Below are 90,540 nucleotides of genomic sequence, written 5' to 3'. Positions count from 1 at the left end.
CTGTGCGGAAGGAGGCACCATTAGCCCCCTGTCAGGAATAGTAGGAAGCATACAGGCCAATGAGGCCCTCAAGCTTATCATAGGCATAGGCGAGCATTTAAGCGGAAGGCTGCTTACAGTTGATACTCTGGGGCTTAAGTCAAATGTGCTTAAGATAAAGAAGAACTGCAACTGTCCCCTCTGCGGCAGGGCCCCTGTAATAACAGATGTAAATGATTTTGATTATGAAGAGTTCTGCGGACTTAAGCAGGAAGAGACAGAAGCGCCTGTTGAAGGCTTTACCCCTGAAGAGCTGGCCAGAAAGATCGAAAACGGTGAACCCGTTACCATAGTTGATGTAAGGGAGCCACACGAAAGGGCAATTGTAAAATTCCCGGATGCCCTGGTGATCCCTATCGGACAGTTGGCAAGGAGACAGAAGGAACTTGATCCTGAAATAGATACAGTCTTTATCTGTAAGGAAGGAAAGAGAAGCATTCTGGCTATCAATACCCTCCGTGAAGCAGGATATAAGGGCGCACTTTATAACCTTAAGGGCGGAATGGATGCCATGAAAGACATCATATTCTCACACGAGGGAGGCTTCCTGTAAAAATATGTCAGGGAAGCAGGTATTACGTATATTTGAACGAAAAGGGAATTGTGCGATTTCTAATTCGTTTGATATAGATCATCATAGTTGTCAAAACTAACAAGGAGGACTGACAAATGGCAAAAGAAACAGAAACAAACGCACAGGGCATCAACGCACTTGGAGCAGCAGCAGCCTATAACCTGGCCAATGTTACCAAGACAAAACCCCAGTATGGAGCACTTACCCCCAAGTGGCTTACAAAGTTCCTTGAGTTCAAGGGACTTGAGACAGGCATCTTCCGTGTAAACAAGGTTGTGGAAGGCGAGACCCCCCTCGATGTTCTCTGCAGCCAGACAAAGAAGAGCGACATCATCCCTCAGGGCTACATTGAGTATGAGACTGAACCCCGTGAGTACAGGCTCAATTCAATCTCAACCATCATCAATGTAAATACCGCTATCGAGGACGTTTACAGCGCACCTTACGATCAGGTTCAGGAGCAGCTCGGTCTTGCTATCGAGTCCCTTCGTGAGCGTCAGGAGAGCCAGCTCATCAACAACGATGATTACGGTCTTTTAAAGAACGTTCCCGATTCACAGAGAATCCAAACCAGAAACGGCGCACCTACTCCTGATGATCTCGACGAGCTCATCACAAAGGTATGGAAAGAGCCTTCATTCTTCCTTGCTCATCCAAGAGCTATCGCAGCATTCGAGAGAGAATGTACAAAAAGAGGCGTACCGCCCGTTACAACAAACATCGCAGGCGGCACATTCATCGTATGGAGAGGAATCCCGATCATTCCTACAGACAAGCTCCTCGTTGACGGTCTCAAGAATCCAAAGAGCAAGAGCGGCAAGACAAATATCCTTCTCGTTCGTACAGGTGAGGCTAAGAGAGGCGTTATCGGTCTTTTCCAGCGCAATCTCAAGAATGAACAGTCAAGAGGACTTTCAGTTCGTTTCAGAGGTATTGACGATAAGGGCGTTGCTTCTTATCTGCTTTCACTCTACTGCTCGGCAGCTATTCTCTCAGACGACGCTATCGCTGTTCTCGAGGATGTCGAGGTAGGTGAATACTATGACTACGACTAATTACGGTATACCATCTGAGTCAGAGCTTGAGAGCCTTGCAAATTCACTGTTTCCAGACTTTGATGCAGCACGCTGTGCAGGCGGCATAGAGGCACTTGTCACAAGCGGCGATACTTCCGTTATAAACGATGCATTCAACAAAGCAGCATCATACGGCGGCGGTACGAACTACGCTTCACCGGCAGAGCAGGCTTTCAGCGGCTACGGCAGCGTTTCCGAGTTCGAACAGATAGCCAATGAGTATAACGGCGGTTACGGCAGTGTATCTGAGTACGAGCAGGCAGCAGACAGCTACGGTGCTTCACCTGTAATCGGAGCTGCACAGCAGTACAGCACTTTCGATACATATACAGCTCTGCAGGAGCAGCCTACATCGGGCGGATATGCACCTGTAGTTCTTTCACAGGGACAGGCTGACAGCTATGTTCCAAAGAATACACAGCAGGCAGCTGCACCCACTGTTCCGACAGTAAAGTCTGACAGCCAGATAATCGTCGGCACAAAGACTCTCGCTCAGATAAGAAACGATTTCCCAATACTCAGCGAAAAGATAAACGGTCACGACCTTGTATGGCTTGACAACGGTGCTACAACACAGCGTCCGCAGCAGGTCATAGACAGGATCAGCTACTACTATACACACGAAAACTCAAACGTTCACAGAGGTGCTCATGAGCTTGCTGCACGTTCTACCGACGCATACGAAAATGCAAGGCAGATAACAGCTGACTTCCTCGGTGCTCCCTCAAAGGACAACATCGTTTTCGTAAGAGGTACGACTGAGGCCATAAACCTCGTTGCAAATGCTTACGTTAAGCCTCTCTTGCAGCCAGGCGATGAGATAATCCTCACTATGCTCGAGCATCATGCAAACATAGTTCCGTGGCAGCTCATCTGCGAGGAAACAGGAGCAGTCATCAAAGTAGTTCCTGTTGACAAGAGCGGTCAGCTTATCATATCAGAGTACGAAAAGCTCTTCACAAGAAGGACTAAATTCGTATCTGCAACTCACGTTTCCAATGCTCTCGGCACTGTAACTCCTATTGAGGAGCTTGTGGCTATAGCACACGCTCACGGAGTACGTATACTCATTGACGGTGCGCAGTCAATAGCTCATATCCCCGTTAACGTTACAGCTCTTGATACTGATTTCTTCGTGTTCTCTGGGCACAAGATATTCGGACCTACAGGCATCGGTGCAGTATACGGCAAATCCGATGTTCTCGAAGCTGCAAGACCTTATCACGGCGGCGGAAATATGATAAAGGACGTTACTTTCGAGCGTACTATCTACAATCCCGCTCCCAACAAGTTTGAGGCAGGTACAGGCAGTATCGCAGACGCAGTGGGTCTCGGTGCAGCACTTGAATACCTCAATTCTATCGGTATGACAGAGGTAAACCGCCATGAGCATGAGCTTCTGGTATACGCTATGAAGGAAATGCAGAAGATAAACGGTCTTCACCTCATCGGTACAGCTACAAATAAAGCAAGTGTACTTTCATTCGTTCTTGACGGCGTGGACAACGAAGCAGTCGGTCAGCGTCTCAACGAACTTGGCATAGCAGTCCGCACAGGTCATCACTGTGCTCAGCCTATACTCCGTCATTTCGGACTTGAAGGCACTGTTCGTCCCACACTTGCGCTCTACAATTCATTCAACGATATTGACAGACTTGTACAGGGCATAAGAACACTTGTGTAAACCTGATATATATTTACAGGACGGTATTTTTATATCGTCCTGTAAGCTATTTTTTCACGAATAGTGGTGATACAATGAAATTCAATACATCGCTGCTTCACAATGCAAAATTCAACGGTGAAGACCGAGGAGCAACTTTGCCTCCGCTTTATCAGGTCAGTGCATTTGCCTGTGAATCGGCAGAACAGCTTGAAAAAGTATTCAACAACAAAGCGGCAGGTTTTTCCTATACAAGAGTAGGAAATCCTACAGTCAGCGCATTTGAGAACCGTATAGCCGCACTTGAAGGCGGTATCGGCGCAGTTGCCTGTTCATCAGGAATGGCAGCAATAACCGCAGTTCTGCTGAATATACTTCGCTCAGGCGATGAGGTCATAGTCAGCACAGGGCTTTTCGGCGGAACTATCGACCTTTTCAATGACCTTAAAGCCTTCGGCATAACAGCGCACTTCCTTGAAGCAATAACCTATGACAGTGTTGCTACTGCGGCAAATGAGAATACAAAAGCTGTATTTACAGAACTTATCGGCAACCCCAAACTCGATGTAGTCGATCTGGACAGCGTTTCAAAAGCGTGTAAGGAGAAGGGCATACCTCTCATAGTTGACAGCACGACTGCAACCCCATACATAATCAATCCGCTGAAGCATGGTGCGGATATAGTGGTACATTCATCATCAAAGTACATCAACGGCGGCGGAAACTCCATAAGCGGCATAATCGTTGACAGCGGAAAATTCAAGTGGGACATCAAAAGATACCCGAGCTTTGAGCCTTATGCGAAATTCGGACCGTTCGCCTTTATGTCAAAGCTAAGGAACGGCTTATGGCGCAATACAGGCGGCTGTCTTTCACCGTTCAACGCTTATATGAATATAGTCGGACTTGAAACTCTCGGTCTGCGTATGGAACGCTGCTGCAACAACGCGCTGAAGCTTGCGGAGTTTTTTGAGTCACTTGACAATATAGAGGTAAATTATCCTGCACTTCCCTCCTCTCCTTATTATGAGCTGACGCAAAGTGAGCTTTCGGGCAAGGGCGGTGCTATAGTAACAATAAGAGCAGGTAGCAAGGAAAAGGCATTCAAGCTCATGGACAGTATTGAATTTGCATCTGTAGCCACAAATATCGGTGATGTCCGTACCCTTGTCATTCACCCTGCAAGCACAATATATACTCATAATACCGAACAGCAGCGTATAAGTGCGGGAGTATATGACGATACTATACGCATAAGCGTCGGAATAGAAGATATAGACGATCTTATCGAAGATTTCAGACAGGCTGTAGAGAGCCTGTAAAGGAGGATATACATGGCAGAGTTCAATATTACAGATTCAATCGACATCACTGATGTAAATTGCCCTATAACTTTTGTTAAGGCAAAGATAGCTCTTGAAGAGCTTGACGACGGAGATATACTCTCCATAAAACTTAACGACGGCGAACCCGTACAGAACGTCCCTAAGAGCATCAAGGAAGAGGGACACAAGGTGCTCAGCCTTACAGACAACGGCGACGGCACATTTGAGCTTATCGTACAGAAAGTCGGTGACTGATATGCCTGCAAGGATAAGCAAAGACGAATTCGACAGCGAAGTACTCAGCTCAGAGCTGCCCGTACTTGCTGATTTCTATTCTGACAGCTGCATACCATGCAAGCGTATGTCTCCCATACTGAGCCAGCTTGAAACAGAGTATGCGGACAAGATAAAAATAGTGAAGATAAACACAAACTTCGAGAAGGAGCTTGTGGAAAAATACAGTATACAAGCCGCTCCCACACTTATCCTCTTCAACAAAGGCGCGGAAGTATCACGTATCAGAGGTGCGGTAAAAAAAGACGAGATAATAACTCTTATAGATAATACTATTTAAGGAGCAGATATAAATGAAGATCACAGTTGCAGGAGTAAAAAAGGAAGTTGCCGACGGACTTACCGTTGCACAGCTTGTTATTGACGAAAAAGTTGAAACACCCGAATACGTAACTGTCACTATCAACGATGATTTCGTTGACCACGGTCAGTTTGAGGAAACCGTACTGAAAGACGGTGACACAGTAGAATTCTTATACTTTATGGGAGGCGGTCAGTAATGGCATTCACCAATGAACAGATAGAACGTTATTCGCGCCATATCATACTCAAAGAGGTAGGTGCAAAGGGACAGAAGAAGCTCCTTAACGCAAAGGTACTCGTTATCGGTGCAGGCGGTCTTGGCGCACCTGTTGCAATGTATCTTGCAGCAGCAGGTATCGGTACTATCGGTATCGCTGACGCTGACGAGGTAGACCTTTCCAACCTCCAGAGACAGATAATCCACCAGACAAAGGACGTAGGCAAGCCGAAGGTACAGTCCGCAAAGGAAACTATGGAGGCTATGAACCCTGATGTAAAGGTCATAACCTACCATGAGTTCATCACAAGTGAAAATATCCTCGACATCATCAAGGATTACGATTTCATCATCGACGGTACTGATAATTTCCCTGCAAAGTTCCTTATAAACGATGCCTGCGTTATGGCTAAGAAGCCTTTCTCACACGCAGGAATTATCCGTTTCCAGGGACAGCTCATGACCTATGTTCCCGGTCAGGGACCTTGCTATCGCTGCGTCTTCAAGGAACCGCCCCCGAAGGACGCTGTACCTACCTGCAAGCAGGCAGGCGTTATAGGCGCAATGGGCGGTGTTATCGGAAGCTTGCAGGCTATGGAAGCAGTAAAGTACATTCTGGGTGTGGGAGAACTCCTCACAGGCTATCTCCTCACATATGATGCACTGAAAATGCAGTTCAGAAAGGTAAAGCTCCCGAGCGATACCCACAACTGCGCAGTATGCGGTGATAATCCTACAATAACCGAGCTTATCGACTACGAACAGGCAGAATGTGACGGTGTTGGTCTATGATAAAACTCAGCAAAAGCGATTATGAGAAGATAGTTGCACACGCAAAAAGCGAAGCTCCTGTTGAAGCCTGCGGACTTATCGCAGGTGAGCTGAGCGGCAGCGACAAGATAGTGAAAAAGGTCTATATCCTTACAAATGTAGATCATGCTGAGGAGCATTTCACCCTTGATCCTAAGGAGCAGCTCTTTGCAGTAAAGGACATGAGAGCCAACGGTCTTACTCCCCTTGGCAACTGGCACTCTCACCCTGTTTCTCCTTCACGCCCTTCCGATGAGGACAAGAGACTTGCCTACGACAGCAGTGCAAGCTACATGATAATCTCACTTATGGACGACGAGCCTGTTCTCAATTCATTCCACATCGAGGGTGACAAGGCTGAAAAGGAAGAACTCGTCATAGTACAGGACTAAAGCTATGTACGATATTATAATTCTGGGCAGCGGTCCTGCGGGACTGTCTGCCGCTGTATATGCCAGCCGTGCAGGTCTCAGCTTTGTAGTTATAGAAAAGGAGTACATGGGCACGGGACAGATAGCCTATACCGAACAGGTGGACAACTACCTCGGATACTACAGTATCGACGGCTTTTCTCTCGGTGAGAAATTCCGCGAACACGCTGAGGCTTTAGGTACTGAGTTTATCGAGGGCGAAGTCACGGAGCTTTCCCGTACAGACAGCATCTGGAAGGTCGTACTTTCTGACGGCAACAGCGTTGAGTCAAAGACAGTGATATACGCTCTCGGTGCTTCACCGAGAAAGCTTGGAATTGCAGGCGAGGAAGAGTTCGCAGGCAGGGGAGTTTCCTACTGTGCTCTCTGTGACGGAGCATTCTTCGAGGGCAGAACAGTGGCTGTCATCGGTGGCGGAGATACCGCGCTTTCAGACGCTCTGTACCTTTCAAAAACGGCTGAAAAGGTGTATATCGTACACCGTCGGAATGAGTTCAGAGCAAATGCTTCGCTGGTAAAAAAGGCGGAAGAAGCTGCAAATATCGAGTTCGTTCTTGAAGCCGTACCTGCTGAAATAATCGGCTCGGATTCGGTCACAGGCATAAAGCTCGTTCAAAAAGGTGCCGAGAAAACTCTCAGTATTGACGGCGTTTTCGTTGCAGTGGGCTCACTGCCGAATACTTCCCTGCTCAAAGGTACAGCCGATCTTGACGAAAGAGGATATGTCATTGCAGATGAAAGCGGCATCACCTCAGCGGAGGGATTGTTTGCAGCAGGAGATGTGCGTACAAAGGCAGTCCGTCAGGTAATAACCGCAGCAGCAGACGGTGCAAATGCAGCTGTATCTGCACTGAACTACATCAATGATAAATACTGAGCAAAGCACGGACTTTAGTTCGTGCTTTTATTTCACGGGCAGAACAGTTATAGCCAAAACCTATAACTCAGAATAAACAAAAAGAATATTCAAGGGGCTTGATTTCAGACTGAAACAGGTGTATAATATACTTAACAGATAGGAATTATTAGTTTACTATCAGAAGGAGGAAATAAATATGTCAAAGATTTATAAGGGTGCAACAGGTCTTATCGGTAATACACCGCTTGTTGAGTTCACAAACATTGAAAAGTCACAGGGTATAAACGCAACTGTACTTGCTAAGCTTGAATACTTCAATCCCGCAGGAAGCGTAAAGGACAGAATCGCTCTTGCTATGATCGAGGACGCAGAAAAAAGAGGAGTTCTCAAAAAGGGCGCAACTATCATCGAGCCAACATCAGGCAATACAGGTATCGGTCTTGCTTCTATCGCAGCAGCAAAGGGCTATAAGATAATCCTTACAATGCCTGAGACCATGAGCGTTGAGAGAAGAAATATCCTCAAGGCTTATGGTGCAGAGATAGTTCTCACAGAAGGCTCAAAGGGCATGAAGGGTGCTATCGCAAAGGCCGAGGAGCTTGCAAAGGAAACTCCCAACAGCTTCGTTCCAGAGCAGTTTGAGAACCCTGCCAACCCTGAAATACACAGACTTACAACAGGTCCTGAGGTATGGAACGATACTGACGGAAAGGTAGATATATTTGTTGCAGGTGTAGGTACAGGCGGTACAGTAACAGGTACAGGCGAATACCTTAAATCTCAAAATCCAAACGTAAAGGTAGTCGCAGTTGAGCCTGAGGATTCTCCTGTTCTTTCAAAGGGCACAGCAGGTCCGCACAAGATACAGGGTATCGGTGCAGGATTTGTTCCAAAGACTCTCAATACCGATGTATATGACGAAGTCATCGCAGTTTCAAACGAAGCTTCATTTGAAACATCAAAGCTCATTGCAAAGCAGGAGGGCATACTCGTTGGTATTTCAGCAGGTGCTGCTTACTACGCAGCTTTAGAGCTTGCAAAAAGACCTGAGAACAAGGGCAAAACAATAGTTGCTCTGCTTCCCGACAGCGGTGACAGATACTATTCTACACCTCTTTTCAACGACTGATAAACATACAGCTCAGATCTTTCGGTTTGAGCTGTTTTTATGCCATAATATAACAAAAAAATATCCCAAAGCAGTTTTGAACTGCTTCGGGATATGTTGTATTCATATGTAATACATAGGTTCAAGTGCGTCCGTTTGCTTCTCGATATATTTATCTGCAAGATCTTTCAGTGTCAGTTTTTGTGAGAACTTCTGAAGGTAGTCATTTACAGGCGTCCATAAGCACTCGGATATTGTTTCTGTAGCCGTGGCTTCAAGCTGACCGTTGAATACGGAAGGCGTAAATATTGTATCATCGAGGGCGTTTACTATCTCATTTATTGTTATTTGAGCAGGATCACGTGCAAGGACATATCCGCCGCCCGAGCCTTTAACACTTCTCAGAAAATCAGCGTGTTTCAGAAGCGGTACGATCTGTTCAAGATATTTTGCTGAGATATTATTCCTCTTTGATACTGCGTTAAGTTTGACTATATTGTTATTTCTTGAATTGACGGCTATATCTACAAGCGCAATAATACCGCATTCGACCTTTGATGATACTCTCATTTTGTTCCTCTCCTTTATATTATTATAATTCCTATCGGTATAATAAGTATAACATATATGGGGATATATTTCAAGTGTTTTCGCTATAATATTTGTTTATAAACAGCTATAAGAAAAGCTCCGCCCGAACCTAATGGAAGTTCAGACGGAGCTTTTAATGGCACATATTTTTCAAAGATCATTCAGAAAGCAGTTTCTTCAACATCGTTCTGCTTTACACATCCGCTCTGTACAAATGAGCACTGAGCGGAAAATGTGCTGTATGGAGTCCTTACTTGTTACCATTTGTACAGCCCCTTTCCTCTTTGGTATGATTATATTATAACATCGAAAATGCGGTTTGTCCAATCTCAAAAAGCCATTGCAAACGATAGGAAAGGATTATACCCCTGCTGAAAAAGTCCCGAAGCCAACTGTTTTTACACTGTCAGCTTCGGGGGTATGCTGTATTTATTTCAAGGAGTGGTCATAGTGAAGAATTCTTTCGGATTATTCAGTTTTATTGGAGCTTGTGACTGAACTCAAATCTGCGACCTGCTCATTACGAATGGCTGGAAATTTATTTAACAATTTCATATGTATTCTGAATTTTAACCGCATATCGGCAAATTCGAGAAACCTTCTTTTGAGTTCATTTTTGATCCATTACCTTCCTTCATAGTTGTCATGACACAAGTATGACACTTTTTTATTGCCAGCAGACAGCTTTTTTGATTGGTATCAGGGCATTTCTGAACTAACATTAATCTCTCCTGACCTAATCACGCGTGCAAACTTTTTTAGCCACATTATCGAGAATGCTATCATATCTTTTAGTTCATCAGACTTACAATTTTTCTGCTGTTACAGTCTTTGGCAAATCCTACAAATATCCACAAATTATATTGACTTACAGTAAATAATTTGTTATAATTTTTGCATCGCAGTATTTATTATAATACTTATAGCACTGCGAAACGTACAAAAAGGAGGTTTTTATGATGAAAAATGGACACAAAAAGCTTGAAAAACGTGTATTGTCAGCCGTTGCCGCTACTGCTATAGCAGGAAGTCAGATAATGACGGCTATACCGTTTAACGCAACGGCTTACAATGCATCACAGCAGATAAGCTCATCACAGAACAATATAAAAGTGGTGGAGTCAGAACCTGCTGAGATCACTTATGGTGACGTTAACCACGATGGAATAATTGATTCGAGGGATACAGCACTGACCATGCAATATCTTTGCAAAAAAAACACTGAAATTGATACTGTAGCAGCCGATGTTGATGCTGATGGCAAGATAACTATCCATGATGCTCAGCTTATTTTGCAGTATTATGCTGCAATGGCTACAGGATCTAAAGTTGATGCTTTCCCTTGGAAGGATGTAGAAGTTTTTGTTACTATTTCTGATGACAAAAAGCAGTTCGGCATTGTTCAGGAACCTATTATCGTAAATGATATCGATAAAAACGGAAAGCTTGATATTAACGACGCTCTAATAATAGCGCATCAAAAATACGGCGGCAGCGAACACACCTATCAGACAGCTGAAGGTCAGTTCGGATCGTATATAACAAAGCTCTGGGGAGTTGAAGATGACAGAGATTTCGGCTATTATTTAAACGATACGATTGCGCCGTCTCTTGAGGCTGAAATAAAAGACGGGGACCAGATAAATGCATTTGTTTACACCGATGCAAACACCTTCAATGATACATACAGCTTCTTTGGCATAAAAAGAAGTCAGAGTTTTACACAAGGTTCTGAGATAAAACTCAAGCTTTCATGTGTTACGTTCAATAAGTACATTTCTGAGGATACAAATCCTCTTGAAGGTGCTAAGATCACGGTAAACGGAAAAGAAACAGAATATGTTACAGATGCAAACGGTAATGTATCTGTAAAGCTTACTGAGAAAGGCAAGAATATTATCAGTGCGGTTTCCGACGAAATGAATATCGTTCCTCCTTCTTGCATTGTGAACGTTATCGACAAGGACGAAGTTATTGATGGGCGTTCTGCTTTGGGTGATCTGACTGAATTATATAATTATGATCCTTATTCTTCAACTGTAAAGCCTATACTATCACTCAGCAAACTTGAGATTCCTAAAAGTGAAGCCATAAGCAAACGTGTTCAGACGGTAACATTAAATGTTTCAGGCGCTGATCGTAAGTACTCAGAAGTTGGACTGCATATTGAGTGGGATCCACGTCTTACGCTTGTTGAAGATAAAAATTACGGTTTTCTGACACAAGGAGATGCTCTTAACCGTTTATCGGTAGTTTCCAATAAGATCAAAGAAAATAGCTTCTATGTAGCTGCAGTAGGTACTGGAAACTATGGCGGTGACGGAACGATGCTGTCATTTGATCTTGAAATTCCTTCTGATGCACAAGCAGGTGATGTATTTCCTATAAAGATAGTTTACCAGAATACCGATACTGATGCAGGAACCTTCAGAAATGCTGAAAACAACTATGAAGGAAAAAATATGGAATCATGGATATTTGCCAAGGGTACCGAACAAGGCTATATCAAGTTGCTTGCTGATGATTCAGTGACAACTACTACAAGTACAACAACAATTGCTACAGACATAATTACTTCGACAACATCAACCACAACTATTCCATATACCGAAAAGTATCAGGTGTTCAACGCAGGTATGACATGGGAAGATGCAAAGGCTTACTGCGAGAAGATAGGCGGTCATCTTGCTGTTATCACATCACCTGAGGAACAGGAACAAATAAACAAAGCTATCCAGGCAAAAGCTCCTTCAAAGAGTTATCTGTGGATCGGTGGACACTGCGATGAAGACCGCGTATTCAAATGGATCACAGGCGAACCGATGGATTATAAAAACTGGTCAGGCGGACAGCCCGATAATGACGGCGGCGAGGACTGCATGATGGCATTTACCTCAAATGGACGCTGGAACGATAATCCGAACAGAGGCTGGATGTCAAATATCAATAACATGGGCTTCATTTGTGAGTGGGAAGAACCGCATACAGAAACAGCTCCGGAGCCGACAAGTACCACAACTACAACAACGACCACTACTACAACTTCAACAACATCGACTACATCTACGACAACAGAGCCTGTACGTCTTAAGATTGACGGCGAGCTCAAAGTAACTCCGATGACTAAGGACGAAGTCAAGGCAGCAGGTATAGATCTTGAAGATGAAGATAACTTCAACAGCTTCCAGTATTCCATACAGGCTGATTTTGATGCAGCAGGCGTTGTCATCAATAAGTATGTAGTAGTTGATAAAGCTACAGGTACTCCTGTAAGCGCAAAGCGTACTATTAAAGTTGAAGATACAGTAATTCCTGTAAGCAATGACAAGCCTACGTTTATCCCTGATCTGAATGCATTCTTCGTACCTCTTGTCCATGTTGAAGAAGTAACAGTTGACGAAGAGATGTACATGATAATCTACGGCAAGAGCAAGTGGCTCAAGGAATTCTACGACGTTCAGCTAATTGTTGTAAACAACGATCAGAAGGCACTCACTGATTGCAGTGCAAAGCTCAACATCCCTGATGGACTTACACTGGTCAAGGGCGATGAGCTTCAGGATATGGGCAATCTTGAACCTTGCGAAATAAAAACAGCAGACTGGAAGATCCGCGGTGACAAGGAAGGCGATTATGATCTTACTGCACTGTTCAGCGGCAAAAACGAAGATAAGCAGTTTGATTACACATTCAAGTCACAGGATACGCTTCATGTTTATTCCAGCTCAGCACTTAAAATGTATATTGAGCTTCCGAAGTATTCTTATTTCAATAAAGATTATGTTATAAAGATAGGTCTGAAAAATGTTTCCGACAAGCCTATCTACGATCTTGAAAATCAGATCACAGGATTTGAACAGGGTTCAAATGCAACTCTTTATCGCACCAAAAAGGGCGAAACAGAAGCAATTGCTACAAAGCATCAGAATCTTGTGAACCGCAGCAATATTACAAGCATAGCTGTAGATGAATTACAGCCAGGCGAAACAGCGGTTATCGAGCTCCATGTTACAGATCTCTGGAAATCAATATATGAGCAGTATATTGATGCAGAAAGATTTGATGCAAATCAGAAGCGTCTGCTTGCTTATCTGTCACTTAATCCGAGAATGATGAATATTGCAAGATTCTACAGTCTCTACGAAGCTTGCTTCAGCGAACTACCAACAGAACATATCCTTAAAAATGTATCTGTAAGCTTTACAGGCTCAGGCAGCATACCATACGAAGTTTTATACACAGATAACGGTACAGCTCCGAATGGCGTTGTAAGGAGAATATGGACAAATGCAGCTTCAAACAGACTTGTTGATATATTCAATGGTCCTTCAAATAATACAGGAAGTGCATTTGAGACATTCAGACAGAATTATATATTCAATTATGACACAAGTGCTGCAAGAGAAGATGTTACTGACTTTGAAGCGTATATAAACGAAAGACTATCACAAGGTAGACTCTCAGGCGTAATAGATGTTGTAACAGATATGTTTATGGCAGTAGAGCCAAAAGAAAATGTCAGTGTAAAAGTCAAAGTATATGCAGCAGATCAGTTCCCAGCACCTCCGAAGTTCGGTACTGTTTCATCACTTAAAAAGGCATCTGATAATGCTTTTGAGCTTACAGATATGAATGGTACAACTCCTGATACTGACGGCTATATCAATATAACCGAGGGAACAGTTATAAGACTAACTGCAAAGGAAGCAGGCAAAACAGGCGTTATCAGTCTCCTTTATTCAGACGGAACAAAGGAAGAATACAAAGTTCGCAGCGTTGAGGCACATGAATGCAGTTCTACAGGCGGATATATACTGGTAAATGCTCCGAGCAACGGCAATAAGGGCCTTGCGGTAAAGGTATGCGATACCTGCGGCGAAATCATAGACAGTGTGACTATTGATGCAGCTGCAGTTGCTATGCTCAGCAACAAGAAGGCATATGCTGATATCAGAGTAGCTGTTGAAGACGCAGTAAAGGCAAGCGAAAAAACAGAGCTTTCACTCTTTGGCAATGTCAAAGTAACAGCAGACGTTACTATCCCTGAAAATATCGATATTCTTATTGCTCCTAATACAGTGATCAAGGTAAACGACGGCTGCAAGCTTATTGCAAAGGGCAATGTCAAGGACTTTAGCGGCTATGGCTATGATCTCAGCGGCAACGGTCCTATCGTAACTACAACAACTACATCCACTTCGTCAACAACAACCACTACAACGACTACCACCACAACAACTACTACATCAACAACAACGACCACAACTACAAATACCACTACTTCAACTTCTGATACAACTACATCTTCCACAGTACCAACAAATCCTGACGATAACGGAACATTACCTCAGACAGGTTATCCTGTTGCATATAAGGTAATTACAGGACTTGCTGCTCTTGCAACAGCAGCAGGTGCGATAATTGTTGTAAAAAATAAAAAGAAAGATGAAGAATGATAACTGAATGATCTCTTCGTAAAAAAGGGAGCACTACTTCACATGGTAGTGCTCTCATTTTTTATTCGGGAAATCCGTTTTTCATATTACGCGATTTGCAATATGATGCCCACATACTATGTGCTCCGCCGGCAGATTATCCATGCCATTTGAAAAACACAGTATGTGGGCAATATGTTTATTCTTATTAGTCTCTTCTGAACAGATCTCTTGTATAAACCTTTTCTTCAACATCATCGAGAACACTGTCATATCTGTTTGCAATGATGCAGCCACATTTCTTCTTGAATTTCTTCAGATCATTAACTACTGTTGAACCAAAGAATGTGCTGCCATTTTCAAGCGTTGGCTCATAGATGATAACATTTGCACCCTTAGCTTTGATACGCTTCATAACGCCCTGAATAGAACTCTGTCGGAAGTTGTCGGAATTTGATTTCATTGTCAAACGATATACGCCAACTATAACATTCTTTTCCTTGCTACTGTCATATTCATTATCGCTTCCGTAACTGTAATATTCTGCCATCTGTAATACACGATCTGCAATGAAGTCCTTTCTGGTTCTGTTGGACTCAACGATTGCAGACATCATGTTCTGCGGTACATTCTGATAGTTTGCAAGAAGCTGCTTTGTGTCCTTTGGCAGGCAGTAACCACCGTAACCAAACGATGGGTTGTTATAGTAGTCACCTACACGAGGATCAAGACAGATGCCTTTGATGATATTTTGTGTTTTAAGTCCCTTAACTTCTGCATATGTATCAAGCTCATTAAAATAGCTTACACGCAGTGCGAGATATGTATTAGCGAAAAGCTTTACTGCTTCAGCTTCAGTTGTAGCCATGAAGAGAACAGATATGTTTGTCTTGATAGCACCCTGCTGAAGAAGATTTGCGAACACTTCTGCTTCTGCCATATTCTTATCATCCGCACCAACTATGATACGAGAAGGATAGAGATTATCATAAAGAGCCTTTGATTCACGTAGGAACTCAGGACTGAAAATGATATTATCCATGCCAACCTTCTCACGAACCTGTGCTGTATAGCCTACAGGAATAGTTGACTTGATAACTACGGTCGGCTTTTTCTTCTTTTTGCCTGTAACCTTCTTGATCAGCTCCAGAACAGCCTCAACAGCAGAACAATCAAAATAGTTTGTCTTAGGATCATAGTTTGTAGGAGCAGCAACGATAATAAAGTCTGCGTCCTTATATGCACTTTCGCCGTCTGTTGTAGCCTTAAGAGAAAGCTTACGCTCTTCATGTTCAGCAAGGTACTGCTCAATGAAGTCGTCCTGTATAGGAGATATCCAGTTATTCAACTTCTCAACCTTCTCAGGAATGATATCAACAGCAGTAACATCATTATGCTGTGAAAGAAGAACTGCAAGAGAAAGTCCTACATATCCTGTTCCTGCAACTGCGAGCTTCTTGCGCTCCACAGGCTTTACCTCAACAGTATCATCTTCAAAGAGGTCTCTGTAATCGAAATCAAGTACCTCTGAAAGACACAGCAGCTGATCAACTGATGGACTGAAATTCTCCTGCTCCAGTCTGGTAAACATTGTACGGCTAATACCTGTTTTTTCAGAAAGTGCAGTCTGTGAAAGACCTAATGCCTTTCTTTTACTGTTAACTGTCTCCGCCAAGAGTTTAAGAGATAAATGCTTCATATTAAACCTCCCGATATTCAATGTCACTAATTGTGACATTGGCATTTTGAAATATAATAAGTATATTATATATTAGGAAATTCTAAATGTCAAGAGATTTGTTGTAAATAACTGCAGTTTGTTGAATATGGCAATACTTCGGCGCTCTTTAATGTCATTTAAAATGACATTTTGTTATCTCACTCTATCAGCTTTAGACAATGGTCCTATCATTATATAATCGTCACTAAATGAATAGAATGGAGTTAAACTTCGTATATTCTATTGCTTGTAAAACTCTCCCTCTTGTGCTATAATAAGAATATAAAAACGCATTATCCGAAGATGAATAAACCTGACTTTTTTACACACATTTATTTTTTAGGGGAACAGAAATATGATTCTTTTTATAAACGCCTGTGTACGAGCCAGTCATTCCAGGACACTAAGACTGGCCAATGTATTACTCCAAAACATAAACAAACCGTTCACTGAACTTGTTCTGTCAGATATTTCTTTTCAGCCTGTAGATTATTCATATATACAGACACGTGATATGCTCCTGTCAGAAGGCGACTATACTAACCCGATGTTTGATTTTGCCAGACAGTTCGCAGCAGCAGATATTATTGTGATAGCTGCACCGTACTGGGATCTGTCTTTCCCTGCAATGTTGAAGCAGTATTTTGAACAGATAAACGTATCAGGTATCACTTTCAAATATACAGAAAAAGGCTATCCTGTTGGACTATGCAAAGCAAAAAAGCTTTATTATGTAACCACAGCCGGAGGTATGTTCTTCCCTGAAGAATATGGATTTGGATACATTCGTGCGCTGGCAGAAAACTTCTACGGTATCAAAGATTGTATTATGTTCAAGGTTTTAGGATTGGATATTGACGGCGCTGACGAAGAACAGATACTGCAGGAATGTGAGAAGGATATCCGTGAAAGTGTTTGAATTAGTTTTTAACTTGAACCGTTTGTTCTCGCAAGCTGAACTGTTACAGTTTTAATCACTAAAGCATATCCCAAACACAAAATTCCCAGAATGAATTCACATTTCATCCTGGGAATTTTTCATTTTGTACCCTGTTGGTAAGCGTTCTCAAAAGAATTGTCATCTAAACACCTTAACCTGATGTACTGACTTATCGTCCTACATCCGGCTTCAGCTGCCTTCTCTTTGAACTTCTTTTCTTCTTCCTCATTCACTCGAAGACGAATTACAGAGGTTCGTACTTCGCTCGGGTTTTCTTTTTTGGTTCTTGCCATCTTCATCGTCCTCCATTCTATATATTTACGGTTTTTCCCTAATTCAGTTACTCGTTTGTCATCTTATAAAAAGGAACAAGCACCTAAATCAAAGAAAAACATTCATGGATATATGTTTTTTGTCGACAGTGCAGAGAATCCTGAGTATGATATTCTCAAAACTCTCTGCGGCACTGCCATTTAAACACATATTTCGTGTTTTAAATCTTTAATTACTATAGAATATTTCATTATATAACCAAATCAGAATATAAGTCTTCCCTATACACTCCAGCATTGCATAATTGCCTTAAACTTTCCATCACACTCGGTTTATCCTCTTTATATGTAACGCCAAACCACTGTGATGTAGTTGGAAGCACACTGTACTCCACACCTTCTCTCAGCATTTTATCAGCTATAATTGGAAGAAGGTATTCGTCCTTCATAGGATCTTTAAGGTCCTCAAGAAAATGCGGGAACCCCTCTTTAAGTACATCTGTAAACAACTGTGGATAACACCAGAAGTTCATGGAAACAAGCGAATTCAAATCTAATTTCTTTCCGTCAGCTTCTGCTCCATTTACAGTTTTTACAATATTCTTTGTTTCGTTAATAGCTACAAGCTTACCATCAGAAACAGTACATACGCCTCTTGTAACTCCACCATTATCAGAAAGTGTGTTTTTCAATACATATCCTACTAAAGCGTATTGATTATTTTCAAGATACTCTGATGCTTTTTTAAAACCTTCTATTCCATAATAGTCATCTGCATTAATAACAGCAAATGGTGCATCTATAGCTTCAGCAGCACACAGTACAGCATGACCTGTTCCCCAAGGTTTAGAACGCGATGAAATAGTATCAGCTAATTCTTCAGAAATATCCGGTAAATTTGATGTTTCTTGAAAAGCATATGCTATTTCCACTCCAAGAGGTTTGACAATCTTTTCAATTCTCTCACCAATTCTCTCACGGAATTCTGTCTCAATATCATGTCTTATTATAAAAACAATCTTATTGAAGCCCGCTGAAATTGCATCATGAATTGAATAATCAATTATAAGATGCTCGTTGTTATCAACTGCTTCAAGCTGTTTTACTCCTCCGCCATATCGAGAGCCTATTCCCGCTGCGAGGATTACTAAAATTTTTTTCATAATATAATCTCCTTACATGTGCTTATAATCTCATTTCTTTATAAAGTTTCAATATTTGTTTAGTTAGTATTTTACATTAGTACTGACATTAAAACGTACATCTACGCTAAAACATTAATATTATATAATACTGTGCAGATAAAAAAACGTTCATTTTCCCAATATACGATGTTTTAAATATGTGAGTTTTGTTCTATTCCCTGATATAGAGCTCAATGGGGTGAATTCTCCGCTTTGCTTATCACACCACGCTTCATATTTCCAATTCATATTTAACCACTTCGGTGCTTTTAAGAATTGATTCAAACATTCACTTAGTCCTTCAAAGGTTGATTTGAATTCAAAATCACCGATCACGCTTTCAATTTTAGAATTGTCAAATGCTCGGTCAAATAAGCGATCATATTTTATCTGCCATGGATTCCAAACCTTTTGAAGGCCTTCCGAATTCTCTGGGTATATCACTTTTATCTTTTTTCCTGTGATCTTTTCAATTTCAGAAATATAGAACTCGCATATTTCTCGCCATGTATGCGTCTCACCCGTTGTAATGTGAAATGTTTTTCCATATGCCTTTTGATTTCCTATCAACAATGATATTACTTTAGCAACATCCGGTCCATAAGTCAACGATGTCAAACTGTCTGCGATATCTGAAGGGAATACAACAGTCTGTCCTTCAAGTGCTCTTTTCAGCCAGTTTTCTTTTTCGTATACGCCAAGCTGTATACGATAAGAATTGTAAGTAATATACGGTCTAATAATAGTCCAATTTTTAGAATTACCAGAACGAAGAATATTTTCTTCTTTCCCCTTTGCCAAACCATATTCATCTGTTGCCAAGTACTCTTCATCTTTGCAGACATCAACAAGTCTCGGTGAATCCTCAGTAATCAGCCCCTTGTTATCAGCGTAACATCTTGCAGAACTAAAGAAGAAATACTGATCAGTGTGTTCAAGAACGAGGGAAAGTCTCTTCTTGAACTCATCAGTAGCATAAACAAGGAAATCAATAATAGCATCATAGTGCTTGTTAAGCAGAGATTCAAAAAAACTGTAATCCTTTGCATTTCCTTTTATGTAATTGACATTGCCTTTGCTTTCTTTCTCAGATCTTGATGTAACATATACGGTCACATCCTTGCGTTCGGATAAAATATTTACAAGTGGAACGCCCATTGCACCGGTTCCACCCAATAACAATAATTCCATTATTTCTCCCTTATATATAGAACAACTGATTTTTTCGTGCTATTGACAGCTTCTTTCAATACTTCATTGTTTTCGTTTCCACGTTTAACGATCTGTGTTTCAAAACCAAGAGAACAAGCATAGTCCTCAATTACCTTATTGAATCTGTCCATCACAACAATAAAAAGCAGTCTGTCATTAGTATTTATGTTACCAAGAGTATTAATATCATGAATGAATTCTTTTTCTGATACAAGACCGATATATCGTTTCCTAATCTTTGCAAGTGATGCTCCGAGTACGTTGGCAAGAGCGCCCTCTCTGCAATTTGTCATTCCGCTGTTGATCGTCTTACATTTATACTCTGCTTCGATTCTCTCAATATCTGATCCTGTCAGCAGATATGCCTCTTCATCAAGGATCTTACTAAGAGTTTGCTGTAAATCAGCACACTCTGTTTTACATAATTCAAAGCTGTTTTTCTGTAATTCAATATGAATCGGGAATTCATTATTCAGAATTTCAGTGAGATCATCTGTTTCTGATACAACATAATGACTGCAGGTAACATCGCCTAATTCTGTTGAATAATCAAGTTCGGTACCGATTGTAATCAGAACAATCGGCAGTTTACGGTAATATGCTTCAGTCATTCCAGAGAAAACACTTCTTGAGGCATTTGAAGAATTAACTATACAAACGACTAATTTCCCGTTTTGTGCAGCAATACCTGTTGCCATGTAAATAGTAGATCGGGAGTCGATAGAAGAAAAGCATTCAAAAGCCTGAGCTTTAAGGCTTTGTATTAAACTCATATCTTCAATTTCTGTCGGATATACAACATACTTTGCCTGATACTGTTTCAAAGATTGAATTAAGTCCATAAGTTTCTCCTACTCATACTATCTTCTTAATGATTCTTTTAATCTTAAGTGCACCTCGTACTACAACACTTTTCTTCAGTTTCTTTTTCAAGGATGTATCGATCAGGATACTATTCATCAATTTAAGAGCATTGCTCTCATCAACATCATTAACGAATACCTCAAGAACAACTGATTTAGAGCTATTAAGCCAGTTATCACGCTTTTTCAGATATTCCTCCTTGCTTACTGCCGACAGATAAGAGATACCAATATTCTTGCAGATATTCTTCATCAGCTCTTTGTTACGGAATCCATTATGTCCTTTTGCAGCAATAAAAGCGTCTGCTTCATCACCAAACTGCGCAGCACGATGACTATAATTCTTAAATTCGGTGCCAACACCGTTATTAATAAGCATTATATGGATATTATCTGGCAGCTTTCCTAATAAAACATTAAGATCATAGAAAAATGACAAATCTCCGATAATGATAAAATGCTGTATATCAGTATGGGCAAGCGCAGAACCGATAAATGAAGACAGACAGCCATCTATACCATATCCACCAGGATTTGAATAGCATGATACACTTGCTGGCGTTTCAAAATAGTTCCAAACACGTAATGAATTAAGTATAGCAATGTGAAGAATAGAGTTTTCAGGGATCAATGATGCTGTTTCTTTTGCGATCCACATATTTGAAAACGGAAGCTTCGGAATATTATCCATTACAGATTTTTTAGTCTGATGACAGATATCAAGTATAGTATTCCTTTTATTTGTACCGGCATAATGTCTGAAAAAGTCTAACTCTTCCATTTCAAAAACACACGTCAGATTTCTGTTTGGATCGCGTATTACTCCATCAGGATTAACGCGCCAGGATTGTTTGCCTTTGTAAGTTATGTATGCGCCATGAACCGAACCGATATATATAATCAAGTCATAATTCTTCGTACCACAGTCTAATTCCTGACTATTGACCAGATTAGCAAGAAAACGATATTTACCTCTATAATTGCTAATCTGATCACAGATAACAATTGCATTATTATTAGCGCAGAATGTATCTATCGCAGCTGTTTCATCTTCTGTAAACACAGAATGAGCTCCAACAAATACACCTATTTTTCCAATCGGCAACGAGGGAAAACTGTTATTTATTACCCTGCGTATCACACGATACTCAGGTAAAACCTTAACACTGAAATCATTTGAATACGTTGTCTGTAAATTGATATGTATAGGTCCAGGTACACCATGTGTCAATTCAAGAAGTGCTTCATTGGTATTGGTGATACACCATTCCTTATCCTCAGCACAGTAAACTGTTGGCATAGCAAAGGATTTTTTTATCATATCAGGAAATTGTATGCTTCTGTCAATCATCTGAGCGACATAGTTACCGACACGTCCAAAATGCTGAGAAGCCGTCACGGCAAGAACAGGTAAATGTCTGTAATATGCCTCTGTTAAACCGGGAATGTAATTTCTTGATGCAGTTGCACCAGTGCAAGTAATAATTACCGGTTCGCCTGTCTCTTCAGCCAGTCCACACGCCATAAATGCTGCGGCACGTTCATCAACCGCCGAATATACCTCAAAATATGGATCGGATTGAATAGAGGCAACAAATGATATATTTGTTGTTCCAGGTGAGGCTATTATCCTTTTTATATTATGCGCTTTGAGAAGAGATACCAATACTAATGTATTAATTTCATTTGTATAATAATGTTCCATATAACCACTAACCAAACCTTAAAAAATACTGTAATTCATTTAAACTATGTCAATATTTGAATGTGTCCCTTATTTCATCCCTATATTTCTAAGTAATCCTGCATACTTTCCTTTTGTCATTCCATTTAAAAGTAGCAATGTATCCTTATATTCTTCTGTTTTATGATATATTACAAAAAACAAAACATTAGGAATAATCAAACAAATACTCAATCGTAAAAATAAAGTTGTCCATTTTCCTAGATTAATAAAGTTACACATTAAAACAGTAATTACGCAAGTAAGTGCAGAAATACCAGTATAAAAAATAATCTTCTTTAAGTATGCTAATAACTGTTTTTTTTCAAATATAGTTGTAAATAAATTATGGAAGAGCCATGGCATACCTACTAATATCATCGAAATAACGGTCGAAAGAAGCACGCCATATATTCCCCATATTTTTACCGTTATAAGATTAAATCCAAGATTTGCGCATGCCGTTACTAGCGGTCTAAATCTATCCTCATGCCAAATACCACCAGCATCCTTGTAAACATTAAGTAACTGATTAATCTCATAAATAAAATAATACACAACAAAACAAATCACAGCTACATAATCCAACATCAAATCCTTGCCTACCCAAATTTCCATGAATGGCTGAAAAAGACTTAGAAAACAGCACGAGCATATCCCCGCAATCCAAGATATAATAAATGTAAATTTATTAAAATCCTTGAAATTCTTTTCTTTTGTTTCAACAACTAAACTATTCCCTATTCCTGCTGTGCAGGAAGAAAAAATTATAGTTACAAAACCTATTACAGAAGTAAGAATATAATAATAGTTCTGATAAATCGCAAGTATCGTAAGGCCTAAAAATGCTGAAATTACAATAGTATCGGCAGAATTAACCACAACTGCACCTATTTTAGACGTAAACAAATCTCTAATTCGCTTGTTTATAGTCTTAACATCATTTTCCGAAACTTTTCCCTCAGCTTTAAACTGCGGATATATTTTATTGGCAACACATGCAGTTGCAATATTTGTAAGTGCCTGTGTAATCAAAGCCACTATAACATAAATATAATAATCATGTAAAACCCACAAAACTAGTATTTGTAAACCATATTGAAGCGTATTTGTTATTAGCGCAACTTTGCTCACAACATCATTTCTTTGATGTGCTTGAAGAATGCTATTCTTATACGCAAAAAGCCAATATGATAAAACAGTAGCACAAAGATTAAGAAGATATAATACATATATATTTATACCTAATGGAACCTCTCCTTTTATTAAATGCGGAACAAAAGGAGTTAATACAATCCCTAATACTGCTATAACACCACCTATTATCCTATAATATGTTTTATATAATTGCATTAAAGCACAGATTGTTGTATTATCATCATCTGCTATAGGCTTATACATACTAAAAACCATCGCGCTACCAACACCTAATTCAGCAAGATTAAGAACAGACAATACTGAAGTAAACAAACTATTCAATCCTAAATATTGTATGCCCATAAAATAAATCATCGCTGTTCTCATAAGAAACGGAACAATTATTTGATATATTTTTAGAATAACACCAAACAATATGTTTCTTGCGGCATTTTTTGTACGTTCTATTTTCATTTAGTATAGTTCTCCTAAAATATAAGATATGCATCGGAAAGAATCATAAAACTTCTTTCAAAGCTTTATAAAATCGTTATGATAAAACGCTCAAACAGTATTTCTTGTTGCATTTTTGATAGTTTCATCTTCAATTATCTATTTCCTAAAAAACTACTTTATACGATTTTTACGGTCAAATCGTTGAAATATTTTATTAATTTCTCAAAACTGATTCTAAAAAACTAATTGCTTTTCTTCTTTCCATTTCAAGTTGTTTATAACCTTCGGAATAATCATGTTCCCACACATTATTTTGAATCCCACTATAATAATACTTTCTTTCAAGGTTAAATTTAGACAATAGTGTCTCCAAACGAGAATTCATGCTCTTTTCATTCCAGTTCCTATCAAAGACAAGAAAAGGTTTATTAAATAAAAAAGAAAACACACATGCATGAAATGAATCTGTTAAAACAATATCTGCATGATCAAATAGCCAGATGAAATTTTCGGGGGTAGCTGTTCCGACTATATCATCATTTAGATCTAGTAATTCATATACTTTTCTATTTTCCTTTACTCTTTCTAATACAGCACTCGCATCATCACATTTTGGCGACAAAAAATAAGTTAGAACATATCCTTCTTTTGCATTAACAGGTTTATTAGAAATTATTCTCCATTCCTCCTTAGTTAATAGCATTGTTGGATCGACCAAAACTTTTACTTCCCTTTTTATTAAACAATTAAGTATTCTTTTACCAGCTTCCTCGCGAACCGAAATATAATTAAACTTAGATAATTCCTTAGAAAATCTTTCCGTCCATTTTTTATTTAATACATCTGTGCCAAAAGAAGATGAAAAACTATTTTTTTTCTTATTATCTTGAATAAATTTAAGCAAGAACATTTCCTCTTTTTTATTATTAAACCAATTAGTATTCCAAACCTGGTCCGAACCAACAAAAAAAATGTCTTCCTTCATTTCCAAACCGTTTGTTTTTTTTATATACTTAATATTAAGTTTAGTCTTATTAAAAATATGAAATCTCATATTTTTTTTGTATCCATATTTCCAAAACGTTTTTTGTTTAGTAAATCTATATCTAGTAACAATATGAATTATATGCGCAATTCTAGTTTTAAAACTAATTATAGGCTTTTCCATTGTATATGATGTAACTTCGTTATTCATTCTTTTTAAAACTGCGTAAGTAGCATAATGTTGTAATTTATTTCCATAATTAGGAATTGGATCAACAATAGTAATTAACCCTACTTTCAATTAGTTAACCTCTTTTCATTCTATTTTTTAAATATATTTCTGGCAATAAAAAAATATATATATATATTTTTAAATTTGCTAAAATTGATCCTATTTTACACATTGATATACTCTTGATATTTTTTAACACTACTTTTCTTAATTCTATACTTTCTTTAAAATTACATTTATCTAAATAAATAGATAGAACTTTTTTAATTCTAATCATAATATAATTATTAATAACGCCTGAATCAATCTTATTTAAAACAGTTGTTATTTTTTTTATCTTTTTAAGCGACTTATATTCACTCTTCCACAGATCTAAAACATTCCTTTTACAATTTGTAAGTCCTGATTCTGAATACGAATAAAAATATAACTGGGTATTTATTATTTTTACATTATTACAATGTAAATAATAATCAATGTTAAAACATAAATCTTCACCCAAATTCAATGATTCATCAAATTTTAAATCATTTTCAATAATGATTCGAGACCTATATACTTTATTCCAAGGTGTATTCATCACGTAAGAATTATATTTGTTAAAAAACACATCAAAAAAATCATCAATTAAATAAGTTTTGCATAATGAAGAATCAATTACATTTCCGTCAAGGTATTCCGAATAGCACGAAAATACTAAACAATCGTTCTCGCATAAACATCTTAATGATTCAGATATAATATCAGAAGATACACTGTCATCGGCATCAACAAAAAAAATAAAATCACCATTTGCTTTTTTTATGCCATAATTTCTTGCTGAAGATACCCCTCCATTATCTTTTCTAAAATATTTAAACTTTTTGTTTTTTATGCATTGTTTTTGGCATAGTTCTGATGATTTATCTGTAGAACCATCATCGACAATAATAATCTCAAGTTTTTCATAAGAAATCCGAGCTAAACTATTCAAACATTTCACAATCGTTTCTTGTTTATTATATACCGGTACAATTATTGAAACTAATTTATCCATCACCAATCCTCCTCATAATAACTCGTAAAATCTTACTAATACTTACTAAATCTCAGCTTTTCATAATATAATATATAATTATGTCCAATGAAATCATCCATGATTTTAATTCGTAAATTTCCTTTTCTTGAATATCCATAATCTTGCATCAACACGTCCCATTACTAGGTTATGCAACATATAAATATTTACTACCAAAGGCTAGTACTCTGTAAACCATAAATATAGAATTTTGATAAACCATGTTGCTACGTGATAATTTGATTAATACCTACAGAACTGAATCCCTGTTTAGGTTTTACTAAGCACTATATTCATGTTAATATCTAGATATAATGAAATTAATTTCTCAAAGTTTTATTTCTAAATACAACAAATAATTTATATAAATATAACATAACACTGCTACGTATAAATATTCTTCTTTTTATTTTTTCAACCGCACTCAAATTCAAATATTTAAGAGACTTTTCATAAGTTTCTGTATATCTTTTAATAATCGGCCTCAAGTATCTCCTATCTTTATTATTATTTACATACACAACAATACTAAACAAAGTCCCAAAAGCTTGTTCTTCTGCTTTTGGAATCAAATATAACCTTCCAGTTTTTTTAGCAAAATCAATTCTATTTAAAGCTGCAATGGCTCCATCAGCATGTCTAACATTTACTCGATTTCCCATAATACTTTGTTCTCTTTGTGTATAAAAATAAAGCTTATCATCTATTATCGAGATTAGATTTGCTTTTTCATATAATAAAAATGACACAAAATTATCTTCATGTAATTTCCCAACTGGATATCTAATATCCGAAAAAATCTCTCTTTTATATAGCTTATTCCATGCAACTCCTAAAATCCAACTCACATCACTAACATCGTACATGTGGAATATTTCTTCATTTGAAAAAGTTCCTCTTTTTCCCAGCTTTTTTTGAACTTGTAGCATTTCCCCGTTCTCGTTCACATATAGATATGGACAAATACTAATATCAGCATTATTTTTAATAAGTGCAATATATAACTTTTGAATCATTGTTAAATCAACATAATCATCACTATCAACAAACAGCAAATATTCCCCATTTGATTTTTTTATTCCATAATTTCTCGCATCAGATAATCCGCCATTGTTTTTGTGATATACAAATACTCTATTATCTAAATTGACATATTCATCACATATTGAAGGGCAGCCATCATCACTACCATCGTCAACTAATATAATCTCAATATTTCTATAAGTTTGATTAATTATGCTATCTATGCATCTACGCAAATATTTCTCCACGCGAAAAATTGGAATAATAACCGAAATTAATGCCTCTTTCATAATATATTATACAATCAAATATAATTGATTATATTCCTTTCTAATAATTTCTAAAATTAACTTCTGATTTCGTCAATCCTTTCAGTTCACTTATGTAGACTCCTAATTTTTAATAAAATATTCATCAAAGCAGTTTTTATATACTCATACATAAGCAGTGAAGGTGTATTCAAACCATTATATTGAATTTTTCGGTTAATTTCTCTTAACCATTTAAATTGATTAAATGAGAAGCTATATGTATCAACTACCACCAATGGCTCATTTCTTTTGACATCATCAATTAATTTTAACCATTGTTGAACTACTTTTTCAATTGAAAAATGCTTTCTAACAAAATGATAACCATTTGTTCCAATTGTATTATTAAAATTATGATTTGTAAGTAATCTTGTAATTGCAGAGATTAATTCTCTTTCATTATTAACTAGTATACCTGTTTTTCCATTGACAACAGTATCTAACAAGCCATAGCCTTTTTTTGATACAACAGGAATTCCCAAAGCTTCAAATTCTGTTGCCACAATGCAAAATGTTTCGCTTTTACCAGAAGGATTAGCAACCCCCACGGACGTTTTCAACATTACCTCTTGTTTTTCATTTCCTCCAATACTACCTAAAAAATGTACACTAGATAAAATGTTGCCATTTTTATCTAATAAATATTTCATAAACCTTTTTTCATACTTTTTATCAGCTAAACCATACTGGCCTAATTCGACATTTTTCCCCATATTCCCTGTACCCAATACATTTAATTGAGCATTTGGAACCAATTTACATATCTTTTTCCATGATTTAGCCAATATATGAAATCCTTTCTGATTGTTCAAAGCACCAATATATGTTACAGTCTTATTATCATTTTTAATTCTCTTACCCTTAAAAGTTTTAAAATCTAGTGCATTATATATATATGTTGATTTAAAAAATATTTCATGATCTCTTAATCTTTCATACTGTTGCCTTCCAACACATACAAATCTTTTAATTTGTCTATTCTTTGCGACAGAATTTGCAAGTTTATAATTCTCAAAATTATGAGACCAAAGAATCAGCTTTACTTTATCATTATTAAATGATTGATATAAATCAGCATTTTCGTTACACGCTCTTAAAACAAGTACTTCAACACCTAATTCCACTGCTTTAATAAATGCTTGTTTCTCATCTTTACATAAACAACTATGTAAATAAGAAGGCATTTTATCTATACACGGTGCAAAAAGGTAGATATCATGATATTTGGCTAATTTACACGCAATAATCCAAATCATATACTGAGTTCCTCTAATGCCTGGATTGCCTAATTCTGGCCTCGAAAAATCCACTTTATTATATAATTTGTTTTCTAAAAAAAAACCTATTTTCATATATTTTCTCCTAATGTTATTATGCCTTGAAGAATTTTCAATAATCATTCGTTATCGCCAAATATTTTATCAAATCATTTCAATTAAGTTCTCTTTTTCGTTATTATCTGTGGAACAAACTTTTTCGCACTTAATAGCTTTGGATAAAGCTGATAAGATCGATATAAAAAGCCAAAATTTACCATCAATTAAATAACTACCTGAAACAAAAAATTTTAAAAAGCAAGTTACAATGAATAATATTGCTATTTCTCTAATACTTAGATTTTTAGTTACAATTACTTTCATAATCATAGCGAACAGAACAATCAAAAATATAATGCCTATTATCCAGCCCCATGACATCAAAACTTCATATATAATATTATGTGGATATGCAAATCCCATACAATATCTACGATCTCCAAAAAAGCCACTAACTTCTAATCCCATACAATTTATCCTATTCCTACAGTTTTCATAAAGAATGTTTCTCGTTTCCGCTTCAAACAGTTTACCTTGAATCAAACGCTGAACAATATATGAATTATTTAGTATAGAAATATGTGCAATACTATTCATAAAAGAATCATAAAACAGAAAAATAATTCCTGCCATAACGCCAACTAAAAATAATGTCAACATATTCTTTCTCGAAGAAATTCTTTTAGTAAATAATTCATACAAAATAATATATATTATTATAAACAAAAAAGCTGCTCTAGCTCCAAAAATCAAAATAGTAATTAATCCAGTAAAGAAAAAAAGCCAGCTTTTTAATGATGAAATCGACCTTGCTTTACGATATATTACAGCAATAAAAGGTAAAAGAGCATAAGAAAAACCCATATAAACCAAATAACTTGAATAATCCAGAAATAACAAGATAAAAACAGCGAGGGAAATTGCTATTTCACCAAACTTTTCAAATATTCTATAAAAGTCACGCCAATCATTAATGTTTTTAATATATAATATTGAAATAGGGAAAAAAAACACATAAATAATAAGCATATCTTGCTTAAACAAAAATTGCCTTGAACCAGAAAAAAGAAAATACGACAATATAAACGGAATAATCGACACAAAACACAACAAGACATCATTAATTCTTATATGTTTAAACCCTTTGATTAATATTATCAATAATGAAACTATGTATATAAATGTCGTAATTAAAGAAGGATTGCCAAGCTTAAATTGATTAACTATTACATTAAAAAAATCAACAATAATAGGTAATAAGAATACGTAAGCCAAAACCTCCAATTCAAAAATCGTTTTTTTACATTTATTATCAACCTTATTCTCCATTTCTATTCATCTCATCCACGTCTTAATTAATTGAACAATTCCTTTTTTTTCCGCACTGATTTTTATATGCATTGTAATGTAAGCTAATAGATACATTTTATTTTTTGCTAAAAATAATATTGCTTTTTGATATTTTCCTGTTTTTGAATTATTAATAAAATCACAAATTCTACTTTTCTTAATATAATTATATATCCTTTTTCTCCGCTTCTTAAATGATAAATTAGCTTTAGGTGAAAACGTTAATTCACACGCTTTAATAACACCACAAATATATTCACAATCAATCCACTCTCTTGTCTCATAATCATTTTTATTCCATTTTAAAATAGTATGTTTACGATCGTTCCTTAATCCAATTACAGCTTTTATATAATCTACTGGATATTTATCCCATTCTTTTTTTAAATCATTAGTATAATGTATATAGAGAATGTCTTCAATAAAATGTATTGACTCAACATAACACATATATCGTGCAATGAAAGCTTCATCTTGGTGACGACGTAATGAAGGAAATTCAATACTATACTTTTTAATTATTTCCAAATCAAACATCTTATTCCAAGGAGCACCTTGTATTGGATATTTAACTTCATATCCAATATAATTAGAATAGTGTTGTCGAGTTGTTTCTCCATCTAAAGTCATATATGGATACTTTTTTTGAGATACAACCTTTCCAGACTCGGTCTGACTTTGAAATCCAAAAACTAATAAATCGCAGTCACTATTTTTCATTTCATGAAACATGATAGAAATCGCATTATCAATTAACAAATCATCGGCATCTGGAAAAAAAATATATTTTCCAGATGCTTTCTTTATACCATAATTTCTAGCTGGACCAGAACCCTCATTAGTTTTATGATATACAAATACATTTTTATATTTAACAGCAAGTTCATCGCAAATTTGAGGTGTGTTATCATTTGATCCATCATCTACAATTATTACCTCAATATCAATATCATTATTATTTTCTAATATTGACCTTACACATTTTGTAATAGTATCTCCCATGTTATAAACTGGTATTACTATGCTTATTGAATACTGCAAATTAATCACCTTTCTTCTAAAATGTGCTTACTGTTATTTTCATATGCACTTCGAAGATCATTCCGATATAAAGTATGCTCTCCATTTTCTTTTATAAATTTACTCCAAGTTGAAATCTCATGTGCAGGATTACCTCCTATAATGATACCTGACTTAAAAACACTTTTTGTAACTACACTTCCAGCTGCAACAATTACATTATCCACTAATGTTACACCATACAATAATGTACTTCTTTGACCTATAAAGCAATTATTTCCTATTTTTATTTTACCATATATATTAGGACATTTATTATCAACTTTTGAAATACTATTATCATGAGTAATAAGAATTACATCACCTGAAATCGTTACATTATTTCCTATTTCTACTAAAAATGGTTCTGTTGTCATAATGTTGCAACATATATTGCACCCTTTTCCTACAGTCATTCCATATTTTCTAAAAAAATCACTTATAACTTCTTTATTATTTTTCAATATCTTAGATTTAAACTTTGAAAAATAATATCTTATTTCATACATATAATTACCTCATAATAACCGTTTTTATTTTCATAAGAGTTTTTTTCATACAATAATAAAGTGCCCTTGGTGAACTAAAAACAGCTAAACAATAATGAATTCCTTTTTTATAATCTCCATTTTTCAAAAAAACATAGCCTATTTCATATTTATGTAACGCATATGCACATTCAACATCTTTTTTGTCCATTTTTTTTAGTATTGATCTAATAGAATAAAAGAATCTCTTTTTGTGTTGAATTAGTTTATAACCATCTGGTCGATTTTGTGCATCACTTACATCACAACAATGCAAAAATTCATCAACTTCTTTTAATTTATAATGATAGGTAAACTCAATAATTAACTGCAAATCTTGATGTCGATACAATTTCTCGTCAAAGTAACCTGTTTTATCCAACGCTTCATGACGTAAACATAACGTACCAGTTGCTACATCAGACAATAAAAATAAAACATCTCTATAAATATTTCCATCATTATACTTCTCTGTTTTTCCGATCACTTTTTTGTTACTATCAAAAAAGCGATATTTACATGATACACCACCCCAATCATTAGGTAGTTTACTAAGGCTCTCTACTTGTCTTTCTAGTTTTTCTTTTTCCCACCAATCATCATCGTCTAAGAAAGCTACATATTCTCCTTTTGCTTGTTTAATCCCAACATTTCTTGCCACCGCCCCGTTAATATGTTTTTTTTGTATAATCAATCTAAATCTTGAATCGTTCTCAAATTGTTTCACTCGTTTTTTTAAATCTTGAGTAAATTCATCATCCGGCTCATTATCATTAACCAACAATAATTCTAAATTGGTATATGTTTGATCTAAAACACTTTTTATAGCACGAATTAACTTTTCAGATCTTTTATATGTTGGCATTATGATGCTAACTAATCCGTCGACATATTTCACCATCTTAATTCCTCGCAAACTTTCTAAAGACCAAGCCACGAATCTTATTTGGTAGCAGCCTTTGTATTATCACTCGTTTTCCAACATTACAAATAAAAGTCATAAATCCAATCATTTCCTTATCGAGCATCAGTTTCTGTAAACCATACTCGCTTTGGAAGTACTTCTTACCTCCACGTCGCTGATACATATCTTCACCAACACGAACATTAACTAACACTGTACCTGTATTAGCAAATACGGCATTATTTAACTGCATTCTAATCCAAAGATAGTAATCTTCGTTCCAAAACCAGTCCAAGTATCCACCTGCAGCTTGAACTGCTGATTTCTTATACATTACTGATACGTGATTGAATGCGCATCGAGTTTTCATATATTCCTTTATTGCCGAGTCCTTCTTTGGTACTGTTCTTTTGCCTACAATATTATCTTCATCACCGATAAATTCGGTAATATCTCCTCCAACAATATCGACATTTGAATGAACGTTGAAAAACTTCAACAGCTGCTCAAATCTGTCAGGAACTGATACATCATCACTATCCATCCTTGCAATCAATTCATAAGATGCATTTTCTACAGCCAATCTTAAAGCGTTACCAAGCCCCTTGTTATTTTTTAAGCGCAAAACCTTGAAGATCGGATAAGCTTTTCTATATTTATCTATTACAGCATTCAAATCATCATTTAAAGGTCCATCACACACCAAAACTATCTCTGATGGTTTTACTGTTTGCTGCTCTGTAATACTCTGAAGAGCTCTGTCAAAAAATATAGCTTTATCTTTTTGATATACTGATATTGCCACTGAAAAAGGTGAAAACTTCATATTGATTTTTTAACTCCTATAAATTAATTCAACACATAATCTTTAGCTTCTTTCTGCTTCTGATCGTATTCAGTCTTATCAATTCTTCCTTCACTAAGCAGATAATCACCATAATCAGCAGCAGTCGCCATTTTATCCATTGTTATTCCTTCTTTCTTGAAGACCTTCTCTACTGTATGAAAGATAATCTTCGCATCTTCCATAAAAGTGATGCCATTTTCTAAATATTCAATATCATACTTGAGTTTATTATCCCAAGACAAACCGTTTCTTCCATTACATTGAGCCAATCCTGTAAGTCCTTGTCTAACAGAATGTCTCTTTCGCTGTTCAAGACTCATAAACACCATATCTCTAACGAGCTGAGGACGAGGTCCTACAACAGCCATGTCTCCCTTTATTATATTGAAAAGCTCAGGCAGTTCATCGAGACTTGAAGACCTGAGACGCTTACCATAAGATTTTAATCTCTGCTCATCTGGAAGAAGATTTCCGTCAGCATCCTTCTCATTCGTCATAGATCTAAACTTTATGAGTTTAAATACTCGCTCCTTACCAGTTCTCGGATCTATTCTTCCAGGACGATCCTGTGTGAAGAAAGGATTGCCTTTCATATTAACAGCTCCTGCAATAATTAAATAGAACAATATTGGACTCAGTGCAATTGTAGCACCGCAGGACAGGAAGCAATCAAGCGGACGCTTAATGAAACGCTCATAGATACCAGTCGGCTTTCTGAAGAACTTTGCTCCTTTATACTTGATCTCATCTATACGCTCAGCAATGAAAGCAAACACAGAAGCAAGAGTTGCTAAAGCTATGATAACTTCAATGATTTTTAACAGTATCTTTATCACTTTCACTCGTCCAACTCCCTGAAAACATTATTTGTTAATCTCTGTGTATTCAACCACAGTATTTGCATGACTCTTCTCATTCGAAACACCTGTGAATAATCTCAATCACAACATCCTGCTGTTCTTCAGTCATCTTAATATCACTTGGTAAGCACAAGCCGCGTCTAAAAATATCAGCACCAACGTCCATGCACTCTTCTTTTATGTAAGCATTACTCTGTCCTCTACCACTACCGCAACTTGTAATAAAAGCGTGACTTCTATAGATAGGCTGCATATGCATCGGTTTCCAGACAGGACGACCTTCTGTATTAAATCTTGAAAGTGCATCAAGAATCTCAGCAGGACTGCTTTTTCCTGTTTCGTACTTCCAAAGTTGATCCTGTTCTCCACGAACCATAGGAGCCATAGCATCTTCATCAATCAACATACAACTCAACCAATAGTTCGGATTTGAGTTACGAGTATCAAAAGAATTCATAGTAACAGGAAGATCTGCAAGTCCATCTCTATATCTTTCATAGATTCTCTTCTTGCCTTCAATATGCTCCTCAAGGTAAGGGATCTGTCCTCTTACCACACCAGCAATGATATTGGACATTCTATAGTTATATCCAAGTTCTTCATGCTGATACCAAGGAGCAGCTTCACGACTCTGTGTTGACCATTTACGAATCTTGTCAGCATCAGCTTTGTCTGAGCACAGGAGCATTCCTCCTGAACTTCCTGTAATAATCTTATTTCCGTTAAAAGATATAACCGAATAATCGCCGAAAGTACCTGTCTGTTTGCCCTTATATGTTGCACCTAAAGACTCAGCTGCATCTTCAACTATTAATGCATTATGCTTATCAGCTATTCTTCTAATAGCATCAATCTTTCCGGGTGTACCATACAAATGCGCAACGACAATAAGCCTTACATCAGGATAAATCTCAAATGCTTTCTCCAAAGCATCAGGTGACATATTCCAAGTATCAGCCTCTGTGTCAATGAACACAGGTTCTCCACCCTCATATGTGATTGGATTTACTGTCGCATCGAATGTCATGTCAGATGCAAAAACCATATGTCCTTCCAAACTTCCGTGTCCAACCTTCGGAATTCCATAAAGCTTCTCACCTGCAAGTCTTATAGCTAAATGAAGAGCAGAAGTTCCGCAAGAAAGTCCAATGGCATGATTCACCCCTATATATTCAGCCATTAGTTTCTCAACTTCATTGATGTTCTCACCAGCTGTTGTGATCCAGTTCTTATCAAATGCGTCCTTAACCCACTTTTGCTCATCGCCGTGCATTGTAGGCGATGCAAGCCAAAGCTTAGTTTCAAATGGTTCAATGCCAGCAAATCTGGAATCGGCATTAAACAATGTTCCTTTAGTTATTCTTATTTTTTCTTTAACCGCGCTCACACTACTCATAATCCTCATACTCCTTTATAAATAATTTTTTAAAGGTTACTTTATTGACCTCACTCCATAATCAATAAAGTACTCCAATGTCCCAAAAATCTTAAACTCTATATCTCTCTAAAACTTTATCAGAAAGCCCGATAATATCAGGCTTTACTTTCTTTTTCAGCAAGTCCCAATTTGGCTTGCGGTCATTAGTATTATGAGCATCACTTCCGAAAGCAAATCTCTTTTCGTCAGCTATTATACGCTTTACAAGCTTTTTCTCACTCCAACTTGAAAACGCTTCGTTATTTATCTGCATTACAGCTTTTGTTGAAAGCAATTCCTCCATTTCATCCTTACTGTAGTATTCAAGGTAACGATGAACGTGTGCCAACATCACCTTTAAGTTGAACTCTGCGCCTATATTATATATTTCCTCAGACATCCATTTAGCATAAGCTCTGTACGGCAGCTCCAGAAGTATCATTCGTGTGCCCTCAACAGCAAGCTTTTCGATATCGGGAAGTTCGGAAATACCATTCTCGACTGCTACCTCTGCACCGAGTATAATATCCTTTATCACAGACTTGTCCCTGATTTTTTCAAAAGCCGCCTGTCTCTTTTTCAGGAACTCAGCCACTGATTTTTCACGGTGTGCATAGAAATGTGAAGTTGCGACTATTCGCTCAACCCCTTGTTCTTTCATCATCTCTATCATCGCAAGTGATGTATCTACATCTTTAGCCCCATCATCAATCCCAGGAAGTATATGACAATGATATTCAGTCATTATTTCTTACCTTTCTTTTTGACATTTTTCTTCTTGGAATTATTGTTTGTCTTTGTGGAAGAAGTCTCCTTCTTAGTAGTCTCTTTCTTGACTGTTTCTTCTTTCACTTCCTCAACTGTATCATCATCACCTATCTCAGGTTTTGAACCATAATATCCATAGCCACCATATCCGTAGCCATAGCCCTTCTTATAGTAGTACTTACCTTTGTACTTACTTGAATAATAGCCGCTCTTCTTCATCTTGATATCGTTCATGATAAATCCAAGCATATTCATCTTTGCAAATTCTATCTTCTTTATAGCATCTTCAGCATCTTCATTTGTAGTCACTCCATATCTGAGAACAACAACGATACCTGAAACATATTTTGCAAGCTCCATAGCGTCCGTAACCACATTGACAGGCGGAGTATCAATGAGTATCATTGAATATTCCTCGCTGAGCTTTTCAAGTATAGCTCCCATATTATCAGAAGCAAGCAACTCTGACGGGTTAGGCGGTACAGGACCTGCTGTCATTACGTCAAGGTTTTCCATAACGTTTTTATGGATACATTCTTCAAGGCTGCACATCTTACTGATAGCAGAAGAAAGTCCCTTTTTGTTTTTCAGACCGAATACCTTATGCTGTACAGCCTTACGCATATCGGCATCTATGAGAAGTATCTTATTGCCGCCCTGCGCAAGAGCAATTGCTATATTTGAAGATGTTGTGGACTTACCTTCACGTGGATTTGCGGAAGATACTGCAAATATCTTCTTGTCCACCGTTGAAAGTGCAAAGCTTATATTAGTACGTATCGACTTGTAGCTTTCAACGACATTGAATGGAACGGATTTATCCGTGAGCTTTACGTGCTCGTCCTCATCACTGTCCTTCTTTTTCTTTTCAACGCCAAAGGCTGCTATCTCACCGATGATAGGCTTCTTGAATTTATCTGCAACTGTATCTGTATCCTTGACTGTATTATCAAAGAAGTCAATAAGGAAGATTATCATACAAGTCAGCGCAAGTGCTGCCATAGCACCAAGTGCTGCGTTCTTCTTCATGTTAGGAGCTACAGGAGCGTTATAAACCTTAGCCCTGTCGATAGTGTTTATAGAACCTACGCCAACTGCTTCCTCAACGTAACTGGGAGCAACTTCTGTAAGGTCGTTACACAAAGCTGCAGCTACTTCTGCATTCTTTGTAGTGGACACTATCTTTACAGCTGATGTATCCTGAACTGAGCTTATCGAATAGCAGTCACGGATAGATGAAGGAGATATCTTTCCGTCTGACATACCGAAGTTCTTGCTTAAAGTGTCTGCATCGAACTGCGTCAGCAGCTTATCGCCTACAGCGTTCATTACAGCATCATCTTTCAACACTTCCATATATGTATTTACAAGCTGCTTGGAGTTGCTTATATTGTTCTGCTGATTGGCATTTTCGGTTATCCCCGTATAACTCTGGACATACATCGAAATATGAGAAGAATATTTCAGCGGCATTACAAATTTCGAGTAGCAGAAAGCTGCCGCACCGCCGATTATAGTCACGATAATAAGCAGCCACAGCTTGCTTAAAAGTAGTGAAATGATGTCCTTGATAGAGTAGCCGTTATCCATTTTTTTAAAGTTCCTTTCCGTCGCTGAATTATATTATTATTTCATTTATACAAATCCGAAGTGATTTTATCATTAGTAAATAGATTGTCTGATTATACAATTAGTAAATTCGTCGGACTATTTATAAATTTTTCATATGATGTGATATGATTAATGATACCACATTTTTGCCAGTTTTACAAGAAGAATTGACGATTTTTGTCAATCATCAACAATTATTATTTTTTTTCGCTCCGATTATGCACATTTGCTATATCTTTTTCGTGTTTATATTTAAAATTTCGTATATTTGCTGTATTTTAATACAAACAGTATAGTAGGTTTTCAAACATATATATTCCATATATGTTAACAGATTACATATTTGATAAATCATATCATCTTTCAAGTAGTAATACCAAACAAATATAATTATGATTTTTCTCCTCGTCTGTTAATATGATTAAATTAATAAAATAACAACTGATTTTCACATTTGCTTTTATATTCCATATCGGGCAGTAACAGCTACGCAAAATAAAAAAACAAGGACTTCCCATTCGGAAAGTCCCTGCTCTGTTACCCTGTCTTTTGTGTATTATCAGCCTGCTCCTCACTGTGCTTATGCCTGCTTATCAGCATACTTCCAAGTACATTTGCGGCTTCTGTATCAGCCTCTGCAATGCAGTGAAGATACTTGTTTGTTGTACTGATATCAGCGTGTCCCAGACGTACTCTGACCTGCTGCAAATTTACTCCGCCATACAGCAGCAGCGTTGCCGACGTATGTCTCAGGGAGTGAAATTTACGGTGCTTGAGCCCGTTCTTTTTAAGGAACTTGCCAAACCACGCTGTCGGAGTCTGAGGGTTCATAATGTTGCCGTTCCACTGTGTGAACAGCCATTCATCGCCTATCCATGCAGTACCAAGTCTCATGCGTTCGCGTTCTTTCTCAGCTTTCAGAAGCTTTATAAGCTCAATGCAGTCTTCGGTGACTGTTATAGTGCGTACTTCGTAATCCTTCGGTGGCTTTAATGCTATAGGCTTGCCCTTGCACTTATAGGCACTTCTTTCGATAGTTACCTTGTTCGTATCGTAATCAATATCACTGAATTTCAGTGCTATCAACTCACCGAGACGGCACCCCGTAATAATAGCGAGATACACAAGACATTGATATTGTAATTCTTCCTGCTCCAGACACTCAAGCATCTCAGCAGCCTCCTGCTTCGAAAATATCTCCACTTTAGGAGTTACCATTTTCGGAAGCGTCAGTTTTTTCGCGTCAGCAGGGTTCATAGGTATTATATCAAGCTTCACCGCTTGAGTAAGCATAGATTGCAGAATAGCAAGCTTCTTTTTTATGGTCGCAGGCGAAGTATCAGGCTTCTCCTTCTGAAGATAGCGCACAAATTGCTGTATGTGCGCACTTATGATTTCAGAGATCTTCATATGCCCCAGCAACGGGATTATTACTTTCTCAATGATGGAACAGTAGTACTCAAAGGTTCTCGGAGAAAGGATATCCCTCTTGATATCGAGGTATATCGGTACGAATTCTACCAGCTTTAGCGAACGCTGAGAACCTGCAAGGCCATTCTTGACCTCGTCCTCAAACTGTAAAGCTACCCTCTCCGCTTCCTTTGCTGCCTGCTTTTCAGTCATACCGCGCGGTACCTTCCATGTCATAGTCTGGAAACGCTGCCTTCCGTCAACGCCGCAGCCGTCAGAAACTCTGATACGGTATGATATGATGATACCGTCCTTGTTCATGTTAGCTTTTATGTTAGCCATTTTATCGCCTCGATATCAGTTGTTCATCATCTGATAATGAACGGGATAGGCTTAACAACCGCAATATCAGTTGTACTCAAAGTGCAGCTATTGAAATAGTCAGCCACACTTTGCTGATTTATCAGTATCTTCTTACCTGCACGTGTTGCCTTTACAAGTCCCTGCAGTGCAAGCTGACGTGCATGGTGCTCGGCAATACCGAAGTTCTTAGCGGTTTCCTTGATTCCCAGCATTACGGGAATATTCTCGATTGTTTTAACATTTTCATTCATTATGATCTTCTCCTTTTCGTTATATATATTCGTTATCTCCTTTACGGGGATAACGAATTTCTTGATTATCATTTTCCGCACATATCTGCTACTTGCAGATATGTGCAGTTCATTTAAATAGCATTATCACCTTTTCAAATTAAATTTCTTCAAAACAGGATTTTTCAGCTCGTTTGTCGCAGGTGTTGCAGCTCGTACTGTCTTGACATCAACGTACACTTTATAGTTTACAGCTTGATTATTTATCGCTTTTTCATCAGGAAGGCTGTCCATATCATACGAAGGACGGTATGTAATACCTAAAAAAGCCGTTTCAAGTTTAACATTCGTTCCATAATACGTACTATAAACATCCCCAATGACAGCACAGTGAAAGTCAGGAAGTGTCCTGATGACATCTTCATCAAGCTTTGTGAACTTGGCTACAGCCTTTACGCACTCTTCGCCAAGAGGTCTAAAGAGTATATGTGTGCCGCAGTATTTATAAACCGTTGCAAGACTTTCATTCATATAGTCCTGCGATGCGAGAATAACGGATATATCAAGCTTTCTTACTCTGCTGAGTATGCTGACAAGAGTACTTTTTTTACCATGGTTAAAAGTCTGAACCTCGTCAAGTATCACAGTCATCTTACCGTTCCTGTTCTTGTCCTTATAAGAATACAAAGTGTCGAGCAATATATCAAAGGTATTCACCATAGGATTAATAGCAGCATTTCCGCTTGAAATGACCAGGACTTTTCCCTTAGCAGAGAGACGGTCGCCCCAACTCAATGCTGTATTCTGCTGCATATTTACTATACTGAAAAGTGCCCTCAGCTTTATAGCCAGCTTCTTTTCATCGTCGTTCTTGTCGAATGCAGCCGGTAATACGGCAAGTTCAGAAATAGTGCTTATTTGATTTTTTTCAAGCAATTCAGTCACTTTATCAACAAGAATGAATTTCTGATTTGGTCCCGTCAGATGCAATCCTGATATCAGAAGGCTCGACAGTTTTTGCACACGCTGAGCTGTATTTTCACAGTCATCAAAGTCCATAATATTTACAGGCCAGCCTTGCGTCGATAAATCCCAGAATTCGAAATGTTTAGCGATTATTTCTTCCGGAATATTATGTGCAAGCAGTTCTTCCTTCAGGAAAGCATTCGTCGGATCAAGAACAATGACAACATCATCACTCTTTACCCTCTGAACGACCTGCTGCATCATCCAGTCTGTCTTGCCTGAACCAGGAGCACCAGTCACAGCGATGAACGGAGTACCGTGTTTGTAATCCGTTATCACCTGACCAGCATACATATCTAACCGCTCGTGCTTAACAAATCGGAAGAAATTATCAATATGCTCATCAAGCTTGTGGAATTTATCCGATGCAACTTTCTCATCAATGACGAGATTTGCTTCCTGAGAAAGCCAATCTCTTGAGAACGTTAAAAATCGCCTTGGTTTCTTACTACTGTCTTCAGTTTGAACCTTCCAGATTCTCTGTTCATCCTTAGAGTTCGGATACGTCAGTAAGTCACCATCGGATATTAAATCCTCCTTTGCCTTATTTATACCTACTGGAACATCTGAATTAGAGTAAATTTCATCACTGAAAAGATCCTCCGTTAAACAGAATGAACCATCACTTGAAATCATAGCCTTATCAGGAGTCCAGAAAGGCGGTCCGACCTCTAAACCTATATCTATTTTTCCAGTACTTATTGCCGTGCTTGCTACAGCACCCATTGTTTTGGCATTATAGCGGCTAAAAGACGTTCTTTCCTTGACCTCATTGCAAAGCCATTGAAGCATAGCTTGTATATCAGCCTCAGTCAGAATGCCGCCTTCCTTCAGCAGAATAGCTGTAGAAAGAAACATTACTGCCGAGTTACTCTGACTTCTCCTCGGAAGCGTCGCTGCCATTTTCTTTGCTGCAGTTATCACTGCTTTTATGCGCTGCTTAACCGCACCAGGATTTTTCTCAGCATTTTTCACGATATGATAGTCGAGTTCTCCCAACAACTTCTGAACCTGTTCAAGATTTTCAATTTGAACACGCTCGGTTAGTGATAGCTGATGTATAGACAATTCTTCAGACAAAACACCAGCGTTATCGATAATCAGTACCGGCACCATACGGTTAACCGAATCATCAACATAAGAGTTTGCAAAAAACTCAGATAACAACTCTTGTATGTTCTCTAATTTGTATTTCGAGCCTATTGCAGAAGAATGCCGAATGATCATTACACAATCAACATACCTCTTGATTTGTTCCTCGATATAAAGAATTCTTTTTGAGGAAAACAATACTTCAATAGAACGATGATTTCTGTTCTGTAGTCCAGCTGTCATATCTTTTGCAGTTGCATCGTCAGAAGTCTCAACAACCCAAAGCCTGTCTTGAACAAGCCCCTCTTCCTGAAATTGTGGCAACAGACGACTCATAGCTGAGATCACTGTACAGACCTTTACGGGAAGAGTATCCGAAAGCAGTCTGTTATAGTCGGCTGCAACTTCATTGAATGTGCGATTTGATTTATAGAGAATAATATCGTTATAAACGTTACGCATTCCCTTTTCTTTATACAGACGTTTGAAGAGAAGATTATCGTACTCAGATGAGCAAAACTTACAATCCCCTCTTGGAGTCAAACACCAGCCATCATGCATAGGAGGCGAATAAAAGTACACCGCCGAACACATAAGAAGTGAACGTCGAAACGCCTCAGCAACATATTTGGGTCGAAGCGACGTATCCTCGAGCTGTAACTCTGAAACTATTTTCCTGTCACTCAAGTCACCATCGAAAAAGACCAATGGGCGCGCTCGGCCTTTTATCATGATCAAATATGCATAGCAAATTCCCGGTCCCGAAGCTGCAACAATAAGGCAGCCAGTGACTTTGACAGCGGAGATAAACGTCGGTCCCTTTGTTTTGCATTGTAGCTGCCAATGCTCATTATATGGATTCAGCTCCAGATGCTTTTCATCGTAGGCTGGATCCTTTTTGACCTTATGATAAATGAAACTTGCCCCGTCAAATACATAGCCATCAAGTTCAATAGCTTCACTGAGAAACGGCGACGACTCTAAGAGTCTGTTTCCTTCCTCAAGCGTAAATTCCGCACGCACTGCTTCGGTGACCTCTAAGCGAAGTGCCTCCATTTTTTCAGCACACTGCTCAGCAGCTTTAATGTCTGAAAGCTCTCCTACTATAGCAGCCAGTTCCTCTTTATGTTTTCCGACCAATCTACTGAAATCGAGATCGTCACGTGAAATGCCCATTGCAACCTCTTCAAATGACTCATACATTTGTAAAACCTCCTGTTGTCTAAAATATTGAGGAATTACTTCCTACTATGGAAATTATATCAGATATGAACGCCTTTTCCAAGAAATCGGAATTTCCTACCACAAATCCCGTAATACAAACAAAAATCCTCATGTATTAAATACACATGAGGATTTTATGGCTATATTCTGTTATAAAAGAGGAAATCTCATTTCCTCGTCATACCTACAATCTTTATAAACAAAATTGTCTTATTTTTGTTGCTTTTCGCTAAATTGCTTAATGTGTGGCAATTCAAATTCATCAAGCATCATATTCCAATATTTGAGAGAAGTATCTGTATACTTGAGCAAAAACTTATACGCTGTCTTTTGCAAGCCTATATCAGGTATACCACCAACTGTTTTTTCTATAAGTAATGTGCTTACTTTAGGACTCGTTTTACACGCTAAACATATAAGCATAACTGTATCAATATTATCCGGCACTTGTTGACCGTTTCGATAATTCTGAATAGTTTTGTCACTACAACCTAAGACCTCAGCTACTTCAGCCTTTGTTAAGCGAGGCTTTGAGGCTTTATCCATAATATATGTAAATATTTCAGGAAACTCTTTAATTCCTTTTGCCTCCATTTTATGGATAAGCTCAACGCCCTTTTTGTCTTCTTTTTCAATTTCATCTTCTATCATATGTTCTATAAGAGATGAAAGTCCGTTTGTTTTCTTATTATAATAATACTCACTTGTTTCTGAGAACTCTTCCTTGCACAAGTATTCTCTATGAAGATATTGCGAATAATAGTTTTCAGCATTTTTATCTTTTAAACAAAACTTTATGCAGCACTCATCAGCATGATTACGGGCAAAGTCAGAGAGAACAAATTCAACGCTATCAGTATCAAAGACAACATCGATATATTTTTCATTGAGCCTGCATACAACATACCCGAGGTAAATGTAGTTTCCTGAGCTTATAAGCGCAGCGAAATCTTTATTCTCTTGCACCAGCTTCTTATAGTCTTTAGGGTATATCACATATGTCTCGTTATCTTTAAGAGTCCCAGGCTGAAAATAGAACGGGGCATGCTGAATCTTCTTTCCGTTTTCTTCGTGTTCCAGAATAGTACCGTCAACAAAGTCATATCCCAACTGCCGCATACGCGCCTTTGCCACAAAGCAGGATACACCGTAGATTTTTGCAAACTTTATTACACAAGCCTGCATTCTATCTCCAGAATTTTCGTAGTATGTAGACGGATCATTGGCAATCTCATTGTTAACGGCATCAACAGTGCTTGAAGGGATAGCAAGCCTCATTGCAAGGGAATTCGCCTGCCATTCCGCAATACGCAGGGCTTTCTCAATATCAGTCATACTGTCAGAGATTATCACAGGCTTCGCTTTACAGTTCATAGTATCAGAGTCTGTGCCTAACAATACCAGGAGCTTAAAAAACTTCTGATGGAACTGCCAATGTACTAACTCATGAGCTATAGTTATTAGAAGCTCACCGTCCTGATCGTCATAGTATTTTTTCTTGTTTAAAAGGATAACCCCAGGCTTAGCGTGACCACTGACCTCTTGAAGCTGCTGAGTTTCTATATCATAATGATAAGTTTTGATGTCAGCCTCAACAAGGTTGATTCTTCCGAGGCAGTCATCAGGAAGGTCGGCAAAGAAAATCGGAGCATTCATGTTGCTGATGATCTTACCTAATGACAGTCCGTACCCGTTCATGCCAGCAAACATACTATAATAAGAAAAGAGTTCATTGCCTATGCGTTCTAAGTCTTCTGCCCTTACGTCAGGAAGAATGAAATGGTTTAGCAATTCATCATCACGAATATCACTCTTGTCACACTCGCCTACTTCTATAACCCGAATATCCTTAAGCTTCAAGTCAAGACTTCCGAAAAGAATGACTCTGTAATACTGCTTTTCAGAAGCAGTATCATTGCAGGCAACTGAAACCACGAGCTCCATTTTCTGATTACTGCGCTCGTCATCTGTGCAGTAAAGAGACTCGATATGAGTATTTCCATTTATGTCCGCATCATTATTTTGATGCTTCGTAATTGCTCCTTCAATGAGCTTAATTTGTTCGTGTTGCAGGTAATCTTTTAAGTTCTGATAGCAAGCCATACACCGATCCCCCTAACTTGATACACTGCCTATCATTTAATTTTTCAGAAGCGATTACGAATTTTCAAAAAATTCTTTTCCCAAAACACTCAAAAAGTGCCACTTTTTACGCCCTTTTGAAATTTATTTTTTTCAGAATTCGTAATCAACATCAAAAACTTCATTTTTCTTAAACCGTGCCCTTATTATCCCCAGAGAGCTTAAACGTATTTCCTACTTAAATTATATCATAGACTCTTATGAAAGTAAAGACTTTGCACATCTGCATATGCTTGATATCAATTTTTTCTTCACCTAAATAATAAAATATATTTACAAATCATGAATAATAGAACACGCCGCATTAAGCGGCGCAGTCTATATAACTATTCAGGGAAATGTGTTTTATTTATACTTTTCAATAGTTGAAGCAGGTATGAGTTGAAGCGTAGCAAGTGTTATCTGTTCAGCATTGTACTTCTTAACTTTATCATCAGTATCAACGTTGTCTGCATCATCATATCTCTGCTCATAGCATTTTCCGTCACTTGAACGTATGTAAATAAAAGTATCTTCAGCATCTATCAAGGTATCATCGCTTGTATGGTTGTCGTATCCGTGGGCGATAAGATTTTCGTTTTCATCAAATCTGAACATATAGCCGTTATCACAGGTTATAATTCTGTAATCATACTCTATGCTCGGATCTTTGTATGCATTTTCAAATGTTCTTGGCTTAGCCAGTTTTTCTATTCCGAAGCAAGCAACTGCGTGTCTGTGAGTGCTGATCCTGAGGTAACCGGGGAAAGAAAGACCGTATTCAGTCAGTTTTGCGTATCCTTCAATATTATCAGGAGTAAGAGGCAGCTGATAAGCGTAGTTCACATAATTAGTGTAGTTCATGTCAGCCTGTATCTCATTTATTCTGTCCGTTAATTTGCTGAATTCAGGGTATTGATCTCTGTATTCGTCTATTCCTGCAAATGCAGGTACATCTATAAGACCTCTTACGGTTTTTCCTTTGTATTCTCTCGGGATATAATCATAAATGTCAATCTTATTTCTCAGGTACATCATCTGCGTTATTACAATAGCTGCACAGCTGCCATTATGGTTATGGAAGTCACGGGCACCGTTATAATTTGTTTTGTTCTCGTTTATGATCTTATTATATGACTGGCTCTTGTCAGCCTTTATATACGGAACACCACGTTCTTCGGCATACTTGTTTGTATCAGCATCGCCGTAAATAGCAAATCCCGGTGCTACGTTTTCTCTGTCAATAAATCCGAGAGCATATTGGTTCAGTTCAACATTGCCTTCAACTACTGCGCCTTTTAAACTGCACTGGAAGAAAGCGTAGTCATCAACTTTAATATTTCCGCTGAGTACTACATATTCTACTCCAGAGGTGTTGAATGCTGCCCTGCCTATGTAAAGGCTTTCACCGTTTTCTCTCAGGAAAAGTACAGGCGTGCGCAGATTGGGAGTCTTATAAAATGCAAACTCACCGACAGTAGTTAAGGTTTTCGGCAGATCCATTACTTTCAGTTCAGTACAATTCTCAAAGGCGTGCTTACTGATAGTTACTGTATTTGTGAGTTTAAGATTTTCCAGTTTTGAACAGCCAGAAAATGCATATGCACCTATCTTCTTTACATCGAGCTCAGCACTACATACATTATATGCTCTGCTGAAGCTGTATTCACCGATAGACTCCGCTTTGATCTTTACATTAGTCAGAGCTCCGCACTTCTGGAAGCACCTATTACCAATAGTTGAAGTTGTGACGACGACATTTCGTAGGCTGCTGCATTCATTAAAAGCCTCTTTACCTATGGAATTGCATTTAGACGGTATGAAAGCCGTAAGTCCCGTATTTTCAAATGCATATGAACCTATATCTCCATATACAGGAGATATTGTACGATTTGATGAATTATAGAAATCAATACCTGTAAGATTATTACAGCCGCTGAATGCCGAATTACCTACAGAAAGCTCTGTATCACCAACCCTTACAAGAGAAAGGTTAGTACAGCCCTCAAATGCACTTTCACCTATATACGAGAGTGCGCTTCCGCTTTGAAAAGCAAGCAGAATATGTAACTCCCTGCCAAATTGAGTATATGTATAATATATATTATTGGTTCCGTAAAACGACACCTCGGTGATATTTGTCTGTCCCTGAAATGCATTATCAGCAACAGCTGTTACATCTTTTCCTTGTATCTGTTTAGGTATTTTTAATTTTGTATTAGCTTTGCTTGTTTCGCAGCCTGTGATGATCACGTGATTGTTATTGATAGTATAGCAGAGCTTGAATCCTGCAACATCATCGGTGAATATCAAGTCGTATCCCGACCATGTTCCCGATTTTTGAACAGTTCCGCTTTCAGCTGCTGATGCGACTAAAGTATCTTCTTTGACACCAGATATTACAGATGATGATGCGATTGGATTACAGATAACTGCTGCTGCACATATGCCTGCTATGCTGTGTTTGATCTTGCTATTCATAATATTCATTCTCCTTAAAAAATATTTTGATACGATAGGTGCGGATCATTTGCCTTTCGTTATCATATGCATATTATAAGGGACAAAGCATTGCAAATCAACAGTATTTTTGTAAGCTGTAATTATCTAATGGTAAGTTGTAATTCTAATGGGGTAAGTTGCAGCATCACTATTGTTTTCACACAAACACAGTACCCATTGATATCAATATACAGAACAGCTCTTCCGGCACAACGGCCGGAAGTAAAGCATATATAGCAAGCTGTCCTGTTAGAAAATAACTATTCAGATCACAATATCAGTATTTATTTATTACCACTGAGGAGAGAATATCCTCTTGAACCCTTCCTTTTTGTTCATGTTTTCATCTTGGTTTTTATCTGTATCCTGCATTGTTTTTCCTACAGAATCGAGAATCTCCAATAAACAGCTACTGCGTGTAGCATTTGCAATTCTCTGAGCAATGATAAAAAAGTTTTCGTCCTTGTCTTCAAATAGATCTCCGTCAAGATAGTTGGTGGTGGACATTATCACATGAGCATGATATAAAGAACTGCCTTGATCTGCTTTATGTACAGAAATTACCATCTGGTGATCACGCAGCAAGTACTCAAATATCTCCTTTGTGTACCTCATAGCAGTAAATGCGTCTTTCACCTTTTCATTCGAGAATGATATAATGAAATGATATATAGAGTTCTTTCCTGTGTTCTCCCATAGATCTGAAACAATCTTCATCTGTTGGTATACTGCAGTAGGATTGAACAACTGAACCCCATAGCATTGCCACATTACTTTTCTATCGTCCAGTGCATATCTAAGGGAAGTATATCTGTATTTTTCTCTCCCCTGTGTATGATGAATTATTTTAAATATTTCCATAGATCATTCACATCCCTCTGTAATTCTTTGATTATTTCAGGTGAATATCTCATCGCGATCGCGCAAGCACGATTAACAATGTTTTGTATCTTGATCACTATAAACGGTGTCAGTGGATGTTTATAGTGCCTAAGTCTATAAACAACTTCCTTGGAAAAGTCTGTACCCTTCTTCTCAGCTTCTCTCTCAATATCATTTATGATATCTTCCGGTATTCTTATGGGCTTTAAAATCGTCTTGATTTTATACATAATAAATTCTCCTTTAATATTTATTAAAAAATGCATACATTAAATATACGCGCACACGTGTATAATATAATTGTTATATTATTTAATATATAATAATTATTTATTATTATATAAATAATAATACAGGTATACATGGGCAAATGTATTACATTTTTTAATTCATAGTACTCATTTTCAAAAAAATAATATTATCGGCAATTGCAAGAGGTACAAAAAAACCTCTCATAAAGAGAGGATAAAAACTATTCAAAAAAATGATAGTTGATTATTTATCCAACTAACCAGCTCCGCCTTATGGATCACTTCGCCTTCACAGAGCGTACCAACAAGGAACGGAGACTTCGGATCATGTTGTCGGATATTGCGTCTTACATTTTCTCTGTTATAGTTGGCATAACAGTACTTACAGAGATGACCGCAGGTATCATAAGCGCCAATATCAGTACCGAGTACGCAGCTGCATTCCGCACGCTGGGATTTCTTTTTAGGTATATCAAGAGAACTGCCAATAGCTGCTTCAAATGTTTCCTGAGTCATACAGCCGTTACAGTCTACGCCATAAGGAGCAAGATCATTTCCCTCAGCGCAGGCTTTGATCGTTATGCCGTAACTCTTTCCTATCTCAACAAACGCTTTACCAATATCGATACGCTCCTGTGCAGTTACCGTTCTTGCATGTTGGAAGTTCCGCTTGACTTTTTCATACAGGTCAATGAAACTGATAACACATACTTCTGTATAACCTGAAAGAGTTCTGCACATTGTCTCGAAGTCAGATATGTGACGTTCGAGAGTATAGGTGCTGTCAATGAATATCGGATCATACCTCCATCCGATACAGTTGATACCTACATCTTCAGACAATGTTATGAAGTCCTGCATGACCTGCTCCTTAGGCGGAACATTCAGTTCAACATCATTACCGTATGGAGTTATCGTCACGAACCAGTACTGATGAAAGCGTTTGAGCTCGTCGATGTGTTTAAGCATCGGAGCAGGATTCTTGGTACAGAATGCTATGCAGTCAACTATCTCGGGATCAAGCTCATATCTGGTTATCCAGTCCTGACGGTATGGGTTACGCACAAGAACGTAGCCTTCACGTATTCTATTCATGAACCATTCAGAGTAAAATGCGGGGATATCCGTCCGCATACCTGTGTTAATTATCATTTTTCTTCCTTTTTCCTATCAGCAGTGGTTTGATATCACTGCTGATATTTATATATACTGCTGAGCCGCCCGTAATAACGGGCGGTATAAACAGATAAGATGAGTTTCTTTTAGTCTTTCTTATATTATAATAAGAAACGGAAAGTAAAGTCAAGAGTTAATTCCAGTTATCTTCCTTTTATACAATAATACCATATTCTTATAATCACTGCAAAACAAGACACAGGATATAAAGAACAGTTTGACCTGATGAAAATTCATCCTAATTATACATACTATGCTATAGAAAAAGCAATATCCCCGATGTAACTCGGGGATATTGCTCATTAGAAAGGAGCGCCTTTGTATGCGCACGATCAAAGATTTGGTTTTAACTTGCTAAACTGTCAAGATCATCGAGAAGCTTATAATATATGTCTTCGATATACTCACGTATATGACCGTGTTCGTCTGACTTATATACTTCAAGAGCCTCTTCTATCAAGTTTGGGGCTTCTCTTTCGACATATTCTTGTACGTCAGGTATTATATCTGTAAAGCTATCATCGCTATCATCACTAATAAAACTATAAAGATCTTCTTTGAATACCATACTCGTGACAGGCGGAAGTATATCCCATACAGTCTTGTCGCCACCGCAAGCGTAAATCAAGCATTCATGCTCGTTAAATCTCTCGGCTGCATAATTACCATCTTTGATAAGGTATGAGATATTTCCCTCATCGTCCTTTTGGATCCAAAGCTCATTACGCTCAGGATCAAGAACATGATCAAAATGAAAATCAAGCATCTTATCTATGACATCATTATCATGTTCTTCAATGGTCTCTTTCCACATGTCGCCTAAGCATTCATACTTATTCATTATTTCTCACCTCTTTCTGCATTATCGCATTTTTATCCGAATTATTTGAATATGAACCACTTTTTTCCCCAGAATCAAGAGATTCATTTTTCTTTCTTATATAGTTTTGATATAGATCATAAAAACTATCTGTATCAGTGCGTTCAGGAATTAAGTCATCGCAGCTTTTCAAGAAGCTAAGTTCCGAAGCTAAAGATTCGATATAAGTATTTTGAATTAAATCCTTAAAACTACCACTAATTTTATTGATGATAGAATTCTTAATATCGCTTTCAGCTGACTTTATGCATCCTTCTGAAAAATATCCAAGATAATTTTGTAATTGAGACTGATACTTCTCTAATTTATTAAAAGATACTTTGAATGTATCAGCAATAAAATCATAATACTTAATGAGTATACTCATATTAGCATTGACCCACGCATTTGATACATCTTTTCTTGTGGCTTCTTTAGAGATAATCGAAGATGCCATAATTTGAGCACTTTTAATCATTGCTTCTGCATCAGTATTATCAATTCGATCACCGTTGATAACAAGTAATACAAATAATAACATGAACATCAATGCGTCTCCATCAGAATTATAAAACTCCTCTGTCAGCACATGGCAAATAGCACAATATTGAGTTTTTGTCAGAACACTTCTGCCACTTTCAATATTATTAACAGTTTGACGAGTTACGCCTATTCTGTCACCGAATTCTGCAGATGTCAAGCCTGCAACTTTTCTTATTAACAAGAGATAGATCTGCATCGCTTTTATCCTATTATCCATTATACGCACCTCTGTTTTCAATTAAATCATAAGTTACGCCAGTTTTTATACTACACGCAAATATTTTTACACCACAATAATAACACTATTCCAATCGTTTGTCAAGCCCCCAATATCAAATAATATAAATTTGGCATATTTCACAATCAATCGCAAATTGAATTGTAAAAGATTACAAAGTATTTTACAAGTGCTGGAATCTTGAAGAAGTTTTTATAAATATATCCTTTTTATCATAACCAATCTTTTCCTATTTTTCGTAATTTACAGATATATATTTTTATACTGATACCATGTTCGTGGTAATCAAATTTTACGAAAGGAGTACCATTAAATGTTTGATAACAACAGATATCTGACCTGTGGCGTTGATAGTACGATTCCGTTGGAATTACAGCTGTTTCTGTGGGAATGTGTTGAGAAGATGCCTGTTCCGAAAGACTATCTACAGGTCTTTGAACTAAGTGCATCAGGTACAATGCAGTCTATCATACATAGTGCAGAAGAACCTGCATACAGTAAGCAGTATCTTATTCCATCAAACGCACCTATAACGGAAAAAGTGTACATCATTGATGACGGTGACCATAGCACAATGCTATTATCAAGCGAATATTAGACGTAATGCCAGCCTTCGGGCTGGCTATTGTCGTTTTTACGGAGGAAAAATTATGGAAGAAAATAAGAACGAAAACACTCTATACTGCTCCCACTGTGGAGCAATTATAAGCGAATGCGAAGATTTCGAAACTATAAACGGGCAAGTAGTATGTACCGATTGCGTGGAGAGATATACAACAACTTGCGATCGCTGTGGCGCTATAATCTGGACAAATGATAGCTACGGCGATGATTATACAACGCTTTGCTGTAACTGCTATGAGAACCACTATACACGCTGCAGCTGCTGCGATGCACTATTACACGAAGATGATGCTTACCATCTTGACGGTTACGATTACTGCAGTGACTGCTACCGTGATGAGGTTGACAAAAACCGGTCTATCCACGATTACGGCTACAAACCCGATCCCATATTTTACGGAGACGATTCAGACCGATATTTCGGTGTGGAACTTGAAATAGATGGTGCGGGTAAAGATTCTGATAACGCTGACGAAATACTTGCTATCGCAAACAATGACGAAGAAAAAATTTATATCAAGGGCGATGGCTCACTTGATGATGGTCTTGAGATAGTTAGTCATCCTATGAGCCTTGAATATCATAAGCAGTTTCAGTGGGAAAACATCATGAAAAAGGCTATATATCTGGGATATCGAAGCCATCAGACAAGCACCTGTGGACTCCATGTCCATGTCAACAGAAGCTGTCTCGGAGATACCCAAGATGAACAAGAACTCGTGATATCGCACATTTTATATTTTGTGGAACATCACTGGAATGAGCTCTTGAAGTTCAGCCGCCGCTCAGAATACAGCATGAACCGTTGGGCAGCGCGATACGGCTACGAGAAGACAGGACGTGAAATTCTCGACAAAGCCAAGAAGGGCAATAATGGCAGATATGCCGCCGTTAATCTTATGAACTACGCAACTATCGAATTCCGTATGTTCCGCGGTACATTGAAGCTGAACACGTTAATTGCAACGTTTGAACTGGTCAATGCAATCATAGAAACGGCTCTTAATTATACAGAGGACGAGCTTCATGAAATGTCATGGTCAGACTTTGTTCAGACACTCAAAGAACCAGAGCTTATTACTTATTTAAAAGAGAGACGGCTCTACATAAACGAAGAAATCGAAATCCAGGAGGAAATGTAAAAATGAAAAAGATAGAAATATTAGAAAAATTACCGAAATTCCCGATAACCGAATTCAGACATTCAGATGCGCAGGTAGTTTTACGACTTGTGACAATTCTGGCTGCGACACATTTAGCCGGAAAGGTGAATCGAGTGTTAAAAAGAATTGAAAAAATGGAACACCCTAATGACTTTATAGACTTGCTGAAATAAATGGGAGGAATTAACTATGTGCGCATTGTTCGGATGGCTCGATTACAAAGGAATCGTCCCTTACAGGGTACTCAGAAAGCTTACACAGGCTCTGGCGAATGCGGCAGAAGAGCGCGGCACAGATGCCGCAGGTATAAGCTATGTTCACAATAATAAGATCACTATCTTCAAAAGGCCTAAACCCGCCCATAAGCTACACTTCAACGTTCCTGCCGAAACAAAAGCGATTATGGGGCATACTCGCTTAGCTACTCAGGGCGATAAGAGGCAAAATTACAACAACCACCCTTTCGCAGGTCATGCTGATAAGGAGTTCGCATTTGCACATAACGGCGTGCTCTGGAATGACAGAGATCTGCGAAAGGACGGAATAATTCCGACAACTTATATCGACACCGACAGCTACGCAGCGTGTCAACTTATTGAGAAGCAGGGAAAGCTCGACTTTAATAGTCTGAAATACATGGCTGAGACTGTTGAGGGAAACTTCTGCTTCACCGTACTTGATCAGAATAACAGCTTATACATTATTAAAGGAAGTAACCCGATGTACCTGCTCAAATTTGAAACTATAGGCTTATATGTCTATGCTTCAACAGAGACTATCATGAGAAAGGCTCTCAAGCAACTGGGACTGCACAAGTTCGGGAGTACACGCATTGATACCACAGAAGGCGATATACTCAGCATCGACAAAAACGGTGAAATCACACGCTCTCAGTTTGAACCCAAGATATATCGCTCCAAGTATATGAGCTGGTATGATTATGATGACTCTCCATTTTACAATATGCATGAGGAAATACTTCTCGCGTACTGCGGCTGCTATGGAGTTAACAGTGAAGACGTCGAGCTCTTGCTGGAGTATGGTTACTCCTGTGACGAGATCGAAGATATGCTTATGGATACTACCCTGCTCCATGAGACGCTCAGAAGCATAAAGTCTATGTGCGGCGAAGAACTATACGAAAACTGTTACGGTGGTGTATTTTAATGAGCAAGATCGGATATATACGTGTTTCGACTGAGCATCAGGAAACAGCACGTCAAGAAGCTTTGATGAAACAGTATCAGGTCGAGCGCATCTTTGCCGAGAAACTGTCGGGTAAAAATACTGACCGTCCCGAGCTGAAAGCCATGCTGGAATATGTTCGTGATGGCGATACTCTATACATCGAAAGTATCAGCAGACTGGGACGTTCCACGCGAGATTTGCTCAATATCATAGATGTACTTCAGCAGAAAAGAGTAACTCTTGTCAGCAGCAAGGAAAACATAGACACAAATACTCCACAGGGACGTTTCGTTCTCTCTATATTCGCAGCATTATCAGAGCTTGAACGTGAGCAGACCTTACAACGTCAGCGCGAGGGTATCGCTATTGCAAAGGCACAAGGAAAGTATAAAGGTCGACAGCCTATCCCTATTAACTGGAAAAGGTTTAGTCATCTGTATGAACAGTGGAAGTCCGGTACTATTACAGCTGTCGAATTCCGTAATCAAATGGGTCTGCGCTCCAACACATTCTATCGCAGACTCGATGAGTACAAAAGAAAGTATAATAAATGAGAAGGAGCCGGTACAACTAACCGGCTCTGATTTCATTTCAATAGGGTCTCGTTTTTTATTGACATATTTCAAAAGCTAAAACCCCATTTCTGTGAAATATTTTTTTGATGTTTCAATAGCCTATGGTCAAATGGTACTATCTTCTAACCAGAGTAAGGCAATATCATTTTGATACCTACTGCGTTCAAACTTGTTACTATTGATATAAATGAATATACCCATAAAATAACCGCAATGTTTTTATCACATTGCGGCTATTTATTTTCACTCGTTTTTTTGTTGCTGTTCTTTTGCTTTTTTCCGCCTTTGACCATAAGCAATATCAACAGCACAAGCAATATCGGTGCTGCTATAATGGGAGCTACAATGATCGGAGAAATGATGAATACGTCATTTGCAACGTATACCTTGTACTCTTCCTTTGTTTCTATCCTTTCACCTCTTACAAGCAGTCTGTGGGAATTGATACCGTATGGAGTACAGGTAAAAAGCGTACAGTAGTCCTTGGAAGGATCGATTTTCAGATCGTCTATCTCATATGGCTTTACAGTCTTTATCTGATCTACCTGATATGTAAATACTTCCGATAAGACAGTAATATAGAAAATGTCGCCGAGTTCCATTTTGTCAAGGTCGGTAAACAACCGCGCACTTGGCAGACCGCGATGACCTGACATGACGGAATGCGTTCCTGCTCCACCTATTGGCAGGCTCGTTCCTGGAAGATGTCCTACAGCCACCTGTAGTACGTTATCATCAACACTATGATATATAGGCAGCTCCACCTTTATTTTTTCAACTGTTAGATAACCCATAATGCCTGTTCCCGTAATATCAAGAGTGTTATAATACCCCTGTACTGTTTCGGGAGCTATTATCGGATTCTCTGCGGAGGCAATCCTACTGTTGTATTCCCTTGCGGCTTCAAAAATCTTATCACGTTCTTCACTGCTCATCGAATCAGATATCTCGTTATAAGCCTGTATAGCCTTAGATTGATGCAGAGCGTTGATATACTCGCTGACAGTGGGATACAAGAGCAGGAATATGCCTATAAACAATGCTGCAAAAGGCAGCGACCTGATAATGATACGCTTCATCAAAAGCTCCTTGAATTAAAATTGCAGTGCAGCGGAGATTACTCTCCGCTGCACAAGCATTTCAGATATTTGCTGTAATAATAAATGTGTTTAATTAGTCTTCATTAGCCTTCATTCTCTTCTTTGTAACGAGGAGGACTACAGAACCAGCAACCAGCAGTCCGCCTATGATGTAGAACAGCTTTGTACCGATACCACCTGTTGTTGGAAGGATAGAACCCTTTCTGTTTTCTATCTGATGAACAAACATATTCTCTTCTTTTGTAGATGACTTACTATTGGTCCATGTAACTGAATTCTCGGATATTGATGATGCACTGAGAGTAAATGATATATCAGCTGCTTTATTATAGCCTGATGGAGGATTACTTTCTTTCAATGTATAATCACCTGCATCAAGACCTGTAAATGTAAGGTAACCGTCGTCATCGACTGTTGCTGTAATACTCTTAGGATCGCCTGTTGCTGTTAGTTCTGTTGCAGATGCAGTTGTTTTAACGTATTTGTCAGATGTGCTCTCATATTTAGCCTGCTGCTCAGTTGTTAAATCTGCCGGATTAGTTGTGGTATAAGAACCATTATTTAATTTCCAGTATGTTCCGTTTGTATTATCCTTAGTAAATGTTGATCCAGTTACCGTTTCAACCTTATTCAATTTCACACCTTCAAGTGTAAATTCTGCACCCTTGAGTGGATTACCATCCTGATCTACCTTCTTGATCTTGATAGCAGTTGTATATGTATTTACCTTATCATTAGGTGTTTCACCGACAACTTCACTACCACCGGGTTCGTCAGGTGTTAATCCGGGAGTTCCTGTATAATCAACATTTGGATCATTTGAATATTTAAGCTTAGCTGTATTAGGATTTCCTACAGTCGGATCAATACTTGCATTTGAATTAAGTGTTGCAGTATATTCTATAACGATATCATCGCCTGCATCATATGAAGCAAAATTATTGATAACATCTTCAAAAACTATCTTGAGATTTGGTGTTCCTCCTGTCAGGACATAATAATCTGCATCATCTGTTGCATAATTAGTGTAATCAGTATCTGCATCCTTGGTTAAAGTACCTTTTAATACTGTACTATCATCTTTATCGTAAATCTTTACATTTATACTGCTTGCATTATATGTCAGACCTGCTGATAATGTATCCTCAACTATAAAGAAATACTTGTTATAACCTGTTGTATCAGGTACTTTAGTTTTAATGTGATATGTAATAACATCGCCTATAGCAGCAGTATTATAATCAACTTCTGTACTACCTTCAACTATCTTCTTTTCCAAAGTTGGAAGAGAATGTTTTGCACTTAAAGAGGTATCACCAACTATTTGCAAAAGATTAGCACTTCTGACCTGTGTACTGGTCGTGTCAGTAGCTGTTGCAAGTGTTGTTTCATCAACTACAAGATACCAACCGTCATCCACAGTAGCAGAGTAATTATTACCATCCTTTGTAAGAGACGTTCCTGTAGTACCGCGAATAGCAGCAGTATTCAGTATCTTTGCAAGCTTTTCTATCCTATCATCACCAGTTATCGAGGCAAGTGTTTCTGCAATATTATCTACTGTAGTAGATGCTGGCATAGTAATGCCGAGAACACCCGCGTTGGTTGTAAGTGCTGATATCAAAGCATCTGAATCAACATTTGCAGCCCATGAAAGGCCCGTTAATGAACCGTCAGTATTTTTAGTACCTAAAATAATAGGATAAGCTGTATAAGTATGAGTTGCGGTATCTGTATCGGTAACAGTAAGTGAATGTGTTACCGCATATGCTGTTAAACCTGTAGCAGCCATAGGTGTGATAGCTAAAAAGCCAGCTGTCATCATCGCTAAAAATCTTTTACTATTTTTCATATAATTTACCTCCGTTTTCGTTAAATTGACTTTGTTATTATCCGCCGTTTGTGTACTCAGGAAGCCATTTCACACTCGCCTCCTTTTGCGCCTGTACAAGGCGGCACCGCTTATTATTCCTATTGAAGTGAACACAATGCCGAAGAAATAAATCCGGTCTGTGCCACATCCCCCTGTTGCAGGAAGTTTGTACCATATGTACTTGTTTGTGATCAATATAGGTGTTGAAACAGTATTGCTGGCTACATCATTATTACTGTAACTAACAATGAAGTTTTCATCATCACTGACCCATTCCTTAGTTGCAGAATCATATCTGATCGGAATTTCAGTATTATCAGATTTGATTATTGAGATTTCCTCAATGTGATACTTGTAAAGATAGCGTGAATGATCCTCATCGATATAATGCTCATCAGAATCACTAATATCATGATTCTGCCAATGGTACTTCCATGAATTTAAAGAGTTTAGAGTCACTATTTTACTGAATTCTTCATCATTCTGATAACCAGTATCTGACAGATTAACCGGATTGGTTACTGAATTGGAATCCAAAGTAATTCGATAATTGCTGAAATCAGATACGTATTGACCGTTTACGATTTTATAGCCTTCTTTTGGTTCTGTAGCAGGAGCATATGTGATGCTATTAACTGTCGATACATCTGTGATCCTGACCTCGTTTACTCGGAATGGTCCACGTTGTCCTCCACTGTTTGCATATGGTGTTTCAAAATAGATATACATTTTTGAAGTATCGGCATAATCTGGAATCGTAAAAGTTTGTGAAAATGTATTCTGTACCCAATAGTCTATGCTGTTATCAGAATTAGTAACAGGAGAAATATTAGCTGTACCTATGGTTTTAAATCTATCATCGTTACTATTACCGCCAATTAAGTCTATAGATAATTGAATGTCTTCTGAGCTTCCAGGTCCATCGCCTTGAACTTTGGCTTCAAATCTATATGTATGCCCTTTTTGAAGGAATGGAACCTCCATTTTTATACCGTCGTTTGTTGCATTTCTATTAGATATTTCTAAATAATAAAAATGATTTTTTCCATCATACTCTCTTGATACAATAGCTGGATCATTATTAGGCTCATAATCATTCAAAGACCAATCATCCGTTTCCTCACTGAAGTTGGTATAATAGACTTCGCTGTTGTTTGTTGAAGTGCTTGATACTGGTTCACCACTTATAGTAACAACACCACCTGGATCGATTATTGTGTTACCTTCCATGATTTGCGGTGAAACAGATACAGGTCGATTACCTTCAATAGCTGTAAACTCGTCCATTCGGAAGGAAGTTCCACCCGGTTCAATTGGAGCATTATCATAATCATCACCATAAGGTACTGTTTCAACTACAATATACATATTATATGGGTCAATTTCCTCCGGAAGTTTTATTGTACCCGTAACCTGAGTCCATGTATTTGCTTCGACTGAAACTGGAGGATCAGAAATCTGTCTAAATTGACCAAGTCCGTTATTAAAGGTCATTTTGAATCTTGTTGCCACAGGACTTAATAAATAAGCACTGAACGTATATGTTTTATTAGCCTTGAATTTCGCAGGATCAAGGTCAAATCTTACACCGTGCCATGACTTGCTTCTACCGGTTACATACATTGCATCGCCCTTGGCATATGGATTATTTCCGCTTGATTTAATCTCAACGCTGCCGTTGGGTTTCCAGTCATTTACACCTCTTGTAAATGAATGATGTAACAGCAGCAGACTGTCTTCTGCCTTATCAGACGTTACCTTGAATGTTACGGTGTTGGCTGAAGCAGAAAGGTTCTGAACTACAAGTATTTCTTCGTCTTCTTCAAATTTTACAAAAAGAGTTTCATTAATCTTATTATCGTCTCTGTAACATGCATCTGTATGTGTATGTCCCTCAGTTCCATGCAAACCGCAAATAATGTTTAGAGGAAGATTAACTGCTGCATAAGTTCCGATCTTTTTTTGCGGATACAAAGGATCACCCCTGTAAATTTCCACACCATCCGGAAGAGTATAGGCTATTTCTGCACTTCCTCCGGCATATACTTCATTGGTGGTAAACTCTTTTATTAAATTTCCGCCTTCATCAAGAATATTAATCTTCAGATTTGTATGAGTACTTTCTGTATAACCTATCCTTGACCTCGTCAGCTTAACTTTTACACTAATATCATTCGCGTTGTAATTCTCCCACTTTTTCTCAACGTTAATATCCGTTTTAGACATATCAGTATTGGTTATAACCAGATCTCCGTTAGCATCAACGCTGTATGAAGCCTTGTATCCCGTCGGAACATTCAATTCTTCTACATTGTATGTATAGAAGTGATTGCCATACTGTGAAAGTAGTCCGGTTTTAGTAACGCCTTCAGTCCAATTAGAAGCAGGAATGGTGAATGTACGTCTCTTAACCAAGATAGGCTGATCATTATCTATTTCAGATTCCAAAAGAGCTACCTGTTTAACTTCTCCTGTAACGGAATCGGTACGCATGATCTTGTACTTAACTGTACCAAAATCTGTGGGAACATTTCCGCTCCATGCTTTTTTTATTTTAATATCTGTGGTTTTTTCGATTACTCTGTTGGTAAATGTATAGGAATTTGTTTCACTCAACGCTACAGGTTCTTCGCTTGATTCAACATTCACAGCGGCACTGCCTGTAAGCAATATAGGAGTTCCGCCGTTAATGGTAACCTGATCAAAGGTATTCGGGTCAACACCCTCTTCAACAACTTTGAACTGTCTGCTCTGACCAAGTCCGTCAAATGTCTTTCTTCCACCGTTAGGTAATGAGAAAGCACCATTGTTTTCAAAGTCACTTGGCTTGATCCAATTATTGTCTTTCCATTCCCATACTTGGAAATTGTATTCCTTATTGTCAATCTGATCATCTTTTACGAGATGCTGCTGATAATCGACATTCTTCATTACAGTCAGCGGCTTGAGAGTAGGAAGGTTCATTTCCATTGCAAGGTTTGAGTAACAACCGCCTCGCTCAAGGTAGAACATTTTGATCTCATGATTGCCGTTGGCATTTCCTCCTGAGTACCAGTCGGATATAAAATAAGTTATATCCTTGACTATCCATTTATTAACAGCATCGCTGCTTGTACTTGCTGTATCGATACCAATCGGTTTTGGAAGGGCCTCCCACTGAGCGTTTGTATAACCGCGATCTGCTTTGACTTGCGCCAAAGTTCTTCCTTCTGAATTGTCCTGTACCCAAACAAGTCCGTTCGAAAAATCGATCATGCCGCCTGTAGGCTCGTGTATACCGCCAATATCAAGAACCAATTTACCGTCAACAAATACCCACATATCATCATCGCCGCTGTACTTGAATGCTATTGGCTCTTGAACATTTTGTTCGTCATATGCAGGATTTGCAAAGTTTGCTTCCATCTTCATGCCGAAATGGTGATTGTAAGTTCCACTGCTGGTATCAAAGTTAGGATCCTTCTTTTCAGGATCATATTGATCGAAAGGAAAGAATCCTATTTTGAATCCTGTGTCGAGATCTGTTGGATATATAATTGGATTTCCATTAGTATCATATTTAGTACTTTCACCTGCATGATGATGGTTATCATTTACAATCTCAAAGGTACTGTCATAGACGCTGAAATTTCTGGTATCCGTATCGAAATAAGCATAATTCTTATCACTGTTATACACAAAATGTCCGGTTTCTTCATCAATTTTCAAGAGATGATTTACGCCTGTATAAACAGTTTTATACTCAGAAGGATTATCATCGAACAAATAAGCTAAGCTGCTGCCGTGATTTTTACCATCTACAACGTTATTTACTTTGGGATATCCGTCAACAAGTTCATTTACTACTATTCCTTGGAAAGGTCTGTTTCCTGATTGATAAGAATTTACATTATAATCACCTGTATAACTGTTCTTGTCATGTGTTCCTGGATAATATAAAGGGATTCTGTTATCTTCTGCACCAGTTTTTCCGTTCCATTCAATGTAATTTCCATTTTTATCGATATAGTTTCCGTTATTTACTGGATGACCGTTTGAATCTGTATATGGATCAGTCTTGGTGCTTTTCAGGTAATAACCTGTCGCTGCACCATGTGGCGGTGGTGTGCCATAAGCGAAGAATAAAATATCATCATAGATGTTTCTGCCGGCATTGATACCATTGGTAGTATTTGCGTTTGGATGCGTATATCCACCATTATTATCACTTTCATACCCATAATGGTTAGTCTGCGATTCAAGATTGTAGTCACCATAATCAAACAACGTGAATTTGATACCTTCTGCAATATTATCAATAGTTTCTATCGTCGGCGGAAGGTCGTCTTCGTTTGCTAATGCCCTTATATCATTATTTAGTTTGATCATGGGCAGATTAGCAGCCAACACTTCTTCATCAATTACATTGCTGATAGCATATGTATCTTCAATTTCATCGACTTCATTGAGCTTATCATTATCGGGAAGCTCTTCATCGGTATAGCATTGCAGTTTGTGGAAATGATTCTCATGACCGCACACCAGGACATTTTTATAACATTCTTCGGTATGAGTATGCTCCTCATTTTCTTCAAGTCCGCAAACGAGGACTTTTTCGTAACATTCATCGGTATGTTCATGCTCCTCAATACCGCAGAGCGGCTCGTTCACCATAGTGATGACCGTATCACGCAGTTCCCAGAGGACACCCGATGAAACAAATATTGACAGCACAAGCAGCAGCGATACCATACGCCGTCGCTTAACACTGTTTTTATGAATTATCTCATAAAAACTGTCGAAATAGTTTTTCATCTATTTCACCATTCCCCTTTCTGCGTTATTTCTTAGACCAAACCTTAAAAAGCACCCTTCCTACGATCTGATCCGTTCCTACACAGCCGATAGCGTTGCTTCTGCTGTCCACAGAAGTCTCACGCTGATCGCCGAGTATGAACACCTTGTTTTCGGGCACTTTATACGGGAATTCGATCTCACATTTTCCAAGCATTTTCTCCTCAACATAAGGCTCATCAAGAAGAGCACCGTTGATAAAGACGTTCCCGTCACCGTCTATTTCTATCATATCTCCAGAAAGACCGATAACGCGCTTCAGCAGCGATTTATTCTGCCATGAAACGCAGCAAAGATCTCCGTAAGTGACCTTGTCCGACTTGACAAGGACGAGTATGTCGCCTTCATTCAAAGTAGGCTCCATACTTTTTCCGACCACCTGAACTACAGGGAAAAACAGCGTTGACATAAGCACAGCTATCGCCGCCACAACAATAAGTATCGACACTGTGCTAAGCAGCGTTTTCCTGAATTTCTTTTTGTAATTTATACTTTTGAGCTCGCTTTCGACCTGTTCCACCGAAGGCATCGACTCAGGAACTCTTTTCTTGAATGGCATGACGATCATTTCCCTTTATCATTATTTTCGCTTTCAGATCTTTTCTTCGCCTCGGAAATAATTCTTTCAGCTTTTTCCCTTGCTTCCTGTACTATGGCTTCTGCTTTCTTTTCAGCTGCCTCAACAGCCGTATGCTCAAGCTGGCTCATATAGTCATCAGCTGTCTGCTGTGCAGCTTCAAAAAGTCCGTTGAGCTTTGCAGCCACCTCTGCAAGAGAGCCTGCATTACTTATCTTCATTTCCTTTTCGTTGAGCTTTTCACGAAGCTCCTCATTTTCCTTGATGAGGTCCTCCTGCTTTTTTTGATATTCGTATATAATATATATCAGATCACTTCGTTTGAGGTGTTTGAATTCTTTATCAGTCATACTGCGTCTCCATAAAAATTATTTATATGCCTATTCGATGTTTATATTATACCATTTGTTGAGAAACGCCGTCAACCTATTTTACGATTTTTAAACACAAATTTATCTTTTTTGTAAGATAGCACCAATAGACTCGCTTTGATTTGTGTGCTTTAACCATAGAAAAGTCCTACCATTTCATATACAAAAAGAACATTTTGCGGCATATTATACTATACAAAATTAATTTCACACATTGTTAATCATTTGTTCTTAGTCTGGAAATTTTTTGGCGTTTTGACCAAAGAATCAGCGGTATATTGTAGGCTACGCCGAAATTCAACTTTATTTATATATTTTTTAAATTTAATGATTGACTTGTAATGTGCTTAGGAAGTATAATATACATACAAGAATCATGTCAGTCAGACTAATGATTTTTTCAAGATTAAAACAATTGCAAATATCGTCGTTTTGCGCGATAATTATTTATTGTATTAATTTATATTTTATTACATATCATATAAAAAGGAAGGTTGCGTATAAGCTCATGGACGAAAAAATGACCAACGAACAGAATAAAGATACAAAGAAATACAAAAAGGCATTCGTCAAGGCTCTTTTCAGTACTCTCTGTTCACTTGCCACAGCAGCTGCTGTTATCGTTCTTATATGCAATTTTATTTTCCCAGTATTCAAGGTTACAGGCAGCAGCATGGAGCCAACCTTGGCAAAGGGGCAGACAGTGCTCTGCAATAAATCCTCGGTCATAAAAAAAGGCGATATCATCGCCTTCTACCATAACAAAAAGGTGCTTATAAAACGTGTCATCGGAACATCGGGGGACGTTATCAATATACTTGATGACGGCACTGTTGAACTGAACGGCACAAAACTGGACGAGCCCTATGTAAGCGTACTTTCCTTGGGTGAGTGTGATATATCATTCCCGTTCACAGTTCCCGAGTCCCGTTACTTTGTAATGGGTGACGAAAGAAGCACTTCCGTTGACAGCCGTTCAACTGCCGTCGGCTGTATTTCGGAGGAAAACATCATCGGAAAGGTCTATTTAAGAGTCGCTCCGATAAGCTCTTTCGGCAGGATAAAATGAAGAACAAGCGCAGTCTTATCGTAAATATCCTCCTTGTGACCGCTCTTGTGGCAGGACTTTGCATAATGATATATCCGTCATTCAGCAATTGGTGGAATTCAAACAAGCAGTCCCGCGCTATCGCCATATATGACCAGGCAGTAAGCAATATGGACAGAGCCGATAAGGAAAAACTGTTTGAAAGAGCAAGAAAATACAACAGTGAGCTTGCAAAGCTAAGTTCACCTCTCAGCGATTATAAAAGTATAGGCGGCTATGATGATATCCTTGACATTACAAGTACAGGCATCATAGGATATATTGAGATACCCAAGATAAACACCTATCTTCCCATATATCACGGTACAAGCCCAGAGGTGCTAAATGTAGCTGTGGGACATCTTGAGGGAACGTCCTTGCCCATAGGCGGTAAGAGCTGTCACTCGGTAATATCTGCTCACCGCGGACTCCCGTCGGCAAAGCTTTTCACCGACATAGACCAGCTTACCGAAAACGATACTTTTCGCATAACCGTCCTTGACGAAGTTCTGGATTATGAGGTGGACGAAATAGCCACAGTCCTTCCATACGAAATGGACAGACTTGCGGCTGTGCCTGATAAGGATTATGTTACTCTTATGACCTGCACGCCATATGGAATAAACACACATCGCCTGCTGGTGCGGGCTCACAGGATAGATACAGAGCAGCCACACGCTGTAAAGGTGCTGGCAGACGCTATTCCCGTGGACGAGATAAAGGTGCTCCCGTTCATTGTTATACCCATTCTCATATGCCTGATACTGTTCTGGATATTCTCGGGCAAACGTGACAAAAAGGAAAAGAAATAAAAGGATAAAGAGGTGATCTCATGCCATTTTCAATAAAAAGGACTTCACGTCTCATAGCCATAGTGTTTTCAATAATACTATGCCTTACGTTCTGTATACCTTTCACAGTTAGCTGTGATGACGGCACAGCTCGTTCAATAAAGCTCATATGCCGAAAGGACGACACTACTCTCGTAGGCATGAAATGGCGTATATACAGGGTAGGCGAACGCTCTGGCAGCGGCATCGTACTTACAGGCGACTTCGCTAAATATCCCATAGAGACAAGTAGTATAACCGAGGAAAATGTTGAACAGATCGCCAAAACTATTGCGAGCTACGCGGTCGTAGATGGTATCGCTCCTCTCAGTACAGGTGAGACGGGCAAAAACGGCGAGCTCACATTCAGCGGACTGAGCAAGGGCGTATATCTCGCTGTAGGCAAGACTCTGCAAGTTGAAAACACATACTATGTACCTTCAACCCTGCTTCTTGAAGCTAATGAGAGCGATGTTTCATTCAGCTATGACGCCTATCCCAAATTCTCATACATTACTCTCAGCAACACTGTTGACTCATATACTGTGAAAAAAGTTTGGGTAAACGATACTGCCGACAGCATAGCACGTCCCACATATATCACCGTTGACCTTTTCCGTAATGATGAGATATTTGACACAGTTACACTGAATGAAGAAAACAACTGGGAATACCGTTGGAATGATCTTGAACCCGTCAATGACTGGTACGTGGTAGAGCGTGTTATTCCTACAAACTACACAGTAATAATCGACTATAACAGCAGCCAGTACCTGATAAAAAACAGCTACAAACCACCTGTAACAACAGTTACATCTACTACAAACATATCAGATACTACTACAACTATTTCATCATCAGAAACACAGATCACAAAAATTACAGCCACGGCAACTTCCACAACAAATACCACTACAAAAATGCAGCAAACGACCACAAAGATTCTGCCCCCTCTTGCACAGACAGGACAGCTGTGGTGGCCCGTTATTCCCCTCGTTGCAGGAGGACTGTTACTGATAACATTAGGCGTTCTTATTAAAGGCAGAAAGAACGATAAGGATTAATCTGAAATAAACCAAGTCCCGAAGCAATTTCAAATTACTTCGGGACTTATTACATTTATTTATCACATCTGCTGCCTCTTACAGCGACTCTTGCTTGTCCGCTGAGCGTGCAGGTAAAAAGGGTTATATCCCATTCACTTTCGCTGCCTGAGAACATCCCCTCGGAATCACTGCCGTCAAGGACTCTTATGTCCTCCACCGTATATCTGTAGATATTACCTCTCGTATCAATAAAGCTGAATTCTGCTCCGTTTTCAAGCTCATTAATTCGTCCAAAATGGCTGTTGTAATTATGTGCGGCAATAATAAGGTCATTGCCTGACGCAGTGCCGCTGAACCGACATGGAGAGATCTCAAGAGCGTCATAACTCCAATTATCAATAATGGGCAGTTCAAGTCCAAGTGATGGAAGTGATATATAGCCGCTATAATCTATTCCGTCAACATTTATGGCGATAGGTTCCTCTTCTTCGACCTGTTCATATTGCAAAAACAGGTCATCGGCAGGATTCTCGGAAGGTTTTGTCGGAATTTCCTCAGTTGGCTCAGGGATATATCGCTTCAATTCAGTCAGGACATTCTGTGACTTTTCGTATGCCCGTCTATCCTGTATGATATTGAAAACGCAAAGAGCCGCTGCCGCTATAAGCATGAGTATGCCTGTGAATATAAGTGCTGTTTTTATTTTTTTCCTCATTTTAGTATCCGATCCGATATTTAATGCTCTGTTGTTTATTATAGCACAGATGAATATTGTCAGCCTTCAGCCGTTTCCTTATCCTGCTCCTTGGATTCGGTTTTGTCCGTTTCTTCATTGCCTTTATCTGCAAAAGCTCCCAGAACAGGCGGCAGAACATTTGATATAATGGTTATCATCGTTGCTATATGCTGAGCTCTGACAATTCCCAGCGCACTGTTGATGAATGTATTGCTTATCACAGAAGAACTCATTCCGCAGCTTTCGGCTACAAGCATTACTGCAAACATCAGTCTCTGGTTTTTGTCCACTGATTTTTCATCAAATCTCTTGCAGTCCTTTAAGAATTCATCAGCTTCGATTATTTCGCCGGCAATCATTTCGGGAGCTTCGTCAATGCCTATCAGAGTGCCGAGAGCTGAAAAAGCGTATCCACCCTTGATATCGGCTTTATTGTCATTCAATATATTATAAATACTGATTATCTTGTCGCACTTTCCCTTGATATCTCCGTCTGTCAGTGCAAGTATCTCGCTGAGTCCCTGTATTGAATCAGAACCTGCCTTGATCTTGCAGGTCTTCTTAAGATACTCAAAACATTCATTCATATCACTGATAACAGTATCAGCATCTCTGTCGGAAAGCGCAAGGAGTATCACATAAGAAATATCCTCAGAGTCTGTAAGGAAAGGGTGCTGTTTTTCCATTTTCTTCATGATCTCGTTATGCTTTTCAACGATCTCATCGGCGTCATTTTGTCTGCCAAGATCACAAGCCAGCATCGCAGCAAGGACCATATAGGAATTATCCTTGAACTTTCCCTTGTGCAGCTTCTTATAGACTGCCTTGACATCTTCTATATACTGTTCGGGAGTTTCTGACAGAGCCATTTCACTCAGCAGAGCCAGCTTCACAGCGTCTCTGTATTCTGAGAAAAAGCCTGTATGCTTCGCAAGTATCTTACGGCATTCGGTCAGCTTCTCAATATCAGCTTCTTTGTCTGCGCCTGTAAATATAAGTCCTGCCGCTATGCTCATAACAGCCTTTTCAAGCAGAAACTTCTTGGAAACAGCATTACGGTTCCGTAAAAAAAGATCACATTTGCTTCTTAATCTTTCAGTCATATGCTCCTCCTTGTCATATTCATTCCGCAAAAGGACCGCCTGTCAGTTCTAATGCTTTTATGCCCTTGACAGCCTTGATAGTGCGCGGGAGATACAGAAGCGCGGTTAATCCGAAGAATACGCATTGAATAACTGCCCTTTTCGGATCGTCTGTTACATAATCCGCAGAAAATCCCGAACCGCTGAGTAAGCTTCCAACTACGACGATCCAGTCGAAGAATGCGTGTGCAGTCATAGCACCAATGAGATTTTTATACTCCAGAACGCAATAGCACCAAACAATGGCAAACATAGTTGTCTCCAGTGTCTTCATAAGTCCCGTAGCAATTGTGCTGATGCTCGAAAAATCCAGGTCAAACATAACATGAACAAAGCCGAATACTACTGAAGAAATCACAGCAGCCCAGAGCATACCGTTTTTCTTCCTTCCGAACCAGAGAAGCAAGCCGCCCAGAAGAAGTCCGCGAAAGATCGCTTCTTCATTGATACCGACAAGTACCATAAGCAGTGTGTTATATGGTATCTGTTTCAGACCGTCAATGCTGATGCCGTTTGAATCTTTTGACAAAAAAGCAGTTGATGCGATCAGTACGCCCAATACAACGTTTATCAGGACAAGAGGCCATACAAATTTCCATGTCTTTTTGATCGCTTCCTTATCAAAACGAAGCCATGCTATCCCACCGAGGAATATGAAGGCTGCTACGGAAATAATGCATCGGCACAGATATTCGATGCAGCTCAGTTTACACCCTGTAACATCGTTTATAAGGATCGCTAATAATATTGCTCCCACAATTGATACAACCGCAAATACCAATGCAAGGATCACCTTAATTACGGCTTTTTTGCCGTTTGGACCGTAAGGTGCACGGTCACCATCTCTTTTTGATTCCATCTCTTTAAAACCTTTCTGTATAATATATATCATTATTATATATATATATCCATAATATGTCAATATACTGAGGACTGACTCATTTATTTTTTATTAATTGACAATTTATCAGCCATGATATATAATTAGAAAAACACACGGAATTATAAACATTATAATTATAAAAATCAGAGGTGCTTATTATGTCAGATAACTACATTCCACCCGAAAGACAGGATATAAACAACGCGGTAATTCCCGAAAATGCTGAGTTTTATGAAGAAATGAAGCTTCTTGTTCATCTGGCAGAGGATTATCCCGATGATGTTGAACTCCGACTGTTCGCTCCTGTTTCAGATGCGGAAATAGACGAGTTTGAAAAGCGTACAAATATAAAGCTGACCGATGAATTAAGAGACTTATACAAGTTCACGAACGGTTTTTATCTTAGTCCGTCTAATCTTGAAATCAGCACACTCGACCAGGTCGAAAAAATGCTCGATACCGAATGGGAGTGGGGCGATACAAAGAATTATCTGTACCTCGGCGATATGATCGGCGACGGCGAAATCGTTCTCCTTGACCTTGACACTAACAAGATAATAACTAACGATCACGGCGATGAAGACGAGTACGATGATATTACAACTCTGCTCGGCTGTACTATTGCAGATTTCTTAGACGGCGAAGTCGAGGACGAAGAATTAGATGAATATCTTGAAGAATGGTAAGACGATGAGTAATAAAACAGAAAAAGTAAACCGCAGCTGAAGATAAGGATCTGCTGATTTTCAGGCTGTAATACAGGTGAATAAAATGTCAGAAGTAAAAGAATACAAATGCCCGTCATGCGGTGCTCCAATGTATTATGATATCAAATGCAAAACACTGTCATGCAGATTTTGCAAGAATACTTACGATCAGGAGTATATCCTCTCTCACTTCAAAGAAGAAACTAATGGAAAGGACTCTGATTTTGACTGGGTAAAAAGATCAAAAGCTGTATGGGAACCATATGTAAGTGATAAGATCGAAGAATTCGACTGTCCGTCATGCGGCGGACAGATCATAACTCTTTCTTCAACAGGAACTGCAAAATGTCCGTTTTGCAGCCATGATGTTATAATATCTTCCGATTTTAAAGGAGATATACGTCCTGATAAAGTCATTCCGTTCAGGATAACAAAAAAGGAATTCGCGGAAAAATACATGGGATATATTTCGGGTATAAAAAATGTTCCCAAAGAATTCAAGGATAAGGCTGTACTGGATAAAATAACAGGCTGCTATATACCTGTCTGGGGGTACAGCTGTACCTGCGACTCGACTGTTGATTCAAAAGCCTGCTCCTCTATAACTGTAAAGGATTATCCTATACTCGCAAATGATAAGAATATGGGCTGGAATGTTTTTTATTCCATGTGGCCTTTCAATTTCAATGAAGCAGATGATTTCAATGAATCATATCTTACGGGATTTTATGCAAGCAGATATACTATCGGTGCTGAAAACGCTATGAGAGATGCAGATTACAGAGTAAAAGAAGCCTGCCCTGTAAAAAAGATCAGAACTGATAATGGTACTGTTGATCCGCAGACAGCTGTTATCAAAAAGACTATCCATAACAGAGAACTGACATATTATCTTGTACCTGTATGGCTTATGAATGTAACATATGATAAAGCAAATTATACCATTGTAATGAATGGTCAGACAGGAGAAATGTGTACTGACAATCTTCCTGAAAATCCGCTTTATTATCGCTTATTTAAAATAATATATCTTATCCTTCAGCTGATAGAGTTCGGTCTGGGATTTCTGCTTATAAAAAGGTTCATCTCCGAAGCAGGCTTCGATGCTGAGGTAAGCGGAATAATCATAATGATGTTACTGTTATGCATATTTATCCCTGTGGTGTTTAATGTAACGGTTTCTTCTATAATATGTAAGATAGTATTCCGAAAGAAAAGAAAAAAATTAGGTTCAATTGAAAAAAATCGCTTTTTTTATGTCGATGATTTTATTGAATAATTGCTGTTCGCTAAACTGACAGAATAACGTGATATCAAGAAAATAACAGTTCCTGTCTGTATTTGGACGGAAGTTTTTTCAATCCAAATGGTGGACAAAGCGAGAGAGGCGTGTTATAATTGTATTAATATAAGTCATAAGAGGAGGTCATTTATGCAAGAGCTTATTAAAGCGGTAAAGAAAAGAATGAGTGAACTTTCTAATTTAGGCGAAGAGAATATTAAAAACCATGTTGTAGTAAATGTGTTTCTCAAGGAACTTGGATATAATCCCGAAAACTGGGATTATGAAGAAGCTATTTATGAGGGCAGAGCAGACATCGTTTATAAGATAAAAAATGAGCCTTTGTTTATTGTTGAGACAAAGGGACAGAAAAAAGGTAGCCAAACTACTAATATTGATTTAACAGAAAAAGATATGAAACAACTTTCTGAATATCTTAATTCTCATAAACCAGTAATTGACTGGGGCTTGCTCACAAATGGAATAAGATATATTCTTTTGAATAATAGTATTGAAGGTGAAATACCTGATCGAATTGTATTTGATATATCTTTTGACGACTCTCACAACAGGGATAGGGCATATTTAAAATATTACTCTTATGAAAACTTGTTTGTTAATAAAACAACACAGTATTTTGCGGATATAGCGCAGTTTAAGAGCTTTGCAAAAAAAGATGGTACATTAGATATGAAAAACTGGAGCGTATATAAAAGTACCCTTTTCAGATTTTTCGATTATTATGCTAAACAAAATGGTTATAAAATAATAAGTAAAGCTCCTCACGAAATATTATCAAGAATTCATCCTGAAGATTTTATTGAATTTGTAAATGAAAAATCTAAAAATCGAGGTTTTGGAAAACGTGTTACATCAAAAGAAACAGTAAAAAGTAATTTTTCCTATCTATCTTCTTTTTTTAAAACTTTATCTGCACATTCATATGTTAATAATCAGAATTTTACACAAGGTAGAGATTTTTCACTATCAGAGGTTGTGGATACACCAAAAAAGAAATCTGATAACTATGTTGATGAAAATACATTTAAAGAAGCATTGTCGTATTATTATTCTTCAAAAACAAATTATAGGGATATTGCGGTATTTTTACTCTGTGCATATTATGGGTTGGAACGTAGCGTCGTACATAATTTAAAATGGGATTCTATTGATTTGAATAAAAGGATTTTTAGAGTTAATGAACAGAAATGCGAAATTATCGATCTATTAGAGCTATGTTTTGTCGAAATAAAAAAACAGAATAAAGGTAACAAAAACAAATCTAAGTATGTTTTCACATCACGTACTGGAAGTAAAAACGAAAAAGCAAATGCCTCTACTTTAAATGATGTTTTTAACAGATTAAAGAATATCAGAAATAATGAAGGATTTTGGTCGTTTTTTTCGCCTCAATATGTGCGTAATTGTTTAGTCTATAGAATGTTTGAAGCTGGTTTTTCATTAGAACAGATTATTTATTTTACTGGCATTGACATAAAAAAGATTTCAAACTATATTTCAAGTGATAAAATAATAGAAGAGGGCAAAAAAAGATATAGGAGTGGTATGAAATCGAATGTTGTTCATCCGTTCAAAAAAGTTGTAGATGAATTCTATGCATATATAACTACAAAATGAAAATAATATACCCATGGTTTACTTGATTTTTGCAAAAAGCTATGATATAATACAGGTAAAGCAGAACAGGAATGGTCGGAAGAGACCTCTGTAACAAGAATTATTATGAAAGGAGTTAACCGAAATGAAACAGTTTACTATGATCTATCTGTATAGCGAACACTATGAAGAAAGTTTCTATCACGAGAGTGAAGAGGCTCTATTTGTGCTGCATACAGATAAATGTAGTGGATAGTCATTTCGGAAAACACTTTCTTTGTGTTGTGATCCATACAAATGATAAACACCGTCTGTATGTAAGCAGACGGTGTTTTTTCTATGTCTGAAATCATAATTCAAGGAAAGGAGTTGCTAACGATGCCGATAATCGACGTAAAAGCAACAGGTAATAATATCAAGAATATCATAAAATCTAAGGGTTTCAAGATATCCGATGTGCAGGCTCGATGCGGTTTCAATACTCCGCAGGCTATCTTCAAGTGGATGCGTGGAGACGCTGTTCCTACCATCGACAACCTGATAATACTGGCAGATATGTTTGATGTGCCGATAGATAAAATAATAATCGTCACTCGAATATGAGTGACGATATATGGCGGATTCGTCTAATAGGTCAGGACAAGAGGCTTTCAATCTCTAAATGCTGGGTTCGAACCCCGCATCCGTCACCAGGTAGTCGTCGTCTAATGGAAGGACGTCAGATTGTGACTCTGAAAATAGGGGTTCGATTCCCTTCGATTACCCTAATATGGGCAAGTATGCATAGTGGCGATTGCAGCGGACTGTAAATCCGTGACTTTGATACACCGTAGGTTCGACTCCTACCTTGCCCACCAATATGGCGGATTCGTCTAACAGGTCAGGACGAGAGGCTCTCAATCTCTAAATGTCGGGTTCGAACCCCACATCCGTCACCAATGGTCGCATAAGCCTAACTGGTAAGGCAGCAGTTTGCTAAACTGTGAGTAATCGGAATGTTCCGATGTCTGAGTTCAAGTCTCAGTACGACCGCCAAAGAGAACAGCTCCGACCATATGGTCGGAGCTGTTTGAATGTATTATGCTAAAGAGCTTATTTTTCCTAAAAGATACTCCTGTATACGAACTGCATCATTTACGGTAAGACCGTCTCCGTTAATATCACCGTACTTAAAACCGTTTTCGGTAATATGTGTCGGATCTGTACCATTAATACCGTATTTGTTCGGATTTGCAAGTGCCTGCATGATAAGTACAATATCTGACATATCTATCTCACCGTCACCGTTGGCATCGCCTTTTACCCACAGAGGAACATTGAAGTTAACTTTGCCATTTTTACGCAGGATCGGATCATTATCATCTTCAATTATAATGTTATCCCACTGTTCATCGCTTCCTTCGTAATTAACTTCTTCTATTCTTGAACAGCCGTGAAATGCGGATCTTTCTACAAGTTTGATATCTTCTGAGAAATATATTGTTTTCAAACCAGAACAATCATAAAATGCTTGTCCATCAATTGTTTCAATCCCCTTAGGGAGTGATATTTCTTCTAACTGTTTCATTCCATAAAATGTTCTGTAAGGAATAATTGTTCCGCTTTTTATATTTATCGTTTTTAAAGACTTAGGAACATATAATCCGTATTGTACAGGATATGTATATTCTGTATCATCAGAAGCAAGAATACCTTCAATATCTGTATCACTGTTTTCAAACCAATTCAATGAAGCAAATGTTATTTTTTCAAGACTATTGTTGTTTCTGAATGCTTCTTTGCCTATTGTTCCGTTAACGATATTTATTTCAGTTTCCGTGTTCTTAGTACAGTTCATAAATGCCTGCTGACCGACCTTTGTATCCTCGCCCTCTATCTTTATAGAAGTTATTCCTTGACAGTTAATAAATGCAAAATTACCTATTTCCTTGGTTTTATCTGTAAATACAATGTTGCCAAATTCAACATTACTGCAATTATAAAATGCACGCTGACCTATTATTTCAGCATTATCAAGTATTCCATGTCCATAAATATATGCATTTGAACAGTTCTCAAAGGAGTCTGTGCCTATATATGTTAACCCCTCAGGAAGTGTTATTATTTCAAGTTCTTTCATTCCACAGAATGTTCTGTCAGGAATAATAGTTCCGCTTTTTATATTTATCGTTTTTAAAGACTTCGGAACATATAATTCATATTGAACGGAATATGTATATTCAGTATTATCAGAAGAAAGAATGCCTTCAATACTTGTATCACTGTTTTTAAACCAATTGAGCGATGTAAATGTCATTTTTTCAAGACTATTGTTGTTTCTGAATGCTTCTTTGCCTATTGTTCCGTTAACGATATTTATATCAGCTTCCGTGTTCTTTATACAGTTCATAAACGCCTGCTGGCCGACCTTTGTATCTTCACCCTCTATCTTTATAGAAGTTATTCCGTGACAGTTAATAAATGCAAAGTTATCTATCACCTTGGTTTTATCTGTAAATACAATGTTGCCAAATTCAGCTTTACTGCAATTCTGAAAGGCTTGCTGACCTATTTTTTCTACATTATCAAATATTTTTTGTCCCTCAATATATGCATTTGAACAATCCATAAATGATTCCGCATCTATCTGTGTTAAACCTTCAGGAAGTGTTATCTTCTCAAGTTCTTTCATTCCATAGAATGCTCTATAAGGAATAATAGTTCCGCCTTTTATATTTATTGTTTTTAAAGCCAGTGGAACACATATATCATAATTAGTAACATATGAGTCATCATTTTTGTCTGCACCAAGAAAACCACCAACACCTAATGTGAGATCTTTTGCGAAATCAAATGATGCAAGAGTTAATTCTTCGGTATTGATACAATTGAAAAAGGCGTTATCCTTTATAACTGCATTTTCGCTTTCCACTGTTATCGATTCTATCTTTGTACAATTACGAAAAGCATTAGAACCTATTACATTAACATTTGTGTTGAATACAATATCTCCGAATTCAGCTGAAGAACAGCCCGAAAAAGCACTGTTACCTATGGATCTAAGCTTGCTTGGAAGCACAAATGTTTCAGTAGTATCCTTCTCTCCGCCATAACGGAAATATTTCAGTGATTTACATCCATTAAATGCATCATCGCCTATCTTTGTTATCTCATTTGAAAGATATACAGTTTCGAGATTTTCTGCGCCTTTGAATAAACCATTGCCGATGCTTGTTATATATTCGCCGCTTTCCGGATCAACATCATCAAAAACTACTGTTTTGACTGTTTTGATATTCGCAAATGATAATGTCTTGTCAGAATACATATCACCGGAGCCATATATATACATTCCGCCATCAGAATAGATTATTCCCCAGACATTGTCACCAAGCTGCTCTGCCTCAAGCATTTCGTCGTCTTTATTATCAACAAAAGCTGTTGTTGTGGTAGGTACCGGCTGAGTTGTTGTGGTTGTTGTTGCTGCTGTAGTATATTTAATATCAACATTTTCAGTTGCTTCACCTGTAAGTACTTCAACCGTTCCGTCTTCATGCATTTTTGTCTCTAACATGAGATTTACAGTTTTTACAGAATTATCAACGCATATTGTATCCGTTTTAAATGGTGTTCCATTATAAGAGAGAACATATGAATATTCACCGTTATCACAATAGAATTGCGCATATCCATTTCTATCTGATACATTTTCTACTCCATCAACCTTTATAGAAACACCTTCCAATGGCATTCTTTGTACATCATATAGATTAAATACAGTTTTATATTTGTAATGAGGACAAGTTTGCTTACCGTCACCATTATAATCTTTTCTCTTTCCAAACTCTCTTTTACCAAACGGAACAAAGTAAAAATCAAAGCATGACAGTGGTATCTTCAATTCAAATAAAGAAATATTTGCTGTCAAATTCTTATTAAGCAGTTTTAAATTATATCCTATTTTGAATACTAAAGAAGATGAACCGTAGTAACATCCATTACATGAATGGAATTTATTTTCTGATGAATTATAAATTGCAACTTTTCCGTCATCTGATATTGGATAATAACAGTCTTCATCTTCAGGATCATTGCTTATATTTGGTTCATTGTTTCTGGATGCTTTAAATTCAAGACCAAATGTAAACTTTAAACCTGCACGGGCTACCTTATCACTTATTAGAACAACTGACGGTGATATTTCAATTCCGATAAATATTGTTCCTTCAACAGTAAAATCTACTGACAATGCATCAGTACCCGTTTTTTTAAATGGATCAAATGACCCGGTTTTTGAATTTGCTTTGAAACCTACTTCAGGAGTATATTTAATAGTTAAACTAATTTTTCCTGATATATTAAATATAAAATTAACCGTTGTTACTACTTTAATTCCGGGAATAGAAGTTGGAATATCAACTTTCAGTTTTTTTCCCAGCATTTCCTTTTCTTCATCAGTTATAAAATTATCATATTGTCTTAATTTTTCACTTAAAGCTTTGCCTTCTTTAGGAGATACTTCTTCTGTTCCTGCTTTAATTGACGCGCTAATTGAAAAAGATACATCAAAACTTAGATTAAAGTCAACTGTCGAATATGTCCATTTTTTACAGAAATTGAGTTTGACTGTAAAACCTATACTTCCGCCAATGTCAAAAGAAACATGGTCACTTTTATACTCATTCGGATCAGGAGCACCACCGCCCAAAGGAAGAGTTGCACTTGTTTTCATATTTAAACTAATCGGCTTTCTCGAATTATACATAAATTCAACAGGTTTATTCTCATCTAAAGTAAACTGTTCTTCGTTCTCGTGTCCAGGGAATACGAAACCGTCATCTGAATCTAATGTATCAATTGTTGCACCTTTCATGTCGCCTGTTGCTTCAAATTTTACAAATGCAAGCATATCGTCAATATCATCTGAACCTGTAACAGTTGCGGTATCGCCTTCAATATCAACGTTTTCTACTGCAATAGCTATTATATTTTCTTCATCTGGCTGAACATAGAGGAAATCTCCGCCATTAAGATACTGGATAGACTCGTCTATATGCTCAAATACAAAAGTATTACTGTCAAAATCAGCTGAAACAAGAGAGTTCTCAGTATCGGTACTTTCTAATTTAATAGCATCATCGCTGAGAACAATGAAGTTTGTATCTTCACTTTCATCAAAGTTTACAACTCTGTCTTCGTCAAAGTCGTGAATGTCAGTATCAGCTATTTCCTGCATTATCTTTGTATATGTATCAACATGGAATGCATCACATAAAACTTTATCATTCTTATCTACAAGTTTAGCCTCAAGCATGAAGTATTCAGGAAGATCTTTTGTATCTATTGTTTTCTCGGTTATGATACAGTTTCCAGCTTCAACTTCACATTTGAAATTTTGTACTGCTTCATTTGTATCTTCATTAATAAAAGAAAACAGTACATAGCATTTTTCGCTCTGTGTTGAATAAGCAGTTATTACACCAGTCTCGATATCAAAATCGAGGCCGTTCATTTCAAAAGAACTGCTTGTCTTATTCGTTAATTTCTCTAAATTTGCATCAACATTGTTTTCGTCTGACATCTTTTTGAAGTATTTGCCCAATGAATTCGTAGCAACGATATCATAATCAATAGAGCCGTTATCGATTTTAGGCTCATTTGGTTTAAAACTTGTGGAAGACTTATAGTTTTCTCCTGCTATAACCGACGTGACTGTAATAGCAGCGGCTAAAGTGCCTGTAATCAATTTTTTAAACATTATTTTTCTCCTTTTATGGTTATTTATGATCCACCTTACAAAAGGCAGAACCAATGGGGAATTTTTAATACTGTTTGCGCGTTAATAACGCAGTCTGCGAATAGTTCAATGAACCAAACAAACTTTTACAGTCACATTCTTCGGTGAGATACAACTGTTCTTTCATCTGCTTCATACCCCATTTTTGCAGATGAGATCAAACTTGTGAGTGCAGATACCGTAATTCCTATCGACATCGGAAACGATACCGCTTTTTTGATTTTGATTTTCATGGTTAACCTCCTATAACATTTTATTATATTGCAGTAAGTCAATATTGCAATAATATATATTATATAGAGTAACAATTCCTCTGTCAACTGGTTAATTGCCGATTTTACATATTCTTAATAATCTGATTATAATTTTTTATTATATAAAAAGCTATAGATTTTTTTGCAAAACATAAGAAATTCTATGACTCATATATTTTATATTAATCTCATTGTTCATACTATGTTTAAGTTGATGCTTCATGTGTAGCCAACAGTGAAAAAAGAAGTATATACTGATATCACCTGCTAATATTTTAATACACTTTTTGACGATACTGGCAAAATCTACAGCATATCAATGCCATAAAAAGAAATGAAAAAAATCTTTCATCGGACTGGCAGCTATCCAACCGCACTGATTAATGTTAAAACGAAAACAGTAAGTTCCGCACTTGCGGAGTTTTCCTGTATCAGTCTTAAATTGGCTTGAACGCGCTTTAATAGTTTGATTTAGCAATAAAAAAGCTAAGCAACTTGAGAGATAATGGCTGTTATCCAAACTGCTTAAAAGAATAGGTGTGTCAAAAAGTTAAAATGTCTGCATTACGCCGTCCTTTTATAATAATATGATAAATGTTCATGCGTAATAGTTCTAAGGTGCCTATTTTACGTGTAATTAATTTCTATTCTTATTATATTTCTTACTGCATATTTGTTGACGATTTCAGATGTATTAACGATATAATTAAATTTGATACAATTATAATGCTACGATCTTCAAACTGCATTAAACGCCTGCTATATGCATTTTTCGCCATGTAGTTTTATTGACAAAGCAAAAATAAAATGATATAATAAATTAGTGGTTATTTTTTAAACGTTTAAACATATAATTCGCTACTACATTTTACTAAAAATCTAAAAAAGGAGTAAATAATCATGATTTCAATGAAGAAATTATTTGCAATCAGCAGTTTTGCTGTAATCGCAACAGTAAGTATGGTTTCTTGCACAACAAAATATACTTGTACAGAGTCAGGTCATACTGACAGCTATATAAAAGTAGAAAACGATTCTACTACAACAAAGGGCAGCGGTTCAGCTAATAAGGTTTATTATGACGGTACCGGTTGGTGGGATATTTCCGGTAAGTTCACATATGACAATGGTACTGTAAAAATAACAACAGGAACATATAGGAATCAGACTTTTACAGACGTTATTGATTCTGCATCAAGTTCAAAGCTTGAAATATGCGGCAAGACATATAAATCCTGATTTTAAATTAGGTTAAAAATAAGAGCGTATCTCTTAATCATATAGTGATACGCTCTTTATTTTGATAATGAGGTATTCAATATGAAAAAAAATGTAATTCAAATTGTAATTTTGTGCTTATCTGTAATGAGTATTGTTTGCTCATGCGGAGAAAAAAAGTCACTCACTATAAAAAAAGGTGTTTATTGGCTCGCAGATACAGATACTTCTATTACTCTTGGAGATAATAATACACTCACTGTTCATGGATATGACTTTAAAAAGCTTGAAGAAGAAGCATATGAAAATTTCATGATACGTATGGAACAGGCAAATATGCCTGAAGGTGAAAAAATCAGCGATGAAAGAATCAAGCAGATAAAAGACGGTGTTGACCTTACAAAACAATTCCTAGATAAAACCGTTAATTATGAAACACAGGATGAAGATGGCGTTATAGGTATATATGTACCTGTAAATAATTCTGAGCTTTTCTTCTATGTCCAGTATTTTCCAAATAACGAAAGTCTGGTTTTTAATGAACATATCTTTAAAAGGAAGGATAAGTAATCGTCGTGATAGAAATTTCACATATTAAAAAAAGTTTTTCAGCTGGAGGAAAAACAATAACAGCAGCAAATGATATTAGTCTTTGTATAAATAAGGGCGAATTTGTTAGCATAATAGGACGTTCTGGAAGCGGAAAATCGACATTTCTTCATCTTATCGGCGGTCTGCTTCCCTGTGACAGTGGTAAGATTATTGTAAACAATCATGATATAACAACATTGAATGCCAACCAGCTTGCTGAGTACCGTCTGAAAGAGACAGGCTTTGTTTTTCAGGCTTTTAACCTTGAGCATCAGTATACTGTTTACGATAATGTTCGCATTGCTCTTGTAATAGCAGGAGTTCCGTGGTCTGAACACAGAAAAAAAATAGAATATGCCTTAAAACAAGTTGGCCTTGAAGAAAAAATAAATGTAAAAGCTGCAAATCTCTCAGGCGGTGAACAGCAGCGTGTTGCAATCGCAAGAGCGATAATAAATGAACCTGACCTAATCTTAGCAGATGAACCTTGCGGAAATCTTGACAGCGAAAACTCAAAAATGATAATGGATCTTTTATCTTGTATGCACAAAAGCGGAAAAACTGTTATTGTCGTAACTCATGATATGATAGATGCGTCAAGAGCCGAGCGTTTGATTGAAATATCTGACGGAGTAATTGTAAAAGATGAAAAAAATATCAATACTATGGTTTAGTTTAAAAGAGTTAAAGCATAATTTTGTAATGCTGCTTATAAGCTTTCTGCTTTTAACGTCTATCCTGACAGCGGCTTTTTTTGTTTCCGTCGCTTCATCAGATCTAATTGGATCGTTTTTTGACTACATTTCTTCAAGCAGTTATAAAACAAGCGGAGAAAAGGGATTTTCATTCACACTTAACGGATTACAATATACTGCTTTGGATACAGTATCAGATCTATCGTTTGTTTCTGTCATTCCTGATGATATTATGGTAAGAAGTTCTGATTTTTACTATAACGGAAATGAACTTGGAGATTACTACATAATGGCGCATTATCCTAACCCTAAAGAAAAAATAAGAATAATAAGCGGTACTGATCTTACAAAGGAAGTCATAGACAGCGAATTTATCTGGATATCGGAACAATTCTCTGAGGAAACGAACTGCAAAACAGGTGACATAATAACAAATAATATATCTTCAAACATAACAGTCGAATATAAGGTCGCAGGAATATTTGAAAGCGATGATGATATAGATGCTTTTTTGCCATTTGGTACTTATTACAAAACAATGGAAAAAGCAGGATTTTATATAGAAACAACAATGACAGGCACTATCTCTGATGTTGCAAATTATAAAAAGATGTCAGCCGAACTCAAAAAAAGAGGTATCCATTCCGAAAGCAATTATGATGAAGAAATAAAGGCAATAACTCTTATGAATCTGCTTTTGCAGGCATTGTTTGTAGTTGTGGTCATTGCAGGAATATGGACTTTTTCAAATCTTTGCAGCATTATCCTGAACAACAGAAAACGCTTCATCATACATTTGCAGATTCTTGGAATGAAGCCGATACAAGCATTATCTGTCTATGGTTTTATTATTATAGCTATATCTATACTTGCTTTTGTACTTGCAATACTGTTTTCAAATATTTTTTCAGTATACATAATTGATTTAGCGAAAAAAATCTATCCTGAACTTGGAAAAATGAAAGTCAATATTGCTTCACAACTGATAAAAGGCATTGTTGTTTTCTTAATAACAATATGCCTTGTTCTGATACGTTCATACAAAAATATACGCAGTACAGAACTTATCAGTCAACTCAGCGAAGTACAGTAATGGAGTATAGTTATGATAAAAGCATTATTTATAGCATGGAAGAACTTCAGATGCAAAAAAAAGGTTATGTTAAAGTTGATATCATGTTTTTTTGTAATAATGTGTTCAGTTTCATGTTTTTTCAATTATACTACTGCAATTAATGTTAGACTTGAACAAATAATCAATGGTTCAGCAGCAAAATCATACGTAGAAACTGAGTCAATGATAAACAGTCAAGATTATCCTCTTATTAGCGAAATAAAAGAAATAGCACGCTTTGAACCCGAAAATATTCCATTGAAACACATAAGGTTAACTGTTAATGGAAAGGAATACGAAGGAATAAATGATTACAGCTATGACTTTTCTACTCCTTTTTCAGTCGGAACAGCTCAGCATGTATACAGTGTTACTTTTATTATTGATGCTTATAATAACAAAGAAACGATATTTACTAAAAATGATATACAGGAATATAAAGAGAAATTCGGTGATAAAAACTTAGAAATAGCAGGCAAAGCTGAGCTTTCATCAGATAGTATTATTTTCACTGATTATATGCTTGATAAATTTGGACTGCCTGCGGATAGTTCGCTTATTGGCGCGGAAATCTCTTTATATAATTCAGAAACAGGTGAAATATACTGTGATGGCTTAAGGCTTTCATGTATACTCGATTCTAATATATTCAGAATAAGCTCTTTAAAAAAATTTGGGCAGATTATTATTTCATCTGAGCATGAAATAAAAGGATCTTCAAATCATACATACTATAATTATGCTCAAAATTATATTTTGGCATATGAGTTAGCAAACCAACTGTCAGCAGATAATATACCTCATTACATTCCTCTTGAACTTTATTATTTCTGCGAAATATACAAGCAAAATCTTATAGTATCAAGAGTAGTTTTTATGATAATGATAGTTTTCCTGATAGCGATGGTTGTAAGTATAATCACGGTTTTATATTTTTATCACTGCAATCAGCTTGATTACCGTCAAATGCTTCTTGCTATGGGATTAAAGGTGAAAAGTCTTTTCCTTATTATACTTATTGAAATAGCTCTATGTATATTGGTGTCATATATTATCACTTTGATAATAAGTGGGACTATAATGTTCTTGATAAGCAGATATCTGATTTCAAGTCTCGATGTGGAAGGTATGTTTAGCATATCTAGCCTTTTGAGCATTTCTTCAATAATAGCAGCTTTAATTTTTGCTTTTGCAATATTATTTGCCGCAATATCATCAAATAATATAAAAAACAGATTAAAGTAATAATACTTTAATCATCTGTAAAATCTTCAAAAAACGTTTTCCATATCATAAAATAAATTGCCCCCACATCACACGAAGCAATTAAGCTTAAACTGATGAGGGGGATTATTCTTACACTATTATACTCTCATAATTCTTTTTATTCGGAATAACGTGAGTATATGTATGAAAAGCGACTATTTTAAGAAATACAGCTATTCTTTGATATGTTTTTTCTGATACTGCGCTTATATGTCAACTAAAAAAGCAAGTAACCCATAGATGTATCTTGAAATTTGATTGAAAATGCTTTCAGTATATGGTATAATCAGAATGAACCGATGTGTGAATAAAATGAGCAACCAATTAGAAGAAAAAGGGCATGGATTTCCAGAAAAACGAGGTAAAAAATGCTTGAACCCAACGAATTATATCTTACAGGGCTGAAAATAAAATGGGACAAGATAGAAAGTAGGAGCTATCTCCGAAAAATAGCAGCTATCAATTCTCTTGACGAGCTGACGTTTCACTCGCCTGTTACGTTTTTTGTAGGTGAAAACGGCAGCGGAAAGTCCACGCTTTTAGAAGCTATCGCTGTCGCTTATGGCTTCAATCCCGAGGGTGGGACTTTGAATTATAGCTTTTCGACCTACGATTCACATTCCGAGCTTCATGACGCTCTCAGACTTGTACGAAGCTTCAATAAAGCAAAGTGGGGATATTTTCTCAGAGCGGAAAGCTTCTATAATGTAGCTACTGCTGAGGACTATTATTCAAGAATACAAGGCGTACCTCAGCACTACCACGAAAAATCTCACGGTGAAAGCTTTCTTTCAGTCATACAAAAGAACTTCAATCAGAATGGTCTGTACATTCTCGACGAGCCAGAAGCAGCACTTTCTCCACAACGTCAATTAACAATGCTCCTCGAAATGTCTAAATGCGTGAAAAAAGATTCGCAATTTATAATAGTTACTCATTCGCCTATTCTTCTTGGCTATCCTAACGCGGATATTCTCAGCTTTGACGATGGAAAGATTCAGTCAATAAGCTATGAGAATACTCAGAGTTATCAAATAACAAAAATGTTCATCAATGACCGCAAACAGATATTGAGGCACTTGTTCGATGAATAAATGTCATTTAACACAAAAAATCATAAATTATCAGAATGTCATGTTGTCCCAAGCTATATGGATATCTGTTGTGAATAACAAGATAAATTAGACTGCCGCAAACTTTGCGGCATTTTTTATAAACTACGAGAAATTGCTTGCTATTCATACCAATTTATGCTATAATTTTAAAAATAATTCGGACTGGAGGTTTCATCATGCTTGATTTTATAACCATAAACGAACACAGCAGTATCCGAATTGATGATGGAAAGATCATCTACTCTGATCCTTACAACATCAAAATCGCTGCTCATGATGCTGACATCATCCTCATCACACACAGCCACTTCGATCACTACTCTCCCGATGATATTCGTAAGGTGATGAAGTCTGATACTGTCATCGTCTGTCCAACATCTGTAAACGAACCACATGAGCTTGGTCTGACAGTGGAGCAGGTTACAGCAGGCGAGAAATTTGAAGTCCTGGGTATCAGCTTTGAGGCTGTTCCTGCGTACAATATTGGCAAGCCTTTCCATCCTCAATCTAATGGCTGGCTGGGATATATCATCGACAGTTCTGATCTTGGACGCATATACATAGCAGGCGATACGGATATCACACCTGAGAATGAACACGTGAAGTGCGACATTGCGCTCATTTCTGCAGGAGGTACGTTTACAACTGATGCTTCTCAGGCGGCAGAGCTTGTGAACACTATTCGACCAAAATATGCTATCCCTATCCACTACGGAACAGTTGCAGGCTCACCAGAGGACGGAGAGAAATTTCGTAAGGCTGTTGACAGCGGTATAGAGGTTGTTATAAAACTGTAATTATAGATTGTGTCCCCAAGGGATAACATAAATTCAGAAAGGATGATGAAAATGACTGCTAATGAGATTTTTGACCTTATCAACAAACACCCCGTATTTCACCTTGCAACTATGGACGGTGACCAGCCACGCGTAAGAGGTATGCTGCTGTTCCGCGCAGACGAAAACGGCTTCGTGTTCCACACAGCCTCAACAAAGGATGTTTTCAGCCAGATAATGGCTAATCCTAAGGCAGAGATGTGTTTCGCATGCGGTGAAGTTCAGATCAGAGTTACAGGAACACTCGAACTCAACGAAGATCCTGCGCTCCGTGAGGAGATATTCAACCACCCGTCCAGAAAGTTCCTTCAGGCGTGGAAGGACAACGGCATAGACAATCTTATGAAGGTATTTGTGATGAAGAACTGCACTGCTGTTACATGGACTATGGCAACTAATTTTGAGCCCAAACAGCCTATCAAGCTCTGTTAATAATATAAAAACATCGGGAACGGCTTAAAGCTGTTCCCATTTTTTGTTCTCTGTACTGTCGCAGTATGCGGTAGTGATTGCGGACTTCGATTTTGATATACAATAATTCTTTCATACAGAACGTTTACTGAATTAACAGAGTATGCAAAATAGCTATATTGTATAACTGTTTGATATTCTTAGCCCCAATTTTGTTGGTTAATTCATTATCAGAGCATTTAGTATATATGTAAACTAATATGCAGATATGCGCGACATATTATTGACAAAACATTTATTATGCTATATAATTCTTGAATATAAGAATATAAAATTCTTATACACATGATAGGAGGATTATTTATGTTATTCAAAAAAATGCTTGCAGTATTATCTGCACTCACTGTTATAGGAAGTTATTCAGTATATAACAGTGATCCATTCACAGTATCGGCTGAAAATACAGTTGTTTCAGACACTGATCCTGAGACCTGTACGGTAACAGTCTCGATGTCATCTTTAACAGAACCGATACCTGATGACGCACACATAAAAGCCAAACTTGTAAGATCAGGCGAAGAAGATGTCGTTATTGATGAATGGGAGCTAACACAAAACGGGGTAAAAGAACTAAAAGGACTTGAATACAGCGAGGATTATACCTATAAGATCATTTTTGAGGACGTGCCAGAAGGTTACACTCTGCCGAAATCGACAACGGTCAAGCTTAGCCAAAAAGGGGATACCGATAAAATCATTTTCTGTGGTCGAGGCGCAGAACGTGCCGATCGTGAAGAACGTGGTATGTATGACTGTATCGAAGTCGCTGCATCTGCTATCACTTGCAGCGACATAATCATATTTATGGGTGATTTGTTTGAAGGTAGTATTGAGGAAAAATATATCGTTGATGATAATGGTGTAAGATACTGTGGCGTAGGCGGATTTATTCTCCCCGACGGTCATTATACTGCTTACGTAATTCCCCGTGAAATATACAGATATGTTAAACCCAATTCAGAAGCCGCAGCAGCTATCATCGATTTTAAGGGTAAAAGAGATAAGCGAATAAATATGGATTATTTTGACAGGGACTTTTCAAAGGGATTTGGGTTTGATGTTGTAAACGGAGAAACAGATACTCTTCTTAATTTCTATGTTGAACCAACCCCTGAAAGATGCAACGCTTGTTCTGCTGATATTTCTATTGTCGATAGTGAAACGGAAGAACCTGTTGATGGTATCAAACTTGCACTTATAAATGAAAGAATTTTCAAGGAAAGCCCTATAATCTGGAACAGCACCGACTCTAACCCAATGTCATTTGATAAGCTGCTGTCTTTGAAAAATACTTATAAAGTTACTCCCGTTAATACTTCCGAACTCTATTATATACCTGATACTTCTTTCAAGTTTACTTCGGAGGGACAGCACAAGGACATAGTAATAAGGGCAAGACGCAAAAAGAATTTAGATGTACCTGCTGTAGTTCTTCCTGATGAAGCTCCTGTACCCATAGATGATAAGCACTGTGCTGTGACAATTGGAATAATGGACAATGACCGCAAACCTGTTGAAGGTGCAAAAGCAAGAATATACAAAAAAGTGGGTTCAAAAGAAACTGAACTTGTTAGCTGGAATGCAGAAGAAGAACCTGTGAAGACTATAAATGATATTGAATTTGATGAAGATGCAAAATACTATCTTGCTATAAACGGTGAATCAGATGATTATTACAGATATTCTGATATTCAGCTTGCCTTCGATAAAGGCGGAAGTGTGGACAGAGTTGTTCATCCTGTATATCCAACATCTATGAAAAGTGTAAAATTTCAGATTACAACATACAAAATTTTAAACAGCTACGGTATAATGAACAGCAATACCGGAGGAAAAGGCATCATGGTTACTGATATGCAGGGATACAGATATCCATGCATACCAAGCCAGATCTATCTTCCTGACGGAGAATACCTGTTAAAGACAGCACTCAATTCAAATTACAGGATAGTACAGCCAAATACCGAAATGGAATGGGCACTTAACAGCCTCTACCCTGAACTCCAAGGTACTTTCACAAAGTATTCCGAATACTATGAAAATGGTGTCAAATTCACAGTAAAGAATGGTGAATGTGATGAGGAGATATGTTTCTGTGCCGAAGAAGTTCCGACTTCAAGTAATTCCTGTACAGCTGATATTAAGGTAGTCGATGAAGAAACAGAAGAAACCGTTGAAGGTGTAACTGTTATTATGAATGCACCGTACAGGCTCGGAAATATAAGCTGGAATACCTCTGATACACCTGTGATGAACTTTGACTCTCTGAGACTCCTTAAAGAAGATTACTGCTTTAAACTGACTAATATTCCAGAGGGTTATGCATATAAATATGAAGAGCCTAAGATCACTTTTGAAAAATACGGTGAACATCAGGATTTAGTTATTAAACTCAGTAAAACAAACCAAAAAGGCGATGCAAACTGCGACGGTAATATAGACATGGCAGACACTGTACTTATCATGCAGGTTTTGGCTAATCCAAACAAGTACGGTATTAACGGTACTGATAACAATCACATTACAGAACAGGGTACTGTGAATGCAGACGTTGATACATCGGCAAAGGGTATTACAGGAAATGATGCATTAAAAATACAGAAATATCTGCTTAATTTAATAGACTCCCTTACACAGGACGAATAAGTTTATTACAAAAGCTCCTTCTTATGAAGGAGCTTTCTGTTATTTACGCGAATAATCCATTGAATTCCGTAACAATATTTTTTTAGAAAAGAGTATTGACATTAAAAATTCATCTTGATACAATAAAGATACTGTATGAAATTTCGATCGAATATACAGAACTCTATCAATACGGAGGTATATTATGACAAAGGACGAACTTCATAGGTATATTGAGGAAAGCAAGGGCAATGAGAGCAACATCTGCCAGATCTGCGCTTACAAAGACGTACAAATGGTCTATAGTGACACATGGCACGATTACAAGAAAGATGACTGCGTACACATAATGTCTGCTACCAAAAGCATTATGGCATTGCTCATAGGTATTGCCTTAGATAAAGGACAGATAGGAAGTATTGATGATAAAGTCCTTGACTATTTCCCTGATTATAAAGTCAAACGCGGAGAAAAGACCATATATGATGTGACTATCAGGCATCTGCTGACTATGAGAGCACCATATAAAG

General features: G+C 37.6%; 76 protein-coding genes and 5 tRNA genes (1 of these 81 only partly in view). 40 read left to right on the top strand and 41 right to left on the bottom strand.

Annotated elements, in window-relative coordinates:
- From QZZ41_RS01985 to cysK, 11 genes are all read left to right on the top strand, one after another.
- Positions 1 to 592 (top strand): rhodanese-like domain-containing protein (locus QZZ41_RS01985; protein WP_295067377.1); only part of this gene is annotated, 592 nt, incomplete at its 5' end.
- A gap of 116 nt (positions 593 to 708) precedes the next feature.
- The gene (locus tag QZZ41_RS01980) at positions 709 to 1,668 is read left to right on the top strand and encodes a family 2A encapsulin nanocompartment shell protein (RefSeq protein ID WP_295067374.1); all 960 of its coding nucleotides are present in this window, start codon (positions 709 to 711) and stop codon (positions 1,666 to 1,668) included.
- Positions 1,655 to 3,373: a cysteine desulfurase gene (locus tag QZZ41_RS01975; RefSeq protein WP_295067371.1), complete on the top strand. Its 1,719-nt coding sequence runs from the start codon at positions 1,655 to 1,657 to the stop codon at positions 3,371 to 3,373. The genes QZZ41_RS01980 and QZZ41_RS01975 overlap by 14 nt, the downstream gene beginning before the upstream one ends.
- Before the next feature lie 74 nt (positions 3,374 to 3,447).
- The gene (locus QZZ41_RS01970; protein WP_295067367.1) at positions 3,448 to 4,674 is read left to right on the top strand and encodes an aminotransferase class I/II-fold pyridoxal phosphate-dependent enzyme; all 1,227 of its coding nucleotides are present in this window, start codon (positions 3,448 to 3,450) and stop codon (positions 4,672 to 4,674) included.
- 12 nt (positions 4,675 to 4,686) lie between these two features.
- Positions 4,687 to 4,932 carry a sulfurtransferase TusA family protein gene (locus QZZ41_RS01965; RefSeq protein ID WP_074715588.1) on the top strand — a complete coding sequence of 82 codons (246 nt, stop codon included), beginning with the start codon at positions 4,687 to 4,689 and terminating at the stop codon, positions 4,930 to 4,932.
- Positions 4,901 to 5,251 carry a thioredoxin domain-containing protein gene (locus QZZ41_RS01960; protein ID WP_295067362.1) on the top strand — a complete coding sequence of 117 codons (351 nt, stop codon included), beginning with the start codon at positions 4,901 to 4,903 and terminating at the stop codon, positions 5,249 to 5,251. The genes QZZ41_RS01965 and QZZ41_RS01960 overlap by 32 nt, the downstream gene beginning before the upstream one ends.
- A 13-nt stretch (positions 5,252 to 5,264) precedes the next feature.
- On the top strand, positions 5,265 to 5,471 hold the full coding sequence (gene thiS, locus QZZ41_RS01955) for a sulfur carrier protein ThiS (RefSeq protein WP_295067360.1): 207 nt from the start codon (positions 5,265 to 5,267) through the stop codon (positions 5,469 to 5,471).
- Complete coding sequence (locus QZZ41_RS01950; protein ID WP_295067357.1) at positions 5,471 to 6,283, top strand: molybdopterin-synthase adenylyltransferase MoeB; 813 nt, start codon at positions 5,471 to 5,473, stop codon at positions 6,281 to 6,283. The genes thiS and QZZ41_RS01950 overlap by 1 nt, the downstream gene beginning before the upstream one ends.
- Entirely contained in the window at positions 6,280 to 6,693 is a 414-nt protein-coding gene (locus QZZ41_RS01945) for a M67 family metallopeptidase (RefSeq protein WP_295067354.1), read from the top strand. The genes QZZ41_RS01950 and QZZ41_RS01945 overlap by 4 nt, the downstream gene beginning before the upstream one ends.
- A 4-nt stretch (positions 6,694 to 6,697) precedes the next feature.
- Complete coding sequence (gene trxB / locus QZZ41_RS01940) at positions 6,698 to 7,609, top strand: thioredoxin-disulfide reductase (RefSeq protein WP_295067351.1); 912 nt, start codon at positions 6,698 to 6,700, stop codon at positions 7,607 to 7,609.
- 178 nt (positions 7,610 to 7,787) lie between these two features.
- Positions 7,788 to 8,720, top strand: a complete 933-nt coding sequence (gene cysK / locus QZZ41_RS01935) for a cysteine synthase A (RefSeq protein ID WP_295067348.1) — start codon at positions 7,788 to 7,790, stop codon at positions 8,718 to 8,720.
- Positions 8,721 to 8,822: 102 nt separating this feature from the next.
- On the opposite strand, the gene QZZ41_RS01930 is transcribed toward cysK, so the two are convergent.
- On the bottom strand, positions 8,823 to 9,269 hold the full coding sequence (locus QZZ41_RS01930; protein ID WP_295067345.1) for an Rrf2 family transcriptional regulator: 447 nt from the start codon (positions 9,267 to 9,269) through the stop codon (positions 8,823 to 8,825).
- A 977-nt stretch (positions 9,270 to 10,246) separates the two neighbouring features.
- On the opposite strand from QZZ41_RS01930, the gene QZZ41_RS01925 reads away from it, so the two are divergent.
- Positions 10,247 to 14,746 carry a lectin-like protein gene (locus QZZ41_RS01925; RefSeq protein ID WP_295067340.1) on the top strand — a complete coding sequence of 1,500 codons (4,500 nt, stop codon included), beginning with the start codon at positions 10,247 to 10,249 and terminating at the stop codon, positions 14,744 to 14,746.
- Positions 14,747 to 14,933: 187 nt separating this feature from the next.
- Here the strand turns inward: QZZ41_RS01925 and QZZ41_RS01920 are convergent, their stop codons facing one another.
- Positions 14,934 to 16,424 carry a nucleotide sugar dehydrogenase gene (locus tag QZZ41_RS01920; RefSeq protein WP_295067336.1) on the bottom strand — a complete coding sequence of 497 codons (1,491 nt, stop codon included), beginning with the start codon at positions 16,422 to 16,424 and terminating at the stop codon, positions 14,934 to 14,936.
- A 376-nt stretch (positions 16,425 to 16,800) separates the two neighbouring features.
- Between QZZ41_RS01920 and QZZ41_RS01915 the strand changes: the two genes are divergently transcribed.
- Entirely contained in the window at positions 16,801 to 17,364 is a 564-nt protein-coding gene (locus QZZ41_RS01915) for an NAD(P)H-dependent oxidoreductase (protein ID WP_295067333.1), read from the top strand.
- Between the two features lie 119 nt (positions 17,365 to 17,483).
- Here the strand turns inward: QZZ41_RS01915 and QZZ41_RS01910 are convergent, their stop codons facing one another.
- The 29 genes from QZZ41_RS01910 to QZZ41_RS01770 form a co-directional block, all read right to left on the bottom strand.
- Complete coding sequence (locus QZZ41_RS01910) at positions 17,484 to 17,678, bottom strand: hypothetical protein (protein ID WP_295067330.1); 195 nt, start codon at positions 17,676 to 17,678, stop codon at positions 17,484 to 17,486.
- 230 nt (positions 17,679 to 17,908) lie between these two features.
- Positions 17,909 to 18,820, bottom strand: a complete 912-nt coding sequence (locus tag QZZ41_RS01905) for a sugar phosphate nucleotidyltransferase (protein ID WP_295067327.1) — start codon at positions 18,818 to 18,820, stop codon at positions 17,909 to 17,911.
- 150 nt (positions 18,821 to 18,970) lie between these two features.
- Positions 18,971 to 20,032: an epimerase gene (locus QZZ41_RS01900; protein ID WP_295067324.1), complete on the bottom strand. Its 1,062-nt coding sequence runs from the start codon at positions 20,030 to 20,032 to the stop codon at positions 18,971 to 18,973.
- Positions 20,032 to 20,895, bottom strand: a complete 864-nt coding sequence (locus QZZ41_RS01895; protein WP_295067321.1) for a thiamine pyrophosphate-binding protein — start codon at positions 20,893 to 20,895, stop codon at positions 20,032 to 20,034. Before QZZ41_RS01895 ends, QZZ41_RS01900 begins: the two co-directional genes overlap by 1 nt.
- Positions 20,896 to 20,908: 13 nt before the next feature.
- The gene (locus QZZ41_RS01890) at positions 20,909 to 22,621 is read right to left on the bottom strand and encodes a thiamine pyrophosphate-binding protein (protein WP_295067318.1); all 1,713 of its coding nucleotides are present in this window, start codon (positions 22,619 to 22,621) and stop codon (positions 20,909 to 20,911) included.
- Between the two features lie 69 nt (positions 22,622 to 22,690).
- Complete coding sequence (locus tag QZZ41_RS01885) at positions 22,691 to 24,250, bottom strand: polysaccharide biosynthesis protein (RefSeq protein WP_295067315.1); 1,560 nt, start codon at positions 24,248 to 24,250, stop codon at positions 22,691 to 22,693.
- A 196-nt stretch (positions 24,251 to 24,446) separates the two neighbouring features.
- Entirely contained in the window at positions 24,447 to 25,517 is a 1,071-nt protein-coding gene (locus QZZ41_RS01880) for a polysaccharide pyruvyl transferase family protein (protein ID WP_295067312.1), read from the bottom strand.
- 4 nt (positions 25,518 to 25,521) lie between these two features.
- On the bottom strand, positions 25,522 to 26,484 hold the full coding sequence (locus QZZ41_RS01875; protein ID WP_295067308.1) for a glycosyltransferase family 2 protein: 963 nt from the start codon (positions 26,482 to 26,484) through the stop codon (positions 25,522 to 25,524).
- A gap of 341 nt (positions 26,485 to 26,825) precedes the next feature.
- Complete coding sequence (locus QZZ41_RS01870) at positions 26,826 to 27,818, bottom strand: glycosyltransferase family 2 protein (RefSeq protein WP_295067305.1); 993 nt, start codon at positions 27,816 to 27,818, stop codon at positions 26,826 to 26,828.
- Between the two features lie 86 nt (positions 27,819 to 27,904).
- Positions 27,905 to 29,191, bottom strand: a complete 1,287-nt coding sequence (locus QZZ41_RS01865) for a glycosyltransferase family 4 protein (RefSeq protein ID WP_295067302.1) — start codon at positions 29,189 to 29,191, stop codon at positions 27,905 to 27,907.
- 69 nt (positions 29,192 to 29,260) lie between these two features.
- A complete protein-coding gene (locus tag QZZ41_RS01860) occupies positions 29,261 to 30,484 on the bottom strand; it encodes a hypothetical protein (protein ID WP_295067299.1) in 1,224 nt (407 codons plus the stop codon).
- 6 nt (positions 30,485 to 30,490) lie between these two features.
- On the bottom strand, positions 30,491 to 31,546 hold the full coding sequence (locus tag QZZ41_RS01855) for a glycosyltransferase family 2 protein (RefSeq protein ID WP_295067296.1): 1,056 nt from the start codon (positions 31,544 to 31,546) through the stop codon (positions 30,491 to 30,493).
- A 5-nt stretch (positions 31,547 to 31,551) separates the two neighbouring features.
- A complete protein-coding gene (locus tag QZZ41_RS01850; RefSeq protein WP_295067293.1) occupies positions 31,552 to 32,073 on the bottom strand; it encodes a DapH/DapD/GlmU-related protein in 522 nt (173 codons plus the stop codon).
- 4 nt (positions 32,074 to 32,077) lie between these two features.
- Positions 32,078 to 32,992, bottom strand: coding sequence for a glycosyltransferase family 2 protein (locus QZZ41_RS01845; RefSeq protein ID WP_295067290.1), 915 nt, complete (start codon positions 32,990 to 32,992; stop codon positions 32,078 to 32,080).
- A gap of 1 nt (position 32,993) precedes the next feature.
- Entirely contained in the window at positions 32,994 to 33,821 is an 828-nt protein-coding gene (locus QZZ41_RS01840; protein WP_295067287.1) for a glycosyltransferase, read from the bottom strand.
- 23 nt (positions 33,822 to 33,844) lie between these two features.
- Positions 33,845 to 34,684 carry a sugar transferase gene (locus QZZ41_RS01835; protein ID WP_295067285.1) on the bottom strand — a complete coding sequence of 280 codons (840 nt, stop codon included), beginning with the start codon at positions 34,682 to 34,684 and terminating at the stop codon, positions 33,845 to 33,847.
- 70 nt (positions 34,685 to 34,754) lie between these two features.
- The gene (locus QZZ41_RS01830) at positions 34,755 to 36,098 is read right to left on the bottom strand and encodes a DegT/DnrJ/EryC1/StrS aminotransferase family protein (RefSeq protein ID WP_295067282.1); all 1,344 of its coding nucleotides are present in this window, start codon (positions 36,096 to 36,098) and stop codon (positions 34,755 to 34,757) included.
- A gap of 91 nt (positions 36,099 to 36,189) precedes the next feature.
- A complete protein-coding gene (locus QZZ41_RS01825) occupies positions 36,190 to 36,864 on the bottom strand; it encodes a CpsB/CapC family capsule biosynthesis tyrosine phosphatase (protein ID WP_295067279.1) in 675 nt (224 codons plus the stop codon).
- The gene (locus QZZ41_RS01820; protein WP_295067277.1) at positions 36,864 to 38,477 is read right to left on the bottom strand and encodes a polysaccharide biosynthesis tyrosine autokinase; all 1,614 of its coding nucleotides are present in this window, start codon (positions 38,475 to 38,477) and stop codon (positions 36,864 to 36,866) included. The genes QZZ41_RS01825 and QZZ41_RS01820 overlap by 1 nt, the downstream gene beginning before the upstream one ends.
- 558 nt (positions 38,478 to 39,035) lie before the next feature.
- Positions 39,036 to 40,250, bottom strand: coding sequence for a tyrosine-type recombinase/integrase (locus QZZ41_RS01815; protein ID WP_295067274.1), 1,215 nt, complete (start codon positions 40,248 to 40,250; stop codon positions 39,036 to 39,038).
- A 26-nt stretch (positions 40,251 to 40,276) separates the two neighbouring features.
- Complete coding sequence (locus QZZ41_RS01810) at positions 40,277 to 40,594, bottom strand: hypothetical protein (RefSeq protein ID WP_295067272.1); 318 nt, start codon at positions 40,592 to 40,594, stop codon at positions 40,277 to 40,279.
- Positions 40,595 to 40,648: 54 nt separating this feature from the next.
- Positions 40,649 to 43,822 (bottom strand): hypothetical protein, encoded by a 3,174-nt coding sequence (locus tag QZZ41_RS01805; protein WP_295067268.1) that lies wholly within the window; start codon positions 43,820 to 43,822, stop codon positions 40,649 to 40,651.
- Positions 43,823 to 44,053: 231 nt separating this feature from the next.
- On the bottom strand, positions 44,054 to 45,946 hold the full coding sequence (locus QZZ41_RS01800) for a helix-turn-helix transcriptional regulator (protein WP_295067265.1): 1,893 nt from the start codon (positions 45,944 to 45,946) through the stop codon (positions 44,054 to 44,056).
- A 384-nt stretch (positions 45,947 to 46,330) separates the two neighbouring features.
- Positions 46,331 to 48,445 carry a leucine-rich repeat domain-containing protein gene (locus tag QZZ41_RS01795; protein WP_295067262.1) on the bottom strand — a complete coding sequence of 705 codons (2,115 nt, stop codon included), beginning with the start codon at positions 48,443 to 48,445 and terminating at the stop codon, positions 46,331 to 46,333.
- A gap of 312 nt (positions 48,446 to 48,757) precedes the next feature.
- Positions 48,758 to 49,327: a relaxase/mobilization nuclease domain-containing protein gene (locus QZZ41_RS01790; RefSeq protein WP_295067259.1), complete on the bottom strand. Its 570-nt coding sequence runs from the start codon at positions 49,325 to 49,327 to the stop codon at positions 48,758 to 48,760.
- Positions 49,309 to 49,578 carry a hypothetical protein gene (locus QZZ41_RS01785; protein WP_295067256.1) on the bottom strand — a complete coding sequence of 90 codons (270 nt, stop codon included), beginning with the start codon at positions 49,576 to 49,578 and terminating at the stop codon, positions 49,309 to 49,311. The genes QZZ41_RS01790 and QZZ41_RS01785 overlap by 19 nt, the downstream gene beginning before the upstream one ends.
- A 246-nt stretch (positions 49,579 to 49,824) precedes the next feature.
- On the bottom strand, positions 49,825 to 50,751 hold the full coding sequence (locus tag QZZ41_RS01780) for a DUF1848 domain-containing protein (RefSeq protein WP_295067253.1): 927 nt from the start codon (positions 50,749 to 50,751) through the stop codon (positions 49,825 to 49,827).
- Positions 50,752 to 51,121: 370 nt separating this feature from the next.
- On the bottom strand, positions 51,122 to 51,616 hold the full coding sequence (locus QZZ41_RS01775; RefSeq protein ID WP_295067250.1) for a hypothetical protein: 495 nt from the start codon (positions 51,614 to 51,616) through the stop codon (positions 51,122 to 51,124).
- Positions 51,609 to 52,394, bottom strand: a complete 786-nt coding sequence (locus tag QZZ41_RS01770; RefSeq protein ID WP_295067247.1) for a helix-turn-helix domain-containing protein — start codon at positions 52,392 to 52,394, stop codon at positions 51,609 to 51,611. The genes QZZ41_RS01775 and QZZ41_RS01770 overlap by 8 nt, the downstream gene beginning before the upstream one ends.
- Positions 52,395 to 52,728: 334 nt before the next feature.
- Between QZZ41_RS01770 and QZZ41_RS01765 the strand changes: the two genes are divergently transcribed.
- Genes QZZ41_RS01765 through QZZ41_RS01745 form a run of 5 tightly spaced genes read left to right on the top strand, consistent with a single transcriptional unit; the run spans position 52,729 to position 55,944 of the window.
- On the top strand, positions 52,729 to 53,013 hold the full coding sequence (locus QZZ41_RS01765; protein WP_295067244.1) for a DUF960 domain-containing protein: 285 nt from the start codon (positions 52,729 to 52,731) through the stop codon (positions 53,011 to 53,013).
- Positions 53,014 to 53,065: 52 nt separating this feature from the next.
- A complete protein-coding gene (locus QZZ41_RS01760; RefSeq protein WP_295067242.1) occupies positions 53,066 to 54,181 on the top strand; it encodes an amidoligase family protein in 1,116 nt (371 codons plus the stop codon).
- A 2-nt stretch (positions 54,182 to 54,183) separates the two neighbouring features.
- Positions 54,184 to 54,375 (top strand): hypothetical protein, encoded by a 192-nt coding sequence (locus QZZ41_RS01755; RefSeq protein ID WP_295067240.1) that lies wholly within the window; start codon positions 54,184 to 54,186, stop codon positions 54,373 to 54,375.
- Positions 54,376 to 54,391: 16 nt separating this feature from the next.
- Positions 54,392 to 55,369 (top strand): class II glutamine amidotransferase, encoded by a 978-nt coding sequence (locus QZZ41_RS01750; protein ID WP_295067237.1) that lies wholly within the window; start codon positions 54,392 to 54,394, stop codon positions 55,367 to 55,369.
- A complete protein-coding gene (locus QZZ41_RS01745; RefSeq protein ID WP_295067234.1) occupies positions 55,369 to 55,944 on the top strand; it encodes a recombinase family protein in 576 nt (191 codons plus the stop codon). The genes QZZ41_RS01750 and QZZ41_RS01745 overlap by 1 nt, the downstream gene beginning before the upstream one ends.
- Before the next feature lie 254 nt (positions 55,945 to 56,198).
- Here QZZ41_RS01745 and QZZ41_RS01740 read toward each other — a convergent pair whose 3' ends face one another.
- From QZZ41_RS01740 to QZZ41_RS01720, 5 genes are all read right to left on the bottom strand, one after another.
- Positions 56,199 to 57,044 carry a class C sortase gene (locus QZZ41_RS01740; protein ID WP_295067232.1) on the bottom strand — a complete coding sequence of 282 codons (846 nt, stop codon included), beginning with the start codon at positions 57,042 to 57,044 and terminating at the stop codon, positions 56,199 to 56,201.
- 94 nt (positions 57,045 to 57,138) lie between these two features.
- Entirely contained in the window at positions 57,139 to 58,917 is a 1,779-nt protein-coding gene (locus QZZ41_RS01735) for an isopeptide-forming domain-containing fimbrial protein (protein WP_295067229.1), read from the bottom strand.
- Positions 58,918 to 58,986: 69 nt separating this feature from the next.
- Complete coding sequence (locus tag QZZ41_RS01730) at positions 58,987 to 63,732, bottom strand: carbohydrate binding domain-containing protein (protein ID WP_295067225.1); 4,746 nt, start codon at positions 63,730 to 63,732, stop codon at positions 58,987 to 58,989.
- Positions 63,733 to 63,757: 25 nt separating this feature from the next.
- Positions 63,758 to 64,330 carry a signal peptidase I gene (gene lepB / locus QZZ41_RS01725; RefSeq protein WP_295067220.1) on the bottom strand — a complete coding sequence of 191 codons (573 nt, stop codon included), beginning with the start codon at positions 64,328 to 64,330 and terminating at the stop codon, positions 63,758 to 63,760.
- A gap of 5 nt (positions 64,331 to 64,335) precedes the next feature.
- Complete coding sequence (locus QZZ41_RS01720; protein ID WP_295067217.1) at positions 64,336 to 64,698, bottom strand: hypothetical protein; 363 nt, start codon at positions 64,696 to 64,698, stop codon at positions 64,336 to 64,338.
- A 529-nt stretch (positions 64,699 to 65,227) separates the two neighbouring features.
- On the opposite strand from QZZ41_RS01720, the gene lepB (QZZ41_RS01715) reads away from it, so the two are divergent.
- From lepB (QZZ41_RS01715) to QZZ41_RS01705, 3 genes are read left to right on the top strand one after another with little or no spacing between them, the layout of a single operon-like run.
- Positions 65,228 to 65,788, top strand: coding sequence for a signal peptidase I (gene lepB / locus QZZ41_RS01715; RefSeq protein WP_295067214.1), 561 nt, complete (start codon positions 65,228 to 65,230; stop codon positions 65,786 to 65,788).
- Entirely contained in the window at positions 65,785 to 66,618 is an 834-nt protein-coding gene (locus QZZ41_RS01710; protein ID WP_295067211.1) for a class C sortase, read from the top strand. Before lepB (QZZ41_RS01715) ends, QZZ41_RS01710 begins: the two co-directional genes overlap by 4 nt.
- 20 nt (positions 66,619 to 66,638) lie before the next feature.
- Entirely contained in the window at positions 66,639 to 67,700 is a 1,062-nt protein-coding gene (locus tag QZZ41_RS01705) for a Cna B-type domain-containing protein (protein ID WP_295067208.1), read from the top strand.
- 55 nt (positions 67,701 to 67,755) lie between these two features.
- Here the strand turns inward: QZZ41_RS01705 and QZZ41_RS01700 are convergent, their stop codons facing one another.
- The 3 genes from QZZ41_RS01700 to QZZ41_RS01690 are packed head-to-tail and all read right to left on the bottom strand — an operon-like array spanning position 67,756 to position 70,419.
- A complete protein-coding gene (locus QZZ41_RS01700) occupies positions 67,756 to 68,397 on the bottom strand; it encodes a sortase (RefSeq protein ID WP_295067205.1) in 642 nt (213 codons plus the stop codon).
- Between the two features lie 59 nt (positions 68,398 to 68,456).
- On the bottom strand, positions 68,457 to 69,521 hold the full coding sequence (locus QZZ41_RS01695; protein WP_295067202.1) for a DUF4003 family protein: 1,065 nt from the start codon (positions 69,519 to 69,521) through the stop codon (positions 68,457 to 68,459).
- Between the two features lie 19 nt (positions 69,522 to 69,540).
- Positions 69,541 to 70,419 (bottom strand): CPBP family intramembrane glutamic endopeptidase, encoded by an 879-nt coding sequence (locus tag QZZ41_RS01690; RefSeq protein ID WP_295067199.1) that lies wholly within the window; start codon positions 70,417 to 70,419, stop codon positions 69,541 to 69,543.
- Between the two features lie 182 nt (positions 70,420 to 70,601).
- Here QZZ41_RS01690 and QZZ41_RS01685 point away from each other — a divergent pair, with 182 nt between their 5' ends.
- The 9 genes from QZZ41_RS01685 (at position 70,602) to QZZ41_RS01645 (ending at position 75,084) form a co-directional block, all read left to right on the top strand.
- Positions 70,602 to 71,129 carry an SMI1/KNR4 family protein gene (locus QZZ41_RS01685; RefSeq protein ID WP_295067197.1) on the top strand — a complete coding sequence of 176 codons (528 nt, stop codon included), beginning with the start codon at positions 70,602 to 70,604 and terminating at the stop codon, positions 71,127 to 71,129.
- 85 nt (positions 71,130 to 71,214) lie between these two features.
- A complete protein-coding gene (locus QZZ41_RS01680) occupies positions 71,215 to 72,429 on the top strand; it encodes a hypothetical protein (RefSeq protein ID WP_295067195.1) in 1,215 nt (404 codons plus the stop codon).
- Positions 72,430 to 72,582: 153 nt separating this feature from the next.
- The gene (locus tag QZZ41_RS01675; RefSeq protein ID WP_295067192.1) at positions 72,583 to 74,070 is read left to right on the top strand and encodes a tyrosine-type recombinase/integrase; all 1,488 of its coding nucleotides are present in this window, start codon (positions 72,583 to 72,585) and stop codon (positions 74,068 to 74,070) included.
- 357 nt (positions 74,071 to 74,427) lie between these two features.
- On the top strand, positions 74,428 to 74,652 hold the full coding sequence (locus QZZ41_RS01670) for a helix-turn-helix domain-containing protein (protein ID WP_031563275.1): 225 nt from the start codon (positions 74,428 to 74,430) through the stop codon (positions 74,650 to 74,652).
- Between the two features lie 12 nt (positions 74,653 to 74,664).
- Positions 74,665 to 74,741 (top strand) — tRNA-Glu (locus QZZ41_RS01665).
- A 1-nt stretch (position 74,742) separates the two neighbouring features.
- Positions 74,743 to 74,813 (top strand) — tRNA-His (locus tag QZZ41_RS01660).
- A gap of 7 nt (positions 74,814 to 74,820) precedes the next feature.
- Positions 74,821 to 74,906, top strand: a tRNA-Tyr gene (locus tag QZZ41_RS01655).
- A gap of 4 nt (positions 74,907 to 74,910) precedes the next feature.
- A tRNA-Glu gene (locus tag QZZ41_RS01650) sits at positions 74,911 to 74,987 on the top strand.
- Between the two features lie 2 nt (positions 74,988 to 74,989).
- Positions 74,990 to 75,084 (top strand) — tRNA-Ser (locus tag QZZ41_RS01645).
- A gap of 43 nt (positions 75,085 to 75,127) precedes the next feature.
- On the opposite strand, the gene QZZ41_RS01640 is transcribed toward QZZ41_RS01645, so the two are convergent.
- The gene (locus tag QZZ41_RS01640; RefSeq protein ID WP_295067188.1) at positions 75,128 to 79,786 is read right to left on the bottom strand and encodes a leucine-rich repeat protein; all 4,659 of its coding nucleotides are present in this window, start codon (positions 79,784 to 79,786) and stop codon (positions 75,128 to 75,130) included.
- 131 nt (positions 79,787 to 79,917) lie between these two features.
- Positions 79,918 to 80,058, bottom strand: coding sequence for a hypothetical protein (locus QZZ41_RS01635; RefSeq protein WP_295067186.1), 141 nt, complete (start codon positions 80,056 to 80,058; stop codon positions 79,918 to 79,920).
- Positions 80,059 to 80,979: 921 nt separating this feature from the next.
- Between QZZ41_RS01635 and QZZ41_RS01630 the strand changes: the two genes are divergently transcribed.
- The 10 genes from QZZ41_RS01630 to QZZ41_RS01585 form a co-directional block, all read left to right on the top strand.
- Positions 80,980 to 81,318, top strand: a complete 339-nt coding sequence (locus QZZ41_RS01630; protein ID WP_295067184.1) for a hypothetical protein — start codon at positions 80,980 to 80,982, stop codon at positions 81,316 to 81,318.
- A gap of 81 nt (positions 81,319 to 81,399) precedes the next feature.
- Positions 81,400 to 81,867, top strand: a complete 468-nt coding sequence (locus tag QZZ41_RS01625; protein WP_295067181.1) for a hypothetical protein — start codon at positions 81,400 to 81,402, stop codon at positions 81,865 to 81,867.
- A 5-nt stretch (positions 81,868 to 81,872) separates the two neighbouring features.
- Positions 81,873 to 82,562 carry an ABC transporter ATP-binding protein gene (locus tag QZZ41_RS01620; protein WP_295067178.1) on the top strand — a complete coding sequence of 230 codons (690 nt, stop codon included), beginning with the start codon at positions 81,873 to 81,875 and terminating at the stop codon, positions 82,560 to 82,562.
- Positions 82,534 to 83,676, top strand: a complete 1,143-nt coding sequence (locus QZZ41_RS01615) for an FtsX-like permease family protein (RefSeq protein WP_295067175.1) — start codon at positions 82,534 to 82,536, stop codon at positions 83,674 to 83,676. Before QZZ41_RS01620 ends, QZZ41_RS01615 begins: the two co-directional genes overlap by 29 nt.
- Positions 83,677 to 83,688: 12 nt before the next feature.
- Positions 83,689 to 84,942, top strand: a complete 1,254-nt coding sequence (locus QZZ41_RS01610) for a hypothetical protein (RefSeq protein WP_295067173.1) — start codon at positions 83,689 to 83,691, stop codon at positions 84,940 to 84,942.
- 389 nt (positions 84,943 to 85,331) lie between these two features.
- On the top strand, positions 85,332 to 86,057 hold the full coding sequence (locus QZZ41_RS01605; protein ID WP_295067170.1) for an AAA family ATPase: 726 nt from the start codon (positions 85,332 to 85,334) through the stop codon (positions 86,055 to 86,057).
- A gap of 197 nt (positions 86,058 to 86,254) precedes the next feature.
- Positions 86,255 to 86,875, top strand: coding sequence for an MBL fold metallo-hydrolase (locus QZZ41_RS01600; RefSeq protein ID WP_295067167.1), 621 nt, complete (start codon positions 86,255 to 86,257; stop codon positions 86,873 to 86,875).
- A 51-nt stretch (positions 86,876 to 86,926) separates the two neighbouring features.
- On the top strand, positions 86,927 to 87,346 hold the full coding sequence (locus QZZ41_RS01595; RefSeq protein ID WP_295067164.1) for a pyridoxamine 5'-phosphate oxidase family protein: 420 nt from the start codon (positions 86,927 to 86,929) through the stop codon (positions 87,344 to 87,346).
- 342 nt (positions 87,347 to 87,688) lie between these two features.
- Positions 87,689 to 90,031 (top strand): dockerin type I repeat-containing protein, encoded by a 2,343-nt coding sequence (locus tag QZZ41_RS01590; protein WP_295067160.1) that lies wholly within the window; start codon positions 87,689 to 87,691, stop codon positions 90,029 to 90,031.
- Positions 90,032 to 90,215: 184 nt separating this feature from the next.
- Positions 90,216 to 90,540 carry the 5' end (the start) of a serine hydrolase gene (locus tag QZZ41_RS01585; protein ID WP_295067158.1) on the top strand. It continues 665 nt past the right edge of the window, so the window shows 325 of its 990 coding nt (coding positions 1-325); its start codon is at positions 90,216 to 90,218; its stop codon lies beyond the right edge, outside the window.

The organism is Ruminococcus sp., from assembly GCF_016283395.1.
This window is presented reverse-complemented; position numbering and strand designations above follow the sequence as displayed.

Bases quoted from the DNA above. Each gene is read 5' to 3' on its own strand.
- QZZ41_RS01810 (WP_295067272.1), bottom strand. From the start codon at position 40,594: ATGATAATCAAGAAATTCGTTATCCCCGTAAAGGAGATAACGAATATA.
- QZZ41_RS01630 (WP_295067184.1), top strand. From the start codon at position 80,980: ATGATTTCAATGAAGAAATTATTTGCAATCAGCAGTTTTGCTGTAATC.
- QZZ41_RS01965 (WP_074715588.1), top strand. From the start codon at position 4,687: ATGGCAGAGTTCAATATTACAGATTCAATCGACATCACTGATGTAAAT.
- QZZ41_RS01685 (WP_295067197.1), top strand. From the start codon at position 70,602: ATGTCAGATAACTACATTCCACCCGAAAGACAGGATATAAACAACGCG.
- QZZ41_RS01865 (WP_295067302.1), bottom strand. From the start codon at position 29,191: ATGAAAATAGGTTTTTTTTTAGAAAACAAATTATATAATAAAGTGGAT.
- QZZ41_RS01840 (WP_295067287.1), bottom strand. From the start codon at position 33,821: ATGAAGTTTTCACCTTTTTCAGTGGCAATATCAGTATATCAAAAAGAT.
- QZZ41_RS01820 (WP_295067277.1), bottom strand. From the start codon at position 38,477: ATGGATAACGGCTACTCTATCAAGGACATCATTTCACTACTTTTAAGC.
- QZZ41_RS01800 (WP_295067265.1), bottom strand. From the start codon at position 45,946: ATGGCTTGCTATCAGAACTTAAAAGATTACCTGCAACACGAACAAATT.
- QZZ41_RS01705 (WP_295067208.1), top strand. From the start codon at position 66,639: ATGCCATTTTCAATAAAAAGGACTTCACGTCTCATAGCCATAGTGTTT.
- QZZ41_RS01730 (WP_295067225.1), bottom strand. From the start codon at position 63,732: ATGAAAAACTATTTCGACAGTTTTTATGAGATAATTCATAAAAACAGT.
- QZZ41_RS01870 (WP_295067305.1), bottom strand. From the start codon at position 27,818: ATGAAAGAGGCATTAATTTCGGTTATTATTCCAATTTTTCGCGTGGAG.
- QZZ41_RS01610 (WP_295067173.1), top strand. From the start codon at position 83,689: ATGATAAAAGCATTATTTATAGCATGGAAGAACTTCAGATGCAAAAAA.
- lepB (WP_295067220.1), bottom strand. From the start codon at position 64,330: ATGCCATTCAAGAAAAGAGTTCCTGAGTCGATGCCTTCGGTGGAACAG.
- QZZ41_RS01695 (WP_295067202.1), bottom strand. From the start codon at position 69,521: ATGACTGAAAGATTAAGAAGCAAATGTGATCTTTTTTTACGGAACCGT.
- QZZ41_RS01785 (WP_295067256.1), bottom strand. From the start codon at position 49,578: ATGTATAAAATCAAGACGATTTTAAAGCCCATAAGAATACCGGAAGAT.
- lepB (WP_295067214.1), top strand. From the start codon at position 65,228: ATGGACGAAAAAATGACCAACGAACAGAATAAAGATACAAAGAAATAC.
- QZZ41_RS01980 (WP_295067374.1), top strand. From the start codon at position 709: ATGGCAAAAGAAACAGAAACAAACGCACAGGGCATCAACGCACTTGGA.
- QZZ41_RS01675 (WP_295067192.1), top strand. From the start codon at position 72,583: ATGCAAGAGCTTATTAAAGCGGTAAAGAAAAGAATGAGTGAACTTTCT.
- QZZ41_RS01850 (WP_295067293.1), bottom strand. From the start codon at position 32,073: ATGTATGAAATAAGATATTATTTTTCAAAGTTTAAATCTAAGATATTG.
- QZZ41_RS01860 (WP_295067299.1), bottom strand. From the start codon at position 30,484: ATGGAGAATAAGGTTGATAATAAATGTAAAAAAACGATTTTTGAATTG.
- QZZ41_RS01680 (WP_295067195.1), top strand. From the start codon at position 71,215: ATGTCAGAAGTAAAAGAATACAAATGCCCGTCATGCGGTGCTCCAATG.
- QZZ41_RS01595 (WP_295067164.1), top strand. From the start codon at position 86,927: ATGACTGCTAATGAGATTTTTGACCTTATCAACAAACACCCCGTATTT.
- QZZ41_RS01920 (WP_295067336.1), bottom strand. From the start codon at position 16,424: ATGAAGCATTTATCTCTTAAACTCTTGGCGGAGACAGTTAACAGTAAA.
- QZZ41_RS01905 (WP_295067327.1), bottom strand. From the start codon at position 18,820: ATGAAAAAAATTTTAGTAATCCTCGCAGCGGGAATAGGCTCTCGATAT.
- QZZ41_RS01640 (WP_295067188.1), bottom strand. From the start codon at position 79,786: ATGTTTAAAAAATTGATTACAGGCACTTTAGCCGCTGCTATTACAGTC.
- QZZ41_RS01830 (WP_295067282.1), bottom strand. From the start codon at position 36,098: ATGAGTAGTGTGAGCGCGGTTAAAGAAAAAATAAGAATAACTAAAGGA.
- QZZ41_RS01950 (WP_295067357.1), top strand. From the start codon at position 5,471: ATGGCATTCACCAATGAACAGATAGAACGTTATTCGCGCCATATCATA.
- QZZ41_RS01945 (WP_295067354.1), top strand. From the start codon at position 6,280: ATGATAAAACTCAGCAAAAGCGATTATGAGAAGATAGTTGCACACGCA.
- QZZ41_RS01590 (WP_295067160.1), top strand. From the start codon at position 87,689: ATGTTATTCAAAAAAATGCTTGCAGTATTATCTGCACTCACTGTTATA.
- QZZ41_RS01930 (WP_295067345.1), bottom strand. From the start codon at position 9,269: ATGAGAGTATCATCAAAGGTCGAATGCGGTATTATTGCGCTTGTAGAT.
- thiS (WP_295067360.1), top strand. From the start codon at position 5,265: ATGAAGATCACAGTTGCAGGAGTAAAAAAGGAAGTTGCCGACGGACTT.
- QZZ41_RS01635 (WP_295067186.1), bottom strand. From the start codon at position 80,058: ATGAAAATCAAAATCAAAAAAGCGGTATCGTTTCCGATGTCGATAGGA.
- QZZ41_RS01600 (WP_295067167.1), top strand. From the start codon at position 86,255: ATGCTTGATTTTATAACCATAAACGAACACAGCAGTATCCGAATTGAT.
- QZZ41_RS01780 (WP_295067253.1), bottom strand. From the start codon at position 50,751: ATGATAATTAACACAGGTATGCGGACGGATATCCCCGCATTTTACTCT.
- QZZ41_RS01915 (WP_295067333.1), top strand. From the start codon at position 16,801: ATGATTCTTTTTATAAACGCCTGTGTACGAGCCAGTCATTCCAGGACA.
- QZZ41_RS01815 (WP_295067274.1), bottom strand. From the start codon at position 40,250: ATGGCTAACATAAAAGCTAACATGAACAAGGACGGTATCATCATATCA.
- QZZ41_RS01720 (WP_295067217.1), bottom strand. From the start codon at position 64,698: ATGACTGATAAAGAATTCAAACACCTCAAACGAAGTGATCTGATATAT.
- QZZ41_RS01625 (WP_295067181.1), top strand. From the start codon at position 81,400: ATGAAAAAAAATGTAATTCAAATTGTAATTTTGTGCTTATCTGTAATG.
- QZZ41_RS01925 (WP_295067340.1), top strand. From the start codon at position 10,247: ATGATGAAAAATGGACACAAAAAGCTTGAAAAACGTGTATTGTCAGCC.
- QZZ41_RS01615 (WP_295067175.1), top strand. From the start codon at position 82,534: ATGAAAAAAATATCAATACTATGGTTTAGTTTAAAAGAGTTAAAGCAT.
- QZZ41_RS01795 (WP_295067262.1), bottom strand. From the start codon at position 48,445: ATGAATAGCAAGATCAAACACAGCATAGCAGGCATATGTGCAGCAGCA.
- QZZ41_RS01845 (WP_295067290.1), bottom strand. From the start codon at position 32,992: ATGGTGAAATATGTCGACGGATTAGTTAGCATCATAATGCCAACATAT.
- QZZ41_RS01735 (WP_295067229.1), bottom strand. From the start codon at position 58,917: ATGAAAAATAGTAAAAGATTTTTAGCGATGATGACAGCTGGCTTTTTA.
- QZZ41_RS01900 (WP_295067324.1), bottom strand. From the start codon at position 20,032: ATGGAATTATTGTTATTGGGTGGAACCGGTGCAATGGGCGTTCCACTT.
- QZZ41_RS01875 (WP_295067308.1), bottom strand. From the start codon at position 26,484: ATGGATAAATTAGTTTCAATAATTGTACCGGTATATAATAAACAAGAA.
- QZZ41_RS01690 (WP_295067199.1), bottom strand. From the start codon at position 70,419: ATGGAATCAAAAAGAGATGGTGACCGTGCACCTTACGGTCCAAACGGC.
- QZZ41_RS01790 (WP_295067259.1), bottom strand. From the start codon at position 49,327: ATGGAAATATTTAAAATAATTCATCATACACAGGGGAGAGAAAAATAC.
- QZZ41_RS01910 (WP_295067330.1), bottom strand. From the start codon at position 17,678: ATGGCAAGAACCAAAAAAGAAAACCCGAGCGAAGTACGAACCTCTGTA.
- QZZ41_RS01750 (WP_295067237.1), top strand. From the start codon at position 54,392: ATGTGCGCATTGTTCGGATGGCTCGATTACAAAGGAATCGTCCCTTAC.
- QZZ41_RS01755 (WP_295067240.1), top strand. From the start codon at position 54,184: ATGAAAAAGATAGAAATATTAGAAAAATTACCGAAATTCCCGATAACC.
- QZZ41_RS01890 (WP_295067318.1), bottom strand. From the start codon at position 22,621: ATGGAACATTATTATACAAATGAAATTAATACATTAGTATTGGTATCT.
- QZZ41_RS01670 (WP_031563275.1), top strand. From the start codon at position 74,428: ATGCCGATAATCGACGTAAAAGCAACAGGTAATAATATCAAGAATATC.
- QZZ41_RS01605 (WP_295067170.1), top strand. From the start codon at position 85,332: ATGCTTGAACCCAACGAATTATATCTTACAGGGCTGAAAATAAAATGG.
- QZZ41_RS01895 (WP_295067321.1), bottom strand. From the start codon at position 20,895: ATGGACTTAATTCAATCTTTGAAACAGTATCAGGCAAAGTATGTTGTA.
- trxB (WP_295067351.1), top strand. From the start codon at position 6,698: ATGTACGATATTATAATTCTGGGCAGCGGTCCTGCGGGACTGTCTGCC.
- QZZ41_RS01710 (WP_295067211.1), top strand. From the start codon at position 65,785: ATGAAGAACAAGCGCAGTCTTATCGTAAATATCCTCCTTGTGACCGCT.
- QZZ41_RS01975 (WP_295067371.1), top strand. From the start codon at position 1,655: ATGACTACGACTAATTACGGTATACCATCTGAGTCAGAGCTTGAGAGC.
- QZZ41_RS01740 (WP_295067232.1), bottom strand. From the start codon at position 57,044: ATGAAGCGTATCATTATCAGGTCGCTGCCTTTTGCAGCATTGTTTATA.
- QZZ41_RS01825 (WP_295067279.1), bottom strand. From the start codon at position 36,864: ATGACTGAATATCATTGTCATATACTTCCTGGGATTGATGATGGGGCT.
- QZZ41_RS01745 (WP_295067234.1), top strand. From the start codon at position 55,369: ATGAGCAAGATCGGATATATACGTGTTTCGACTGAGCATCAGGAAACA.
- QZZ41_RS01775 (WP_295067250.1), bottom strand. From the start codon at position 51,616: ATGAATAAGTATGAATGCTTAGGCGACATGTGGAAAGAGACCATTGAA.
- QZZ41_RS01765 (WP_295067244.1), top strand. From the start codon at position 52,729: ATGTTTGATAACAACAGATATCTGACCTGTGGCGTTGATAGTACGATT.
- QZZ41_RS01760 (WP_295067242.1), top strand. From the start codon at position 53,066: ATGGAAGAAAATAAGAACGAAAACACTCTATACTGCTCCCACTGTGGA.
- QZZ41_RS01700 (WP_295067205.1), bottom strand. From the start codon at position 68,397: ATGAGGAAAAAAATAAAAACAGCACTTATATTCACAGGCATACTCATG.
- QZZ41_RS01970 (WP_295067367.1), top strand. From the start codon at position 3,448: ATGAAATTCAATACATCGCTGCTTCACAATGCAAAATTCAACGGTGAA.
- cysK (WP_295067348.1), top strand. From the start codon at position 7,788: ATGTCAAAGATTTATAAGGGTGCAACAGGTCTTATCGGTAATACACCG.
- QZZ41_RS01885 (WP_295067315.1), bottom strand. From the start codon at position 24,250: ATGAAAATAGAACGTACAAAAAATGCCGCAAGAAACATATTGTTTGGT.
- QZZ41_RS01805 (WP_295067268.1), bottom strand. From the start codon at position 43,822: ATGTATGAGTCATTTGAAGAGGTTGCAATGGGCATTTCACGTGACGAT.
- QZZ41_RS01770 (WP_295067247.1), bottom strand. From the start codon at position 52,394: ATGGATAATAGGATAAAAGCGATGCAGATCTATCTCTTGTTAATAAGA.